Here is a 111,976-nt window from a genome sequence, read left to right on the forward strand (position 1 = left end):
CCACGTGTTGCCGAGCTGCACGCGCTCGATCACGACGCCCGGTGGCACCGGGTTCTTGCGGATGCCGTGCGTGTCCATCGACACCACGCCGTCGCGCGTCGGCAGCCACAGCGTATCGCCGTCGAGCACGCCCTTGGACGTGCCGGCTCCGTTGCAGCAGAAACCCTGCTGGCCGGCCAGGCGATCTCCGCGTTCGTTCAGCAGCATCTCGCCGCGGACGCGCGGTGCGCGACCGGTCGCGTAGTCGGCGATGTCGGTGAGCAGCACGCGCGAAATGCCGCGCAGGCCTGCGCTCCAGAGGTAGCCGTCGTCTTCGGTGAAGAAGAACGGTGCATTGCCCGGCATGCCCTGTGCGCTGCCGAGTTCGTGCCAGCCGCGCCCATCCTTCACGAACGTGGTTTCGTTGAGCGTGCCGATGACGAGACGACCGTCCGCGAGGCGACGGATCGCCGTGACATCGATCGCCGCGGGAAGACCCGGATCGCGATCGCGCACGAAGCCGTCGCCCTTCTGCACGAACAGGCCATCCTGCGTGCCGACCACCAGGCCGCCCGGACCATCGAGCACGTAGCGCACGCGCGCGTCGGTCAGGCCGTCACGCTCGTCGAAACGGCGCAGATGGTCGTCCACCCAGCGGAACAGGCCCTCGGGCGTGCCGATCCAGAGTGCACCGTCGCGCGCGCGGACGATCGCGTTGATCTGCGCGCCGCCGATGTCGGCGAGGCCGGGCAGCGCTTTGGGTTTCGCCTCGCCGGCATCGAGCACGCGCAGGCCACCGCGCGTGCCGATCCAAAGCCGGCCCGACTCCGCGAGCAGGTTGTAGGCGTGCGGATGCGGAAGATCGGAGGCCGCGACGACGTGGCGGAAGTGTCCGTCCGACAGCAGGCTCACGCCGTCGTTGCCGCCGACCCACAGCCCGCGGCCGTCCGGATCCTTCGCCAGCGACCACACGATGCGATCGGTCAGGCCTTCGGTCGTGCTGTAGCGGCGCGTCCACGAGCTCCAGACACGCACCAGGCCTTCCCACTGGCTGCCGAGCCAGAGATTGCCTTCGCGATCCTCGAACGCCGTGCGTAAGCCCGGCACGCCATTGGCGCCGCCGACCGGCAGCATTTCCACGACGTGGCCGCCGCGCAGTCGCGCGAGGCCGAAATCGCCACCGACCCAGAGGTTGGCGTCGCGATCCTCGAACAGCATGTCGACCGGAACCCGTGCGAGCGTCGCGTCCTCGTCGTACGCCACCCAGCCGTCGGCGACGCGGTGGAACAGGCCGCGCGACGTCGCCGCCCACAGCGAGCCCTGCGCGGCGAGCAGTCGATTGACCTGCGCGTCGGCGGCGACCTCGGGCAGTGCGATGCGCTCCCAGCGACCGGTCGGAAGGCGGTGCCAGATCGCGCCGCGCGCACCGACCCACAGGCCGTCGTCGCGCAGCAGCGGGGACTGCGCCGGCTTCGGCGCGCCCGCCACGGGTTCGAGGTGATCGCGGGCGAGGCGGAATACGCCGTCGGCGGACGTCACCCACAGGCCACCCGGCGCATCGCCCGCGAGGCCCGTGATGTCCAGCGACGCCGCGGCACCCGGCGCCGGCACCGCCTTGAACGCGCGGCCGTCGAATACCGACAGGCCCTTGTAGGTGCCGATCCAGACGCGGCCGTCGCGGCCGGTGTAGAGCGCACGGATCCACGGACCGGGCAGGCCGGGCGTGTTCTCGGACGTGTAGGTGTGGAACTCGATGCCGTCGAAGCGCGCCAGGCCCGACTGCGTGCCCACCCACAGGTAGCCCATGCGGTCCTGCGTGAGGCTGAGCACGCTGATCTGCGGCAGGCCCTGCTGGATCGACCAGTCGTCGCGGACGTAGTGATGGAAGGCCTTGCCCGGCTCGAGCGCACGCGCGGCGGGTGCCAGCAGCAGGCCGATCAGCAGCATGACGAGCGCGAGCAATCGCATCGGTACGGTCGCTTCCCTCGGACGACGGTCCTCGGGAACGTTATCGGCCGCCACGTGATTGCTTGAGCGCGGCGATCGGTGCGTTTTCAGCACTCGATCACATTCACCGCAAGGCCGCCACGGCTCGTTTCCTTGTACTTGTCCTGCATGTCGCGGCCGGTGTCGCGCATGGTCTTGATGACCTTGTCGAGCGACACCTTGTGCTTGCCGTCGCCGCGCATGGCCATGCGGCTGGCGTTGATCGCCTTCACCGCGCCCATCGCGTTGCGCTCGATGCAGGGGATCTGCACCAGGCCGCCGATCGGGTCGCAGGTGAGGCCGAGGTTGTGCTCCATGCCGATCTCGGCGGCGTTCTCGATCTGACCGGGCGTGCCGCCGATCGCGGCGGTGAGGCCGGCCGCGGCCATCGAACAGGCGACGCCGACCTCGCCCTGGCAACCGACTTCCGCACCCGAGATCGACGCGTTCTCCTTGTAGAGGATGCCGACCGCCGCGGCCGTCAGCAGGAAGGTGCGCACGCCGGCGATGTTCGCGCCGGGGATGAAGCGGTCGTAGTAATGCAGTACCGACGGGATGATGCCGGCCGCGCCATTGGTGGGCGCGGTGACGACGCGACCACCGGCGGCGTTCTCCTCGTTCACGGCGAGCGCGTAGAGGTTCACCCAGTCGAGCGTCGTCAGCGGATCGCGCATCGCGGCCTCGGGCTTACCCGACAGCTCCGCATGCAAAGCCGGCGCGCGACGCGCGACATGCAGTCCGCCCGGCAGCGTGCCGCTTTCGCGGATGCCGCGCGTCACGCAGCTCTGCATTGCGTTCCAGATCTCGTCGAGGCCCGCTTCGATCTCGCTCGGCGACCGCCATACCTGTTCGTTCGCGAACATCAGCTGCGCGATCGAGAGGCCGCTGCGCTCGCACTGGGCGAGCATCTCGTCGCCCGTGGAGAAGTGATGGGGCAGCTCGGTTTCATCGGCGACGATGCGGTCTTCCGCGGCTTCGTCCTGGTTGACGACGAAGCCGCCGCCGACGGAGTAGTAGTCGCGCGTCGCGATCACCTCGCCGTTCGCGTCGTACGCGGTGAAACGCATCCCGTTCGTGTGGAACGGCAGTTTCTGGCGCTTGTTCATGATGAGGTCGTGCTTCTCGTCGAAGCCGATCTCGTGCTCGCCGTGCAGGCGGATGCGCTTGGTCGCGCGGATGCGTTCCAGTGCCGGCGGAATGATGTCGGGGTCGATCTGGTTGGGCCAATGGCCCTCCAGCCCCATCAGCACTGCCTTGTCGGTGCCGTGGCCGCGGCCGGTGAGCGCCAGCGAGCCGAACACCTCGGCGCGGACGCGTGCGGTGCGCGCGAGTTCGTTGTTCTCGACGAGCCAGCGTTCGACGAAGCGCGCGGCGGCGCGCATCGGGCCCACCGTGTGCGAGGAGCTCGGCCCGATGCCGATCTTGAACAGGTCGAAGGTGCTGACGGCCACCGCGGCTCCAACGAAGCGCGAAAGAAGGCCGCTATTCTACGTCCGTACCGCCCCCCGCTTTTCCGTACTGCAGCGCATTCGCATGAGCCGGTTCATCCTTTTCCAGCGCGACGACTGCCACCTCTGCGATCTCGCGCTGGAGGTGCTCGCCGACGCCCGCCTGCCGGACTTCGAGTCGGTGTTCATCGACGACGACGAGGTACTCGAGGCGGCCTACGGCATTCGCGTGCCGGTCCTGCGTGACGCGGCGTCGGGCGTCGAGCTCGAGTGGCCATTCGACGCCACGCGCGTGCAGATGCTGCTGACAGGCTGAGGTCGGGGCGGTTCAGCGGCTTGCGCGTGCGGGTGCCCCGGCGTCGACGTTGCCCACCGACATCGCGGCATAGATCAGAAGCACGACGCTGCCGATGAGCAACAGCCGAAGGAACAGGCGCGCCTGGCGATGGCGACGTCGGGCGTCGCGATCGATCATGGTCATTCTCAGCATCCGTGCTGGCGTGGGGTGCGCTTATTTTGCCGCAGCACCTTTCGTCGACGCGGCCGCGAATACGACCTTCGTGCTCACCGCGACCTCGTTCGGAATGATGCTGGTGTCGGCCCAGTCGCCGCTGCCCACGCCGAAGTCGAGACGCTTCACCGTCGCCTGGCCGGTGAGCACCGGCGCGGCGCCGGGGGTCCACGTGAACGTCAGCGTGACCGGCTTGGACACCCCGTGCAGCGTGAGCTGGCCGTCGGCGGCATAGCGATTCCCGCCGAGCGCACGGAATTTCGTCGCCACGTAACGTGCCTGCGGGAATTTCGCGACGTTGAAGAAGTCGCCGCCACGCAGGTTCTCGTCGCGCTCCTTGTCGCCGGTGGCTGCAGCCCCGAGCGGGATCGCCACGTCCAGCTTCGACGTGGCGAGCGCGGCCGGGTCGAAACTCATGCGCGTGGTGAACTGCGGAAAACGACCGGTGAACACGTCGCCCTGGTACTTGGCGGCGAAGGTGAGTGTTGAACCTGCGGCTTGCACGTAGTCGGCAGCGAAGGCGGGCAGTGCGGCGAGCGCAAGGACGAGCGGGGCGAGGCGGATCACGGCATGGACTCCGGCGGGGGCTGGCGACGACGCCACGGCAACATGCGGTGCAGCGTGCCGTCGGCGAGGAAGACGTGGTGGTAGAGGGCAGCGCCGACGTGACCGACGACGAGTACGACGAGCACCCAAAAGCCGGTCTCGTGCAGTTCCTTCGCGATGCCGTTGAGCTGCTCGTTCTTAGCAGCGATCGCCGGCAGGTTGACGAGCTTGAACCACTGCAGCGGATAGCCGGCGGTGGAGTTGATCAGCCAGCCGGTGAGCGGCATCACGATCATCATGATGTAGAGAAATCCGTGCATGCCGTCGGCCGCGAGCTTCAGCCGCTTCGACATGCCGGGCACCGGGCCGGGCACCGCGTGCGTCCAGCGCCACAGCAATCGCAACAGCACGAGCGCGAGCAGCGTGAGCCCCAGCGACTTGTGCAGTGCATAGATGCGGATCTTGGCGACCGGGCTGGTCAGCTCGGTCATGTACAGCCCGATCGTGCCCAGCGCGATGATCAGCGCGGCGCAGACCCAGTGGAACAGCTGGCTGATCGGGCCCCAGCGTTCCGGCAGCAGCGATGGCGTTCGACTCATGGCGTGGGCGTCTCGGTGGGTTCGTTGGATGGCGCGGGCACGTCGGGCTTCGGTGCGCCGATGCCGCGACTGGCTTCGATCTCGATGCGCAGTTCGACGTCGCGACCGATCACCGACGGCCAGTCGTCGATGCCGTAGTCGAAGCGATCCAGTTTCGCCGTTGCCGAAAAGCCGGCGGTGCGACGGAACGGCGGCATCGGATGACGCTTGAGCGCATTGAGCGTGGCGTCCATGCACAGTGGCTTGGACACGCCGTGCAGCGTAAGCGTTCCGCAGATCTCGGCATGGTTCGCATCACGCGGCGTGACGCGATCGGAGACGAAGTGCGCGTCGGCGAAGCGGTCGGTGGCGAGCAAGTTCTGCACCGCGCGATTCCAGCCGGCATCGCCGAAGTCGAGTTTCTGCATCGGCAGGGTGACGTCGACCTTCGCATTCGCCCAGCCGTCGTCGAAGTCGACACGACCGCTGGAGCCCGACACGGCGCCGATCGCCTGCGAGAAGCCCGCGTGCGAGGCCGCCACCATCACCCGCGTGTGCACCGGATCGATCGCGAACTGCTCCGCCGACGCGAAGGCCGGGACGAGCAGCAGCGTGGGCAGCAGGCGACGGAGCATGGTGGACCTCGACGTGTGCGACGGATTCTAGGCACGGCTTCGTGAGCGGCCGTGGAAGCCCGCGCAACGGGATGTTCCACGCCGGTTGCCCGCTGCGGCGTGATCGTGGAGCCTTACGGCCGGAAACGCCGGGGGGATGCAGGATGCACAGGGTGTGGAAGGCGGTGGCCGTGGGCCTGTTCGTCGCGAGCGCGACGTGGGCGGGCGTTGTGCGCGCGGGCCTGCCCGAGACGCCGCGACCGCGGCAATACACGGTGGCGGACGGCCTGCCGTCGAACCGCATCAACGGCATCGCGCAGGATCGCTCCGGCTACCTGTGGATCGCGACCAGCGACGGCCTGGCCCGCTTCGACGGCGTCGGCTTCCGCATCTGGCGCGTGGAGCAGGGCCTGCACGACAACTTCGTGTGGACGGTGCACGTCGACGCGGGCGATCGCGTCTGGATCGGCACGCGCACGGCCGGGCTCGCTGTGCTCGACGCCGCGCGCGAGCACTTCACCTGGTATGACCGGGCGACGCCGAACGTGGGCGGTGTCGAGGTGTGGTCGATCGCGTCCACGCGCGATGGCAGCCTGTGGTTCGGCACGGCGGATGCGGGCCTGCATCGCCTGCGCGGTGGGCGTGTGGAGCGGTTCATGCCGGTGCCGGGTGATGTGCGGAGTCTGCCGGCGCCCGACATCCGCCGCCTGCTGGTGACGCATGACGGCACCTTGTGGATCGCGACGGCTGGCGGTGTCGCACATTGGTCCGGTCAGGACTTCATCCGCGACGACGCGTCACGCCTGCCGTCGGCCTCGGTGAACGGCATTACGACTGACGCGAATGGCGCGCTGTGGATCGGCACGTCGCGTGGACTCGTCGAGCGCGACGCCCAAGGCCACGTACGTGCGCCGACGTGGACATCGAACGGTGGCCAGCTGCTGCAGATGCTGCTTCGCGATCGCGCGGGCACGCACTGGTTCGACATCCCGCAGGGCCTCGGCGTCGAAGGCGATGGCGTGGTCGCGTCCGTGCCCCTGTACAGCACGGCGTCGCAGGGGATCGTGCGGCCAGCATGGGTCGACGCCCGCGAGGATCACGAAGGCGGCCTGTGGTTCGCCAGCAGCACGAATGGCCTGTGGTACCTGCCGCCGCGCTGGCGCCAGTTCTCGGTGCTCGCGCGTCGTCTCGACGACCCGGCCTCGCTTGCGAATGCGCAGGTGCGCGGCATCGCGTCCGCGCGGGACGGTTCGATGTGGCTGGTCGGCAGTGGTGGCGTGCTCGACCGTTTCGACAGCGAAACCGGCGCGGTCCGTCACGCCTTCGACGACGTTGCGCAAGGCGTCATCCTCGACGGCGTGCTCGAGGATCGCGACGGCGCGGTCTGGGTGACGTATTTCGACGGCATCGCGCGCATCGACGTCGCGACGCACCGCATCCAGCGCTGGGCCGCGGGTATGCACGACGGTGCGCTTTCGGGCGAATCGCCGTCGCTCGTGCAGGACAGGCACGGCCTGGTCTGGACGGGCGGCGAGGGCGGCGTGCAGGCGCGTATGCCCGATGGCCGCGTCCGAGTGACGCTCCTGCCCGGCGACGGTCACGGACTGCCGCGCGGCGCGACCGTCAGCGGCCTTGCGTTGGCGCCGGCTGGCGCGGTCTGGGCAGCGACGTCGGCCGGCCTCTACGCGATCGACATGGCGACGTCGCGTGCGGTGCCGATCGCCGGTGTCGATACGGGCGCCGTGCAGGGCATTGCCTTCGACGCGGCGGGCCAGGTCTGGCTTGCGCGCTTCGGCGTGGTCGAGCGTTATCGGATCAGCGGCGCGCGATTGCAGCGCGTCGACCAGTTCGGCATCGAATCGGGATTTCCGCGCGTCGCATCGAGCGGCCTGCTGGTCGATCGTGCCGGGCATGCATGGGTGACGACGGTGCGCGGACTCGTGCGTGTCGACCCGGTCGCGCGCAGCAGCCGCATCTACGGGGTGCATGACGGACTGCCGAGTCAGGAATTTGCGCGTCCACCCGTCGCGCGCGACAGCGACGGCCGCGTTCTGATCGGATCGCCGGAAGGGCTGGTGGTCTTCGATCCGGCCGTCGTCCGACCGGAAGCACGTGCGCCGCGCCTGCAGCTGGAGGCAGTGGACGTGAACCACGGCGGTGCGCGCGTCGCGCTGGATCCCTCGAAGCGCATCGTCGTGGCGCACGACGACCGCGACCTCCGCGTGCGTGCGCGCCTGATGGCCTTCAACAACACCGGTGCGAACGAATACCGCTTCCGGTTGTTCGGCTTCGACCGGGGTTGGGTGGACGCCGGCGCGAACGGCGAGCGCGTTTTCTCGCAACTCCCGCCCGGCGACTACCGCCTGCGCATCTTCGCGCGCACGGCCGATCAGATCTGGTCGGCGCCGCGCGACATCATGTTCGTCGTGCGGCCGCCGTGGTGGCAGACCTGGTGGGCACGTGCGGCGTTCGCCATGCTCGCGCTCCTGACCATCGTGGCGGCGGCGATCGCCTATCGCGGTCGCCTGCGTCGCCGCCATGCACTGGAACGCGTCGAACACGAGCGCTTGCTCGCCGAAGAATCGTCGACCGCCAAGACGCGTTTCCTCGCCACGTTCGGCCATGAGGTGCGCACGCCGATGACGGGCGTGCTCGGCATGACCGAACTTCTTCTCGACACGCCGCTGGACGCGCAGCAGCGCGGCTACGTCGGCGCCATCCGCGGTGCGGGCGAGCATCTGCTGCGGCTGCTCAACGATGCGCTCGATCTTGCGCGCATCGAGTCCGGTCGTCTCGAACTTGCCACCGCGGCGTTCGACCTGCACCGCCTGTTGCACGAAGTGGCGTCGCTGACCGGCCCGCTCGTGCGTCGCCGCGGCCGCACCTTCACGCTCGATATCGCGCCGGGCGTCCCGCGCGGTGTCGAAGGTGATTGCAGCCGCATTCGCCAGATCCTGCTCAACCTGCTCGGCAACGCGGAAAAGTTCACCGAGCGCGGCGGCGTGACATTGCGCGCGGAGCGCATCGACGGCGGCGTGCGCTTCAGCGTGATCGACACCGGTCCGGGGCTGTCGCCGGAGCAGCGCGCGAAGCTGTTCCGGCGTTTCGAACAGGCCGACGGCCCACGCACAGCAGCGCGTTACGGCGGAAGCGGCCTCGGGCTGGCGATCAGCACCGAACTGGCGGAGGCCATGGGTGGCCGCATCGGCCTCGAAAGCATCTTGGGCGAGGGATCGACCTTCCACGTCGACCTTCCGCTGCCTGTCGCCACGCTTGCGGACGCGCAACTCGACGACGCGGCGACCACCGTGCCGCAACGCGCGCTGTCCATCCTTCTGGTCGAGGATGACCCCACCGTCGCCGAAGTGATGTGCGGTCTGTTGCGCGCGCAGGGCCATCGTGTGCTGCACGTGCCGCATGGGCTCGCCGCGCTCACGGAGGCGCGCGTCGCGGAGTTCGACATCGGCCTGCTCGACCTCGACCTGCCGGGGCTGGACGGCTTCGCGCTCGCACGCCAGCTGCGCGCGCACGGCTTCACGTCACCGCTGGTGGCGGTGACTGCGCGTGCAGATGCGGAATCCGAACCGCGTGCCCGCGACGCGGGCTTCGACGGGTTCATGCGCAAGCCGGTGACCGGCGCGCAGCTGGGCGCAATGCTGGCGCGCATGTGCGCCGTCGGCGAACCGGGCTGACGCGGAGACCGCGTCGCCCCGCGAGGCTCAGCGTGCGCTGAGCGTGTGCACCGCATCGACGAGCACGGCGACATGCTCGGGATTCATGTCCGGCGACATGCCGTGGCCGAGATTGAAGACGTGGCCCTCACGCGAACCGCCGTTGCCGTCGCGATAGGTATCGAGTGCACGGCCGACTTCCGTGCGAATCGCCTCCGGCGAGGCGTACAGGGTCACCGGATCGAGGTTGCCCTGCAGCGCGACACGTCCACCGGTGCGGCGTGCGGCGTCGCCGAGGTCGATCGTCCAGTCCACGCCAACGCCTTCGGCGCCCGTCGCCGCGAGATCTTCGACGTAGGCACCGTTGCCCTTGCCGAACAGGATCAGCGGCGCGGCGTCGGCGCCTTCGCCACGCGGCAGCTCGGCGGCGATGCGTTCGAGGTAGCGCAGCGAGAACTCGCGGTACATGGCCGGCGACAGCACGCCGCCCCAGGTGTCGAACACCTGCATCGCCTGTGCGCCGGCGATGCGCTGTGCATCGAGATAGGCGATGACGGCGTCGGTGGTGACGTCGAGCAGGCGATGCATAGCCTTCGGATCGTTCAGCGCGAGCGACTTCACGCGCGCGAAGTCCTTGCTCCCGCCGCCCTCGACCATGTAGCAGGCGAGCGTCCACGGGCTGCCGGAAAAACCGATCAGCGGAACGCGGCCGTCGAGTTCGCGACGGATCAGGGACACCGCATCGGTGACGTAGCGCAGCTCGCTGCCGACGTCGGGCACGGCGAGCTTGTCGATCTCCGCCGCGGTGCGGACCGGACGCTCGAACTTGGGACCTTCACCTTCGACGAAATACAGGCCGAGGCCCATCGCGTCGGGCACGGTGAGGATGTCGGAGAACAGGATGGCGGCGTCGAGCGGGAAGCGCTCGAGCGGCTGGATCGTCACCTCGCAGGCGATCTCCGGATTCTTCGCCATGCCGAGGAAGCTGCCGGCGCGCGCGCGCGTCGCACGGTACTCCGGCAGGTAGCGGCCGGCCTGGCGCATCAGCCACACGGGCGTGCGATCGACGGGTTCGCGGCGAAGCGCGCGCAGGAAGCGATCGTTCTGGAGCGGGGCGTAGGACATGGGACGTCGCTTCGATGAGTGGATTAGCGGGCGGGCGTGGTGCTTGGACCGGTGACGCGACTCGACGATGTTGTCTTGTGATGCGGCTCGCTGCCGCGCCTGGCGAAGACGTTCCGCTTCGGATCGCCTGGCCCGCGCATACGTGCCTGGTCGCGCCGCTCCGCATGGACTGCCTTATGGGCAGGCCATCAGCGCGGAGCGGCGCCCTCCGCGAACATCACCTGGAAGCCGCGCTTGAGCTGCGCGTCGCGCGCGCTTTCGAGCGCCGCGACGGCGGAAGGCTGGTCGAGGAACTGCTCGCGACGCACCGTGCTTTTCCCGCCGATCTGGCCGGTTTCGCGCACAAGCGTCCACCCGCCGAGCAGGTCGGGCTGGAGCATGAGCTGGACGAAGCGCGGCGCCTCGCGGCCTTCCGGGCGTTGTTGCAGGAGCAATCGCATCCGCGGAATTGTAGCCGCGCCACGTCGATATTCGGCTGCAACCCCGGCCGGACGCGCCGCCGCGCGCTGCAGGAGCCGCTCGCCGGCCCTTCCCACGCGTGGGCTTCACCGCGCCGAGGTCGGCGAACCCGCTTGCTCAGCCCGCGGCGAGAACCTCGAGCACTCGCGATTCCGGCACATCGCGCACGATGCGGCCTTGGCCGGCGCCGTCCCACAGGATGAAGCGCAGGCCGGCGGCGTCCGCCTTCTTGTCCAGGCGCATGCGCTTCAGCAGCGCGGCCGGCTCGAGCCCCGCGGGAATGCGGATGGGCAGGTCGAGCGCGGTCAGCAGGCGCTCGAGCCGGTCTGCATCGGCGCCCGGCGCGCGGCCCAGCGCCGTCGACAGCCGCGCCGCCAGTACCATGCCGACCGCCACCGCCTCGCCGTGCACCAGCCCGCCGCTCGCACCGGTGTAGCCCTGTTCGGTCTCGATGGCGTGGCCGAAGGTGTGGCCGAAATTGAGCAGCGCCCGATCACCGCGCTCGAACGGATCGCGCGCGACGACGTCGGCCTTGTAGCGGCACGAGCGTTCCACCGCCTCGGCGATCACGTCGGGCTCGCCCGCCAGCAGCGCATCGACATGCGACTCGATCCAGTCGAGGAAATCGGCGTCGAAGATCGCGCCGTACTTCACGACCTCGGCGAGCCCCGCGCGAAGTTCGCGCGGCGGCAGCGTGGCGAGCGTCGACGTGTCGGCGATCACCGCCGTCGGCGGATGGAACGCGCCAACGAGGTTCTTGCCCGCCGGCAGGTCGACCGCCGTCTTGCCGCCGACCGACGAATCCACCATCGCAAGCAGCGTGCTCGGCACCTGCACGACATCGACGCCGCGCATCCAGCAGGCGGCTGCGAAGCCGGCGAGATCGCCGATCACGCCGCCGCCGAGCGCGACGACGGTGGCGTCCCTCGTCGCGCCAAGATCTGCGAGCGCGTCGATCGCGTCGCGCCAGTGATCGAGCGTTTTTTCTTCCTCGCCCGGCGGCAACACCAGCGTCGCGATACGCGCGTCGGGCTTGCAGCGCCGCAGCGTGGCGTCGAGGACGGGCAGGTGGAGTGCGGCGACGTTCGCATCGGTGACGATCAACACGTGGCGACCGCGCAGGGCGGCCGCCAGCGCGTCGCCATCTGCGATCAGGCCGGCGCCGATGCGAATGGGATACGTGCCGCGCGGGCTTTCGACGTCGAGGTGTCGGGTCGCCGTGGGCCTATCGTCCGCGAGCGCCAGTGCATGCAGGGCGTCGGCGACGTCGTGCGCATCGCGCCCGGTCGTGTCGAGGCGAACGTGCGCGACCTCCGCGTACAGCGGCGTGCGCTGCGCCGCCATCGACTCCAGCACCTCGGTGCGATCCGGCCGCGCGAGCAAGGGACGGTCCGTTGCATCGCGCAGGCGATCAAGCTGCGTGGTGATGGCCGCATGCAGATGCGCAACGACGGCGGATTCGCGCATGCGGCGACGGTTGTCCGCATCGAGCACGATGCCGCCGCCGGTGGCGATGACGACGCCGTCCTCGGCGAGTGCCGACGCGAGCGCTTTCGATTCCAACGCACGAAACGCCGCCTCGCCGTCCTGCGCGAAGATCTCCGCAACACGCCGCCCCGACTGCGCTTCGATGTGTGCATCGAGGTCCACGAACCGCAGCTCGCGGCGCGCCGCGAACAGCGCGCCGACGGTCGATTTGCCTGCGCCGGTCGGCCCGACCAGCACCCAGTTGCGCGAACGGTTCATCCGCCGATTGTAGGGGCCAGACGCGCCATGTCGTCCGGATGAGGCGTGCGCATGCCATCGAGATGAACCACGTGTCGCGCGATCGCGGGCAGGGTGGCCATCCCGCGACGGGTCACGCGTTCGAACAGCTGCACGAAGCGATCGATGTCCGCGCGGCTCATGCCGGGCGCTGTCGGCCGCGATGCGCGGGCGGCCTGCTCCTGCTCCCAGCGCCATGCAGGCACCACCTCGAAGCTCGGCGGCTCGAGGTAGAGGAGGTGCGGCAGCCGCGACCACAGCGCCGGGTAATCGCGCGCCAACGCGTCGTTGCAATAGCGTCGCCAGGTGCCGTCGATGTCCTCGTCACGCTCCACCGTGTTCATCGGTGTGACAAGTGCATCGGGCGATTCGGCCGGGATATCGAGGCACCAGCCTTCGACGATGGTGAGGTCGCAGCGGTCGACGCGCGGCCAGTCGCGTTCGGGCAGGCGGCGATCGGTGAGCTTGTCGAAGCGTGGCAGGCGTGCGCGGCGGCCATCGCGCAGTGCGTCGAGTACGTCGCTCATCAGCGCGATGTCGTGTGTGCCGGGCGGCCCGCGGGTGGCGAGCAGCGGGTGTACGTCGCGGGCGAGGGCGAGGCGTTGCGGGCGATCGAGATAGACGTCATCGAGCGAAAGCGTGATCGCGCGAACGCCGCGTTCCCGCGCCAGCCCGACCATGCGCGCGGCCAGCGTCGACTTGCCGCAGCCCTGTGCGCCGCCGATCGCGAAGATGCGGCCGGCGACGATGGCGACGTCGAGTACCCGCACGACGAACGCGGGATCGGGGCCGTGCACGTGCAGCGCCTCGGGCATCGCCGCACAATAGCGCGATGGACACGCCCGCCCTGCTCGCCGAAGCCCTCGCCACCTTCGACCGTCTGTTCGCACAGGCCGGCGAAGCGGGCGAGCCCGATCCGACCGCGATGGCGCTCGCGACCGCCACGCTGGATGCGCGGCCGTCAGCGCGGATGGTGCTGCTGAAGGCGCACGACGCGCGCGGCTTCGTGTTCTACACGCATATGGACGGCCGCAAGGGCCGCGAGCTGCAGGCGAACCCGCAGGCGGCGCTGCTGTTCCACTGGCCGCGTGTGCGCAACGGCGTGCAGGTGCGCATCGAAGGCGACGTGCAGGCGGTCAGCGATGCGGAAGCGGATGTGTATTTCGCCTCGCGACCGCGCGGGAGCCAGCTCGGCGCGTGGGCATCGCTGCAGTCGGAAACGCTGGAGTCGGTCGCCGCGTTCGAATCGCGCCTGCAGCAGGCCGAGCGCGAGTTCGCCGATCGCGACGTGCCGCGTCCGCCGCGCTGGACCGGCTTCCGCGTGAAGCCGCGGCGCATCGAGTTCTGGTATGGCGCCGAGTACCGCCTGCACGAGCGCTGGTTCTACGAGCGCGACGCCGCGGGAGACTGGAGCAAGCGGATGCTCTATCCGTGACGACGCGCATCGGCCCGCAGCGCATCGTCTGCCTCACCGAGGAGCCGACGGAGACGCTGTACGCGCTGGGCGAGGACGACCGCATCGTCGGCATCAGCGGCTTCACCGTGCGGCCGGCGAAGGCGCGCAAGGAAAAGCCGAAGGTCAGCGCATTCACCAGCGCGAAGATCGACGAGATCCTCAAGCTCGCGCCGGATTTCGTCATCGGCTTTTCCGACATCCAGGCCGACATCGCCGCGGAGCTGATCCGTCGTGGCGTCGAGGTGTGGATCAGCAACCATCGCAGCGTCGACGGCATCCTCGACTACATCCGTCGCCTCGGTGCATTGGTGGGTGTGCCCGACCGCGCAAACGCCTACGCGGACACGCTGGCGCGCGACCTCGACGCGATCCGCGCTGCAGGCCGTGCGCTGCCCGTGCGACCGAAGGTGTATTTCGAGGAATGGGACGAGCCGGTGATCACCGGCATCCGCTGGGTGGCGGAGCTCATCGACATCGCTGGCGGCGTCGAGCTGCTGCCGCTGCGGTCCCGCGAATCGCTGGCGAAGCACCGGATCATTGCCGACCACCGCGAAATCATCGACGCCGCGCCGGACATCATCATCGGCTCGTGGTGCGGCAAGAAGTTCCGACCGGACCGCGTGGTGGCGCGCGCCGGCTGGGAGAGCGTGCCCGCCGTCCGCGACGGTGAGCTGCACGAGATCAAATCACCGCTGATCCTTCAGCCGGGGCCGGCGGCGCTCACTGACGGCGTGCGCGAGATCGCGCGCATCGTGCACGCGTGGGCGGCGAAGCGCGCCTGATCAGCGGGGGAAGAAGTCGCGCGTGAACTGCAGGGTGGACGTCGCGCTGCCGTAGCGCACCCTCACCTCGAACTTCAGCGTTTCCGGCGGCGCGATATCGATCGTGCCGACGTGGTCGACGAGTCCTCCCACATTCACCTCTCGCAGTGCGATCGGCTGCGGCGCGCCGTTGGCCGGCGTGACGGTTGCACTGATATCCACCGGGGAGGGCGGCGCATCGCCGTTCGGATTGCGCGCGCTGACCAGCAGCATCGCGGTGCGATCGCTGCGTTCGAGCCCATATTCGCGCGCGATCGACGCATCCAGCATCGACGTCTGCACGACGCTCGCGTGCACGACGACGTCGCCGATGCGCACCTGCGCTTCTTGCGGCGCCGTGGTCGAGGTGGCGGCTACGGGCGCGGTGTCCTTGCTGCAGCCAGCGAGCAGGACGAGGGCGAGTACAGCGGCGATGCGACGCATGGCGACTCCTCAGTCGTTGGCGGCCGACAGTTCACGGCCGCGTTCGGTGGCGCGCGTGATGGCGCGATCGAGCAGCGTTTCGAAGCCGCCCGCCTGCAGGGTTTCGACCGCCGCCTGCGTGGTACCACCGGGCGACGTCACGCGGGCGCGCAGCACGTCGGGCGCTTCGCCGGCCTGCACCAGCATTGCGGCCGCGCCGGCGATGGTCTGGCGCACGAGCAGGTCGGCCGCGTCGGCCGGCAGGCCCTGGCGCTCCGCCGCGGCGCGCATGGCTTCGGCGAGCAGGAAGACGTAGGCGGGCCCACTGCCGGAGACGGCGGTGACGGCGTCCATCAGCGATTCGTCGGCGATCCACGTGGTGGGGCCACCGGTGCGCAGCAGCGTGGCGGCGGTGTCGCGTTGGGTGGCGGACACGGCGGGGGTGGCGAACAGTCCGGTCACGCCTTGGCCAATGAGCGACGGCGTGTTCGGCATCGCACGCACGATGGCGCGTCCGCCACCCAGCCAGCGGTCGAGCTGCGACGCGGTGATGCCTGCGGCGATGGAGATGACGAGCGGATTCGACGCGGCCGCCACCAGCGATTCGCAGACGCTGCGCATCACCTGCGGTTTGACCGCCAGCAGCCACGTCGATGCGCCGTCGACGGCGTCCACGGCATCGGCGAACACCTGCACGCCGAAGTCATGCGCCAAGGCGTCACGCAGTGCATCGACCGGCTCGGCGACGCGGATCGTGGACGCTGCGCGACCCTGCGCGACGAGGCCGCCGATCAGGCTGCGCGCCATGTTGCCGCCGCCGATGAAGGCGAGGGTGGACGTGTCGGGCGCGTGCGTCATCGGCGACTCCTTTCGTGGATGGCCGCAGGATAGCGGGGTTGTCTACTGCGCTTCACTCTGCAGCCGGCGGCGGTGCGCGCGTTCGCGCCAGAGCATCGTCAGTGCGATCGCGCCCAGCACGAGTGCGATCGACAGCATCGCGAACGCGACCATCAGCATGCGCACGCCGGCGCGGCAGGCGATGTCGAGCGCATCGAGTGCGCTCGGACCGCAGCGGTCGAAACCGATCGACGCGGTGGCGATCGACACGCCCAGCACGATCAGGCCGACGGCGCCGAACGCGATGGCGCTCCAGAACACGACGACGATGCGATGCAGTTTGTGCGTCATGGATCAGGCCCTGGAAGGACGCGCGCCGAACAGGGCGGAGCCGACGCGCACCATGGTCGCGCCTTCGGCGATCGCGATGGCGAAATCGTCGCTCATTCCCATCGACAGGGTATCGACCGACCCATGCGCCGCGTGCAGGGCGTCGAACAGGCGCTTGGCGGCGCGGAACGCAGGCCGACGCGCCTCGGGATCGGGATGCGGCGTCGGAATGATCATCAGCCCGCGCAGGGCGAGCTGCGGATGCGCGACCACGGCCGCGGCGAGCGCCGGGACGTCGTCGGGTCGGCAGCCGTGCTTGCTGGTCTCGTCGTCGATGTTCACCTGCAGCAGCACGTTCAGCGGTGGGCGATCGGCGGGGCGCTGGCGGGCGAGGGCGTCGACGATGGAGGGACGATCGACCGTCTGCACCCAGTCGAACAGCGCCGCGGCCTCGCGGGCCTTGTTGCTCTGCAGGTGGCCGATCAGATGCCACGCCTTGGGTCGGGGGAGGCCGGCGGCGTCCAGTTCCTGTCGCTTGCGCAGGGCTTCCTGGACGTAGTTCTCGCCGAAGTCCCGCTGACCCAATGCGGCCAGTTCCGCGATCGCAGTCGCAGGTTGCAGCTTCGATACGGCGACCAGCACGGGTGCGGGCTGGCCTGCCGCGGAAGCCGCGCTATAAAGGATCTCGGAGACCTCGCGGAGGGCGTCGGCGAGCACGTCGGTGACCTCGGAACCGGCCGTTGCCGGGGCGGAGCGGGGGCCTATACTGCCCCTCAGGGGGTCCGCGCGGCCACACCGCATGGATTCGGGGCTCGATCGCACCACGGGGACAAACATGGATATCGCCGAGCTTCTGGCGTTCTCGGTCAAGAACAAGGCGTCGGACCTTCATCTGTCGGCAGGCCTGCCGCCGATGATCCGCGTCGACGGCGACGTCCGTCGCATCAACATTCCGGCGCTCGAGCACAAGCAGGTGCACGCGCTGGTGTACGACATCATGTCGGACAAGCAGCGGCGCGATTACGAGGAATTCCTCGAGGTCGACTTCTCGTTCGAGATTCCGGGCCTGGCGCGCTTCCGCGTGAACGCGTTCAACCAGAACCGCGGCGCGGCGGCGGTCTTCCGAACGATTCCGTCGGAAGTGCTGACGCTCGAAGACCTGAACTGCCCGCCGATCTTCCGCGAGCTGATCCAGCAGCCGCAGGGCCTGATCCTCGTGACCGGCCCGACCGGTTCGGGCAAGTCGACCACGCTCGCCGCGATGCTCGACTTCATCAACAAGAACGAATATGCGCACCTGCTGTCGGTCGAAGACCCGATCGAGTTCGTGCACACCTCGCAGAAGTGCCTGATCAACCAGCGCGAGGTGCACCGCGACACGCACGGCTTCAACGAGGCCCTGCGTTCGGCGCTGCGTGAGGACCCGGACTACATCCTGGTCGGCGAGCTTCGCGACCTCGAGACCATCCGCCTGGCGCTGACCGCCGCGGAAACCGGCCACCTGGTGTTCGGCACGTTGCACACGAGCTCGGCCGCCAAGACCATCGACCGCATCATCGACGTGTTCCCGGCTGGCGAAAAGCCGATGGTCCCTTCGATGCTGTCGGAGTCGCTGCGCGCGGTGATCTCGCAGGCGCTGCTGAAGAAGGTCGGCGGCGGCCGTACGGCGGCCTGGGAAATCATGGTGGGCACACCCGCCATCCGTAACCTGATCCGCGAGGACAAGGTCGCGCAGATGTATTCGTCGATCCAGACGGGTCAGGCGGTCGGCATGATGACGCTCGACCAGCACCTGCAGGATCTGGTCAAGCGCGGCCTGATCCTGAAGCCGCAGGCGCGCGAGTACGCCAAGGACAAGCGCCTGTTCGAGTGACGGCGACGGCCCGCCTCCGGGCGGGCACCGCGGGCGCGGGCCACCGCGCGCCCCCGGGGGAAGCATCGATGCGGTGGCCGGTCGCCGATGCGGCTGCCCCGAGAAGTCCCCCGGAGAGTCAACGATGAGCATGTCCCCCGACACCCCGCTGTCGCCCGCAGCACCTGCCGCGCCCGGCGGTTCGATCGACTTCTCGTCGTATCTGAAGCTGATGGCGCAGCACCGCGCCTCGGACCTGTTCATCACGGCCGGCATGCCGCCGTCGATCAAGGTCCACGGCAAGATTTCGCCGATCACCCAGAACCCGCTCACGCCGCAGCAGGCCCGTGACCTGGTGCTGTCGGTGATGAGCCCGGCGCAGCGCGAAGAGTTCGAAAAGACGCATGAGTGCAACTTCGCGATCGGCGTGGCCAACGTCGGCCGCTTCCGCGTGAGCTGCTTCTTCCAGCGTAACCAGGTCGGCATGGTGCTGCGCCGGATCGAGAGCAAGATCCCGACGGTCGAGGAACTCGCGCTGCCGCCGATCATCAAGACGCTCGCGATGACCAAGCGCGGCATCATCATGTTCGTCGGCGCGACCGGTACGGGTAAGTCGACGTCGCTCGCCGCGATGATCGGCTACCGCAACAAGAATTCGACCGGCCACATCATCACGATCGAGGATCCGATCGAATTCGTGCACAAGCACGAGGGCTGCATCATCACGCAGCGCGAAGTCGGCATCGATACCGATTCGTGGGAAGCCGCGCTGAAGAACACGTTGCGCCAGGCGCCCGACGTGATCATGATCGGCGAGGTGCGTACCCGCGAAGGCATGGACCACGCGATCGCGTTCGCCGAAACCGGCCACCTCGTGCTCTGCACGCTGCATGCGAACAACGCCAACCAGGCGATGGACCGCATCATCAACTTCTTCCCGGAAGATCGCCGCAACCAGCTGCTGATGGACCTGTCGCTCAACCTCAAGGGCGTGGTGGCGCAGCAGCTGATCCCGACGCCGGACGGCAAGGGCCGTCGCGTCGCAATGGAAATCCTGCTGGGCACGCCGCTGGTGCAGGACTACATCCGCGACGGCGAGATCCACAAGATCAAGGAAGTGATGAAGGAGTCGACCAACCTGGGCATGAAGACCTTCGACCAGGCATTGTTCGAGCTCTACCAGGCCGGCGAGATCTCCTACGAGGACGCGCTGCGTTACGCCGACTCGCAGAACGAGGTGCGCCTGCGCATCAAGCTGGCCCAGGGCGGCGACGCCCGCACGCTGGCCGCGGGCCTCGGCGACGTGGGTGTGGCCGACGTTCGCTGAACCGGGCTTTGGTCACGAATGCGAGGGCGCCTACGGGCGCCTTCGTCGTTTCCGGCGGCCGCGGCGCTTCCATTACCGCGGCGAACCCGGGCAATATGGCTCCATGTCATTGCCCGACAGCCCGACGCCTCTCGCGAGCCAGCTGCTGATCGCATTGCCGTCGCTCGCCGAGTCCGGCTTCTCGAAGAGCGTCGCGCTGATCTGCCAGCACGACGAGGACGGCGCGCTCGGGATCGTGGTGAACCGGCCCTCCGAGTACACCGTCGGCGAAGTGTTGAGCCAGATGGGCCTCGACGGTGGCAGCGAAACGTTGCGTGCGCAGATCGTGCTCAACGGCGGACCGGTGCATCGCGAACGCGGTTTCGTCATCCACGACGGTGGCACGCGTTGGGATTCCACGCTCGCCATCGGCGATGATCTTTACCTCACCACCTCACGAGAGATTCTCGAAGCCATGGCCAATGGAAACGGCCCCGACCATGCGGTCATCGCGCTCGGATGCGCGGGCTGGGGCGCAGGACAACTCGAACAGGAGCTCGTGGCCGACAACAGCTGGCTGACCGCACCGGTCGACGCTGCGCTGCTGTTCGACACGCCACTCGAAGAGCGCTGGCGCGCGGCAGCGGGACGCATCGGCGTCGACCTGTCGCGCCTGGCCGACTACGCGGGGCACGCCTGACATGACGGCGGCGACGACGGTCCTCGGTTTCGACGTCGGCGCACGCAGGATCGGTGTCGCCGTGGGCAGCGCATTCGGTACGGGCGCGCGCCCGGTCGCCGTGGTCGATGTGCACGCGAGTGGCCCCGATTGGCCGGCGATCGACCGGCTCGTGCGCGAGTGGCGCCCCGACGCGTTCGTCGTCGGCGACCCGATGACGCTCGAGGGCGGCGACCAACCCATCCGCAAGCGCGCGCATGCATTCGCACGCGAGCTCGGCCGCAAGTTCGGCAAGCCGGTCATGCTGGTCGACGAGCGTTCCTCGTCGGTCGAAGCCGCGCAGCGGTTCGCCGGCGAGCGCGCGCAGGGCGGCAAGCGCCGTCGCGATGCGCAGATCCTCGACGCCGTGGCGGCTGCGATCATCGTCGAGCGCTGGTTGCACGCGCCCGCCGATGCGGTCGAACTCGAAGCCACCCTCACCGGATAAGTCATGCATCACCTGCTCACGCTCGACGGCCTGCCCCGCGCCACCGTCGTCGGGCTGCTCGACCGCGCGCAGCACTTCGCCGATACGCCAGGTGATTCGCACGCGTTGCGCGGCGTCGCGGTCTGCACGCTGTTCTTCGAGCCGTCGACGCGCACCCGCATGAGCTTCCAGCTGGCCGCGCAGCGTCTCGGCGCACATGTGCTGAACTTCGACGTATCGACATCGTCCGCACGCAAGGGCGAAACGGCGCTGGACACCATGCGCAACCTCGAAGCGATGGGCGTGCGCGGTTTCATCGTGCGCCATCACGACGACGGTGCGGTGGCGCGTCTGGCCGAGGCCGCACGCCATGACACCGCCCTGCTCAATGCCGGCGACGGCCGCAGCAACCATCCGACGCAGGGCCTGCTCGACATGCTGACGCTGCGTCAGGCCAAGGGCGATGATTTTTCGTCGATGCGCATCGCCATCGTCGGCGACGTCAAGCATTCGCGGGTTGCGCGCTCGGATCTGCACGCTCTGCGCGCGCTCGGTGCGGGTGACATCCGCGTTTGCGGTCCCGCGTCGCTGCTGCCCGACGACGACACGCTCGCCGACTGCAACGTCACCCAGGACGTCGATGCCGCGATCGACGGCGCGGACGCGGTGATGACGCTGCGCCTGCAGCGCGAACGCATGGAAGACGGCTTGGTCGATTCGCTCGAGGATTATCACCGCCACTACGGCATCACGGCCGAGCGCCTGCGTCGCGCGGCGCCCGATGCGGTGGTGATGCATCCGGGCCCGATCAATCGCGGCGTCGAGATCACCGACGAGGTCGCGGACGGCCCCCGCTCGTTGATCCTGCGCCAGGTCGCGAACGGGGTGGCGGTGCGAATGGCGGTGCTGGAGCGCCTGCTGGCCGGTTGAGTCGCCGCGTCGCGTGCGTCAGGCGGCGACGGGTTCCGACGTCACGGGAATCGACGCGAGCAGGCGTCGGTCCTGCGCGCGCTCGTCGAGGTTCTCCGACGTCGCGAGGCGCGGCGCATCACCCGTGTCATGCAGCGCGTGCAGCATCGAAAGCCGATCCGCGCGCGCAAGCACGCGCGCGAGCGCGCCGGCGTCGTCGCCATTGCGCGGCATGGCCTGCAGCGCGTTGCGGAGTGTTTCGTCGAGGCGCCAGTGCGCTGCCGCGCGCGTGGACAGCTCGGAGGCGAGCGCAAGGAATCGCGTGCCGAAATTGATGTCCGCCGCCGCTTGGGCCATCAGCGGGCGCGGCATCATGCGCATCAGCGCGGCCGTGCCCGTCGACGCGATCACCGACGCCAGCTGCACTTCGCCCGCATCGCAGACGCCGCGCGCGAGCGTGCCGCACAGCCACGTACGCGTCTCCGACTGTGCCGCCAGGCGCGCGCCGGCGTGCGCCGCCTGATGCGACGGATCGGCCTGCAGGATCGGACGCATGACCGTCGTCAGCACCACGTAGCGCAGCCCGTCGCTGCCGATCGTATTGACCGCCTGCGGCAAGTTGCCGACGGCCGCACCGCGGCGGTAATGCGCGCTGTTGGCGACGCGCACGACATCGCCGGCGAGGGTGGGATCGCGCGCAAGCAGGGCAGCGATCGCATTGGCATCGACGTCATCGCGACGCAGCACCGCGAGCAGCTGCGGCACCAGCGCGGGAAGGCGGGGCAGGCGGGCGACATCGAGCCGCTGCGTCTGCGCGTCGAGGCGGTCGAGGATGTCATCGGCGAGACCGTCGACGGCCGGCTCGTCGGGCGCGGTGCCGAGCAAGTGGCGCACGAACAGGTCGGCGAGTTCCTGCGGGCTCACGAGGGTGGCGGCGACGTCCGCATCCGGCATCGCTTCGGCTCCGACCGGCAACGCCTCTTCGACCGCGGCGGCCACGTCCTCATCGGACGCGGCGGCGGTCAGCGCAGGCGCAGGGCGGCCCTGAAGGCGCCGCAGCAGTCGGTTGAGCATCCCTGATCCCCTTCGATCGGCCGGTCCGTCGACGCAGTCCGGGCTTCCGGACATGGTAACGGCCCGCGGAGCCTTCACTTGAGCAGGAACAGTGTCGCCAGTCCGAGGAACGAGAAGAAGCCCATCACGTCGGTGACCGTCGTCAGGAAGATGCTGCTGGCCAGCGCGGGGTCGAAGCCGAGGCGACGGATCGTCAGCGGAATCAGCACGCCCGCGACCGCCGCCGCGATCTGATTGATGAGCAGCGCGGCCGCGATGACCGCGGTGAGGCCCACATCGTGGAAGCGCAGCTGCACGACGACCGCGAGGATCAGCCCGAGCCCGAGCCCGGTCAGCAACGCGACCTTGCACTCCTTCCACAGCAGCGCGAGGTAGTTGGAGAAGCCGACCTGTCCGAGCGCGAGCCCGCGCACCATCAGCGCTAGCACCTGCGTGCCCGCGTTGCCGCCCATGCCGGCGACGATCGGCATCAGCACGGCAAGGGCGACGAGCTCGCTGATCGTGTGTTCGAACTGGCTCACGACGAACGAGGCGAGGAACGCGGTGCCGAGGTTGATCGTCAGCCACAGGAGGCGACGGCGCGTCGCGCGCGGTACCGGGCTGAACAGGTCTTCGTCTTCGTCGAGACCTGCGGCCGACAGCGCCTGGTGCTCCGCCTGCTCGCGGATGATGTCGACCACGTCGTCGATGGTGATGCGGCCGAGCAGGATGTTGTTCTCGTCGACGACGGGTGCGCTCACCCAGTCGTAGTCGGAGAACTTGCGCGCGACCTCGTTTGCGGTCTCGCCGACGCGGATCGCGGGCTGCTCGTCGTCGACCAGGCGGTTGATCGGCGTCGCCGGATCCTGCGTCAGCAGCGCGGCGATCGCGATGCGGCCGAGGTACTGGTGGCGGCGGCTGACCACGTACAGGTGGTCGGTATGCTCCGGCAGCTCGCCGCGCAGGCGCAGGTAGCGCAGCACGACCTCGATGGTGGTGTCGGTGCGGACCGTCACCACGTCGGGGTTCATCAGGCGTCCGGCAGTGTCCTCCGGGTACGACAGCACCTGCTCGAGGCGCTCGCGGTTCTCGCGGTCCATCGACAGCAGCACCTGCTCGATCACCGCGTCCGGCAGGTCCTCGACGAGGTCGGCAAGGTCGTCGATGTCGAGGTCCTCGACCGCGGCGACGATTTCGTCCGGATCCATGTCCGCGAGCAGGCCCTCGCGCACCTCGTCGCCGACGTGCACGAGCACCTCGCCGTCGTCATCGGCGTCGACCAGTCCCCAGACCACCGAACGCTTGGCCGGCGGCAGGGACTCGAGCAGGTTGCCGATCTCGGCGGGCGAGAGCGTGTTGACCAGGCGACGCACCGGCCCGAGGCGCCCGCTGTCGAGCGCGTCGGACAGCAGCCTGAGCTGCCGCGCGGTGTTCTCGTGGCGGACGGATTCGGCCATGCGCGGATTCCGGCGGGGACCCGGGGGTCCGTGGGCGAGTCGCACCCGCCGGCGTTGAACGCCGCGATATGCGACCGAGGTCAGAGGTTCATGCGCGCATTATCGCCGCGGGTTTGCGCGATCGACAATCACCGCGTCGATCCGGCCTCCGGCGAAGCCATCGCGTTCAGGCCGCGCTCGCGAGCCAGCGCTCGATGGCGTCGCGATCGCGCGCGCGCAACAGGGCCGGCAGGCGCGACTGCAGATGCGCGTAGTCGCAGTCGCGGATGCGTTGGCGTACTTCGAGCATGGTGCCCGGATGCAGGCTGAAATCGGTCAGCCCGAGCGCGAGCAGGAGCGGCGCGTAGTCGGGCGCGGCGGCCATTTCCCCGCAGACCGCGATCGGACGTCCGTGACGCTGCGCGAGGCGAATGGTGTCGCGCAGCACGCGGATCACCGCGGGATGCAGCGGCGTGTAGAGCCGGCCGAGGCCTTCGTGGTTGCGATCGACCGCCAGCAGGTACTGCACGAGGTCGTTCGTGCCGACGGAGAGGAAGTCGACGTCGTTGATGAAGGCCGGCAGCGCAAGCGCCGCGGCCGGCACTTCGATCATCACGCCCAGCGGTACTTCCTCGCCCAGCACCGCCCCTTCCGCGCGCAGCTGCGCGGCGACCCGATCGAGTTCGGCGCGCACTAAGCGCACTTCTTCGGCGGAAGTCACCATCGGCACGAGCAGGCGGATGCGGCCGTAGGCCGATGCGCGCAGCAGTGCGCGCAGCTGGGTCTCGAACAGGCCCCGCCGCGCGAGCGACAGCCGAACGCCACGCAGGCCCAGCGCGGGATTCTGTTCGTCGCGCAGCGTGAGACCCGTGCGATCGGTCTTGTCGGCGCCGACATCGAGCGTGCGGATGGTGACCGGCCGACCGCTCATGCCCATCACGACATCGCGGTAGGCGCGGAACTGCTCGTCCTCGTCCGGCAGGGCATTGCGCTGGAGGAACAGGAACTCGGTGCGATAGAGGCCGATGCCGGCCGCGCCGAGCGAATGCGCCTCGGCGACGTCTTCCTGCGATTCGGCGTTCGCGAACAGGCGGATGTCGACGCCGTCGCGCGTGCACGTCGGTTCGCGACGCAGGCGTGCGAGCGCGCGCTTTTCGCGTACATGACCTTCCTCCCGCTCGCGATGGGCGCGCAGGTCGTCGGCGTCGGGCTCCACGACGACGAGCCCCGTTCCACCGTCGACGATGAGTGCATCGCCGTCGTTGATGTGATCCATCGCGCCGCTGCAGTCGACCACCAGCGGCATGTGCAGGCTGCGCGCGAGGATGGCCGTGTGACCGAGCGGACTGCCGCTGGTGGTGACCAGCCCGATCACGCCCTGCGCCTGCAGCTGCGCCATCTCGGCGGGTGCCACGCTTTCGGCGACCAGGATTTCGCCCGCGAAACCCTGCAGCTCGCAGTCGCGGCGATGCAACGCCGCGTGCACGCGACCGATCACCTGATCGATGTCCTCGACGCGGCTCCTGAAGTACGGGTCGTCCATCGCCTCGAACACCGCGGCGAGGCGGTCACGCTGCAGGCGCAGCGCGTAGTCGGCGCTGTAGTGGCGGTCGCGCACGAGTTCGTCGAGGCCGTGCAGAAGCTCGGGGTCGTCGAGCATCAGCGTGTGCAGGTCGAGGAACTCACCGACCTCCTGCGCCAGCGCGCCATGCAGGCGCGCGCGCAGGGCGTGCAATTCGTCGCGCACCGCGCCGATGGCGCGGTGCAGACGCGCGAGTTCGGCATCCGCGACGTCCGGTGCAATGTGCTGCTCGGCGACCTGCAGCGCGTGCGGAAGGCGCACACGTGCGCGGCCGAGCACGGCTCCGCGCGACGCGCCCTGGCCGGTCATCGCCTGGCGCATGGGTCAGCTGTCCTCGTCGAAACGACGTTCGAACAGCGCCTGCACGGCGTCGCACGCGGCCTGTTCGTCCTCGCCTTCGACGCGCAGCTTCACGGCGGTGCCCTGGCCGGCGGCGAGCAGCATCACGCCCATGATGCTCTTGGCATTCACTTCGCGGCCCTTCGCCATGAGCGTGCAGGCGCTGCGGTACTGCGACAGCGTCTGCACGAGCTTGGCGGTGGCGCGCGCATGCAGGCCGAGGCGGTTGGAAACGGTGAGGTCGCGTTCGATCATCGGAATTCAGGCGTCGTCGAGCTGCACGCCGTTGCGTCCACCGGCGACGGCCACGGCGGGCAGGGCGTCGAGGTCGAGCTCGGCGTAGTTCAGCACGCGCAGGAGCATGGGAAGGTTGAGAGCGGACACGCGACGGATCGGCGTGCCCAGGCGTGCGAGTCGCGAGGCGACGTTCGCGGGCGTTGCGCCGAAGACGTCGGTGAGCACCAGCACGCCGTCGCCGCTGTCCGCGCGTCGCAAGGCCGCGCTCGCGGACGGCAGCGCGACGTCGGGATCGGCGTCGAAGGCGACTTCAAAGACCTCCACGCGCAGCGGCAGCGGCGTGAGCAGCCGCTCCGCCACGCTGCGAAGCGCGCTACCGATGCCTTCGTGAGTGACGAGGAGGATGCCGACGGCCATGGCTCGACGTTAGCAGAGCCGCATGACCGTCCGGAAGCGGCCGTTGGGACACTGCCTAGTCGAGCTCGCGATGATGCACGGCAACGTCCGGCCAGCCGTTCGCGCGCGCGTGCTCGGCCATGCGTTCGGCGAGGAACACCGAGCGATGGCGACCGCCGGAGCAGCCGAATGCGATGGTCGCGTAGCTGCGCGTGCTGTCGGACTGCAGGCGCGGCAACCACGCGTCGAGGAAGGCGCTGATCTGCGAATAGAAGGCTTCGACGTCGGGCTGCGCGAGCAGGTAGTCGCGCACGTCGGCATCGCGCCCCGACAGCGGCCGCAGTGACGGAATCCAGTGCGGGTTCGGCAGCGCGCGCGCGTCGAACACGAAATCCGCATCGGCCGGCACGCCGCGGCGGTAGGCGAACGATTCGAACAGCAGCGACATGCCGGCTTCCGCGCCCAGGCCGAATTCCGTCGTCACGTGGCGACGCAGCTGGTGCACGTTCATCTCGCTGGTGTCGACGATCGCATCGGCGAGCTGGCGCAGCGGACGCAGCACCTGCCGTTCCAGTGCGATCGCATCCGGCAGCGACAGCCCGAGCCGGCTCAGCGGATGACGACGGCGCGTGTCGGCATAGCGCTTGAGCAGCACGGGATCGACGGCGTCGAAGAACACCAGGCGCGGATCGAAGCCGAGACCGCCGACGGCGGCCAGCGCTTCCGGCACCTTGTCGAGTTCGTCGTGGCGATTGCGGACATCGATACCCACGGCGAGCTTGGCGGGACCGCCATCCTCGCCGCCGGTGATTTCCGCGACGAGTTGCGGCAGCAGCATCGCGGGCAGGTTGTCGACGCAGTAGAAGCCGAGGTCTTCGAACGTGTTGAGTGCGACCGTCTTGCCGGAGCCCGACATGCCGCTGACGAGTACCAGCGTGGCCAGGGACGGCGCGCTCACGATTCGCCCCGCTCGAGGAAGTGGCTGTGTCGCGCCATGAATGCAGCAGCGGGGTCCACGCCCTTTGCCCGCAGGATGTGCGTGCGCGTGGCGGCTTCGGTGAGCACGGCCAGGTTGCGACCGGCGATGACGGGCAGGGTGATCATGGGGACGTCGAGATCCAGTACGCGGCGAGCGCCGAGATCGCCGGTGATGCGTTCGAGCCCACCGGGTTCCGGGTGCAGCGACGGCTGGGTCAGGTGCACGATCAGGCGCAGGTACTTGTTCCGCTTGACCGCGGTGTCGCCGAACATCTGGCGGATGTTGAGTACACCGAGGCCGCGGACTTCGAGCATGTCCTGCAGCAGCTCGGGGCATGCGCCGTCGAGCACGTCGGGCGCGATCTGCGTGAATTCGGGCGCGTCGTCGGCAACCAGGCGGTGCCCGCGCGTGACGAGTTCCAGCGCGAGTTCGCTCTTGCCTGCGCCGGATTCACCGGTGATCAGCACGCCGATCGAATAGATCTCCATGAACACGCCATGCAGCGTCACCCGCGGCGCAAGTTTGCGCGCAAGGTGGTACTGCAGGTGGTTCAGCAGTTCATGACCGCGTCGCGGCGACACCCACAGCGGCGTATCGCTTTCTTCCGCGGCGATGCGCAGGTCTTCCGGGCATGGCTGGTTCTTGCTGATGACCAGCGCCAGCGGGCGGACCTGGATGATCTTTTCGATCGTTTCCCAGCGTGCGCGCGAGTCAAGCGCATCGAGCCACGACAGCTCCTCGGTGCCGAGGATCTGCACGCGGTTGGGATAGATGATGTTGAGGTAGCCGGCGAGGGACGGCCGGCGCGCGACGGTGTCGACCGATTCCAGGACGCGGTCGTCGCCACGCCGCCCGGCCAGCCAGCGCAGGCCGAGACGCTCGAGCTGCTGGTCGTACAGCTCGCGGGCACTGATGCGGGCATTCATGCGTGAGGTCCGGGCGGTCGGTCGAGGTCGAGGCCGTCGAGGCCCGCGCAGTGTGTCGCGGAAGTGCGTGGCGGAGAAGAGGCAGCCGGGATGACTCGGCGCGATCGCCTTGGGACCGGCCCATGGACTCGTCGGCGGGCGCGGCGGGCGGCGACCCGCGCAGATTGGTGTGACGGATTGGTCCGGGGTCGCTGGGGGCAGCGGACGAAAAACTGCGGCCAAAGCCGCTTGGGCGATGTCCCGCGAAGTTTCGCTGGCTCCTTCAACGAAAACGCCCGACCACGCGAAGGCGGTCGGGCGCTGGACGGCAAGCCCTCGGAAGGGCGGCCGATGGATCAGGCGTACTCGGCGCTGCGCGTGAGGCTCTCGCCGCGGTGGTGGTCGCTGCGGCGCTCCTTGTACTTCAGCAGTCCGCGGTCGAGCTTGTCGGCCAGGTTGTCGATGGCGGCGTACATGTCGACACCCTCGGCGACTGCATGGAAACTGCGGCCCGGCATCACGACGGTGGCTTCCGCACATTGCCGGGTCTTCTCGACAAGGAGGATGGTCCGAACGTCGAAGGGTTGGTCGAAATGTCGACCCAGCCGGCTGAACCGGGTGGCGACGTACTCCCGCAGCGCGGGGGTGACGTCGATGTTCTGACCGTGGACTTCGATACGCATGGGCATCTCCAGACTGTCGGCAGAGGCGGCCCCATGGCCGCAGCCCCAGCATGGCACTTTCCCGGGCCAGCAATACGACGTTCGTCAAATATTGCGTCGCTCAGCTGATGCGAACGCGATCCTGCGACGAGGGGATACTCATGGCTTCACGGTACTTGGCGACCGTACGGCGGGCCACCGGCACGCCGGCGCTCTGCAGCGTCTCCGCCAACCGGGCGTCGGACAGCGGCTTGCGCGGGTTCTCGGCCGAGATCAGCTGACGGATCATCGCCTGCACCGCGGCGCTCGAGGTTTCCTCGGCCGTGCCATTGCCGACGCTCGATGCGAAGAACGCACGCAGCGGCAACGTGCCGCGCGGCGTGCGCGCGTACTTGCGTGCGATCGCGCGCGACACCGTCGACTCGTGCAGGCCGAGCTCGGCAGCGACTTCGCGCAGCGTGAGCGGGCGGAGCGCGCCGTCGCCCGATTCGAGGAAGGCCGACTGCCGCTGCACGAGGCAGGTCGCAACGCGGAGCAGTGTTTCGCCGCGCGCTTCGACATTGCGCAGGAGCCAGCGCGCCTCCTGCAGCTGGCCACGCAGATAGGCGGCGTCGCTCGACGACGTGCGCGTGATCAGCGCTTCATAGCTGCGATTGATGCGCAGGCGCGGACGACTGTGGTCGGCCAGCGCGACGCGCCACATACCGTGCTGCCGCCAGATCACGACATCCGGCGTGACGTAGCTTTCCGGCGCGACCTCGCCGAGTTGCGCGCCCGGGCGGGGATCGAGCGAGAGCAGCAACGCTACGGCACATTCGACTTCGTCGATCGGTTCGTTCAGCTCCTGCGCGAGTCCGGCAGCACCGAGGCGCGGCAGGCGTTCGAGGTGCTCCTCGGCAATGCGCATCGCGATCGCGCGGCCTGGTGTCTCTTCATCGAGTGCGCCCAGCTGCACGCACAACGCCTCGGACACCGAACGCGCACCGACGCCGATCGGATCGAAGTGTTGCACCACGTGCAGCACCGTAAGCACATCTTCGATGCGCACCGGCGGGTCGATCGTCGTCGCGATCGTGTCCAGCGGCTCGCGAAGGTAACCATCGTCGGAAATCGCGTCGATGATCGCCGCGCCGATCTGGCGATCGCGCGGGGACAGGCTGCTCAGGTGCAGCTGCCAGAAGAGGTGGTCGTGCAGCGTTTCGCGATCGGCCACCTGTTCGGCGAGCGATCCGCTGTCGCCGTCGCCCCCGCGACTGCCGCCGTTGCCGTCGGTCCAGCTGTCGAGTTCGGCATCGCTCCAGCTCTCGACCGCCGACGCATCGATCTCGACTTCCACCGCATCGCGGTCGGTGTCACCGTTCGCCGTCTCGGGAGTCGTGATGACCTCGCCGCCTTCGTCCCACTCGAGTAGCGGATTGGTTTCCACCGCCTCGGTGAGCTCCGCATCCAGCTCGATGGACGACAGCTGCAGCAGGCGGATCGCCTGCCGCAGTTGCGGCGTCATCACCAGCTGTTGGCCGAGCGTGGCCTGAAGTCGCGGTTTCATCGACATGCAAGGTACACGGCGTTTCCATCGCGCGTCAGCCGTGGAAGCCGCCGCCGGTCGGGCGCTGCAGCTTTACAGTCGGAATGTTTCGCCGAGATACACGCGACGCACATCCGGATTCGCCAGAATCGAATCGGGCGAGCCCTGCGCAAGCACCACGCCCTCGTTCAGGATGTAGGCGCGGTCGCAGATGCCGAGCGTCTCGCGTACGTTGTGATCGGTGATGAGCACGCCGATGCCGCGCTCGGTGAGATGGCGCACGATACGCTGGATTTCGCCGACCGAAATCGGGTCGACGCCGGCGAACGGCTCGTCGAGCAGCATCATGCGCGGGCGTGCGGCGAGTGCGCGCGCGATCTCGACGCGCCGACGTTCGCCACCCGACAGGCTCGCGCCGATCTGGTCGGCAACGTGCGTGACCTGCAACTCGTCGAGCAGCGAGGCGAGCTCGCGCTCGCGGCCCTTGCGATCGAGATCATTGCGCAGCTCGAGCACCAGCCGGATGTTGTCGGCGACGCTGAGCTTGCGGAACACCGACGGCTCCTGCGGCAGGTAGCCGACGCCGTGCTTCGCGCGTGCGTACATCGGCTGCGCGGTGATGTCCTTCCCGTCGAGCAGGATCTGGCCTGCATCGGCGGGCACCAGGCCGACGATCATGTAGAAGCAGGTCGTCTTGCCGGCGCCATTCGGGCCGAGCAGGCCGACGACTTCGCCGGCTTCGAGCGTCAGCCCGAAGTCGCGGACGACCTCCCGCGACTTGTACTTCTTCCGCAACCCCTCGGCGCGCAGCATCAGGGCGTGCCTGCGTTGTTCTTCGGGAGGATGTGCATCTTTACGCGACCGCCGCCGGCGGCGGCACCGCTCGCGACCTGACCGGTCTTCATGTTGTAGTTCACGCGATCGCCGGTGAGCGTGCCACGCGTCTGCTGCACGGTGACGTTTCCGGAGAGCACGACGACATCCGCCTTCATGTCGTAGTCCGCTGCGGCGGACGTCGAACTCATCGGCGTGCCATCGTCGAGCTGCTGGCTCATCTTGACCGGGCCGCCGCGCAGTACCGCGCGCACGGCCTCGCCGTTGACCATCGTGATTTCTGCGGTGCTCGACGTGATGCGCAGCGTGCCCTGCGTGATCGTCACGCCGCCGCTGAGTACCGTGGGCCTGCTGTCGTCGGTCGAATACACGGCGGAGCCGCCTTCGATGTCGATGGCCTGGCGACGATCGCTCGAGCGCGCAAACGCGGCGCCCGCAACGGACAGCAGGACGAGCGCGACGACGGGCGCGAGGTTACGGCGACTTTTCATAACGGGCCTTGAAATTCCTGAGCTCCACGACGCGGTCGTCGAGCTTCGCGTCCATGCCGTGGCCATTGAGTATAAGTCCCGGCTGCTTGACGCTGACCGCGACCTTGGACGTCGCGCGCTTTGCATCGGGAAAGACGTCGAGTTCCTGCGTTTCCATGCGTACGGCCTGGCCGTTCGGCTTGGTGCTCAGTGCGTGGACATCGCCGCGCAGGCGGATCTCGTCGCCCTTGGCGGAGACCCATCCGGTCTTGGAGTCGATCGTCCACGGCGTGCCCGACGTGCCTGCGCGCGGCGGGATGATGAAGACCGGCGTCGCCAACGAAAGCGTGCGCTCGTCGGGATCGCGCGTGAGCTTGGGCGCGCGCAGGGTGAACGACTCCTGGCCCTGTGCATCGAGCGAGACCAGTTCGAAGTCGTGCAGCGTGTAGTCCGAACGGCCCGACTCGAGCGGCAGATCCGCATTGTGCTGGCGCCACAACGACGTGCCGATCAGGATCGCCGCCGCGAGCAGGACGGGACCGAGGATGAGGCGACCGTTCACGCCTGCGCTCCCAGTTCGACCGGTGCATCGGCGAGCAGCGCGTCCAGGATCGGATGCACGCGGTCCTGCGCCTCGAGGAGGAAATCGCAGAACTCGCGCGCGGCGCCGCGACCGCCGTCGCGCTGTGCGCGGAACGCGGCGTCGCGTGCAACCCAGTCGTGCGCATCGGCCGGGCAGGCCGAGAGACCGACGCGACGCATCACCTTGAGGTCGGGCAGGTCGTCGCCCATGAACGCGACGTCGTCCAGCGCGAGGCCGAGCGTTTTCGCGATGCCTTCGACGCAGGCGAGCTTGTCGCCGATACCCGAGCACGCGCGTACCCCGAGTTCGGCTGCGCGGCGTTCGACTGCGGGGCTCGTGCGTGCGGTGACCAGTGCGACCTCGATGCCTGCGCGACGCAGCAGCACGAGGCCCTGACCGTCGTGCACGTGGAAGGCTTTCGATTCACCGCCGGCGCTGTCGTAAACGAGACGGCCGTCGGTGAGCGTGCCGTCGACGTCGAAGCACGCGAGGCGCACGCGTCGGGCGCGGTCGCGCAGATCGGCGAGGGCGGGGGAAGGGATCATCATGCGTATCGGCCCTTAAACCACCCGGGCGCGCAACAGGTCGTGAATGTTGAGAGCGCCGACGACGCGTCCCTCACCGTCCACCACCAGCAGGCCGTTGATCTTGTGCTGCTCCATGACGTGCGCGGCTTCGACGGCGAGGACATCGGCACCGATCGTGCGCGGCTGGCGCGTCATCACCTGTTCGATCGTCGCGCTGCGCAGGTCGAGCTGTGTGTCGTCGAGTGTGCGGCGCAGGTCGCCGTCGGTGAACACGCCGAGCAGGCGGCCCGTCTCATCCGCAACCGCGGTGAGACCTAGGCGCTTGCGGCTCATCTCGACCAGCGCTTCGCTGACGGACGCGCTGGGGCGAACGACGGGCAGGTCGTCGCCTGCGTGCATGACGTCGGCGATGTGCAGTAGCAGACGGCGGCCCAGCGCACCGGCGGGATGCGAGCGTGCGAAGTCGTCGGCGGTGAAGCCGCGCGCCTCGAGCAGCGCGACGGCGAGTGCGTCGCCCATCGCGAGGGAGGCGGTGGTGCTGGAGGTCGGCGCGAGATGCAGCGGGCAGGCTTCGGCGGGAACGGACACGTCGAGGTGCACGTCGGCTTCGCGCGCCATCGTCGACGCCGGGCGGCCCGTCATCGCGATCACCAGGTTGCCCTGGCGCTTGAGCACCGGCATCAGCGTGAGGATCTCGTCGCTCTCGCCGGAGTAAGAAAGGGCGAGCACGACATCGGCGTCGGTGATCATGCCGAGGTCGCCGTGCGCGGCTTCACCCGGATGCACGAAGAACGCGGGCGTACCGGTCGAGGCCAGCGTCGCGGCGATCTTGCGCGCGATGTGGCCCGACTTGCCCATGCCGATGCAGACCACGCGGCCGCGGGCTTGCAGCACCAGGCGGCAGGCTTCGGCGAAGCCGCCGTCCAGGCGCGCGGAAACAGCAGCCAGCGCCTCGGCCTCGACGGCAAAGACGCGGCGGCCGCTGGCCGGGAAATCGATGTCGCCGTGCGCCGGCGCGATGGGATCCGCCATTTCGGACAGGGGGGCTTTCCGCTAGGCTAAGTCGCCCAGTTTAAGCGGTCCGGCCGGTCCACGCCCGTGGCACCCTCTCCCCGCCGTTTCCAAGGCATTCCGTGAATCCCGAAACCATCCGCCAACTCATCGAGCAGGGCCTGCCCGGCGCGCGCGCCGACGTCCGGGGCGACGACGGCGTCCACTTCGAGGCCACCGTCGTCAGCGACGCCTTCCGCGGCAAGCTCCCGCTGGCCCGCCACCGCATGGTCTACGCGACGCTGGGCGACCGCATGGGCGGCGAGATCCACGCGTTGCAGCTCAAGACCGTGACCCCGAGGAAGCCGGCGCCGCCGGCTGAGCCTCCCACCTCTTCCAGACCCTCTCCATGCAGAAGATCGTTGTCGAAGGCGGCACGCCGCTGAACGGCGAAGTCCGTATTTCCGGCGCCAAGAACGCCGTCCTGCCGATCCTCTGCGCGACGCTGCTCGCCGACGGTCCGGTCACCCTGCACAACGTGCCGCACCTGCACGATGTGCATACGACGACGCGGCTGCTCGCCGAACTCGGCGCGCGCGTGGGCGACGGCGGCCCCGGCGTCGTCACCGTCGACCCGACCACGGTGCACAGCCAGGTCGCCCCGTACGAGCTCGTCAAGACGATGCGCGCGTCCGTGCTGGTGCTCGGGCCGTTGCTGGCGAAATACGGCCACGCCGAGGTGTCGCTGCCCGGTGGCTGCGCGATCGGCTCGCGTCCGGTTGACCTGCACATCAAGGGCCTGCAGGCGCTCGGCGCGCAGATCACCGTCGAGAACGGCTTCATCAAGGCGCGCGCGGACAAGCTCGTCGGCGCCCGCCATGTGTTCGACATCGTGAGCGTCGGTGCGACCGAGAACGTGCTGATGGCCGCGGTGCTCGCCGAAGGCCGCACCGTGATCGAGAACGCGGCGATGGAGCCGGAGATCATCGATCTCGCGGACTGCCTGGTCGCGATGGGCGCGAACATCACGGGCGCGGGCACGGGCCGCATCGTGGTCGAAGGTGTGGAGCGCCTGCACGGCGGCGAACACACCGTCGTCGCCGATCGCATCGAGGCCGGCACGTTCCTCGTCGCCGCGGCGATGACCGGCGGTCGCGTCACGCTCACGCATGCGCGTCCCGACACGATGGATGCCGTGCTCGACAAGCTCAAGGAAGCCGGCGCCGAGCTGGACTGCGATGGCGACCGCATCACCATCGACATGAAGGGGCGTCGCCCCAAGCCGGTGAACATCACGACGATGCCGCACCCCGGCTTCCCGACCGACATGCAGGCGCAATTCATGGCGCTCAACTGCATTGCCGACGGCGTCGCGGTGATCAACGAAACGATCTTCGAAAACCGCTTCATGCACGTCAACGAGCTGCTGCGCCTCGGCGCGGACATCCACGTCGACGGGCATACCGCGGTGGTGCGTGGCGTCGCACGCCTGAGCGGCGCGCCGGTGATGGCGACGGACCTGCGTGCGTCCGCGTCGCTGATCCTTGCCGGCCTCGTCGCCGACGGAGCGACGACGATCGACCGCATCTACCACCTCGATCGCGGCTACGAGAACATCGAGCAGAAGTTGTCCGGTCTGGGTGCGAAGATTTCGCGCATCCGCTGAGCGAACTCCGGCCACGAAAAAGCCCCGCCGAAGCGGGGCTTTTTTCTTTGCGCGTTCGGCGCGATTACTGCGCGATGCGCAGATCGATCGTGTCGCCGCCGTTGACCTGCATGATGCGCACCGGCACCGGCACGCCAGGCACCACCCACAGCGTGACCTTCTTGTCGCCCGAGGTGCTGACCACCTTGGTCGCCTGCTGCGACTTGCCGCCGACCGTGACGTTCTCCTTGCCCGCGATCGAATAGGTCAGATCGCGCGCCTTGCCATTCTCGACCAGGCGATAACGCAGCGGCTTGCCGGCCACGGCGTCGCGCGCGATCGCGATGTTCACGAGCAGCGCGTCCAGATCACCCTTCTGCAACTTGATCGGGCCCGCACGGTCCGGCTTCACGTCACCCGACCACGTCGCGACGCCTCTCGACCAGTCGTACGTCGCCTTCTTGTTCGACTTCTTGATCAGCAGCTTGTTGCTGTCGCTGCCCGAGAGCGGGCGCAGCACGCCGTCGGCTTCGTCGAACACCGTGGTCTGCACGAGGTCGGCGAGCTGGTTGCGGATTTCCAGCGTGTAGCGCCACTGGCCGTTGCCGGCGGATTCGATCGCCATGCGACCGGTCGCCTTCATGCCCATGTAGTCCGCCTGGTAGGCCGCGTTGAAAGGCTGTGCGGCGAACGCGGGCAACGCGGCGAGGGCGAGCGAGGCGGCCAGTACGGCGCCGCGGAGGAACGTCTTCGTCATGTCGGATCAGGCTCCCTTGTATTCGATGAGGCGGAGGTCGTACGTGTCCTCGCCGTTTTCACGCTGCAGGATGCGGATCGGCGTCGGAACGCCTTCCGCGACCCAGATGGAGGTCTGCTCGTCACCCGATTGCACACGGTCGACGCGCAACGCGCTGTACTGCAATTCCCCGACGCTCATCGTTTCCGGATCCGTCGCCACCGTGTAGCGCTGGAGGCGCGCACGACCGCTGTCGACGTACCGGTACTGGAGCGTCTGCCCCGGCTGGGCGTCCCGGATCACCGCGAGGTTGATCAGCAGGCCGCTCATGTCGCCGGGTTGCAGTGGCACCGGCGCCTGGCGGGTCTTCTTCACGTCCCCGGTCCAAGTCGCACGTTGCGAGGTCCAATCGTAGACACCGGTAGTCTGCCGGCGTGTGAACAGCATCTTCCGCAGCGTGCTCTGCGAAAGCGGGCGATAGGTGCCGTTCACTTCGTCGAAGACGGTGCTCTGCTGCGCGTTCAGGCCCGCGAGGCCGATCAGCCCCTTGCCGTCCATGACCAGGTCGACGCGCCAGCGGTCGCCCGACGGCACGACCTCGAGCGTGGCCACGCCGAGGTTGTGGCCGCCGCGATAGACGTCGTAGGTCGCGTGGAAGGTCTGCACGGCGGCGGCGGGTGCGCTCGCTGCGAGCAGGGCGAAGCCGAAAGCGAGCGTCGCGATGCGGTTCATGCGTCGATCTCCCGAAGGTCCATGCCCGCGAGGCGCAACGGGGCGCGCAGCGGGCGACCATCGAACTGTACGGACGTGCCGTCGAGACAAAGCCGACGCGCGCTGAACAGCTGCAGCGTGGCGATCAGAAGCGGGTGTTCGCGATCGAGCACACGCGCGGCGAGCGCGTCCACATCGTCACTCTCCAGGACCGGAACGGTTGCCTGCGCGATCACCGGGCCGCCGTCGAGTTCGGCGGTGACGAAATGCACGCTGCAACCGTGTTCGGCGACCCCGTCGGCCAATGCCTGCGCATGCGTGTGCAGGCCCTTGTGCCGCGGCAGCAGCGACGGATGGATGTTGATCATTCGGCCGTGCCAGGCCTCGACCTCGGCGACGCCGAGCAGGCGCATGTAGCCGGCGCAGACGATGAGGTCGGGCCGAACGGCGGCGACTTCGGCGAATAGCGCGGCGTCGAACGCGTCGCGTGTTTCGAAGGACTTTGGCGAGACGGCGATCGCCGGAATGCCGGCGTTGCGCGCGCGTTCCAGCGCGATGGCCTTGCGGCGATCGGAGAACACACCGACGACGGACGCATCGAGCGCGCCGTCGCCGATCGCATCGAGGATGGCCTGGAGATTGCTGCCGCGGCCGGAGGCGAGGACCGCCAGTCGCAGGGGCGCGATCATCAGCCGATGCGCACGCGCTCGCCGTCCGCGCGCACGACGCGGCCGATCTCGCGATGCGCCAACCCGAGGCGCTGCAGGTCGGTCGACACCGCGCCCACGTCGCCCGGTGCGACGACCAGCACGAAGCCGACGCCGCAGTTGAACGTGCGCCACATTTCCTCGTCGGCGACCGCGCCTTCGCGCTTGAGCCACTCGAACACCGGCGGCAGCACGATCGCGCTGGCGTCGATGTCGAGGCCGAGGCCTTCCGGGATCACACGGATGATGTTCTCGGTGAGGCCGCCGCCGGTGATGTGCGCCATCGCGTGCAGGTCGTGCTTGCCGAGCAGTTCCAGGATCGGCTTGACGTACAGCTGCGTCGGCGCCATCAGTGCGTCGACCAGCTTCACGCCGCCGACGTCGAGATCGGCGGGGCGGCCGGCGCGGTCGTAGATCTTCCGCACCAGCGAATAGCCGTTCGAATGCGGACCGCTGGAGGCGATGCCGATCAGCGCGTCGCCCTCGCGCACCTTCGCGCCGTCGAGGATCTTCGATTTCTCCACCGCGGCGACGCAGAAACCGGCGAGGTCGTATTCGCCCGGCGCGTACATGTCGGGCATCTCGGCCGTCTCGCCGCCGATCAGCGCGCAGCCGGAGAGTTCGCAGCCCTTGGCGATGCCACCGACGACGGCGACGGTCGTGTCGACGTCGAGCTTGCCCGTCGCGAAGTAGTCGAGGAAGAACAGCGGCTCGGCACCCTGCACCAGTACGTCGTTCACGCACATGGCGACCAGGTCGATGCCGATGGTGTCGTGTCGATTGAGCTGCTGCGCCAACTTGAGCTTGGTGCCGACGCCGTCGGTGCCGGAGACCAGCACCGGCTCCTTGTACTTGCCCGACAGGTCGAACAGCGCGCCGAAGCCGCCTAGGCCGCCCATCACCTCGGGGCGGAAACTGCGCTTCACCAGCGGCTTGATGCGCTCGACGAGCTCGTTGCCCGCGTCGATGTCGACGCCCGCCTCGCGGTAGGTGAGCGGGGCACGGTCGGGGGCGTTCGACTGGGACACGGTGGTCTCGAAGGCGTCGGGGAAGCCCGCGATTCTACCAGCCGCGCCCGGTCGGACCGGCCGCCGTGGACGGCCCGCCGGCAGTCCGGCACCATGTCCGGCCAGTCCACGAGCTCCCCCGGCGATGGCGCGCACGTATCGACTTCTCACCGTTCTCCTGTTCCTCGCCGCATTCAGCACGGCGACCTTCGCGCAGCGCGTCGAAGGCGACCGCGCCCAGGCCGCCGGCGCGTACGCGACGGAAGTCGTCGTCACCAACCAGGGGGATGCGCAGCGCAATACCGGCTTCGCGCGCGGCCTGCTGCAGATCCTGCAGCGCATGACCGGCGATCGCGCGGTCAACCAGCGCCCCGGCGTCGGTGAAGAACTGCGCAACGCGAAGACCTACGTCGACCACTACGACTACCGTCAGGACGAAGGGGTCAGTGCGACCGGCGCGCCCTCGTTCAACACGACCCTCGTCGTGCAGTACGACGCGAAGAAGGTCGACGACATGATCGCGACGCTGGGCCTGCCGATGTGGCCGCAGCCGCGGCCGAAGCCGGTGCTGTGGCTCGCCATCGACGACGGCTCGGGCCCGCGCCTGGTTGGCCTCGACAAGTCCAACGCCGCGCGTCCGGTACTCGATCGCGCCAAGCAGCGTGGTTACGCACTTGGCCTGCCGGCGGGCAACGCGGCGGAGCAGGCGCTGGTGGGTTCGATCTGGCGCGGTGACGCCGCGGCGATCTCGCGCGCCTCGGCCAAGTACGCGCCGCCCATGCAGCTGATCGGCAAGCTCTACCGCACCGTTTCCGGCGGCTGGCAGGCGGAGTGGGTGTTCCTCGACAACGGCAAGCAGCTCGCCAAGACCGCCACCTACGATCGTGACGCTCGCCGCGCGATGGCGGGCGGCGCGGACGTCGCAGCCGACGCCCTCATCCGCAAGTACGCGCGTCCCGGCCGGGCCCTCGGGCCGGCGGGCACGTACACGGTCACCTTCACCGGCGTGAACAGCACGGACGACTTCATCCGCCTGGCCGCCTACCTCGAGAAGATGGCCGTGGTGAAGCGCGCGACGCCGGTGCGCGCCACTGCGGACGGGCTCGTCTATGAACTCGAACTCGTCAGCGGCGTGCAGGGCTTCTCGCGCATCGCCGCGCGCGATGGCGTGATCGAACCCGTCGGCGATGACGACGACTCGACCACCACGTTCCACCTGCGTTGACGGATCGCCGCTGATGGACAACGCCGCGCCGCTGGAGGACATCGCACGTTTCCTGCGACGCCTGCAGTGGGCGGCGGTCGTCGTTGCCGCGTTGTGGTTGCTCGGCATGCTGGCGCCGGTGCTCACGCCGTTCGTGATCGCCGCGCTGCTGGGCTGGCTGGGCGATCCCGTGGTCGACCGCCTCGAAGCGCGTGGGCTCTCGCGCGGTGCGGCGGTCGGCATCGTCTTCAGCGTGATGACGCTGATCTTCGTGCTCGTACTGCTCCTGGCGTTGCCGATCGTGCAGCGCCAAGTGCTGACGCTGGTCGATTCGCTGCCGACGTACAGCGCATGGATCGGCAGCACGCTGGTGCCGTGGGTCGAAGCGCATACGCGCATCGACGTCGACCGCTATCTCGACGTCGGCTACCTGACCAATCTCGTGCGTGAGCACTGGCAGAGCGCCAGTGGCATCGCGGCGACGGTCCTCGGCTACGTGACGCGTTCGGGCTCGATGCTCATCGGCATTCTCGTCAACGCGGTGCTGGTGCCGGTGCTCGCGTTCTTCTTCCTGCGCGATTGGGATGCGCTGGTCGCACGCATCGCTTCGCTGATTCCGCCGCGTCACCTGCCGGTCGTCACGCGCCTGGCGAAGGAGTCCGACGCGGTGCTCGGCGGCTTCCTGCGCGGGCAGTTCATGGTGATGCTGATCCTCGGCGTCATGTATGCGGTGGGTCTGGAAATCGTCGGGCTCGACCTCGGCATCCTGATCGGCATGGTCGCCGGCATGCTCACGTTCGTGCCCTATGTTGGGCCGGCGAGCCTGCTGACGTTCGGCGGCATCGCTGCGCTGGTGCAGTTCGGCGACTGGCAGCATTTCGGCGGTGTGCTCATCGTGTTCGTCGTCGGCCAGCTTCTCGAAAGCTACTGGTTGACGCCAAAGTTCGTCGGCAACCGCATTGGCCTGCATCCGATGGCGGTGATCTTCGCGGTGCTCGCAGGGGGCCAACTGTTCGGTTTCCTCGGCATGCTGCTGGCGCTGCCGTTGGCGGCTGTGGTCAACGTGTTGCTGCGCTATGCGCAGGAGCGCTATCGCGCGAGCCGCCTCTACGGCGCCGAGCCGTCGCCGATCGTGATCGTCGAATCGTCGCCGGGCGCGGAGTCCGGCCCCGGCTGATGGAGACGCCGCGTCACGTGCCGCAGCTGCCGCTGGCGCTGCGGTCGCCGCCGGATCAGCGGCTCGAAACGTTCGTAGGCGCGCCGGACGGCGCGATCGCCTTGCTCGATGCGTGTGCGTCGGGCGGGGCCAACGACTGGGTGTTCGTCAGCGGCCCGACCGGCGCCGGCAAGACGCATCTGCTGCTCGGCGCCTGCGCGCGCGCGATGGCGGCACAGCGACGTCCTGCCTATCTCTCGCTGACGAGTGCCGCCGGGCGACTGCGCGATGCGCTCCAGGCGTTCGAAGGGATGGACCTGGTGACGCTCGACGACCTCGACGCGATCGCTGGCCATCGCGACGACGAGGTCGCGCTGTTCGATTTCCACAACCGTGCACGATCGCAGGGCGCGAACGTCGTCTACACGGCGACGGCGCGTCCCGACGCGCTGTCACTCGTGCTGCCGGACCTGCGTTCGCGGCTGGGCCAGTGCATCGGCGTTCCCTTGGCGCCGCTGGACGACGACGGACGGCGCGACGTCCTGCGACAGCGCGCACAGCGCCGCGGCCTCGGCGTCGACGACGCTGCGCTGGACTGGCTGATGCGCCGCGTCGGACGCGACCTCGGCAGTCTCACGCAGTTGTTCGACCAGCTTGATCGCGCGGCCCTTGCCGCGCAGCGCCGCCTCACCGTGCCATTCCTGCGCGAAACGCTCGGTCGCGAGCCGGACGCGCGCCCCGACTCCTGACCGCGAGACTGCCATGACCCTGCGCCTCGATATCGCTCCCGCACCCGCCACCGTCCGGGACTACGCCGAGGACGCGGTGCGCAACATGCAGGCGATGTACGGCGTCCGTCTCGATTATTCGGTCGGCTCGCTCGCGCACGTCGATCGCGTGCTTGCCGAATGGCGCGAGGGCGGTGCGCCGCTCGAGGCGATCAACAAGTCGCTCTACGCGTTCGGCAGCTATGCCGGCGAAGTGCTGCGCGAGCAGGAGCCGGGACGATGGATCGAGCCGCCGCGCGTGGACCATGGCAGCATCGATACGTTGTTCCTGTTCGTACGCCTGTTCGACGGCCGCGAATGGCCGGCGATCGCGCGGACTGTCGATGCCTTCCTCGATCCGGACGCGCCGAAGCTGCACACGTCGCTGACGACGCTGCTCGCGACCTGACGCTCAACCCCCGCGCAGCGCGGCGTCCAGGGTCTGCAGGCGTTCGGGCGTGCCGACGTCGGTCCATGCACCGTGGTGGTGTTCGCCGGTGACGTCTTCCTCGCGCATCGCCACGCGCAGCAGCGGTGCCAGCTTGAAACGGGGCGGCGTGTCGTTCGCGCCCGGCGCATCGCCGATGATCGCGCGCCAGCCGTCGAACAGCTCGCGGCGGTACACGCCGATGCCGGAGAACGTGTAGCGCGGCACGCCTTCGCTGCGCACGAGGGGACCGTCGAGCGCGAAGTCGCCGCCTTCGTTGTGTGCCGGGTTGTCGACGAGCACGAGGTGTGCGAGGCCGTCTGGATCGCGAGGAAGCTTCGTGAAGTCGTAGTCGGTCCAGATGTCGCCATTGACCGCGATGAAGGGTGCACCGTCCGGCGCGAGCTCGGCCAGCGCGTTCCACATGCCGCCGCCGGTTTCTAGCGGCGTGGGTCCTTCATAGACGTAGCGCAGGCGCAGGCCGAAGCGGCGGCCGTCGCCGAGCGTTTCCCCGAACTTCGGGGCGAGCCAGCTGGTGTTGACAATGACCTCGTCGACGCCGATCGCGGCGAGCTTTTCGAGGTGCCACGCGATCAGCGGTTTGCCGCCGGCTTCGAGCAACGGCTTGGGCGTGGTGAGCGTGAGCGGGCGCATGCGCTCGCCGAGGCCTGCGGCCAGGACGAGCGCCTTCATGCGAAGTGCGGGCGCACGCGGCGCTCGATCACGCGCGCGAGCGGCGCGAGTTCCGGGTAGCGCGGCAGCACGCCGTCGAGGTACGCGACGAAGCGCGGCGCGTCTTCGAGGTACTTCGGCTTGTGATCGCGATGGTTGAGGCGCGCGAAGATGCCGAGCACCTTGAGGTGGCGCTGCACGCCGATCAGGTCGGCGTCGCGACGAAAGCGCGCGAAGGCAGGCACCGGCAGGCCGGCTTCCGTCGCACGGCGGTGGTAGTCGACCAGCCACGCATCGACGCGCGCCTCGGGCCAACTCAGGAATGCGTCCTTGAACAGGCTGAGCGCGTCGTACGCGACGGGGCCGACGACGGCGTCCTGGAAGTCCAGCACGGCGGGGCCGTAGCGATCGTCCGTCGGCATCAGGTTGCGCGGCATGAAGTCGCGATGCACCAGCACCTTCGGCTGCGCGAGCGCGGCATCGATCAGCACGCGATAGGCGGCGTCGAGATTTTCCTGATCGTCGCAGTCGAGTTCGTGGCCGAGATGGCGCGTGAGGAACCACTCGTCGAACAGGCGCAGTTCGCGCGTGAGCAGTGCTTCGTCGTAGTGCGGAAGGTCGGCGGGTGGCGTGATCGCCTGGATTTTCAGCAGCTGTGTCACCGCGTCGTCGAAGAGCTCGTCGGCGTTCGTGTCGGCGATGACGTGCAGGTAAGTCTGCGCGCCGAGATCCTCCAGCAGCAGGAACCCGTGCTCGACGTCGCGCGCGAGCACGCGCGGAACGCGCACGCCGCCGGCTTCGAGCACGTCGCGCAGCGCGAGCCAGGGGCGCACGTCCTCCTTGTCGGGCGGCGAATCCATGACGATGCGCGTCGGCGATTCGCCGACGGTGCGCCAGTAGCTGCGGAAACCGGCGTCCGCCGAGGCGGCGACCAGGTCGATGTGGCCGTGGCCGGTCGCGGACCGGGCCCAGTCGAGGCGCGTCTGTTCACGCGCCGGGTTGCTGCTGGACGTCATTCGATCTCCGCGCGGCGACGGCCGCGGCCCGACAGGGTAGCGGGCGCGGGCGGTGCATTGAATGGCGGCGCCGAAAAACGCGACGGCCGCCGGACTTCGTCGCAGCGGCCGTTGCGTGGGCGGAGCGGGCGATCAGGGCAGGCGGGTATCGCCGCCCGCGGCCAGCCAGTCGTCGTCCGAACCCTCTGCGATGCCTTCGAACAGGATGGTCGACAGGTAGCGCTCGCCGGTGTCGGGAAGCATGGCCAGCAGCACCGAACCCTCGGGTGCCGACTCCGCGACGCGCAGTGCGGCAGCGGCCGTCGCGCCCGCGGAGATGCCGACGAAGATGCCTTCCTCCGCGGCGAGGCGGCGCGCGGTGTCGCGGGCGAGCACGTCGTCGATCTTGAGGATGTCGTCGGCGATCGAGCGGTCGAGCACCTCGGGCACGAAGTCCGGCGTCCAGCCCTGGATCTTGTGCGGCTGCCATTGATCGCCCGACAGCAGCGCGGCACCCGCGGGTTCCGCGGCGATCACCTTGATGCCGGGACGCGCGAGCTTGAGCACCTGGCCGGCGCCGGTCATGGTGCCGCCCGTGCCCCAGCCGGTGACGAAGTAATCGAGCCGCTGGCCGGCGAAATCGCGCAGGATTTCCGGGCCTGTGGTGTTGCGGTGGTAGGCGGGATTTGCCTCGTTCTCGAACTGGCGCGCCAGGAACCAGCCGTGCTTGTCGGCAAGTTCCTTCGCCTTGCGCACCATGCCGGTGCCGCGTTCCGCGGCCGGCGTCAGGATCACCCTCGCGCCGTAGACACGCATGAGCTTGCGGCGCTCGATCGAGAACGAATCGGACATCACCGCGACGAACTTGTAGCCGCGTGCGGCCGCGACCATCGCGAGCGCGATGCCCGTGTTGCCGGATGTCGCTTCGACGATGGTGTCGCCGGGCTTGAGCAGGCCGCGCTGTTCGGCGTCGAGCACGATGGCGAGGGCGAGGCGGTCCTTCACCGAACCGCCGGGGTTGAACGATTCCACCTTGGCGTAGAGCGTGACGTTCTTGGGGGCGATGCGGTGCAGGCGAACGATCGGCGTGCTGCCGACGGTGTCGAGGATGCTGTCGTAGAGGGCCATGGGATCGGGTGGTCAGGGGGAAGGGCTAGCGTGCCGCCAGCGCGGGCGAGGCGGCGTGCCGCTGGTCGAATGCCGTGTGCCGGCGATGGCGGCGACATCGCCTCATGCGGCCGCCTGGAGTGCGGGTTCGCGTTGCAGCGGCGGTGCGCCGAACCAGTGCAGCGAGGTGGCGAGCGCGGCCACCTCGCCGACGATCAGCAGCGCGGGTGACTGCACGGCGTGCGCGTCGACCAGCGCGCCCAGCGTCGCGAGCGTGCCCGTCACCACCCGCTGCGTCGGCTGGGTGCCGTTTTCCACAATGGCGATCGGTGTGGACGCGACTAGGCCGTGCGCGACCAACCGAGCGGAGACGCGTTTGGCGCTGGCCACGCCCATGTAGATCGCGAGCGTCTGTCGCGGCTTGGCGAGCGAAGTCCAGTCGGGCTCATTGCCGTCGTCCTTGGCGTGCGCAGTAACGAAATGCAGCGATTGCGCGTGCTCGCGGTGCGTCAGCGGGATGCCGGCATAGGCAGCGCAGGCGAGGGCAGCGGTGACGCCCGGCACCACTTCGAAGTCGATGCCGTGGGCGGCCAGCGCTTCGAGTTCCTCGCCGCCGCGTCCGAACACGAACGGATCGCCGCCCTTCAATCGCACGACGGTGCGGCCGGCCTGCGCGTGTTCGAGCATCAGCGCGTGGATGCGTGCCTGCGTGTCGTGATGCGCGGACGTAGCGTTCGCGCCGCCGGCGCGCTTGCCCACGTCGATGAACTCTGCATCGCGACGTACGCGGGCGAGCACGTCGTCGCCAACGAGGTGGTCATGCAGAACGACGTCCGCCTGCGACAGCACGCGCAAGGCACGCAGCGTCAGCAGGCCGGCGTCGCCCGGGCCGGCGCCGACGAGGATGACGCGGCCACGGGTCTGCGTCGGTGTGTCGGCGAGCAGTGCGCGCAGGCGCTCGCGTGCATCGCGCTCCCGGCCGGCACGCAGTAGGTCGCCGATGTCGCTTGCGATCACGCGCTCGAAGAACGCGCGGCGTGCGGCGATGTCGGCGAAGCGCGCGCGGATCACGCGGCGATAGCGCGTCAGCAGCGTCGCCAGCGACGACCAGCTTTCGTCGAGCTGCGTTTCCAGGGTCTCGCGCAGATGGCGCGCGAGCATCGGCGCGCCGCCGCCGCTGGAGATCGCGACCTGCAGCGGGCCACGTTCGACGCGCGCCGGCATCTGCACGCTGGAGAGCTCCGCGTCGTCGACCACATTCGCCCAGATGCGGCGTGCTTCCGCGGCGTCGGCCACGGCACGATTGACGTTGCGATCGTCCGTCGCGGCAACGACGAGCCAGGCGTCGTCGAGCCAGGCCTCATCGAATGTCCCGCGCACGTGTTCGACGTGCCCGGTGTCGACCAGGGCCTGCACGGTGTCGACGAGCTCCGGCGCGCCGACCCGCACCGTCGCCCCGCCGTCGAGCAGCGCTGCGATCTTCCGCCGCGCCACGAGGCCCCCGCCCACGACCAGCACCCGGCGGCCGCGGAGGTCGAGGAAGAGGGGAAACAGCGGCGTGGAACCGGGCGTTGCGGACACGGTGGCGTTCCGGAGAGCGGATGACGGCACCGTAGGGCGCGGGAGCGGCGCGGCGAAATGATGCGTCGCCACCCCCTCATGCCGGCCCGGCATGAGCGACTGGACACAGGGCCGGGCGACGACTAGGGTAGGCATCGCTCTATACGGATCGAGAGATGGATATGACGACCAAACGATTTTGCTGCCGCATGTGTCGCCCCGTACGACTGCCGTCCGCCGTCCTCCGACCCCGACCGTCCGCGCCGCCGCCATGACCCTCGCCCAACTCCGCTATCTCGTCGCCATCGCCGATTCCGGCCTCAACATCACCGTCGCCGCCGAGCGCGTGCATGCCACGCAGCCGGGGCTGTCCAAGCAGTTGAAGCAGCTCGAGGACGAGCTCGGCTTCCTGCTGTTCTCCCGCAAGGGACGTTCTCTCGACTCGATCACGCCCGCTGGCCAGCAGGTGCTGGCGCATGCGCGTCGCCTGCTCGCCGAAGCCGCGAACATCCGCGCCTACGCCGCCAATGTCCGCGGTGATGCGCAGGGCCGCCTCGTCATCACCACCACGCATACGCAGGCGCGCCACGTGCTGCCGGGTGCGATCGCGCAGGTGCGGCAGGCGTATCCGCAGATGAGCGTGCACCTGCAGCCGAGCGGCGAAGGCGAAGTGCTCGACCTGCTCGCGCGCGGCGAGGCGGATGTCGCGGTGATCAGCACGTCGGGCGAGACGCCTGCCGGCGGCATCGCCGTGCCGCTGTTCCGCTGGAAGCGCGTGGTCCTCGTGCCGCGCGAACATGCGCTGGCGTCGTCGTCCGGAGTGCCGTCGCTCGATGCGCTGTCGGCGTTTCCGTTGGTCAGCTACGAGTCTTCAGTGCGTGCGGACTCGTCGTTGCGTCGCGCGTTCGCGCAGCGCGGTCTGGAACCGCGCATCTCGATGACGGCGCGTGATGCGGATCTCATCAAGACGTACGTGCGCGCCGGACTCGGCGTCGGCCTGCTCGCCGAGATGGCGGTGGGCGACACCGACCTCGAGACGCTGCACGCGCTGCCCGCGCCGGCTGAAGTGCCCGAGTGTGTCGCGTGGGCCGTCCTGCCGCGCGAACGCGTGCTGCGCGATTACACACTGTCGCTGCTCACGGCGGTCGCACCGCAGCTCGATCGCACGGATCTGCGCCGTGCCGTCGCCGGCACCGACGATCCGAAGTGGCCGACGCCACCGGCCTGGGCCGCGCTGCGCGGCTCCATCGCCGCCTAGCGACGTGCCGCGAACATCAGCGGGCGCACTCTGCGGGCGTCATCCCGAGGAGGCGCGCGCATGAAGTTCCTGTGCCTGGCTTACGGCAGTGGTGCCGACTGGAAGAAGCTCACGCCCGCCGAGCAGAACACGCTGCTCGCGGCCGACCAGCGCATCCGCGATCGCGGCGCGTTCATCTCCGCGGTTGAAGAACAGGCCACGACGGTGACCGCATGGGATGGCACGCCCAAGACCGACGCCCATCCGTTCGCGATGTCGCGCGTGCCGCTGGCGGGCTTTTCGATCATCGAAGCGAAGGACGTCGACGAAGTCGTGCGACTCGTCGCCGACACACCCTGCGCCCGCGCCGGCGGTGCGATCGAGATTCGACCCTTGCTGGACACCTCGTCGCACTGACGCGCGTCACGCCGCGCGGCCTTCGGTCCCCCACGCGTCATGCAGGCCGCATTCGCGCTTGAGGCCAAAGAAGCGCGTGTCCTCTTCGCTCATGCCGGCTTCGAGCGGACGCGTGGTGTGCACGTCGCCGATCGAGACATAGCCTTCGTGCCACAGCGGGTGGTAGGGCAGCTCGTGCTTGCGGAGGTAGTCGTAGACGTCGCGATCGCTCCAGTCGGCGATCGGATGCAGCTTCCAGCGGCCGTCGCGGAGTTCGAGGACGTCGATGTCCGTGCGCGAACGCGCCTGGCTGCGACGAAGGCCGGCGATCCAGCAGCGCACGCCGAGATCACGCAGCGCACGTTGCATCGGCTCGACCTTGCGCAGGCGGTTGTAGCGTTCGAGCCCATCGAGGCCCTGTTCCCACAGGCGGCCGAACCGCGCTTCCATCCACGCGATGCCGATCTGCGGCCGTACGACGTGCAGGTTGAGAGAAAGTCGCTCCGTCATTTCGTCGACGAACCGGTACGTCTCCGGGAACAGATAGCCCGTGTCGACGAGGATGACCGGCAGGTCGGGGCGCTGTGCCGTGGCGAGGTGCAGGCTCACCGCCGCCTGTGCACCGAAGCTCGACGACAGCGCATGGCCGCCCGACAGGTTTTCCAGCGCCCAGGCGACGCGCGCCTCGGCAGTCTGCGTCGCAAGCCACGTGTTGAGTTCCGCGAGCGCGCGCGGGGACTCGGCGGCAGTGAGTGCGTCGGGCGTGGTCACGCGGCCGCCTCCTGCAATGCGATCGCGATGGGGCGCGGCGGGTCGATCACGCGCGCGCGCACGAGGAAATCACCGAAGCGTTCGGCGGGCAGGCGCTCGGCGGCGTAGCGTGCGAGCAGCGGATCTAGCGCTTCGACGATGCCGGTTTGGTCCACGTTCTCCCGATATGTCGTGTTGAGCCGCTGGCCGCGATGGTCCGCGCCCAGCCGCAGCGCGTATCGGCCCGGCGCTTTGCCCACGAGCGCGACTTCGCCGAGATAGGGGCGCGAGCACCCGTTGGGGCAGCCGCTGATGCGCAGGTGGATCGGCGCGTCGCACAGGCCGTGGCGATCGAGCAGCGCTTCGAAGGTGTCGATGAACGAGGGCAGGTAGCGCTCGGCCTCCGCCATCGCCAGCCCGCAGGTCGGCAGTGCGACACAGGCGATGGCGGCAAGGCGCGATGGCGTCGCGCGTGCGTGGGTGTCGAGTCCGTGCGCGGCGACCAGTGCGTCCACCTGCGCGCGATGCGCGGCGTCGACGTTGGCGACGACCAGGTTCTGGTTTGGCGTGAGGCGCAGCTGGGCGCCGTCGATGTCCTGAAGGAGCTGGGCGATCTCGCGCACGCCGGTCTGCAGCGCGCCGTCAGTGCCGTCCTGGAGGCGACCCGACAGGATGCGAAGGGTCAGATGCGCACGTCCGTCATGGCCGTCGACCCAGCCGAAACGGTCGCCGTTGTGGTCGAAACGGAAGCTGCGTGCCGGCGCCAGCGCGAAGCCGGCACGACGTTCGACCTCCGCCTTGAGCGCATCGAGACCACGATCGTCGATCGTGTACTTGAGTCGTGCGCGTTTGCGCTGCGCGCGATTGCCCCAGTCGCGCTGCGTGGTCACCACCGCCACCGCTGTCGCGATAACGTCGTGCGGCGCGACGAAGCCGATCACGTCGGCGATGCGTGGATACGTCTCCGGATCGCCATGCGTTGCACCCATGCCACCGCCGACGGCCACGTTGTAGCCGGCGAGGCGACCGCCCTCGATCACCGCGATGAAGCCGAGGTCCTGGGCGAACACATCCACGTCATTGGTCGGCGGCATCGCGAACCCGATCTTGAACTTGCGCGGCAGATAGGCTTCCCCGTAGATCGGGTCTTGTTCCGGCGTGCCGGCGATGCGTTCCTCGTCCAGCCAGATCTCGTGGTAGGCGCGCGTGTTGGGCAGCAGGTGGTCGGACAGCGCGGCGGCCGTTGCATAGACGGTGGCGTGCACGTCGGACTGCAACGGATTCGCCGCGATCGCCACGTTGCGATTGACGTCGCCGCAGGCGGCGAGCGTGTCGACCAGCGCCGCATTGATCGCCTGCATCGTCGCCTTGAGTTCGCGCTTCACGACGCCGTGGAACTGGATCGCCTGTCGCGTGGTGATACGAAGCCCGCGCTCGGCGTAGGTCGATGCGATCGCGTCGAGCTTCAACCACTGCGACGGCGTGATCACGCCGCCCGGCGTGCGCGTGCGGATCATGAACTGGTAGGCGGGCTCGAGCTTCTGCTGGCGGCGCTCTTCGCGCAGGTCGCGATCGTCCTGCTGATAGCTGCCGTGGTACTTGATCAGCGTCTGGTCGTCGTCGGCGATCGCGCCAGTTATCGGGTCGGCGAGGCTGTCGAGCAATGTGCCGCGCAGTGCACGGCTGTTCTTCTTGATGTCTTCGACCGAATGAGCGGTCATGGCGGAGCTCCGTAGGCGGTCTCGAGGCGGCGCGGTGTGTCAGCGTCGACAGCGCATTCGGAGATGTGTGATGGAAGCGGGCATCAGTACACGTCCCGCGCGTAGCGGCCTTCGGCGAGCAGGGCGTCGAGCCAGCCGGCGGCGTCTTCCACGCTGCGGCCGCCGTGGCTCGCCACGATGTCGACCAGCGTCGCGTGCACGTCCTTCGACATCGCAACAGCGCCGCAGATGTACAGATGCGCGCCGCCTTCGAGCCAGGCGTAGACCTCGCGTCCGTGTTCGGGCAGGCGGTGCTGCACGTAGACCTTGTCGCGCTGGTCGCGCGAGAACGCGACATCCAGCCGGTGCAGTCCGCCACGCTTCAGCGCCTGCTGCCATTCGAGCTGGTAGAGGAATTCGCTGCGCGCGTGCGGCGCGCCGAACACGAGCCAGTTACGACCTGTCGCACGGGTCTGGATGCGGTGCTGGACGAAGCCACGAAACGGAGCGACGCCGGTACCCGGGCCGATCATCAGTACGTCGCGCGAACCGTCTTTCGGCAACCGGAAGCGCTCGTTGCGTTCGACGAACGCGCGGGCGGTGTCGCCCGGTTGCAGGCTTGTGAGCAAGTGCGACGCAGCGCCCCAGCGCGTGCGGTCACGGGCGGCGTACTCGACGTGCGCGACGGTGAGATGCGCCTCGTCACCGACTTCGAGTTGCGATGACGCGATCGAATACAGACGCGGTGTCAGCGGTCGCAGCGCCGCCACCAGGTCGGCTGCCGACCACGCACCGCGATGGGCGTGCAGGAGGTCGACCAGCTGGGTCGAGTCGAGCAGCCGTGCAAGGTCGCGCTCGCGGCCGTCTTGCAGCAGCGCGTCGAGTTCGGGCGATCGCGCGCGCTCGGCGTGTCGCGCGACCACCGGTCGCGACAGTCGCGTGACTTCGCGTTCGCGCAGTAGCCAGTCGCGCAGCGGCAGCGTCCGCCCTTTCGCTTCGACCGCGACATCGCCGTCGAGTGAGAGCGTTTCGATGATCTCGTCGACCAGCGCCGGGGGATTCACGGGCCACACGCCCAGTGCGTCGCCGGGTTCGTACGTCAGGCCGGAGCCTTCCAGCGACAGCTCGACGTGGCGGACGTCGCGCAGGGCGCCGCGTCCGGTGATGCGTTGCACGGCGAGGACCGGCGCCGCGAACGGCGCATCGCGATGCACCGCCGGTGACGCATTCGCACGGATCGGCGTGACGGTTGCGAGCGCGGGCATCGGCGCGAGTTCACGCGCCGCGGCATGCGCCGCGTCGAGCCATGGTGTGGCGACGTCGTCGATGTCGAGGTCCGCATCGCCGCGCGCGATCCAGCGACGTGCGCCCAGCGCTTCTAGACGCGCATCGAGCACACGCCCGATCGCGCAGAACTGCGGATAGCTCGAATCGCCGAGGCCAAGCACGCCGAAGCGGAGGTGCTCCAGTCGAGGCGCACGCGAGCCGAGTAGGTGGTCCACGAACGCACGCGAATCGTCGGGCGGGTCCCCGTCGCCCTGCGTGCTGATCACGACGACCAGAAGCGCCTCGGTCTTCAGCTCACGCAGTGGATAGTCGGCCGCGTTGAGCAGGCGCACATCGAGACCGACTTCGCCCAGTCGCGCAGCCACGCGCTCGGCAGTGCGACGCGCGTTCCCGGTCTGGCTGCCGTATACGACGGTAAGGGGCGGTGCCGCTGCCGCTGCCGCCGCGGCCTGCGGCAGGCGCGCGACCCCCGCATCCTGCGCACGGGCCAGCGCCGCGGCGTAGCCCGACAGCCACCACAACGCGTCGCGCCCGAGCCCGTCCGTCAGGCGGTCGAGCAGGTCGACGCGTCCGTCGGGCAGTGGGGCGGGGAGGGGAACGGCGGACATGGCGCGGCAGGTGGCGTCGGGAGGCGCAGGGTCGCGCCGCAACGCTCCGCGCGGAAAGGACGGGCCGTCATGTCCTCATGCCCGGCGCGAACTTCCGGCGCCCCCGCTTGCCGCCGACACTGACGCCCCGAATCGCGATTCATCGACGTGACCCGCCTGACGCCCGTGCCCGGCCTCGACATCGCCCCGAACCGCCATAATCGGCGGGTCCGTCGCCACGCAGTACCGCCGATGCCGTTGCCGTCCCTCAGCCATCTCGATCGCCTCGAGGCCGAAAGCCTGCACATCCTGCGCGAGGTGGCGGCCGGCTTCCGCAATCCGGTGATGCTGTATTCGGTCGGCAAGGACAGTTCGGTGCTGCTGCACCTGCTGCTCAAGGCGTTCCATCCGGCCCGCCCGCCGATCCCGCTGCTGCACGTCGATACGACGTGGAAGTTCCGCGAGATGATCGAGTTCCGCGATCGTCGCGCCGCCGAAACCGGTGTCGACCTGCGCGTGCACACCAATCCCGACGGGCTCGCGCAGGGCGTCGGCCCGATCTCGCATGGCGCGACGGTACACACCGACGTCATGAAGACGCAGGCGCTGAAGCAGGCGCTGGACAAGTACCGCTTCGACGCTGCGATCGGCGGTGCGCGCCGCGACGAGGAGAAGTCGCGCGCCAAGGAGCGCGTGTTCTCGTTCCGCAACCGCCAGCATGCGTGGGACCCGAAGAACCAGCGTCCCGAGCTGTGGAATCTCTACAACACGCGCATCCAGTCAGGCGAATCCGTGCGCGTGTTCCCCCTGTCGAACTGGACCGAGCTCGACATCTGGCTCTACATCTACCGCGAGAAGATCCCGGTGCCGTCGCTGTACTTCGCGGCGGAGCGCCCGATCGTCGAGCGCGAGGGCGCGCTGCTGATGGTGGACGACGAGCGTCTGCCCCTGCGCGACGGTGAGGCGGTGCAGAACCGTCGCGTCCGGTTCCGCACGCTCGGCTGCTATCCGCTCACCGGCGCGATCGATTCCGACGCGGACACGCTCGAAAAGATCATCGCCGAGATGCTCGTTGCCACCACGTCCGAACGCCAGGGCCGCGTGATCGACTACGATCCGTCGGCATCGATGGAGAAGAAGAAGCGCGAGGGCTATTTCTGATGACGCGCCTCGACGACGCGACCGCGACGGTCGCCGCCTACCTCGCCGATCACGAATCCCGTGGCCTGCTGCGTTTCATCACCTGCGGCAGCGTGGATGACGGCAAGAGCACGCTGATCGGTCGCCTGCTGCACGACACGCGCGGCCTGTTCGAAGACCAGCTCAGTGCGCTCGAGAAGGACAGTCGCCGCCACGGGACGCAGGGCGAGCGCATCGACTACGCGCTGTTGCTCGACGGGCTCGAGGCCGAGCGCGAGCAGGGCATCACCATCGACGTCGCCTACCGCTTCTTCAGCACGGCGACACGCAAGTTCATCGTCGCCGACTGCCCGGGCCATGAGCAGTACACGCGCAACATGGCGACGGGCGCATCGACGGCGGATGCCGCGGTCGTCCTCGTCGACGCACGCAAAGGCCTGTTGACCCAGACGCGTCGCCACAGCTACATCTGCTCGCTGCTCGGCATCCGCCACGTGCTGCTGGCGGTGAACAAGATGGACCTCGTCGGCTACGACCGGGCGACGTTCGACGCGATCGATTCCGAATACCGCGAATTGGCGACATCGCTCGGTATCGAGAACGTTACCGCCGTGCCGTTGTCGGCGCTGGAAGGTGACAACCTGATCGCGCGGTCGCAGAACACGCCGTGGTATCGCGGCGCGACGCTGCTGGAATTCCTCGAAACCGTGCCGGTCGACGCGCCAGCCAGCGATCTCGGCTTCCGCCTGCCGGTGCAGTGGGTCAATCGCCCCAACCAGGATTTCCGCGGTTTCGCGGGTACCGTGGCGGCGGGAGCGATCCGCCCCGGTGACGAGATCGTGGCGCTGCCGTCGGGCCGTCGCTCGAAGGTCGCGCGCCTCGTCACCGCCGACGGCGATCTCGACGTCGCCACGCGCGGCCAGGCGATCACGCTCACGCTCGCCGACGAGCTCGACGTCAGCCGCGGCGACGTGATCGCGGATGCGCACGATCCCGCCGAAGTCAGCGACCAGTTCGCCGCCCATGTGCTGTGGCTCGATGCGCAGCCGCTGCTGCCGGGTCGTCCCTACTGGCTGAAGATCGGCGCCCGCGAGGTCGGCGCCAGCGTTACCGAGATCAAGCACAAGATCGACGTGAATACGCAGGACGCGCTGGCCGCCAAGCATCTCGAGATGAACGAGGTGGGCTACTGCAACCTCTACCTCGACACGCCGGTGCCCTTCGAGGCGTATCGCGACAGCCGCGAGCTCGGCGCGTTCATCCTGATCGACCGTCAGACGAACGCGACGGTCGCCGCCGGCACGATCGACTTCGCCTTGCGCCGCGCCGCGAATATCCACTGGCAGCACGTCGACATCGACAAGCAGGCGAGGGCGCGGCTCAAGGGCCAGACGCCGCGCTGCGTGTGGTTCACGGGCCTGTCGGGTTCGGGCAAGTCGACGATCGCGAACCTGGTCGAGAAGCGGCTCGCCGCGATGGGCCTGCACACCTACATCCTCGACGGCGACAACGTGCGCCACGGCCTCAACAAGGATCTGGGCTTCACCGCGGAAGACCGCGTCGAGAACATCCGTCGCGTCGCCGAGGTCGCGAAGCTGATGACCGACGCCGGCCTCATCGTGCTGGTCAGTTTCATTTCGCCGTTCCGCTCCGAGCGTCGCCTCGCACGCGAGCTGTTCGACGACGGCGAATTCCTCGAGGTCTTCGTCGACACGCCGCTCGACGTCGCCGAGTCGCGCGACGTGAAAGGCCTCTACGCCAAGGCGCGCGCCGGCAAGATCCCGAACTTCACCGGCATCGATTCGCCGTACGAGGTCCCCGAGAACGCAGAGCTCGTGCTCGATACCGTGGGCGAGTCGGCGGAGACGCTGGCCGCACGCGTGGTCGACGCGCTGCTGCGTTGATCGCAAGCCTGCGGCTGATCAACGCATCGGCTGATCGCGCGGCGGCGTGCGTCGCGTGATCCGCTGGTAGATGGCGATCAGCACGATCGCGCTGACGATCGCGGCCACCCACGCGAGAAAGCCGGTGCGGACGAAATAGCCGCCGATGGCCGCGCCGCCTGCGCCGATCAGGATCGTCATGATCAGACCCATCGGGTCCGGGCCCGGCTTCAACAGGCGCGCGAGCACGCCGATGATCGCGCCGCCGATCAGGTAACCGAAGAAGCCGTGGAACATGGCGATGCCTCCGTCAGGAGTCGCCATCGTCCGGCAGCGTCCGTTCGCGGGATGTCGAAAACGCGAACGGCGGACCTTCGCAGGCCCGCCGTTCGTCAGCCACGCATCGAATCCAACGTCAGCAGCAGCCGTGGTTACCGCGTTCTTGGCCGCCGGCAACCGCGGCGACGCCCGTGGTCTCGCCGCGCTGCGAGGCCAGGTGATGCTGGTGCAGCACGTTCGACACGCAGGCGGTGACGCGCTTGCCCATCGGGATGTGCAGGAATTCGTTCGGGCCGTGCGCGTTGCTGTGCGGGCCCAGCACGCCGGTGATCATGAACTGCGCGCCCGGGAACTTCTCGCCGAGCATGCCCATGAACGGAATGCTGCCGCCTTCGCCCATGTACATCGCGGGCTGGCCGAAGAATTCGCGGCTCGCGCCGTCGATCGCACCGTGCAGCCATGACAACATCGCCGGTGCGTTCCAGCCCGTGCTCGCCTTCTCGAGTTCGAGCGTGACGTGCGCCCCGTACGGCGGATTCTCCGTCAGCGCCTTTTCGAGCAGCTCGCCCGCGCGCTTGCCGTCGAGCGTGGGCGGCAGGCGCAGCGACAGCTTCACCGCGGTGAACGGACGCAGCACGTTGCCGGCCGACGACAACGGCGGCAAGCCGTCCGCGCCCGTCACCGACAGCGCGGGGCGCCACGTGCGGTTGAGCACGAGTTCCGTCAGGTCGTCCGCCATCGGCGTCATGCCGTCGAGGAACGGGAACTTGTCGAACACCGCCGTGTCGAGCACGCGCGCGGCTTCCTTCGCCTGCGCGAGGCGCTCGGCCGGCACTTCGACATGCATGCCTTCGATGGTGATGCGGCCCGAGTCTTCGTCTTCGATGCGCGACAGCAGGTCGCGCAGGATGCGGAAGCTCGACGGCACGATGCCCGACGCGTCGCCCGAATGGACGCCTTCGCTGAGCACGCGCACGGTGAGGTTGCCGCCGGCGAGGCCGCGCAGCGACGTCGTGCACCAGAGCTGCTCGTAGTTGCCGCAGCCCGAATCGAGGCAGACCACCAGCGACGGCTTGCCGATGCGCGGCGCGAGGTGGTCGACATAGGCGGGAAGGTCGTAGCTGCCGGATTCCTCGCAGGCTTCGATCAGGATCACGCAGCGCGAATGCGGCAGCCCCTGCTCGCGCAGCGCCATGATCGCGGTGAGCGAGCCGAAGATCGCGTAGCCGTCGTCGGCACCGCCGCGGCCATACAGGCGGTCGCCCTTGATGACCGGCGTCCACGGGCCGAGGTCGTCGTCCCAGCCCGTCATCTCGGGCTGCTTGTCCATGTGGCCGTAGAGCAGCACGCAGTCGTCGTTGCTGCCGCCGTTCGCGGCGGGCACTTCGACGTAGATCAGCGGCGTGCGGCCTTCGAGGCGCACGACTTCGAGCGTCATGCCCTCGATCTTCTGGGCCGAAGCCCAGCGCTCCATCAGCGCGATGGCCTGGTCGATGTAGCCGTGGGCGACCCAGTCGGCGTCGAACATGGGCGACTTGCAAGGGATGCGGATGTAGTCGACCAGCTGCGGAACGATCTCGTCGTCCCACTTCTTCGACACGAATGCTTCGACGCGGCGGGCGTCCATGGAGGCCTCGGGGGGAGGTGAAAAGCGGTCGACCATTCTACCGCCCGGGTGTTTCGGACTTTTCCTACATGACGGCACGGAGTTTCCCGTCGCGGGACGGGTGGACGACCGATCGGACGCAGCGGGCGGGACCGGGAGACTGTCCTCACCGGCCAGCACGGCCACTTACCGACAAGGACCTCGTCATGAAGCTCGCCCGCCTCCTCCAGACCCTCGCCCTCTCGCTGGCCTTCACGGGCGCCGCGATTGCCGCCACTCCGGCTGCCCCGGCCCGTGCCATGGCCGCCCCGGCGGTGGAGCGCGTCAACATCAACACCGCCGACGCCGCCACGCTCGATCGCGTGCTGGTCAACGTCGGCCCGGCGAAGGCGCAGGAGATCGTCGCCTACCGCAAGACCAATGGCCCGTTCCGCACCGTCGACCAGCTCGCGCTGGTGAAGGGCATCGGCCTCAAGACCATCGAGAAGAACCGCGACCGCATCGTGCTCGGCGCCGTGCCGGCGCGCCCGGCCACCGCCGGCCACGCCGCACCGCGCGCCGCCAGCCTGCAGCGCTGAGGTACCGCACCGGTCGCAGGGACGACGGCCGGCAGGCAAGGACGCCTGGCATCCGGGGACGGACCCCGACAAGGACGTACGCCGCCGGCGGGCAGGGAAGCCCGTCGGCGGTTTCGTGGGAGTGAGGCGCGTCGGCATACTGGCTTCGCCCATCGCACGAACGCGCCATGTCCGCACAGTCCCGCGTCATCCCTTCGTACGACTACGTCCGCACGCGCTGGCGCAACGGCACGGGCTGGACCCGCGAGATCCACGCCGAACCGTCCGGCGACGGCGGCGATTGGGACTGGCGCCTGTCGATCGCCGAGATCACCGCGGACGGTCCGTTCTCTGCGTTTCCCGGCATCGACCGCGAGCTCGTGCTGTTGTCAGGCGAAGGCGTGCGGCTGCGTTTCGACGATGGCGAAGTCGCCGACGTGCTGCCGCCGCACGGGCGACACCGTTTCGCCGGCGAGCGCGCCATTCAGGGCGAACTCGTCGACGGCCCGACGCATGACTTCAATCTGATGTGGCGGCGCGATCGCTACGACGCCGAGCTGTGGCGACGCCCGCTGGTGGGCGCGATGGTGGTGTTCGCCGAGCCCGGCTCGACATGGGTGGTGCATCTGCTCGCCGGTCACGCGCGTTTTGCCGATAAAAGCGGTCTGCCGGATCTCGCGATGGGCGACACCGCCATCCTGCAGGCCGCTGACGATCGCCTGCGTCATGTGCTCGACGGCGCAGGCGAGGCATTGCTGATCCGGTTGTCGCCGCTCGCGGCGAGGGGCGGCCTCTGCTTGTCGCTCGAAAGCGACTAGCGCGCTGCGCTTACGCCAGCGCGAGGCCCAATGCGGCGACGAACACCAGCGTCGCCATGCCCATCACGCTGAACACCATGTCCTTCGGCGTGCGGCCGCGTGCCCACAGCCAGATGCCCGACAGCCCGAGCAGCACCATGCCGATCGCGAAGCTGGTCTGGAGCACGCGCCAGAACAGACCACCGCTGACGCCCTTGTGCAGCCGGAGCAGGGCGGCCAGCGGCGACTGCTCGCTGCGCTTGAGTTCCGCAGTGAGGTTGCCCGGCACGTAGTCGAACGACCACGAATGGCGCGCGCTGCCGCCCGACAGTGACCACTTCGCCGGTTGCTTCACGTCGCGCCCTTCGACGCGACCGCCTTCCGGTCGACCACCGCGCACGCTCGTCGCGTCGAGCTGGTACGCGCTGCGCAGCCAGTTCGCGAGCGCCTTCGGGTTCGCACGCGCATCGGCCGGCACTTCGATCGTCAACGTACCGGTCTCGCGCGACTTGCCCTGCGGCCATGCGCTGTCGCCCATGCGATTGGCGAGGAACAGGCCGGTCAGGCCGAACAGCACGGCGGCGAGCGCGCCCCACGCACCCACCCACAGATGGATCTGTCGCACCCAGCGATAGACGCCGTTGCGCGTGGTGGAGCGGGGCTTGGCAGGGTTCGGATTCATGAGCTCGTACGTCGTCGATATTGGTTGAGGCGCAGCGTCGCAGGCGTGGAATCAGGTCTCGGCCCAGCGCCGCAAAAGGTTGTGATAGATGCCGGTGAGTCGAAGTAGAGACTCGCGGTCTGCGCCGGTTGCGGTGAGCGTCTGGATCGACGAATCGAGCTCGAACAACGTGCGACGCTGGCTGTCGTCGCGCACCAGACTCTGGATCCAGAAGAACGACGCCAGCCGCTCCCCGCGCGTCACCGGCGTGACCCGATGCAGGCTGCTCGACGGATAGACGATCGCATCGCCCGCGGCGAGTTTCACCTCGTGCTCGCCGTAGGTGTCGTGGATGATCAGCTCGCCGCCGTCGTAGTCCTCGGGTTCGTTGAGGAACAGCGTGCATGAGATGTCGCTACGGATCGGCTGCGATGGCGCACCATCGACAGACATCACCGCGCCATCGACATGGAAGCCGTATTCGCCGCCACCGCGATAGCGATTGAAGCGCGGCGGGAAGATGCGTGCGGGCAGCGTCGCCGCATGGAAGAGCGGATTGCGCGACACCGCGTCGAGCACCAGCGCAGCGAGGCGCTGGCGCAGCGGCGACGTGTCCGGCAACTGCTCGTTCCGCTTCACCTGCGCGCCCTGCGGACCGACGGTCGCGCGACCGTCGGTCCAGTCGGCCTCGACGAGCGCCCGACGCATCTGCGCCAGCGTGTCGCCATCGAGAACGCCGGGCACGTGCAGGAGCATCGTCAGAACCTCACGTTGAAGGTCAGCAGCGCCGAACGCGGCTGGCCGGGCGTATAGCGATAGCCGCTCTTGTTGATGGCTGCAACGTAGTCGGTGTCGGCGAGGTTGTAGAGGTTGAGTCGGACGTCCAAGGCCTCGCTGAATGCATAGCTCGCGACTGCGTCGAACACCCAGTAATCACCCGTCGACGCCGGCGTGCCGATCGCACCGTCCGTGCCGCGCTTCATCTCACCCGAATAGCGCGCGCCGCCGCCGAGCGTCAGGCCGTTGTCGAAGCGATACGTCGTCCACGCGGTGAATGCGCGGTCCGGCGTGTAGGGCACGGCGTTCGAACCGTCACGCGCGACGCTCGGGCCCTTGAGCACTTCCGCGTCCATCTTCGTGTAGCCCGCGGACACCCACCACTGCTTCGTGAGCTGACCGACCGCGCTCAGTTCGATGCCGCGCACGCGCTTCTCGCCGGCTTGCTGGTACTGCGTGCCGCTCGACGGATCGGGTATGACTTCGTTCTCGATGCGCGTGTCGTACAGCGCTGCGGTGAGCAGCAGCGCGTCGTCCGAGAAGCTCCACTTGCCGCCGATTTCCGCGGTGCTCGTCTTCTGTGGGGCGTAGCCCGGCTTGTTCGGGCTGTTGGCCGCGCCGCTGAGTTCAAGCGTCGAGCCGCCCGGTGGCTGGTAGGACACGGCGTAATTCGCGTACAGGCTCGACGCCGGCGTCGGCTTGTACAGCGCGCCGACCTTCCAGTTCACCAGCGTGTCCGAGTCGCCGCTGTTGAGGTAGGGCAGGACGGTTCCCACGGGTGCACCGTTGCATGCCGGCGAGTTCGACGTCGCACTGACGGTCGCAATGCAGGCGCGCGCATTACGGTAGTGGCTGTCGTAGCGATCGAATCGAAGGCCGCCGTTGACCTGCCACTGTTCGCCAAAGCTGATCGTGTCGAAGGCGTAGGCCGCGATCGTGTTGACGCGGCCGTAGCTGTCCGCGCCGTTGTGGCCCCAGACCAGACCGGTGACGTTCGGATCGGGGTGGTAGAGATTCGCCGCCGGCCACGTGGTGCCGTTGAGAGGCGCGACGCCGCGCTGGTCGAGCGTTTCGCGAACGAATTCCACGCCCGTGCTGAGGTCGTGCCGCACCGCGCCTTCACCGAAATGCGTGACCAGGCTGGTCTGGTTCGTGACGATCGAATTGACCTGGTCCTTGAAGGTCGGATTGCTGCGCGCCAGCGTCCACGTCGACATGTCGTTCGGGTCCGGCGTCTTGAGATTCGCCGCAGTCGCCGTGAACGATGTCAGCATGTAGTCCTGCGATGTGCGGCCCCAGCGCGTGATGTTGCGCAGCTGTGAACCGTTGTCGGTCATGTGTTCGACGCGCAGCGTCGCCATGTCCGCGTTGACGTGGTCGAAGTCGGACGTCGTGCCGTAGAAGTGGGTCGAATCGACGCGGGGCGCGCTGGAAATGTACGGGCGCGTCGGATCCGGCGACGAGTAGCCGGGCAGGCCGATCGTGGGCACCCAGCCATCCGGAATGTTGTCCTGTTTCACGTGCAGCAGGTCGAGATGCGTGCGCGTCGGGCCGTCGAGGCCGAAGCCCAGCGACGCGGCGACGCCCCAGCGATCGTTGTGCACGCGATCGCGCCCAGGCACGCCGCTGTCCTGTGCCATCAGGTTGACGCGCAGTGCCGTGCTGTCACTCAGGTGACGGTTGAAGTCGGCGACGCCGCGCAGCTGATCGTCCGTACCGACCGACAGCGAAGCGCTGTTCGCGTCGCGCAGGTTTGCGCGCTTGGTGACGAGGTTGATCGAACCGGTCGGTGAGCTGCGGCCGGTGTCGGTACCGGCCGGGCCCTTGGTGACTTCGATCTGATCGACGTTGAACACGTCACGGCTGACCGCGCCCAGATCGCGGATCCCATCCACGAAAATGTTGCCCGACGTGTCGAAGCCGCGCATGTAGATGGCGTCGCCGGTGCTGGTCGCGCCGTTTTCGCCGGCGTAGAAGGTGCCGACGCCCGGGCTGTTGCGCAGCGCTTCGGTCAGCGACGTCGCGCCCTGTTCGTTGAACAGGTCGTTGCCGATTACGTTGATCGTCTGCGTCGTGTCGACCAGCGTCTGCGTGAATTTCGCCGAGCTGGCCTCGCCGTTGTACCGCTTGGTGCGCGCGCCGTAGACCTTGACGCGGTCGAGCGTCTCCTTGTCGTCCGGCGCCGGGCTGGCGGCGGTGGCATTGAAGGTCGCGCCGAGCGCGAGACCGGCAAGCAGCGACGCGCCGAGGGCGCGCGGGGCGTGCTTGCGACTCCTGATGTGGGCCATGGGATCCGTTGATCGTGAAAGGGCTGCCGGGCTCGCGGGTGACCGGCCGTGGCGCTATTGAAACGCAATTAAGAATGATTCGCAATTGCGAATTGAGCGCAGGCGGTGGACTGGCGGACCGGCGCCGTCAGGCACACAGCGGATTTAGCGGTCGTCGCGTGTCCAGATCACGCCGTCGACCACCTCGACGGGGAACTTCGCGACGGGCAGGTACGCCGGGCCGCAGAGCGCGCGGCCGCTGCGCAGGTCGAAACGCGCGCCATGCAGCACGCACTCGACGACACCTTCGTCGGCATCGACGGGGCCGGCCGAGAGCTCGTAGTCCTCGTGCGTGCACTGGTCGAGCAGGGCGTAGAAATCGCCCTCGAGGTTCACGACGAGGATGGGCGTGTCGCCGTCCCAGACGACGCGGTGCTCGCCGGGCAGGATTTCGCTGATGGTTCCGACGCGCGCCCAGCCATCCATGGTCAGCGACGGGACGCGGCGCGAGCCGGCGCGCGCTTTTCGAGGACCTCGAAGCGGAGGTCGTCACGCCGCGGCTGCCCGAAGCGTTCGTCGCCGTAGGGGAAGGGCTTCTTGATGCCCGTCCGCACGTAGCCGCGGCGCTCGTAGAAGGCAATGAGTTCGTCGCGCACGTCGATCACCGTCATGCGCATCGCCGGCAGGCCCCAGTGATTGAAGACCATGCGCTCCGCGCGCGCGAGCAGCTGTTTGCCGACGCCGCCGCCCTGAAGCGTAGGTCGCACCGAAAACATGCCGAAATAGCCGTTGCCGTCCTCCTGTGCGACGTGCGCACACGCCACCGGTTCGCGGGTGGCCGCGTCGACGGCGAGGAGGACCACGCTGTCGGGGCGTGCGATGCACTCGCGCACATCGTCGGCGTCCGTTCGGCGGCCGTCGAGGAGGTCCGCTTCGGTCGTCCAGCCCGCACGGCTGGCGTCTCCGCGATAGGCGGACTCGACGAGCGCGACGATCGCGTCGGCGTCGCGTGGCGTGGCATTGCGAAAGCGCAGGTCGGTCATCGGATCACGCAAGCAGGCGGCGGACTTTGAGCAGGGCGGCGACGAAGGCGTCGATCTCCTCGTGCGTGTTGTAGAACGCGAACGAGGCGCGGCAGGTGGCCGGTACGCCGAAATGATGCATCAGCGGATGCGCGCAGTGATGGCCCGAGCGTACGGCGACGCCTTCGAGATCGAGCAGGGTGGCGAGATCGTGGGCGTGTGCACCTTCGACCAGGAAGCTGATCACCGCCGCCTTCTCGCGCGCATTGCCGAAAATGCGCAGGCCGTCGATCTTCGACAGTGCTTCGGTCGCGTGCGCGAGCAGTTCCTGTTCGCGCGCTTCGATCGCGGCCATGCCGATCGACGACAGGTAGTCGACCGCTGCACCGAGGCCGACGAAGCCGGCGATGTTCGGTGTGCCCGCTTCGAAGCGGTGCGGGGCGTCGTTGTAGACGGTGCCTTCGAAGCGGACCTCGCGGATCATTTCGCCGCCGCCGAGGAAGGGCGGCATCGAATGCAGATGTTCGCGACGGCCCCACAGCGCGCCGGTACCGGTCGGGCCGACCATCTTGTGGCCGGTGATCGCGTAGAAGTCGCAGCCGATGGAAGCGATGTCGAGCGTGCGGTGCGGTGCCGCCTGCGAGCCGTCGACCACCGTGACGATGTCGCGGCGGCGTGCTTCGCGACAGATCTCGCGGACGGGGTTTACCGTGCCGAGCACGTTGGAGACGTGCGTGAGGCCGAGCAGCTTCACCTCGGGCGTCAGCAGCGCATACAACGCTTCGAGGTCGATTTCGCCGCGTTCGTCGATCTCGGCGACCTTGATCACCGCGCCGGTGCGTTGGGCAACGATCTGCCACGGCACGATGTTCGCGTGGTGCTCCATGCGCGTGAGAACGATCACGTCGCCGGGCTTGAGCCACGGCAGCGCCCAGCTGTAGGCGACGAGATTGATCGCGAACGTCGTGCCGCTGCACAGCACCAGCTCATCAGCGCGCACATTGAGGAAGGTGGCGAGCTTGCGTCGCGCGCCTTCGTAGGCCTCGGTGGCCTCCGAGCCCAGCGCGTGCACGGCGCGGCTGACGTTCGCGTTATGCAGGCGGTAGAACGTGTCGACCGCGTCGATGACCTGCGCAGGCTTCTGCGAGGTATTGGCCGAGTCGAGATAGACCAGCGGCTTGCCATGGACCTCGCGCGTCAGCAGCGGGAAATCCGCTCGCACGCGGGCCCAGTCGATTGCGGGCGTGGCCATCGACGCGTTCATGGCGATTCCATCCGGGCGAGCGCGGCGTCGAGGCGCGCGGCGAGCAGGTCGCGCGTCGCACCGTCGTCGAGCACCGCCAGCGTCTCGCGGCAGAACGCAGCGGTCAGCAGGGCGCGTGCTTCATTCGACGGGATGCCGCGCGAACGCAGGTAGAACAGCGACGTCGGATCGAGCTGCCCGACCGTCGCGCCGTGCGCCGCCTGCACTTCGTCGGCGTGGATGACCAGCACCGGCTGCGAATCGATTTCGGCGGCGTCGGAGAGCAGCAGGTTCTTGTTCGACAGCGCGGCGTTGGTGCCGTCGGCGCCTTCTCGGATTTCGATGCCGCCGTGAAAGGCGGCACGCGAGCGGCCCGACGCGAGACCGCGCCAGACGAGCTCGCAGCGGCCGTCGCGACCGACGTGGTCGATGCCGAGGCGCGTATCGAGGTGCCGGCGCGCATCGCCGAGCAGCACGCCATTGGCATTCGTGCAGGCGCGATCGCCGTGCAGCGCGACATTGAGTTCATGGCGCGACAGGCCGGCGCCGAGTTCGAGATCGAGGCGGCGATAGACCGCGTCGCGTGCGAGCACGGCATCGGTGCGGGCGAACAGTTGCGCGCCACCAGCCTCGTCCTGCAGGCGCGCGTGCACGAGCTGGGCTTCGGGCTTGAGATGCGCATGAACGATCGACGTCGCGAGATTCGCGTGCAGACCGGCCGAGATCAGGTGCTCGACGATCTCCAGGCGGGCGCCTTGATGCAGGTCGACGAGATGACGGAGATGCGAGGCGACTTCGGTGCCGGTCGGTGCGCCGATCGTGACGAGATGAAGCGCGTGCTTCGCCTGCACGCCGGCATCGACGCGGACGATGGCGCCCTCGGTTGCGAGTGCGGCATTGAGACGCGCGAACGGTTCGTCGGCCCGCTCGAAGCGCCGGCCGAGGACGTTGCATTCACGCGAGTCGCCGCGTGCGAGCACCGCCGACAGGGGCTCGACGGTGACGCCGGTTTCAAGCGTGGACAGATCGCTCAGCTCGCCGGCGAACACGCCGTTGACGAACACGATGCGCGGCGCCGGGATCGAAGCAACCCATGCCGCATCGAAGGCCTGCGCTTCGTTCGCGGCGGCAAAACTTCGGCGCTCCAGCGGACGCAGGCTGGTGTACTTCCAGGCTTCGACGCGCGCGCCGGGCAGGCCGTCGCGACGCAGTGCTTCGAGTGCTTCGCGGCGTGCCGGACCGAGGCCGCCGGCCTCGCGCAGCGGCAGCGTGTCGAACGCGGCGGTCAGGGAGTCGAGCAGCGCGCTCATGTCAGGCGGCCGCTCCCGGCGCGATGCGGTCCTTCACCCATGCGTAGCCGTGTTCCTCCAGCTGCAGCGCGAGCTCGGGGCCGCCGGTCTCGACGATGCGGCCATCGGCCAGCACGTGGACGACGTCCGGGCGGATGTAGTCGAGCAGGCGCTGGTAGTGCGTGATCACGAGAAAGGCACGATCGGGCGAGCGCTGCGCGTTGACGCCGTCGGCGACGGCCTTGAGCGCGTCGATGTCGAGACCGGAATCGGTTTCGTCGAGGATCGCGAGCTTGGGCTCGAGCAGCGCGAGCTGGAAGATCTCGTTGCGCTTCTTCTCGCCGCCGGAGAAACCTTCGTTGACGCCGCGATGCAGCAGCTCGTCCTTCAGGTGCAGGACGGCAAGCTTCTCGCGCACCTTCTTCAGGAACTGCATCGAATCGAGTTCCGACTCGCCGCGCGCCTTGCGCTGCGCGTTGAGCGCGGCACGCAGGAAGTAGGTGTTGTTCACGCCCGGGATTTCGACCGGGTACTGGAAGGCGAGGAAGACACCGGCCGCAGCGCGTTCTTCGGGTTCGAGTGCGAGCAGGTCGCGGCCTTCGAACTCGATCGTGCCGTCGACCACTTCGTAGCCTTCGCGGCCGGCGAGCACGTTGCCGAGCGTCGACTTGCCCGCGCCGTTCGGGCCCATGATGGCGTGCACCTGTCCGGCGCCGACCTCCAGCGTGAGGCCCTTGAGGATGTCCTTGCCTGCGACGCGGACGTGGAGGTTGTCGATCTTCAGCATTGTCGTGTTTCGCTTCCCGTGATCTGCGTAGCCGTCCGTGGCGCGACGTTCGTCGCTTCGGGTTACCCCGGCCCGGGCGTCCTGCCCGGGCCTTCGTGACCGCAGCGAATGCCTTTTTTTGGCGTTCGCTGGGCGCGGTCTCTCACCCGACGGATCCTTCGAGGCTGACTTCCAGCAGCTTCTTCGCCTCGACGGCGAACTCCATCGGCAGTTCCTTGAACACCGACTTGCAGAAGCCGTCGACGATCATCGACACCGCGTCTTCCTGACTGATGCCACGGGACCGGCAATAGAACATCTGGTCCTCGCTGATCTTCGACGTCGTCGCCTCGTGCTCGACCTTCGCGCCCGGGTTGCGCACCTCGATGTACGGGAAGGTGTGCGCGCCGCACTTCTTGCCGATCAGCAGCGAATCGCACTGCGTATAGTTGCGCGCGTCCGCCGCGGTGCGTTCGACACGCACCAGGCCGCGGTACGTGTTCTGCCCGCGACCGGCACTGATGCCCTTGCTCACGATCTTGCTCTTCGTGCGCTTGCCGACGTGGATCATCTTGGTGCCGGTGTCGGCCTGCTGGCGGTGGTGCGTGAGCGCGACCGAATAGAACTCGCCGACCGAGTCGTCACCCAGAAGCACGCAGCTCGGGTACTTCCAGGTGATCGCCGAGCCGGTTTCGACCTGCGTCCAGCTGATCTTCGACTTCGCGCCGCGGCACTCGCCGCGCTTGGTCACGAAGTTATAGATGCCGCCGACGCCGTTCTCGTCGCCCGGATACCAGTTCTGCACGGTGCTGTACTTGATCTCGGCGCCTTCGAGCGCGACGAGTTCGACGACGGCCGCGTGAAGCTGGTTCTCGTCGCGCATCGGCGCGGTGCAGCCTTCGAGATAACTGACGTACGCGTTGTCCTCGCAGACGATCAGCGTGCGCTCGAACTGGCCGGTCTCGCTGGCGTTGATGCGGAAGTAGGTCGACAGCTCCATCGGGCAGCGCACACCCTTCGGAATGAAGACGAAACTGCCATCCGAGAACACCGCGGAGTTGAGCGCCGCGAAGAAGTTGTCGCCGACCGGCACCACGCTGCCGAGGTACTGGCGCACGAGTTCGGGGTATTCGCGGATCGCCTCGGACATCGAGCAGAAGATCACGCCCTTGTCGGCGAGCTCCTTGCGGAACGTCGTGCCCACCGACACGGAGTCGAACACCGCATCGACCGCCACGCCCGCGAGCTTGGCGCGCTCGTGCAGCGGCACGCCGAGCTTGTCGTAGGTGTCGAGCAGCTCCTGCGGGACTTCGTCCAGCGACTTGTACTTCGGGCCCTTCGGCGCGGAGTAGTAGCTCAGCGCCTGGAAGTCGATGGGCGCGATCTCGAGCTTCGCCCAGTGCGGCGCGGTCATCGTCAGCCAATGGCGATAGGCGGCCAGGCGCCAGTCGGTCATCCACTCGGGCTCGTCCTTCTTCGCGGACAGCGCGCGGATGATGTCCTCGTTCAGGCCGGGCGGCAGCGTCTCCGACTCGATGTCGGTGACGAAGCCGGCGTCGTAGCGTCGACCGAGCTGCTGGTGGATCTCGGCATTGGCGATCAGGTCGGTCATTCGGTCCTCAAACGTTCGCGAGGCGGAGGTCGATGCGACGGCGCGCGGCGCCCGTGTCGATCTCCGGCTCCAGCATGTCCTGCAGGGTGATGCCGCTCAGCGACTGCACGATCACGTCGTTGATGCGCCGCCAGTTGCGGCGGATTCCGCAGGACGATTCGATGCCGCACTGGCCGTCGTGCACGCTGCACTCGGTCACCGCGAGCGGGCCTTCCATCGCCTCGATCACGTCGATCAGCGCGATGTCGCGGGCCGGGCGCGCCAGGCGGTAGCCGCCGTGCGCGCCGCGGAAGCCTTCGACCAACGTCGCCTGCGCAAGCGGCTTGAGCACCTTGCTGACGGTGGTGGCTTCCAGTCCCGCCCGCTCGGCGATTTCGGTCGCGCTCAGTACTTCGCCGCGTGCGGCGGCGAGGACCGTGAGCACGACGGTCGCGTAGTCGGTGAGCTTGGTGACCCGGAGCATGCGCGGGGCCTCGTCCAGGGCGGTTCGAATCGGTACCGGAATTGTACGATTTGACGGTCGGCCGCGCCACGGCGGCCCTTCACAGGGTTCAGGGCCCACGCGGCGTGATGACCTGCGGCGGTGGGCACGGCAGAATGCGGCTCCCCTTCATCCGGTCCACCGCATGCCCAGCAAGATCGTCGCCCGCCGCTCCGCCATCCACGGAACCGGTGTGTTCGCTACCGCGCCGATCGCCAAGGGCGAGCGCATCATCGAGTACCGCGGCGAGCGCCGCACCCACGACGACGTCGACAATGGCGACGAAGGTTCGGCGGATTCGGGCCACACCTTCCTGTTCACGCTCAACGACGACTACGTGATCGACGGCAACCGCAAGGGCAGCGTCGCGCGCTGGATCAACCACAGCTGCTCGCCGAACTGCGACTCGATCATCGAGGAACACGACGGCGACGACCGCACGAAGGACCGCGTCTTCATCGAAGCCAAGCGCGCGATCAAGCCGGGCGAGGAGCTGACCTACAACTACGGCATCACCCTCGGCGAGCCGCACACGCCGAAGATGAAGAAGATCTGGGGCTGCCGCTGCGGCTCGAAGAACTGCACCGGCACGATGCTGCAGCCCAAGCGCAAGCCGGCGACGGCCGCCAAGCCGGCGCCGAAGGGCCGCTCGAAGGCCGCGTCGAAGAAGGGCGGTTCGAAGGCGGGCACGCGCGCGTCGACCGGCCGTGGTACCGGCGCCCGCAAGCGCGCGTAACGCGTCGCGATGCGTCGTCAGGCCATCGCCTTGCCATGACCTATGACAGTCGGCCGCCTCCGGGCGGCCGACTAGTCTTCGGGCTCCTTCGGCCCATCGCGCGCCGTACCGGATGCCCCGCATGTCCGCCTTTCCCCGCGCCGCCCTGGCGCTCGCCGTTCTGGCGTCACTGCCGTCGATCGCAATCGCCGCCAGCGACGTGAAAGTCGATGGCCACATCGACCCCGCCGAATGGGCTGATGCACAGCACGTCACCGACTTCCGCTTGACGCAGCCGCTGTCGCGCGCTCCGGCACCGCTGCCGACCGAGGCGTGGTTCAAGGCCACGCCCGAGGGCCTCGCGATCGCGTTCCACAACACGCAGCCCGCCGGCGTGCCGCGTCGTCGTGACCGCGCGCAGCGCGACCAGGGCGGCCCGTTCGATCGCGTGAACCTGTACGTCGATTTCGATGGCGACGGTCGCACCGGCTACAACTTCACCGTGCTGCTGTCGGACAGCATCATCGATGCCGTCATCACCAACGAGAACCAGTTCAGCACCGACTGGGACGGCAACTGGAAGCACGCCGTCAGCGAGGATGCGGAAGGCTGGTCCGCCGAGATGCTGATCCCGTGGTACACCGCGCCGATGCGCGATGCGCAGGGCGATACGCGTCGCATCGGCATCGTGCTCGATCGCGTGACCGGCGCCACCGGGGAGCGCGCGAGCTGGCCCGCGGTGAGTTTCACGGAGCCGCGCTTCCTGTCCGTATTCGAGAAGGAGCAGGTGCCGAAGTACAGCCAGTCGCTGCTGGCGATCACGCCCTACGTGGTGGGCGTGTACGACAACGTCGCGCACAAGGCCGACTTCGATACCGGCGCGGACATCTTCTGGAAGCCCAGCGGCAAGTTGCAGCTGTCGGCGACGCTGAATCCCGACTTCGGCCAGGTCGAAAGCGACCAGCTCGTCGTCAACTTCAGCGCGATCGAAACCTTCTTCAGCGACAAGCGCCCGTTCTTCACCGAGAACCAGAGCTTCTTCGACGTCGCATTCGGCTCGCTCAACAACGCGAACCGGCTGATCTACACGCGGCGCGTCGGCGGCACACGCGATGACGGCCAGGGCGCCGGCGACGTCACCGCCGCGGTGAAGCTCAACGGCAGTGCCGCCGGCATCAACTACGGCGTATTCGCGGCGACCGAGGCGGACGAGGTCGGCCGCGACTTCTACGCCCTACGCGCGACCAAGGACCTGCAGACGCAGGGCTTCGGCGCGATGGTCACACGCGTGGACCGTCCGTTCCTCGACCGCGTCGCGAACGTCGCCGAGTTCGATCATCGCTGGACGCCGTCGGACGCGATTTCCGTGCGCACGACCGTGGTCGGGTCGGACGTCGACCAGGCGGGGCAGTCCATCCGCGACAGCGGCGCGCAGATGAAGCTCGACCAGGATCTCGGCAAGGGTTGGCGCCAGCAGCTGTACCTGCTGCATCTGGGCGACCATCTGCAGCTCAACGACTTCGGCTATCTCGAGCGCAACAACTTCAACTATGGCCGCTACGAAATCTCGCGGCGCTTCACCGATCTGCCCAAGGAGTCGAGCTACGCCAGTCACCAATGGCGCGCCGCGGTGTCGCATCGCGCGAACGACGACGGCCTCAAGATCGCCGATGCGTGGTCGGTCAACCGCACCAGCGACATGCGCGATGGCGGCAACGAGTTCTTCGAGGTCGCGAGCTTCACGCCAGGCCACGACGATCTGGTGACGCGCGGCCACGGCATCGTGCGCATGCCGTCCAAGCTCTACCTGTTCTACGAACGCGGCATTCCGCGTCGCGGTTCGTGGGGCTTCTACTGGAATTCGCGCTACGCGGCGGAGAGCCTGGGTGGTTGGGACCACGGCTCAATTTCGCTCGACGTCGAACCGACGTACTACATCAGCGACCACGCCAACGTCGGCCTGACGATGGAGGTCAAGCACGATCCGGGGCTGCTGCTCTGGCATCCCGAAGCGGTGAGCGGTGTGCCGTCGCTGGCGACGTATCGCGTCAACCAGATCTTCTTCGCTGCGGGCGTGACCTGGCTGATCGACAACAAGCAGGAACTGCGCGTCCGACTCGAGGCGATCGGCCTCGACGCACGCGCGCCGCAGAGCTACGACCTCGCCGCCGATGGCACGCCGATCCCGGTCGCGTCGCGCCACCAGCCGTTCGGCCTGAGCAACATGGGCTTCCAAGTGCGCTACCGCTACGAACTCGCGCCGCTGTCGAACCTGTACATCGCTTACGTGCGCGGCGGCGGCCTGTTCGAGGAGCCGACATTGGGTGATGTCGACGCCTCGGGTCGCCTGCGTGATGCGTTCGACCTGCGCGACAGCGAGCAGCTGCTGGTGAAGCTCGCCTACCGCTTCGACATCTGAGCCGAGACGTCGCGCCACATCGAGGGTGCGACGACAGCGACGCCATGCTCGCGCGCCATCCGGCGCGCCATGCGCAGCAGTTCGGCGTCGCGCGTGAGCAGGGCATCGGCGCGCGCGGCGACGGCGATCTCGAGAAACATCTGGTCGTCGGGGTCGCGGCAGCGCGGCAGTGTCATCGCCGGCACGTCGATACACGTTGCGAGTCGACGTGTGACGTCGAGATGCGAACGCGCGGCGGCTTCGTCGAGCCGCAACACCCCGTAGCGCAGCACGCGTTCGAGCTCAGCGATCGCGCGGTGGTCGGTGACGATGCGAACGCTGCCATCGCGCGCCGCGTCGGCGAAGCCTGCGAGCGACGGGTCGGTAAAGACCAGCAGGTCCAGCCACGCGTTCGTGTCGAGCACGAACGTCGTTGCGGTGGGCGCGGCGTCGATCAGGGGGTGGCGTCGCGGGTGGTGGCGGAATAGATCCGCCAGGCGCCGGCCGGCGTGCGTTGCAGCGTGTAGGCGGCCTGCACGTGGCGATCGCTGCCATCGTCAGCCTTGCCGCGTACATCGACCGGGACGGTCACGCGACCGCTCGCGTCCGCCGCCGGCGAGCCGACCGCGACGTTGAACGTGGTGCCGCGCGCGATCTGCAGCACGCTGGAGTCGTTCGGCGTCGTCGCCCACAGAGCCTGCGCGCGCGCCGGCGCGTTGGCACCGAGTGCGGCCATGTACTGGTTGACGACGGAGGACGCAGCGGACGCGTCAGCGAGCGTGACCGTCGGTGCCGAGGTCGCTGCGGGTGCAGTGGTCGGCGTCGTGGCAGGGGGCGTCATGGCTGCTGCCGTCGCGTCCGTGTCGGTCGCCACACCCGCGTCGACCGGGGTCGGCAGTGCATTCGGATCGGTGGTGGCGTCCGTCGATGCAACGGCCGTTGCATCCGTCGGCGTGGCTTCCGCGGCGGGCGCTTCGACCGCTGGCACCGTGGCGCTGGGCGCCGGCGGTTCCGTCGGCATGCCGGTCACCGCAGTGCCGGGTGCCGCGGCCGGCGTGGGCAATGTGTTCGCGGGCGTGCCGTCGTCGGCAACGGGCGGAACGGCATTTTCGTTCGTGGCGCCGCCGCCGCGGCCGCAGGCAGTCGCCGCAAGGGAAAGAAGCATCGCGAACGCGATGCGCATCGACCGGCGATCACTCGCCGAGTTGCACGACCACCTGGCCATCCTGAATCTTCGTCCCCTCGATCCGGCGCGCACCGAGGCGCCCGATCAGTGAATCGTCGAACTGGTAGACGGGTTCCTTCTGCGCCCAGTCCGACACCCAGTCGTTGAGCGCGCTGCGCAGCGTGTCGCCCATGCGACCGCCGAGCGAGGCGACCTCGACCTTCTCGATGCGCGGCTCGAACAGATGCAGGCCGCGCGTCGCCGGATCGTAGCGCAGGGCGCTGGACAGCGTGAACGAACCATCGGGCGTCCGGCTGGGTTGACCGAGTGCAGCCGCCGCCACGTCGAACTCGACCTGCAGCCGGCGCTCACCCGGCGGAATGGACAGGCGCGGGTTCATCAGCGTCAGCGTGACCAGGCCGCCGAGCTTCGAATAGTCGTGCGGAAACTTCTTGGTCAGCTTCTGCTGGATCTGCTGCTGCGAGAACGCGATCGTGTCGGAGCCGAGCAGGGCACCGACGGTGGAACAGGCGGACGTCAGAAACAGCGCGGCGGAGGCCGCGAAGACGAGGGCGGGTACGGCTTGGCGCATGGGCGGGCTCCACGGAGTACCGCAGAACCTTCCGGCCGGCGCAGTGAACGCGAGGTCACTGGTCCACCGCCGCGTGAAGTGGTCACGTAACTGCACGACGGCCGTCGGATGCGGCGCGCATTTCACGTGGCCATGGCGCTCGACGGCCTACTTCGGGAAGCGTCCGTACCCGGAGCTGGACCATGCGTCTGTACGCCGCCTTCCTCATCGTGCTGCTCGGCCTGCCCACGGTGGCGGGTGCGCAACCCGTGCAGCCTGCGCAGCCCGTGCACATGCAGGGCAAGTTCGCGCTGGTGCGCGCGCCGGAGGGCGATATGCGTCCGCCCACCGGCGAAGTGCGTGCCACGCTGGACACCAACAACGACATCCGCATCGACCTCGTCGTCGGCGGGCTGACCGAACGCGCGACATCGGTGACATTGCACACGGGCACGGCGGCCGGCGACAACACCGGGCAGGTCGCGCGTCTCGATGTCACCGTCGACGGCCAGGACGCACGCATCATCGGTGGCACCGCGTCGCTGACGCCGGCAATCGCACAGCAGGTGCGCGATGGCGAAGCGTTCGTCGTGCTGCGTACCAATGAGCATCCCGATGGCTTCCTGCGCGCGCAGCTCGCGCTGCAGCCGCGCACGCTGGGCGCCACAGCCAACGGGCCCTGACGTCGACGCCGTGTAAACGCCGGCTGAGCGCTGGACGAAAACCCCGTCGGGTTCAGGATGCATTGCGAGCATCGACCCGAGGATGCGCCTGCGCCATCCCGGCGTGGGAGCTCCTTGATGAAGCACGTCACCGCCACCGTTCTCGCGCTCGCCCTGACCGCCGCCGCGGGCACGGCGTCGGCACAGCAGTATTCCTCGTACCCGTCGTCGGGCGCGTATCCGTCGCAGGGCGGATACTCCGACTACGCACGGGTCATCCGCGTCAATCCGGTCTATGACCCGCGCGGCAGCTATGCGGCCAGCACCGGCGGCCAGCGTTGCACCGAGAGCCGCACGTACGCCGGTAACGATCCGTATTACGACGGCTACGATCGCAATGGCGATGGCTATCGCGACGACCAATACGCCAGCAACGGCTATGACCGCTACGGCAACCCGATCCGTCAACCCACGCAGGTCGGCAGCACCGCGGCGACCGTCATCGGTGGCATCGTCGGTGCGGTGGTCGGCAGCCAGGTCGGCGGTGGCAGCGCGCGTTATGCGACGTCGGCGATCGGCACGATGGTCGGCAGCCAGGTCGGCAAGCAGATCTACGACAACGCGCATCGCCAGCCCGCGCGCGTGGGCCACGTGACCACCTGCGATCCGATGCCGATGGGCGCCTACGAAAGTGGCCGCAACGTCCAGGGCTACGACGTCACCTACGAATACGGCGGCCGCCAGTACACCACGCGCACCAGCTACGACCCCGGCAGCCGCATCCGCGTTCGCGTGGATGTGCGTCCGGAATAACCGGGTAGAACACGAAGGGCCGGCGCGATGCCGGCCCTTTTTCTTTGTGCGATCGATAGGCGCGTTGCGCGTCAGTCCTCCTCGACTTTCGGCTTGAAGCTGTCCGCGAGCTTCTGCTGCACGTTCGCCGGCACCGGCTCGTAGTGGCTGAAGTCCATCGAGTAACGCCCGCGACCGGCAGTGATCGATTTCAGCTCCGCCGCGAAGCCGTCGAGCTCCGACAGCGGCACCTGCGCCTTGACGATCACCTCGCCGCGCGTGCTGTCGGTGCCGAGGATGCGCGCGCGTTTGCCAGCGAGATTGCCGCTGACGTCGCCCATGTTCGTCTCGGGGGCGACGACTTCCAGGTCGACGATCGGCTCCAGCACCTGCGGTTTCGCTTTCAGCACCGCGTCGACGAACGCGCGCTTGCCGGCGGTGACGAACGCGACTTCCTTGCTGTCGACCGGATGGTGCTTGCCGTCATAAACCACCACACGCACGTCCTGCAGCGGATAGCCGGCGAGTGCGCCGGCCGCGAGCGCCTGCCGCACGCCTTTTTCGACGGCGGGAATGAACTGGCCGGGGATCGTGCCGCCCTTCACCTCGTCGGCGAATTCGAAACCGGTGCCGCGATCAAGTGGTTCGATGCGCAGGAACACCTCGCCGAACTGGCCCGCGCCGCCGGTCTGCTTCTTGTGGCGGTGATGGCCTTCCGCGCGCGCCGACACGGTCTCGCGGTACGCGATGCGCGGCGGGTGCGACTTCACTTCGACGCCGTACCGCTCCTTCAGGCGATCGAGGTTGATGCGCAGGTGCAGGTCGGACAGCCCGCGCACGATGGTCTCGTTGGTCTCGGTGCTGTGTTCGACCTGGAAGCAGGGGTCTTCTTCCGCCAGCTTGTGCAGTGCGGTCGCGAGTTTCTGCTCGTGGCCCTTGCTGGCGGCATCGACGGCGAGACCGAACATCGGCTTGGGAAAATCCAGCGGCGCGAGGTGGATCTGATCCTCGTCGTGGCTGTCGTGCAGCACGGCATCGAAGTGCAGTTCGTCGACCTTCGCGATCGCCGCGATGTCGCCGGGAATCGCCTGATCGACCTCGACATGATCCTTGCCGCGCAGCTTGAACAGATGGCCGACCTTGAACGGCTTCTTGCCATCGTCGACGAACAGCTGCGTGTCTTTCTTTACTGTTCCCTGGTAGATGCGGAACACGCCGAGCTTGCCCACGAACGGGTCATTGATGATCTTGAACACGTCGGCGATGACGTGCGCTTTCGGATCGGGCTTCGCTTCGATGCGCTGTGCGTCCGCACCGCTGCCTTTGACGAACGCCGGCGGGTTCGCTTCGCCCGGATGCGGGAACAGACGTTCGGCGACGTCGAGCAGTTCGCGCACGCCGGCACCGCTGCGTGCGGAGCAGAACAGGACCGGCACGAGGTGGCCTTCGCGAAGGCATTGCTCGAACGCGTCGTGCAGCTCGTCACCGGACAGGCCCTCCTCGCCGAGATCGAGGTAGTGCTCCATCACCGTCTCGTTGATCTCCACCACCTGGTCGATGATCTTCTGGTGCCAGTCGGCGACCGGCCCGAGATCGCTGTCGCCCGTGTTCGATCCGAAGCAATCGACTACCGACGTGCCGCCGTTCGCCGGCAAATTGATCGGCAGGCATTCGGGGCCAAACGTCTCGCGGAGTTCGTCGAGCAGGGCACTGCAGTCGCCACCGTGATCGATCTTGTTGACGACGATCGCGCGGCAGAGCTTGCGGCCTTTCCCGTACTCCATCATGCGACGGGCGCCGTATTCGACGCCCGCATCGCATGCCACGACGATCGCGGCGGTTTCCACCGCCGCAAGTGAAGCCAGGGCAGGGCCGCGGAAATCCGGGTAACCGGGTGTGTCGATGAGGTTGACGTGGATGCCGGCGTGATCGGTGCTGGCGATGCCGACATCGAGCGAATGGCCGCGTTGTTTCTCGACCGGGTCGAAATCCGACACCGTGCTGCCGCGCTCGATGCTGCCTGCCGCCTGGATCGCGCCGCCGGCATGCAGCAGGGCTTCGAAAAGCGTGGTCTTGCCGGCGCCGGGGTGGCCTGCCAGGGCCACGTTGCGGATCTGTTCTGTGCTGTAAGCCATGTCGGAAGCTCCTGTGGGGGAAGGGAGCAGCCGTCGGGCGGGGCGTCGATGTCGGCGTCATGTCCGGCCGCAACGCGGGCCGCGAAGCGGTCCGGCGTGCGCCGTCATGGCTGTCCGCGCAGCGCGCCTTCGCAGTGCGAGGCGGGCCGTCATGGCGGGGCTGGGGTCACCATAGCGCGGGGGAACCGAGGCGTCGCGTTGCGTTGCACAAGCGACGACGGATGGCGCTCACGGCGGTTTAGCGCGCCACCCGTAAGGTGCGGACTCCCTGTTCACGAGACGACCCGATGGCCATCACCCGTCATGCCACCGCGCGCTGGGAAGGCGACCTCAAGTCCGGCGTCGGCCGGCTCAACACGCCGCAGAGCGGGCTGTTCCAGGACACGCGCTACGGCTTCAACACCCGCTTCGGCGACGAGAAGGGCGCGAATCCGGAGGAACTGATCGCCGCCGCACACGCCAGCTGCTTCGCGATGGCGCTGTCGGCCAAGCTCACCGAGGCCGGCCACCCGCCGACCTTCATCGAGTCGCGCGCGAACGTCGAGCTGTCGATGGACGGCGGCCCGCATATCACCGGCGTGAAGTTGAGTGTGCGCGGCGAGGCGCCCGGGCTGTCGCAGGACGAGTTTGCGCGCTACGCCGAGGACGCCAAGGCGAACTGCCCGATCTCGAAGGTGCTGGCGGCGGTGCCGATCTCGCTCGAAGTGCAGTCGGCCTGAGCGCTGCGCGCCACCGCGCATCGGCGTCGCGTCACCAGTCGATGGTGCCGGTGACGACGGTGCGCACGTGGCCGCCGGACCAGACGTCCCCGGCTTCGTCGACGTGCAGCTGCAGGCGGGCGTCGAAGCCGACCTCGCGGCCCTGGCTGACGACGTAGCGACCATCGCGACCGGGTAGGCGATCGTTCTGCGCGAGCCACGCGGCGAGCGTGGCGTTCGCCGCGCCGGACGCGGCATCTTCGAACTGCGAGGTGGAACCCACGAAGGCGCGAACCACGAGGTCGTAATCCGCGGCTTCATCCGCCTTCGCGAATGCACACACGCCCATGCTTTCGGTGCGCGTGGCGAGCTGCGAAATGGCGCCCCATGCCGGTTCCAGCCCGCGTAACGCGGCCTCGCTTTCCAGTTCGACCAGCCACCAGCGACGCCCGCCGTCCATCAGCGCCGCTGGCAACGCGCCCAGGCGCATGCCGGCGATGGCGCGGACGATGCGTGCGTCGTTCGCCGCCACCTGTTCGACGAGCCGCGCGCGCGGCGTGCGCACGGCGATCGTGCGCGAGGCCCCTTCGCCGTCGACCCGCAGCGGCAGCAGGCCGGCGATGCCTTCCTGCACCAGCACGCCGTCGCGCGGCGTCGCCAGGCCGGAATTCAGCACCACGGCCGCGGTGCCGACGCTCGGATGTCCCGCGAACGGCACTTCGCGACGCGGGCTGAAGATGCGGATGCGATAGCTCGCCTCGGGCGACGTCGGCGGAAACACGAACGTGGTTTCCGGCAGCCGGGTCCAGCGCGCGATCGCCTGCATCGTCGCATCGTCGAGACCATCGGCATCCGGAATGACGGCCAGCGGATTACCGGCGCCAGGGCGGTCAGCGAACACGTCGAGCTGTACGTAATGTCGTTTCATGGGCTCAAGGAGACCGCTCACCACGTGACGGTGCCGCGCACCACGGCCTGCACGCGACCGCCGATCCAGACCTCGCCATCGGTGTCGACCTGCACTTCGACGCAGCCGTCGCGACCGACTTCGCGGCCCTGGCTGGCGACGTAGCGACCGCCATGCGCGACGCGGCCGGCTTCGGCCAGCGCTGCGCCGATCGCCGCGTTGGCGCTGCCGGTCACCGGATCCTCGGGAATGCCGTCGGCCGGGCAGAACGCACGGACCACCACGTCGTAATCGCCGCCGGCGTCGGCCTTCGCGAACACGGCGAGGCCGACCGCGGCGTCCGCGGTCAGCGCGGTGATTGCCGCGAGGTCCGGCGCCAGGCCGCGCACGGCGGGCTCATCGGCCAGCTCCACCACCCACCAGCCCGGACCATTCGTCCACAGCGCGGCGGGCAAGGCGCCGCGCGCGACATCCGGCAGCGCGGCGGCGAGTCGCGCCGGCGCATCGGCCGGCGACACGACGCGACGGGCCCGCGGTGCACGCACGCGGATGGCGCGTTCGGTGGTCACGTCAACCGGCAGCCGTCCGGCCGCGCAGTCCTGCACCAGCGAGGTGGCGTGGATCGGCACGAGCCCGCTCTCGATCGCGGCCCACGCCGCGCCCACGCTCGGATGCCCGGCGAACGGCAGCTCCTGCCGGGGCGTGAAGATGCGCACGCGGTAGTCCGCGCCTTCGCCGGGCGGGAGCAGGAAGATCGTCTCGGACAGGTTGGTCCAGTTCGCGAAGGCCTGCATCGCGGCGGTGTCGAGGCCCTCGGCGTCGATGACGACGGCGAGCGGATTGCCGGCGCCGGGGCGATCGGCGAAGACGTCGAGCTGCAGAAAGCGGCGCTGCGTCATGGGAAGCGTGACGGGCGTGGTGGGGAGGCGCATTGTGGCCGGCCGCGCGCGGCCCGTCATCGAATAAAATCGCGCGCTCTCATGAGCATGCGTCATTCGCCCCCGGCGAGGTCGCGTGCTCCGATTCCCGCTCCGCGGCGCCCGCCGCACCTCCAGGAAACCTCGTGACCGCTTCGACGCGCTGGGTCGTACTCAAGTTCGGGGGCACTTCGGTGTCGCGCCGGACCCGTTGGGACACCATCGGACGACTCGCGGGCAAACGTGCGAAAGACGAGAACGCGCGCGTGCTGGTGGTGGTGTCGGCGCTGTCCGGCGTGACGAACGAGCTGCAGGCGATCGCGAATGCGGGCGCGGGCGAGGTGACGGACGCGAAGGTGGCCGCGCTGATCGCGCGTCACCGGGAGTTCGCGGCCGAACTCGATCTCGACGCGGACGCGGTGCTCGGCGAACGTCTCGCGGCGCTGCAGGCGCTCGCGCGCGATCCGCGTGCGACGGCCCGCGCGCTCGACTGGCAGGCCGAGGTGCTGGGGCAGGGCGAGCTGCTGTCGTCCACGCTCGGTGTTGCGTACCTGAAGTCGCAGGGTCTCGACATCGGCTGGTGCGACGCGCGCCAGTGGCTCAACGCCGTCGCGCTGCCGAACCAGAGCGATTGGGCTGGCCGCCTCTCAGTCAATTGCCACCACCGCACCGACGCCGAGTTCGCTGCACGTTTCACCACGCAGCCGTCGACGATCGTTCTCACGCAGGGTTTCATCGCGCGTCATGACGATGGCGGTACGGCGATCCTCGGCCGCGGCGGTTCCGACACGTCCGCTGCGTACTTTGGTGCGCTGCTCGGCGCGGCACGCGTCGAGATCTGGACTGACGTCCCCGGCATGTTCAGCGCCAACCCACGCGAAGTGCCGGACGCACGCCTGCTCGCACGCCTTGACTACGCCGAAGCGCAGGAAATCGCGACCACCGGCGCGAAGGTGCTGCATCCGCGCTCGATCGGCCCGTGTCGCGATGCGAATGTCGCGATGGCGATCCTCGATACCGAACGCCCCGATCTTCCCGGCACGCGCATCGACGCGACCGCAGCGACGGTCCCGGGCGTCAAGGCGATCAGCCGACGCAACGGCATCGTGCTGGTGTCGATGGAGTCGGTGGGCATGTGGCAGCAGGTCGGCTTCCTCGCCGACGTGTTCGAGCGATTCAAGAAGCACGGCCTGTCGATCGACCTGATCGGTTCGTCGGAAACGAACGTGACGGTGTCGCTCGATCCGAGCGAGAACCTCGTCACCACGAACGTCTTGAGCGCGTTGAGCGAAGACCTGGCCGAGGTCTGTCGCGTCAAGGTGATCGCACCGTGCGCGGCGATCACGCTGGTCGGCCGCGGCATGCGCTCGCTCCTGCACAAGCTGTCGGACGTGTGGGCGACGTTCGGTCGCGAGCGCGTGCACCTGATCTCGCAGTCGTCGAACGATCTCAACCTGACGTTCGTCGTCGACGAGGCCGACGCGGAAGGCCTGCTGCCGACGCTGCATGCTGAGCTGGTGCGCGGCGGTGCGATGCCGGTGCTGGACGAGAGCGTGTTCGGCCCCGCGTGGCGCGATGTCGTGCACGGCCGTCCGGCACGTGCAACACCGTGGTGGGTCACGCGTCGCGATGCGTTGCTCAAGCGCGCGGAGGCCGGCACACCGCGTTACGTCTATCACCTGCCCACGGTGCGCGAACGTGCGCGTTCGCTGCTCGCTGGCAACGTCGTCGACTGCGGCTTCTACGCGCTCAAGGCGAATTCGCATCCGGCGATCCTCAAGGCGCTCGAAGCGGAGGGTTTCGGCTTCGAGTGCGTGTCGATGGCGGAAGTCGACCACGTACGCACGACGCTGCCGTCGCTCGATCCGGCGCGCATCCTTTTCACGCCGAGCTTCGCGCCGCGTCGCGAATACGAGGCGGCGTTCGCAGCCGGCATCAATGTCACGCTCGACAGCATCGAACTGCTGCAGCGTTGGCCGGACATCGTGCGCGGTCGCACCGCGTGGTTACGTCTGGATCTCGGCCACGGCGACGGACACCACGAAAAGGTGCGCACCGGTGGCGCCGAAGCGAAGTTCGGCCTTCCGATCGCACGTTTCGACGCCTTCATGCGCGAAGCGCGCGCGCTTGGCCTGCGCATCAGTGGCCTGCACGCGCACCTCGGCAGCGGCATCGACGATCCGGCGCACTGGCGCGAGGTCTACGGCACGCTCGCGGCGCTCGCCGATGCGAGTGAAACGGTCGATACGATCGACATCGGCGGCGGTTTCCCCGTGCCGTACACGCCGGATGCCCGTCCGTTCGATCTCGACGCGTGGCGTGCCGGCGTTCGCGATATCAAGACGGCGTATCCGCGTTGTCGTGTCGCGATCGAGCCGGGCCGTTTCTTGGTCGCCGAAGCCGGCGCGCTGCTGTTGCACGTCACGCAGGTGATCGAGAAGGACGGCATCCGCCGCATCGGTCTCGACGCCGGCATGAATGCGCTCGCGCGGCCCGCGATGTACGACGCCTACCACGGCATCCACAACCTCACGCGCATCGACGACACGTCACTCGACACGTTCGACGTGGTCGGCCCGATCTGCGAAAGCGGCGACGTGCTCGGTCGCGGCCGGCGCATGCCGTCGACGACGGTCGAGGACGATGTCGTGCTCATTGCCGACGCCGGCGCCTACGGCATGGCGATGGCGAACACCTACAACCTGCGGCCGCTGCCGGCCGAGGACATTCTCGATGACTGATTGGCGCTTCTCGCGCGACGCGATCCAGGCCTTTCGCTTCGTCCGCTGTGATTTCGACGCGGCGACGGGCGTGGCCCGGCTCGTCTATGCCTTCGACGACGGCCCGGAGCTGGTCGAAACCGTCACGATTCCGGGCGCGCCGTTCGCGCTGGATGCGGCGCGCGCCGAAGCTGTGCAGCGTGCACTTCGTTTGCTGCATCTCATCGCCGGCGTCAGCTATTACAAGGCGGCGGTGCCGAAGACGATCCGCATCGACGGCTATGCCATCGATGCGGCCACGGCGTCGCTGCTGACCGAGGTTTACGAGAACGGTCTCGGCGAGTTCGCGTATCGCAACGGCCTGCATCTGCGCGGCACGATCCGGTTTCCCTCGGTCGATGCGTCGACGAACGCGGCTCCTGCGCTCGGCCTGCGCGAACACGCGCTGACCGCGATCGGCGGTGGCAAGGACTCGCTGGTGAGCATCGAATCGCTGCGCATCGCAGGCGTTGACCAGACGGTGACCTGGATCGGTGGCTCGCAGCTCATCGCCGCCTGCGCCGAACGCACCGGCCTGCCGACACTTAACATCGGCCGCCAGCTCGCGCCCCAGCTGTTCGAGTACAACCGCAGCGGCGCGTGGAACGGCCACATCCCGGTGACGGCGGTGAACTCGGCGATCCTCGCGCTCGCCGCACTCGTGCTCGGCGTCGCCCAGGTCGTGTTCTCGAACGAGCGCTCGGCCAGCTACGGCTCGATGATCGAGGGCACGGGTGAGGTCAACCATCAGTGGTCGAAGGGCTGGCAGTTCGAACGCGACTTCGCGGCGCACCTGCGTTCGCATGTGGCGGCCGACCTTCGCTACTACTCGCTGCTGCGTCCGTTGAGCGAGCTCGCGGTCGCGCGCCAGTTCGCGAAGTCCGATCGCTACGACCAGCATTTCTCCAGCTGCAACCGCAACTTCCACATCCTCGGCGAGCGCCCGGCGCAACGCTGGTGCGGCATCTGCCCGAAGTGCCACTTCGTCTTTCTCGCGCTCGCGCCGTTCATGAGCAAGCCACGGCTGGTCGGCATCTTCGGGCGCAACCTGTTAGACGAGCCGTCGCAGACGGGCGGTTTCGACGCGCTGCTCGAATACCGCGACCACAAGCCGTTCGAGTGCGTCGGCGAAGGACAGGAATCGCGGGCCGCGATGGCCGCGCTCGCACAGCGCCCCGAATGGCGCGAGGACGCGATCGTCGAACGTTTCGACCGGGAGATCCTGCCGCAGCTCGCTGACGTTCCCGCAGTCGATTCGTTGCTGACCATCGACGGCGAGCACGGCATTCCCGACACGCTCTGGGCCCGCCTGCGTGCGCATTTCGCAGCTTGACGGCCAGCGCGTCGCGCTCTGGGGTTGGGGCCGCGAAGGCCGCGCGGCCTATTGCGCGATTCGCTCGCGACTGCCCGCGCTTCCATTGACGCTGTTCTGCTCGGCCGATGAAGCGATTGATGCGGCATCGCTCGGTGATTCGAATCTGGCGGTGTCGACGACAGTCGATGGCGATGCACTCTCCAATTTCGACATCGTCGTGAAGTCGCCGGGCATCAGCCCGTATGGCGAGGCGGCGTCGCAGGCGGCGTCTGCGGGCGTGCGGCTCATCGGCGGCACGTCGCTGTGGTTCGGCGAACACGCGGGCGACGACGGAGTGGTCGCGAATACCGTGTGCGTGACGGGCACCAAAGGCAAGAGCACGACCACCTCGCTGCTCGCCCACCTGCTGCGCAGTGCAAGTCGGCGCACGGCGCTCGCCGGCAACATCGGTCTGCCGCTGCTCGAGGCGCTGGATCCACGGCCCGCGCCGGACACCTGGGCGATCGAACTGTCGAGCTATCAGACGGGCGATGTCGCCGCGAGCGGCGCGCGACCTGCCGTCGCTGTCGTGCTCAACATTTTTCCTGAGCACCTCGACTGGCACGGCTCGCACGCGCGCTACGTCGACGACAAGCTGCGGCTCGTCACCGGTGCGCATCCGCGCATCGCGGTGCTCAACGCGGCGGATCCCATTCTCTCCACGTTGAATCTGCCCGACGACGTCGCCGTGCGCTGGTTCGGCGACGCGCGCGGCTGGCATCTGCGCGAGGACATGCTGTATCGCGGCGACGAGCCGGTCATGGATACGCGTGGCCTGCCGCTGCCGGGCCGCCACAACCGCGGCAACCTGGCGGCGGTGCTGACTGCGATCGAGGCACTCGGCATCGACGCGCGACCGCTGGCGAAGGCCGCGTTCGACTTCAAGCCGCTCCCGCATCGCCTGCAGACGCTCGGCGAGCGCGAGGGTGTCACCTACGTCAATGACTCGATCAGCACGACGCCGCACGCGACATTGGCGGCGCTCGACTGTTTCGCGGATCGCGATGTCGCGGTGCTGGTTGGCGGCCACGATCGCGGCCTCGACTGGTCGGACTTCGCCGCTGCGATGCGAACGCGCGCGCCGAAGGCGATCGTCACGATGGGTGCGAATGGTCCGCGCATCCATGCGCTGCTCGCGCCCGTTGCGGCAGAAGCGGGCTTCGATCTGAGTGAAGCGTCCGATCTTCGCGGCGCGATGACGCGTGCGCGCGAGGCGCTGCAGCGCGCGGGCGCGACGTCGCCCGTCGTTCTGCTGTCGCCCGGTGCGCCGAGCTTCGGCGTCTGGCGCGACTACGTCGACCGCGGTCGCGACTTCGCGCGTCGCGCGGGTTTCGACCCGGAAAGCATCAGCGCGATCCCGGGCATCGGCATCATCTGAGCCTCCACCCGCTTTGATCGCGGGACGCGCTACGCTCGGCCGTCCCCAGCCGGAGGCTCCCATGTCGATCGCCCGTCGGTACCGCATCGCTTCGACCGCTCTCCTCCTGCTCGCCGCCGCGCACGCGCAGGCGGCCGTCCGCACGCGCAACGTCGACTGGACGCTCGATGGCGAGAAATTCCAGGGCGTGCTCGTCTATGACGACGCGGGTCCGAAGAGCAAGCCGGGCCTCGTGATGGTGCCGAACTGGATGGGCGTCAATCCGTCCGCAGTGGAGAAGGCGAAGAAGGTCGCAGGCCGCGATTACGTCGTGCTCGTCGCCGATGTGTACGGCGCGAATGTTAGGCCAAAGGATGCAAAGGAAGCCGGCGCTGCCGCAGGCGCACTGAAGGGCGACCGTGGCAAGCTGCGGGCGCGCACGCAGAAGGCCGTCGATGCGCTGCGCGCCCAGGCCCGCAGTGCGCCGCTCGACGCCCGCCACATCGGCGCTTTCGGCTTCTGCTTCGGCGGCACGTCGGTGCTGGAACTCGTGCGCAGCGGTGCGGCACTGGATGGCGCGGTGACGCTGCATGGCGGCCTCGATGCGACCACGTCCCGCGCAGCACCGGGCACCGTGAAGACGCCGCTGCTTGTGCTCAACGGTGCGGCGGACAAGAACGTGCCGCGCGACGATGTCGCCAAACTGCAGGCGGAGATGACGGCAGGTGGCGGTGATTGGCAGTTCGTTGATTTCGGCGGCGCGGTCCACTGCTTCGCGGAAGCCGATGCGGGCAACGATCCGAACAGCAATTGCCGTTACGACGCGAAGCAGGCGCCGCGCGCGTATCGCATGCTTGCCGACTTCTTCGCCGAGCGTTTCGCTTCGGCGCGAGCGGGGGTCAGGAAGTGATTCGCGAGCGCATGTCCCGCATGCGCCTCGACCGCGCCGTCAAGTCTGTCGACTGACCGCGTAGTGCGCCAGGCCGCGTAGCGCGTCGGTATACGCGTTCGCCGGGAGCGCGGCGAGAGTGCCCTCGGCCCTCGTCGCGTATTCCTCGGCGCGGCTGCGGCTGTAGTCGAGGCCCCCGGTGGCGCGGATTGCCGCGATGACCTCATCGAGCGCGTCGACGTCGCCATTCGACACGATCTCGCGCAGGCGCCCGGACGTTGCCGCGTCGCTATGTCTGATCGCGTGGATCAGCGGCAGGGTCGCCTTGCCCTCGGCGAGGTCATCGCCCAGGTTCTTGCCGAGCGCATCGGCATCCGCGGCGTAGTCGAGCACGTCATCGGCGATCTGGAACGCGTAGCCGAGGTCCAAGCCGAAGGATTCCAGGGCGTCGCACTGGTCCCCCGGCGCGCCGGCAAGCAGGCCGCCGAGGCGCGTCGCCGCCGCGAACAGCACCGCGGTCTTGCGTTCGATGACGCGCAGGTACGCCGCCTCGTCGGTATCAGGGTTGCGGATGTGCAGCAGCTGCAGCACCTCGCCCTCGGCGATGCGGTTGGTGGTGTCGGCAAGGATCCGCATCACCTCGGGCTTCTCCAGCTCGACCATCAACTGGAAGCTGCGCGAGTACAGGAAGTCGCCGACCAGCACGCTGGCGGCGTTGCCCCACACCGCGTTCGCGGTGCGGCGGCCGCGGCGCATATCCGATTCGTCGACGACGTCGTCGTGCAGCAGGGTGGCGGTATGGATGAACTCGACCACCGCGGCGAGCTGGTGCGCGCGCGGGTCGATCGCCGATTCGCTACCCGCGGCGCCCGCCGCGAGCAGGAGCAGCATCGGCCGCAGGCGCTTGCCACCGGCGCTGACGATGTACTCGGCGACCTGGTTGATCAGGACGACGTCGGAGGCGAGGCGGTCCCGGATCAGGGCATCGACCGCGGCCATCGGGGCCCTGGCGAGCGCCTGGATCTCGGACAAGGACGGGGACGGCATCGACGCGTCTCGATCGGTGGGAAAGCGGCCGGCGATTATAGGCGGGCCCCGTCATCGCCCGGAGATTTCCGACGCACGAAAGGGGCTCCGGACGACCCACAGCGGCCGCCGGGTATAATCCAATGTCGGTCGTCAACCACGACCCACTCGAAGGAAAGGCACATGGCACGCGGCGTCAACAAGGTCATTCTCGTCGGCAATCTCGGCAACGATCCCGAGGTCAAGTACACCCAGGGCGGCATGGCGATCACCACGCTCAGCCTGGCGACGACCAGCTCCCGCAAGGACCGTGACGGCAACCAGCAGGAAAAGACGGAATGGCACCGCGTGAAGCTGTTCGGCAAGCTCGGTGAGATCGCCGGCGAGTACCTGAAGAAGGGTCGCCAGGTCTACATCGAGGGGCGCATCGAGTACGGCTCGTACGAAAAGGACGGCGTCAAGCACTACACCACCGATATCGTCGCCGACGAGATGCAGATGCTCGGCGGTGGCAGCGGCGAGGGTGGCGGTGGTGTTCGCGGCGAATTCCGCGGCGGCGGGGATCGTCCGCAGCGTGCGCCGCAGTCGGCCCCGGCTCCGCGTCGCGAAGCGCCGGTCGCCCGCAACAATGACTTCGGCAGCGACTTCGCGGACGACGATATTCCGTTCTGATCGCTCGCGTGCCCTGACACTCCCCATATTTCAGGAGCATTTCGCTTGACCACTTGGCTCGTGACCGGCGGCGCCGGTTTCATTGGCGGCAATTTCGTGCTCGACGCCGTCCGGCGCGGCATCCGCATCATCAACCTCGACGCGCTCACTTACGCCGGCAACCTCGACACGCTGTCGTCGCTGGATAGCGATGCGAATCACGTGTTCGTGCAGGGCGACATCGGCGACGCGACGCTCATCGAGCGCCTGCTCGCGGAGTACCGCCCCGACGCGATCGTGAATTTCGCGGCTGAGAGCCACGTCGACCGGTCGATCGACGGTCCGGCGGCGTTCGTGCACACCAACGTGGTCGGCACGCTGAACCTGCTGGAGAAGGCGCGCGACTACTGGCGCGCCCTCGATGCCCCCGCGCGCGACGCGTTCCGCTTCCTGCACGTCTCGACCGACGAGGTCTACGGCTCGCTGGGCGACGAGGGCAAGTTCACCGAGACAACGCCTTATGCACCCAACTCGCCGTATTCGGCGTCGAAGGCGGCGTCTGACCACCTCGTTCGCGCGTTCCACCACACGTACGGGTTGCCGGTCCTGACGACGAACTGTTCGAACAATTACGGGCCGTTCCAGTTCCCGGAGAAGCTCGTTCCACTGATCATCGCGCGTGCGCTTCGCGGCGAGCCGCTGCCAGTCTACGGTGACGGCCGCAACGTGCGCGACTGGCTTTTCGTCGGCGATCACTGCGCGGCGATCCGCCGCGTGCTCGAAGCCGGCCGTGTGGGTGAGACCTACAACGTCGGCGGCAATGCCGAGCGCGAGAACATTGAAGTGGTGCGCGCGATCTGCCGCCTGCTCGATGCTAAGCGTCCGCTGGCCGACGGACGTCCGCGCGAATCGCTGATCACCTTCGTTGCCGATCGTCCGGGCCATGACCGTCGCTACGCGATCGACGCGTCCAAGATCGAACACGAACTCGGTTGGTCACCGACGCTGACGTTCGAGCAGGGCATCGAGCACACCGTCGACTGGTACCTCGATCACCAGGCGTGGGTCGAACGTGTGCTCGACGGCAGCTACCGTCTCGAGCGGATCGGCCAAGCATGAGCACGACCGGTCGCAAAGGCATCATCCTAGCCGGCGGCTCCGGCACGCGGCTGTACCCGATCACGCAGGCGATCAGCAAACAGCTCCTGCCGATCTACGACAAGCCCATGATCTACTACCCGCTGAGCGTGCTGATGCTCGCGGGGATCCGGGACGTGCTGGTGATCAACACGCCCCACGAGCAGGCGCTGTTCAAGCACCTGCTCGGCGACGGTTCGCAGTGGGGCATGCGCATCGAATACGCGGTGCAGCCGAGTCCGGATGGTCTTGCGCAGGCGTTCCTGATCGGCGAGGAGTTCCTCGCGGGCGCGCCGAGCTGCCTGGTGCTCGGCGACAACATCTTCCACGGCCCCGGCCTGACGACGATGCTGCGCGAGGCCGATGAGCGCACGGAGGGTGCGACGGTATTCGGCTATTGGGTAAAGGACCCCGAGCGCTACGGTGTCGCTGAATTCGACGCGGATGGTCGCGTGGTGGGAATCGAAGAAAAGCCGGTCCAGCCGCGCTCCAACTATGCGGTCACGGGCCTGTACTTCTACGACGGTCGCGCCAGCGAATTTGCATCGCGACTCGCGCCGTCGCCGCGTGGCGAGCTCGAGATCACGGATCTCAATCGCGTGTATCTGGACGAAGGCGCGCTCCACCTGCAGCGCCTCGGTCGTGGCTATGCATGGCTCGATACCGGCACGCACCAGTCCTTGCTTGAGGCTTCAAACTATATTGAGACGATCGAGGCTCGACAGGGGCTTCGCGTCTGTTGCCCCGAAGAGATAGCTTGGAACAATGGCTGGATTTCCAACGACGATCTTGTTCGACTGGCGCAGCCACTGCGGAAGAACGGCTACGGAGAGTATCTGTTGGGGCTAATTGATCGCGGATACGTCCCTTGAAGTTGATCGAGACCGACCTGCCCGGCTGCGTGATCGTCGAACCGAGGGTATTCGGCGACGACCGCGGATTCTTCTACGAGTCGTTCAATCTTGAGGGTTTCGCAACGCATGGCCTCACGCCGTCGTTCGTTCAGGGGAACGTTTCATCGTCGCGCCGCGGTGTACTTCGCGGACTTCACTATCAGTGGCCGAAGCCGCAGGGCAAGTTCGTGACCGTGCTGCAGGGTGAAGTGTGGGACGTCGCCGTAGACATTCGTCGCGGTTCGCCGACGTTCGGGCGCTGGACGGGCGTGACGCTGAACGCCGAGAACAAGCGTCACTTGTGGATTCCTGAAGGATTTGCGCACGGCTTCGTCGTGACCAGCGAAGCGGCGTTGTTCTCCTACCTCTGCACCGCGACCTACGATCCGGCTGCAGATGCCGCGATCCGATGGGACGACCCGAGTCTGGCGATCGATTGGCCGGTCTCAGACCCTTCGCTGTCGGGCAAGGACGCTGCCGCACCTTATCTTGGCGATATTGCGCTCGAACGGCTGCCCGAATTCACATGAAGCTCCTGGTCATAGGCGCGACCGGACAAGTGGGGCGCGAACTCGTTGAGACGACACATTCGCTCGGATCGCGCGTCGCGACTACACGTTCTGGAATGATCGACAGCGACGTCGAGTGTGTATCCCTCGATGTCCGCCAGCTGGACGAGGTGCGTCGCGTCGTGCGATCAGTGGCGCCGGACGTCGTCATCAATGCCGCAGCGTACACGGCAGTCGATCACGCCGAATCTAATCGTGATACCGCGTTCCATGTCAACGCGGAAGCGGTGGCGGCAATGGCCGACGCGTGCCGCGACATTGGGGCGCGATTTGCCCATTACTCGACCGACTACGTCTTCGATGGCTCGTCGCGCGTCCCGTACACCGAGACCTCGCCAACGTGTCCGTTAGGCGTCTACGGCGCAAGCAAGCGCGCAGGAGAAGAAGCGATTCTCGCGTCGGGTGTAGACCACCTCATCCTGCGCACGGCGTGGGTGTACGCGAGCCATGGCAGCAATTTCCTGCGGACGATGCTGCGGCTTGGGAGCGAGCGCGATGAGCTTCGCGTTGTGGCTGATCAGATCGGCAGCCCTACGCCGGCGCGGTGGATCGCCGAGGCCACGGTTGCGTTGCTGGCGCGGCCCGTTGTGCCGTCCGGAATCGTGAACGTTGTTGCCGCCGGCGAGACCAGTTGGCACGGGTTCGCGACGGCCATCTTCGAGGAAGCCTCGCGCCTAGGTGTCCTGCAGCGAACGCCGCGTGTCATTCCGATTCCGTCGAGCGATTACCCGACGCCGGCACGTCGCCCCGTGTATTCCGTGCTCGATACCTCGCGTCTCCGGGTGCTTGGGATCGAGCCGCCGCCGTGGCGTGAAGGCCTCGTGCGCGAGTTGTCCCGGCTGGCCGCGGCGGCGGCAGGTTGAGATAATCTAGGTGAAGCGGCGACGAGGGGATCGCGCCGCTAAGGTCTGGAAAACCGGACCTCAGTGCGACGTGTCGTTAGACACCGGATCAAGGGGATCACCATGAAGTGTTTGCAGGTCGCGCTGTTGGCAGCGCTGGTTGTTGCCGTACCCAAAGTCGGCGCGGTGGATATCGAGCCGTTCATCCGCAAGGACAAGTTCGAGCAGATCAAGCTTTCGCCCAGCGGTGAGTACTACGCGGCGACAGTCCCGCTCGAGAAGCAGACCATCCTAGCGATCGTTCGTCGTGCGGACAACAAGGTGCTCAGCAAGTTCGGTATGGGCGAGAACACGGTCGTTCAGGCCGTCCATTGGGTGAATCCGACCCGCGTCCTGTTTTCCATGGGCGAGAAGTTCGGCGCTCTCGATCAGCCCTCGGGTACCGGCGAGCTGTATGCGCTGGACGCCAAGGAGGGCAGCACCGGTGAGTTGATGGTCGGGCAGCGCGTCGCGACGAACACGGGTTCGGGCGCCGGGTCGCACATCCAGGCCAAGAAGGTCGAGATGGTGTGGGCCGAGCTGATCGACGATCTTCGCGACGACGATCGCAATGTGCTCGTGGAGGTCGGTACGTTTGGCGCGGACTTCCCCCGCGTCGAGCGCATGGACGTGTACACGGGCCGGCGCCTTCGCGTCGCCAGCGCGCCGGTTCGCGGTGCGACGTTCGGAACCGACCACTCCGGCGCGGTCCGCTTCGCATCCGGACAGGAATTCGATAACCACCAGAAGCTCTACTACCGCGACGGCGACAACGGCGAGTGGCGCCTGATCAACGATGAGGCGGAGAGCGGGCTGAGCAAGGAGCCCGTCGGGTTTTCCGCTGACAACAAGAAGGCGTATCTGCAGGTCGAGGCCGCGCATGGCCCGGATCGCATCGTCGAGTGGGATCCGGCAACGAACACGACGCGTGATCTTGTCGGCGACGACACGGTCAATCCGTTGGGCGTGCTCCACGAGTTCGGTACGGACGTGCCGGTGGGGGCGGTATTCGACAAGGCGCCGATGGTGTCGAAGTTCTTCGATACATCGAGCCGTCGCGCGACCGTCCAGAAGAATCTCGAAGCGGCGTTTCCGGGGCAGGACGTCTTCGTGACGTCCCAGACCGTGGATGGCGGCCTTGCGCTCGTCCTGGTCAGCAGCGACCGCAACCCGGGTGACTACTACCTGTTCGATACCAAGACGCAGAAGGCGAGCTACCTGCTCAGCAACGGCGAGTGGTTCGATCCGGATCACATGAACCCGACCCGAGAGATTTCGTTCAAGGCCCGCGACGGGATGGTCGTCCACGGCTACCTGAGCCGCCCGCTGGGTAGCGAGGGCAAGCGGCTCCCGATGGTCGTGTTTCCGCACGGCGGTCCGTTCGGAATCCAGGACTACTGGGGCTTCTCGCGCGACGTGCAGATGCTGACGAGCGCCGGTTATGCCGTTCTTCAGGTGAACTATCGCGGTTCGGGCGGCTACGGTCATGACTTCCACGAAGCGGGCCGCAAGCAGTGGGGCGCCGCCATGCAGGACGACCTTACCGACGCGACCAAGTGGGCGATCGCACAAGGCGAGGCCGATGGTGCCAAGATCTGCCTCTATGGAGCGAGCTACGGTGGCTACGCGGCGCTCATGGGCGTCGCGAAGGAGCCGACGCTCTACCGGTGCGCGGCCGGCTACGTGGGTGTCTATGACCTGCCGACGCTGTACACCGATGGCGACACCCATCAGCGGGCTTACGGCCGCAACTTCCTCGAAGACTGGGTGGGCTCACGCGACGCGATCGCCGCCGTTTCGCCGACGCGCATGGCCGATCGGATCAAGGTGCCGGTCTTCCTGGCTGCAGGCGGCGAGGACGAGCGTGCGCCGATCCAGCACAGCAAGCTGATGGAGCGCGCGCTGATCCAGGCGGGCGTTCCGGTCGAGACGCTGTATGTCGACAGTGAGGGTCACGGCTTTTACACGCCGGAACACCAGCGCGAGTTCTACACGAGGCTGCTCGCGTTCCTGTCGAAGAACATCGGCGGTCAACCGGCGACGCCGTCTGCGGGTGGGGCGTCGACCGCGAAGTGAAGTAGGGAAGGCGAGCCACGCCAAGGAAGGGCGTCCATGGGCGCCCTTCCTTCGTCGCGACGCGCCGACAGACCACGCAGCTCAAGCGAGTTGCTAGACCCCAAGGCGCGAATCGCCCGCACAGCAGGATGGACGGGAAGTTCGGCGCAGCCGGCGCGAGGTCGGTGCCGATGCGAGCGGAGACGTCGCGACGGGATCCAGCGTCGCGGTTTCACGAACTTCAGTTCAGGGGAGTGGAATGATCAGTATGAAGAAGACCATCGCGGCGGCCGCGATGATGCTCGCGATGGGTGCGGCTCATGCCGTCGACATTGATGCCTTCATTCGCAAGGAGAAGTTTCTCGACATCAAGATCTCGCCGACCGGCGAGTATCTTGCCGCGACCGTGCCGCTCGAAGATCGCGTGGCGCTTGTCATATTCCATCGAAGCAATACGAAGCTGGCGGGCACCTTCGACCTGGGTCGGAATACGGCCGTCGCAGATTTCGAATGGGTGAACGCGAATCGCGTTCTGATCTCCGCCGCCCAGAGGTTCGGCGCGCTCGACGAGCCTTCGCTAACGGGAGAGCTGTATGGCATGAATGCCGACGGCTCCGCGCCGGAGATGCTGGTGGGGTATCGCATCCGCGAGGAACTGGGAACGCTCATCCATCCAAAGAAGGAAGAGGATGTCGCCGCGTTTCCGATCGATCCGCTGGGCAGCGATGATCGCTATGCCGTAATCAAGGTCACCCCGTTCGACGACGACCCCTACAATCGCGCCGAGCGGCTCGACGTCTACACCGGGCAGCGCAAACGCCTGGCGTCGGCGCCGGTTCGAAACGCCGACTTCATGACCGACAACGCGGGCGTCGTCCGCTTTGCGGACGGGTTCGACTCCAATCTGGCGGGGAAGCTCTACTACCGCGCAGGGGATGGCGCGCCGTGGGAACTGCTCAATGACGAAGACCGGACCGGGCATCGCGAACACGCCATCGGATTTTCGGGCGATAACAAGATCGCCTATCTCCAGGTGGACGACGACGCTCATCCAGCCCGTCTGGTGGCGCTCGATCTGGCCACGCGCGAGCGAAAGGATCTTTTCGGGGACGATGTCGCCGACCCCAGCCTGATTCTCTATCGACATGGTACACGCGAGCCGATCGGTGTCGTGTTCGATGGCGGCAAGGGGCGAACGGCCTTCTTCGATGACGCGAGCGCCGAGGCGCGGATGCAGCGGAGTCTTGAAGCCGCCTTTCCCGCGAGCCGCGTTTTCGTCACCTCTGGAACGTCGGACGGTCGCCTCGCGCTTGTGCGGGTGTCGAGTGATCAGAATCCCGGTGACTACTATCTGTTCGACACGACCACCAAGAACGCGTCTTTCATCGTCAGCAGCCGCGAGTGGGTTGATCCCGCTGCCGTCCACCGTGTTGAGCCGATTGCGTTCAAGGCGCGAGACGGGATCGAGATTCACGGCTACCTGACACGCCCGTCGACCGCGGCTAGGAGCAAGGTTCCGATGGTCGTCCTGCCGCACGGTGGTCCGTTCGGTGTCTATGACCGCTGGGATTACGACGTCGAACGCGATCTTCTTGCCAGTGCGGGGTACGCCGTCCTGCAGGTGAACTTCCGCGGCTCGGGCGGTTACGGACGCGGATTCGAGCAGGCAGGCGCCTACCAGTGGGGGAAGGCGATGCAGGACGACCTGACCGACGCCACACGGTGGGCGATCGATCAGGGGGTCGCTGATGCATCCCGGATCTGCCTCTACGGCGCGAGCTACGGCGGATATGCGTCGCTGATGGGCGTCGCGAAAGAACCCGACCTGTATCGCTGCGCGGCGGGCTACGTCGGTATCTATGATCTGCCGATGCTGTATTCGAAGGGGGACATTAACGACTCCCGCAGTGGTCGCAGCTATCTGCGGCAGTGGGTGGGACCAGAGAACGATCTGCCAGACACTTCGTCGCCTGTGAGAATTGCGCAGCGGATCAAGGTTCCGGTGTTTCTCGCGGCGGGCGGCGAGGATCGACGCGCTCCGATCGAGCACAGCAAGTCGATGGAGCGGGCGCTGAAGAAGGCGGGTGTTCCGGTGGAGACGCTGTACTACGACACCGAGGGCCACGGCTTTTACACCATCGAACATCAGCGGGAGTTCTATACGAGGTTGCTCGCGTTCCTCTCGAAGAACATTGGTGGCGAGGCCGCGACGCCGTCGACGGGCGGAGTGTCGACCGCAAAGTAATTTGCCCGGAGCATTCGACTGTCACCAACAAGAAGGGCGCCCTCAGGCGCCCTTCTTGTTTTCGTTGATTGCACGCGACGTCTTCAGCGGACGCCATGCATCCATTTGCGCAGCAACGGCGCGATGAGGAACGCCAGCACGGCACATCCGACACCGATCCACATCATCAGCCAGAACAGGTGCGCGTACTTCGCGCCGGCTTCGGCCATGTTGATCGTGGTGCCTTCCGGAATGTCGAGCGACGCCAGCTTGCCGAACAGTGCGGCCAGCGTTTCCGAGAACGCGGTCGCGAGGAACCACGTGCCCATCATCAGGCTGACGACGCTGCGCACGGACAGCTGCGTCACTGCGGACAAGCCGACGGGCGCCAGGCACATCTCGCCGACTTCGAGCACGAAGTAGGCGAGCACCAGCCACCACACGCTGGCCAGGCCGCCGGTAGCGCCGGCGTGTTCGGCCGCCCACGCGAGCGGTATGAAGCTCAGGCCGGCGAACAGCAGGCCGAGCGCGGACTTGGTCGGCTTGGACGGATCGAGGCCCCGGCGGCCGAGCGCCGCCCAGATCGCGCTGAAGGTCGGTGCGAGCAGCACGATGAACATCGCGCCAAGGTAGGTTAGCGAGCCCGCCGTCTGCGGCAGCACGAGCGCGTCGCGGATCAGGAAGACGAGCATCGCGACGACGGCGAGGCCGAACAGCGCGCGCGGCGCCGACGACTGCGGATTGCGATCGGACAGCGCGGCTGATACCACGAACGCGAGCGGCGCGAGCAGTAGCGAGATGATCGACCACGGTGCGGATTGCAAGAACTGTCCAAAAGTGACCGCGGGAGCGCCGGCCGCCTGCACGTCCGGCACGGCCTTCACGAGCGACGGCACGATGTCCTTGGTCAGCATGCGGTCGGTGAAGGTCACCCACGAGCCGTAGGTCTGTTCGTAAAGGGTAAAAAATACGAGGCACATGGCGATGAGCACGATGAGCGCATACATCTGTTGGCGCTGCACAGCCGAACACCGGATCGAAGTGAACCAGTGGAACCACATGACGACGCCTGCCATGACGAGCAGCATCAAGCGCAGCGCCAACGATTGATCGCGCGCGAGGTACTCCCATAGCGCGAAAACCGCGACGATCGCGAGATATACAGCCTGGCGGGCGGCGGACATTTCGCGCGCCTTCGCGAACCAGAACCAAAGCGCGCCACTAGCGAGTGCCACCATCACAATCATCAGCGTGCTGGAACTGCCGCTGCCGGCGGTCGAACTTCCGGTCGCGACTGCCCACATCAGCGCCGCAACCGGCAGCAGCCCGGCGATCGCGCCCACATAGATCGCGAGCTCACGCGGCATGCCCCACACGCGCTCGCGCAGACGCGACGGCTCCGGCGGTTCCGCGTGGCCTTCGAGGTATTTCTGTCCCCACAGGAACTGGCCGAGACCCAGCGCCATGCCGATGCCGGCTGCGCCGAAGCCGTACTTCCAGCCCAGCGTCTGGCCGAGGTAGCCGCACACGATCGACGCGAACAACGCGCCGAGGTTGATGCCCGCGTAGAACAGCGAGAAACCGGAGTCGCGACGCGGATCGTCCTCGGCATACAGGCGGCCGACGATCGTCGAGATGTTCGGCTTGAGGAAGCCGACGCCCATGATGATCAGCGCGAGCGAGAGGTAGAACGCGCGCAGCGCCGATTCATCGCGGACGACTTCGCCGCCGAGAATGTGCGCATCGTGGCCTTCGATGGTCATGCCCATGTGGCCGAGCACCAGCAGGATGCCGCCGAAGATCACGGCCTTGCGCGTGCCGAGGTAGCGGTCGGCGAGCATGCCGCCGAACACCGGGATGCAGTAGACGAGGCCGCCGTACGCGCCGAGCACGTCGTAGCCGGCGGCGTCCTTGAACAGGTGGTGCTTGAGCAGGAACAGCAGGAGCAGCGCCTTCATTCCGTAGAACGAGAAGCGCTCCCACATTTCGGTGAAAAAGCAGACGTAGACGCCCTTGGGATGGCCGAACAGGTCGCGACGGGGATCCGCGGCAGGCGCGGCGGCATTCAGGGCTGGCGTCACGCACCACTCCGGCGTGAAAAAGGTGCCCGAGTATAGCCACCGGCCCGCGGGCGGCCGGCGCAGGCCCGCGTCGTCGATTCAGCCCGCGGCGCGCGCCATTGCATGCTGCACTGCACGACGCGCGCGTCCCGCGTTCACCGCGTTCGCGACGCCGCGCACGGATACGCGACCGCGCGGCGCCGCCCCGCGTCCGCGTTCGCTTTGCCACCACCGGCCGTCCGCCTACCATCGGCGCCCTCGTCACCCCCGCGGAGTCCCGATGTCCCGTCTCGCCTTGCTGCCCCTGATGCTCGCCGCCGCGCTGCCCCTCGCCGCGGGCGCCGCGCCCCACGGTCTGCAGCCGAAGGAACTCGCCACGCTCGATCGATTCTCGTCGCCGGTGCTCACGCCGGACGGCGCGAAGCTCGTCTTCGCGCGCCGCGTCGTCGATTACGACGCGAACAAGTCGTCGACCGCGTTGTGGATACAGCCGACGTCGGGCACCGGCAAGGCGACCCGCCTCACGCCGGAAGGCTGGAACGTCAACTCGCCGCTCGTCTCGGACGATGGCAAGCGCGTCTACTTCCTGAGCTCCAAGGGCGGTTCGTCGCAGCTGTACTACGTACCGGTGGGCGGTGGCGCGCCGGTGCAGGTCACCGCGATGCCGCTCGACGTCAGCACGTATTCGCTGTCGCCGAAGGGCGATCGCATCGCGCTGTCGATGGAAACGTATCCGGACTGCGCGGCCGATCTCGCATGCAATACGAAGCACGAGAAGAAGGGCGACACGCCGAAGACTACGGGCGTCGTGTTCGATCGCATGTTCATCCGCCACTGGGATGCGTGGAACGAAGGCAAGCTGAATCGCCTGTTCGTCGCCGATCTGCCGGCCGCGGGCAAGACGGCGAACACCGCCAAGCTCGTGGGCGGCAACGTCGTCGCCGACGTTCCTTCGCGCCCGTTCGGCGACGCCAGCGAGTTCACGTGGTCGCCGGACGGCCAGCAGCTCGTGTTCAGCGCGCGCAACGCCGACCGCGACGAGCCGACGTCGACGAACTTCGACCTCTACCTCGTGCCCGCCGACGGCAGCGCCGATGCGCGCAACCTCACCGAGGCGAACAAGGCGTGGGACACCGGCGGCGCGTTCAGCGCGGATGGCAAGACGCTCTACTACCGCGCGATGAAGCGCCCGGGTTTCGAAGCCGATCGCTTCGCGCTGATGGCGATGGACCTCGCGACGGGCGAATCGCGCGAGATCGATCCGAAGTGGGATCGTTCGGCAGACGGCATCACGCTGTCGGCCGACGGCAAGTCGATCTACACGACCGCCGAGGACATGGGCGAGCACCCGTTGTGGGCGGTCGACATCGCGTCGGGCGGCGTCACCAAGCTCGTGGGCGAGGGCACCGTGTCGGCGTTCGACGTGAAGAACGGCGTGCTCGCGTTCTCGCGCAATTCGCTGAAGTCCGGCGACCAGCTCTTCGTCGGCGGCCTTAACGGAAAAGGCGTTCGCGCCGCCAGCCCGTCGGCGGGCGAGCTGCTGAAGGACGTGCGTTTCGGCGACTACGAGCAGTTCAGCTTCAAGGGCTGGAACAACGAGACGGTGCACGGCTACGTCGTGAAGCCGTGGAACTACGAGAAGGGCAAGACCTATCCCGTCGCGTTCCTGATCCACGGCGGCCCGCAGGGCAGCTTCGGCAACGGCTGGAGCTATCGCTGGAATCCGCAGACGTACGCGGGCCAGGGCTACGCGGTGGTCATGATCGACTTCCACGGTTCGACCGGTTACGGCCAGGCGTTCACGGATGCGATCAGCCAGCACTGGGGCGACCGCCCGCTGGAAGACCTGCAGAAGGGTTGGACGGCCGCGCAGAAGCAGTACAGCTTCCTCAACGGCGACAAGGCGTGTGCGCTGGGCGCGAGCTACGGCGGTTACATGGTCTATTGGATCGCCGGCAACTGGAACCAGCCGTGGAAGTGCCTGGTCGACCACGACGGCGTGTTCGACAACCGCATGATGGGCTACAGCACGGAAGAACTCTGGTTCAGCCGCTGGGAGAACGGCGGCACGCCGTGGGAAAACCCGGAGGCGTACGAGAAGTTCAACCCGATCAACTACGTCAAGAACTGGCGCGTGCCGATGCTGGTCATCCACAGCCAGCAGGACTTCCGCATTCCGGCCGAGCAGGGCATCGCGGCGTTCAGCGCCCTGCAGCAGAAGGGCATCGAGTCGAAGTTCCTCTACTTCCCGGACGAGAACCACTGGGTGCTCAAGCCGCAGAACAGCGTGAAGTGGCACGAGACGGTGAACGACTGGCTGCGCACGCACATCGGCCAGTAAGTCCGACGTTCCATGGCGACGACGCCCGGCATCGTGAGATGCCGGGCGTTTTCGTTTTGACGGGCTCCGTTGACGGCGCGTAGTCGGCGCCTTGCGCAGGCTTCGGCGCATGAACGACACGCAGAAGTGGCCCGACCGCCTGTGGATCGTCCGCCATGGCGAATCGGCGGGAAACGTCGCGCGCGAAAAGGCACGCGTGACCGACGCGCTGACCTACGACTACGGCACACGCGATGCCGATGTGCCCCTGTCGGCGCTCGGCGAACAACAGGCCGACGCGCTCGGCCGCTGGTTCGCCGCGCTCCCGGAGCACGAGCGTCCCGACGTCTTCCTGTGCTCGCCGTACGTGCGGGCCCAGCAGACGATGCGTCACGCGTTGCGCCGGGCGGGGATCGACTGCGACCGCATCCGTCTCGACGAACGTTTGCGCGAACGCGAGTTCGGCATCTTCGATGGACTCACGCGGCTCGGGGTGCGCGATCGCTATCCCGAACAAGCGAAAGCGCTCGACCTCGTCGGCAAGTTCTATCACCGGCCGCCGGGTGGCGAGAGCTGGTGCGACGTCATCCTGCGGCTGCGCAGCGTGGTCGACACGATCACGCGCGAGTACCGCTGCGACCGCGTGCTGATCGTCGCGCACCAAGTCACGGTGCTGTGTTTCCGCTATCTACTCGAGCGGATGACGGAGGCGCAGATTCTCGACATCGACCGCCAGAAGGATGTCGCGAACTGTGCTATCACCGGTTACGAGTTCGATCCGACGCAGGGCCATCGCGGCAAGCTCGTGCTCGAGCGCTACAACTTCGTCGCGCCGCTGATCGAAGCGGGCGCGCAGGTGACCACCGAGCCCGACGTGCCGGCGGGGCCGAAGTGAGCGCGCCGCGCGTCACGCCGATCTCGCCCGCGTGGTTGCGGCGCCATCCGTTGCCGATGCCGTCGCACGAAGGCGACAAGGACGCGCGCGGACGCATCCTCGTCATCGCGGGCGCCGGCGAAATGCCGGGCGCCGCGCTGTTGTCGGCGGTGGCGGCGCTGCGTGCGGGCGCTGGAAAGTTGCAGGTCGCGACCTGCGCGAGCGCCGCTCCGCTGGTTGCGGCTGCGGTGCCGGAATCGCGCGTCGTCGCCTTGCCCGAAACGCGCAGTGGCGCGTTGGCGACGGCCGCGCGAACCCGTATCGAAGCGATGTCCGAACATGCCGATGCGATCGTCGTCGGGCCGGGGCTGTTGGAATCGGATGCGATGGCACGCATGCTCGGCGGCTGGCTGGCGGCGTTGCCGGCGGTGCCGGTGGTGATCGATGCGGCCGCGCTGTGTGCATTTGATCGCGATGCCGACGCGATCGCCGACGGCAAGGCGCTACGCATCATGACGCCGCACGCGGGCGAGGCCGCGCGATTGCTGGGCTGCGAGCGCGAGGCCGTGGAGGCGCGACCGCTCGAACTCGGCATCGAGATGGCGCGCCGCTTCCGCGCGGTCTGCGTCATGAAGGGCGCGACGAGTTTCGTGATCGACGGCCCCGCGCTCGAGGCGGGACAGTCGGCGGCCATCGTGTCGAACCGCTACGGCAACGTCGGCCTGGCGACGTCGGGCTCGGGCGACACGCTGTCGGGAATCATCGGCGGCCTGGCCGCACGCGGGGCCGATCCGTTGCGCGCGACCGCGTGGGGCGTCTACTTGCACGCCGCGGCAGGCGATGCACTCGCCGAGCGACAAGGTGGGCCGCTCGGATTCCTTGCAAGAGAGCTGCTCGACGAGATTCCGCGGCTGATGCAGCTGCCGGCATCGGCGCGGCGCGCGCGCTGACGGTCGCGAGTTCACCTTGGCGCGCGGCGATCGCCCGGCGGCCGGGTACGCGGGCGTGCGGCGACGCGTGGACGCTCATGCGTCACGCACGACAGCAGGGAGAGGACCGTCGCGACGAGCGTTCCCGTTGCCTTCGCTCAACAGCAGCGCGAACGCCCGCGACCGTAACGCGCCTGCAGCCGCTCGCGGAAGAACGCGGCTTCGTCCATCGGCGCCGTGCCCGGATGTGCGCGTCGCATATGTTCCAGGTAGGCGCCGTAGTCCGGAATGCCGACCGCGAGGCGCGCTGCCTGCACGAGGCGGCGCCAGGCCTGCGAGAGCGGCAAACGCCGTGACGGGTCAGAGCGAAGGCGCCGCGACATAGTCCGTCTCCCGAGCCGTCGGGCGCACCTCGCGCCGCGCGGCGAGCATCGCACGTAAGCCGAACACGGTGGTCAGCACCAGCACGCCGACGAACAGCACGCACAACGCCGCGTCGAGCGTGTTGTTGAATGCGACGCGCTGCATGTCGGCCAACGTCTTCGCTGGCGCGAGCACGTCACCGCGCGCAGCGGCGTCGGAGAATTTCCGCGCGGCGGCCAGGAAGCCGATCTTCGGATCCGGATGGAAGAGCTTCTCCATGCCCGCCGTCACCGTGCAGACCAGCAGCCAGAGTGTCGCGATCCCGGGGACCCACAGGTACCGCTCGCGCTTCATCCGCACCATCACGACGCAGCAGAACACGAGCGCGATTCCCGCCAGCATCTGGTTGGCGATGCCGAACAACGGCCACAGCGTGTTGATGCCGCCGAGCGGATCGACGACGCCCTGGTAGAGGAACCAGCCCCAGCCGCCGACAGCGAGCGCGGTGCACAGCACGTTGCCGAGCCAGCTCTCCGTTGCGCGCAGCGGTGGGTAGGCGAGGCCTGCGATCTCCTGGAACATGAAGCGCGCGACGCGCGTGCCCGCGTCGATAGTGGTCAGGATGAACAGCGCTTCGAACAGGATGGCGTAGTGGTACCAGAACGCCATCATGCGATCGCCGCCGCCCAGGCCCGCAAGGATGTGCGCCATGCCGACGGCGAGCGTCGGCGCGCCACCGGTGCGCGACAGCACGGTTTCCTCGCCGATCGACTTGGCCGCTGCGGCGAGCGTGTCGGGGGTGATCGCGAAGCCCCAGGCATTGATCGCGGCCGACGCCGAATCGAGGGTGGTCCCGAGCGCGGCGGCCGGCGCATTCATCGCGAAATAGAGGCCCGGCTGCAGCACACAGGCCGCGACCAGCGCCATCACCGCGACGAACGCCTCCATCAGCATCGCGCCGTAGCCGATCAGCGGGATGTCGCGCTCGTTGCGCAGCATCTTCGGTGTCGTGCCCGAACTGATCAGCGCGTGGAATCCGGAAACCGAGCCGCAGGCGATCGTGATGAACAGGAACGGGAAAAGCTTGCCGGTGAATACCGGTCCCGTGCCGTCGACGAAGCGCGTCATCGCGGGCATGCGCAGGTCGGGCATGGCGATGAGGATGGCGAGCGCGAGGCCGACGATCGTGCCGATCTTGAGGAAGGTCGACAGGTAGTCGCGCGGCGCGAGTAACAGCCACACCGGCAGCACCGAGGCGATGAAGCCGTAGCCGATCAGCAGCCAGGCGAGCGTGGTGCCCTGCAGGCGGAACACCGCGCTCCACTGCGTATCGGCCGCGACGTGTCCGCCGATCGCGATCGATGCGAGCAGCAACACGAGACCGATGATCGACGCTTCAAGAATGCGGCCCGGCCGGATCCAGCGCAGCCATGCACCCATGAGCAGCGCGATCGGAATCGTCATCGCCACGGTGAACGTGCCCCACGGACTCTGCGCCAGCGCTTTCACGACGACGAGCGCGAGCACGGCGAGCAGGATCAGCATGATCGCGGCGATACCGAACATCGCGACGACGCCCGCCGCATTGCCCATCTCGCTCCGGATCATTTCGCCCAGCGAGCGGCCGTCGCGACGCGTCGAGAAGAACAGCACCAGCATGTCCTGCACCGCGCCGGCATAGACCACGCCGAACAGGATCCATAACGTGCCGGGCAGGTAGCCCATCTGCGCGGCGAGCACCGGGCCCACGAGTGGCCCCGCACCGGCGATTGCGGCGAAGTGGTGCCCGAACAACACGCTGCGCTCGGTCGGCACGTAGTCGAGGCCGTCGTTGCGGCGGTACGCGGGCGTGAGGCGCGACGGATCGATGCCGATCGCTCGCGCGACGTAGCGCGCGTAGAAGCGGTAGGCGATGAAAAACGTACTCGCCGACGCCGCCACCAGCCACATCGCGCTGACCGTTTCGCCCCGATGGAGCGCGAGCACCGACAGTGCCGCGACCGCGAGCACGCCGAGTGCCGCCCAGAAAAGTCCCGCCAGTCCCCGCATCGCACGCTCCCCGTGTGAGGCCGCGAGCGTCGCGCACGTGGTGGGCGGGGTCAATGTGCGGCGCGGCAGACGTTCGCGGTTACAGCCAGCGCGCCTTCTTGAACTTCCAGTACAGGCTGAGCGTCACCAGTGCGGTGGCGCCGATCACGATGAAATAGCTCCAGCGGCCGTGTAGCTCCGGCATGTGCTCGAAGTTCATGCCGTACCAGCTCGCGATCAGCGTCGGTACGACCAGCAGTCCCGCCCAGGCGCCGAGGCGCTTCACGACTTCGCCCTGTTGCACCGTCACCAGTGACAGGTTCACGCCGACCGCCGCCGTCAGCATCTCGCGTAGGGTTTCGGTGCTGGACTGGATGCGGATCGCATGGTCGAGCACGTCGCGCAGGTAGGGCTGGATGACGTCGTCGATCAGACCGTTCGGCATGCGGGTCAGATGGCTGATGATGTCCTGCAGCGGCTCCGCGGCCATGCGCAGGCGGGTGAGGTCGCGCTTGAGCCAGTACAGGCGTTCGACGGTTTCCTTGCGGAAGTCGGCGGCGAACACGTCCTTCTCGAGTTCGCCGAGCAGGCGGTCGTACTCGTCGACGATGGGCATGAAGTTGTCGACGATCAGATCGAGCACCGCATACAGCGCCGCGCCCGGCCCATGCATCAGCAGCGCCTTCTCGCGCTCCAGACGTGCGCGGGCCGGTGCGTAGCTCGACGACGCGCCATGGCGCACCGTCACGAAATACCGCGGACCGACGAACATGTGCGTCTCGCCGAATCGGATCGCGCCCTCGGTGCTCTGCGCGGTGTGCACCGCGATGAAGATCGAGTCGCCGTAGGTCTCGAACTTGGGTCGCTGGTGGGCGTTCTGCGCATCCTCGACGGCCAGCGGATGCAGGGCGAACTCCTCCTGCAGCTTGGCCAGCACGCTCGGGCCCGGCTCGTACAGCCCCACCCACACGAAGCTGCCGTCGTCGACGGCGAGCACCTCGCTGATCTGCTCGATGTCGATGTCGCGACGTTCGCCGGTCGCGGTATACGCGGCGCAGTTGACGACGCAGTGGGCGTACTCGGGTTCGGTCATGCGCCGATGCTAGCGGCCGGCGGGTGACGCGTGGTGCGAAGACCGGCCCATAGGCCGAGGTGGATCGGCAGCAGTAGCGCGATCCAGTGCACGTTGTCCTGCGCGCCCGATTCCAGCCACGACGCGAACATGGCGATCAGCGCCAGCCCGGCGAGTGCCGGCAGCATCTTCTGCATCAGCAGGCCGGAACCGCGGCCGCGCAGCACGCGCCATGCACCGGGCAGGGCCAGCCAGGCCAGCGGGTTCAGCATCAGCAGGTTGCGATTGGCCCATGCGAACTCGTGGACGGTGCCCGCCCACAGGAACAGCATGACCGCGCCCAGCAGCCCGGCGACCGTCCAGAACGCCAGCGCGAAGGCGGCGGCGACGCGCGGGCGGCGCGGGCCGACGGTCGCCAGCAGCGCGCCGGCGACGAGCCCAACCAGCAGCCATGGCCACGTTGCGCGAGGCGCATCGGCCGGCTCGGGCGCGATGCGGTGCGTCAGCACGGGCGACTCGCTCTCGACCAGCGGGCGACCGTCGATCTGCACCTCGCGCAACGACGCAGCGAGGCGCATCGGCACGAACGCTTCTTCCCACAACGAGAGCGGGCGATCGGAACGCGGGCCGAGGCCGACGTCGAAGCCCAGCCACATCCACGGGGCGGGTGACGCCAGACGCACGGCTTCGCTGCGATACGTCGCGCCGTGCGAACGGCCCGCCAGCTGGCGGTGCAGTTCGCCGCCGAGTGCGCGATCGACCGCATCGCGCACGCGCGTGGCGCAGTTGTCGCGGAAATAGTCGTAGCCGTAGACCGCGTTCTCGGGGCGCGCGTTGACGGCAAGCGCGCTCGCGAGTTCGTTCGCCTGCGCGTCGGTCAGGCGCAGCCACTGGATCGACACGCCGCGGCCTTCCTCGCGGTACATCGCCATGTCCTCCTCGAAGGGCAGGGCAGCGAGGCGATAACGCATGATCCCGTGCACGAAGTTGCCGACGAAGCCGGGTTCGGAGGGATCGAAGAAGCCGAAGTTGTAGGACGTCGCGGCGCCGGTGACCGGATCGATCACGACGATCGCGTCATGCCCGAAACGTTCCCAGAACACTTCCCCGGGCTGCATGGTCGCCACGCCGATGCGCGGCGCGGTCGCCGACGCCGCGAACGGCGCCAGCAGCATCAACAGGACGAGGAGCGCGCGGGCGACGGGGCCCAGGCGGCGATCAGGCGCCGCCATGCACGCCCACATGGAAGGCGTGCACGCGACGCGCGTCGGCGCCGGCGACGCGGAAGACGAAGCGATCGAGCGTCAGCTCCTCGCCGGCTTCGGGCAGGTGGCCGATCGCCGCGGTGACCAGCCCACCGATCGTGTCGTACTCGTCCTCGTCGAAATCCGCGCCGAAGCGTTCGTTGAAATCGCAGATCGGCGTCAGCGCATCGACCACGAACTGGCCGTCGGTCTGCGCGGCGATCAGTGCGTTTGGATCCGCGGCTTCGTCATGCTCGTCGTCGATCTCGCCGACGATCTGCTCCAGCACGTCCTCGATCGTGAGCAGGCCCGCGACGCCGCCGTGCTCGTCGATGACGATGGCCATGTGGTTGCGCGACTGGCGGAACTCGCGCAGCAGCACGTCCAGGCGCTTGGACTCGGGAATCAGCAGCGCGGGGCGCAGCAGTTCATGGATGGTGGCCGGGCCGTGGTCGGCGACCACGCCGCGCAGCAGGTCCTTGGCCAGCAGCACGCCCAGCACTTCGTCGCGGTCTTCGCCGTGCACCGGGAAGCGCGAATGGCCGGATTCGACCACCATCTTCATGAGGTCGAGGAAGCGGGTGTCGGCCGGCAGCGAGACCATCTGCGAGCGCGGGATCATCACGTCGCCGACGGTCATGTCCGACACCGCGATCGCGCCTTCCATCATGCGCAGGGTGTCGGCTTCGATCAGTCCATCGTTCTGCGCATCGCGCAGCAGCTCGACGAGGTCCTCCCGCGAGGAGGGCTCGCCGGACAGGGCGGAGCTGATCCGTTCGAACCAGGAACGGCGATCGGTGCCGCGTTCGTGGTGGGTACTACTGTCGTCCTCGGACATTGTCTTCGTGTCGTGCGCCACTCGGAGCGGCGGCGCCAGTCTAGCCGGTCGTCATGGCCGGCCCGTGGAGATGGGGACGCCGTACGGCCGCTTCAACGGCCGCCGGTCGCTCAATACGGGTCGGCGATGCCCAGCCCGGCCAGGATCGTGCTTTCGCGCGACTCCATGGCCTCGGCCTCGTCGTCGTCCTGATGGTCCCAACCGAGCAGGTGCAGGACGCCGTGGACGGTGAGGTGGGCGTAGTGGTCGGCAGGCTTCTTGCCCTGCTCGGCGGCCTCGCGGGCGACCACGTCGGCGCAGATCACCAGGTCGCCCAGGTCGGGCAGCGCGATGTCGGCCGGCAGGCCCTCGGGGCGCTCGGCGGGGAAGCTCAGCACGTTGGTCGCGTAGTCCTTGCCGCGGTAGGTGCGGTTGAGTTCGCGGCCTTCGTCGGGGGCGACGATGCGGATCGCGACCGACGCGGGCGCCTCGCGTTCTTCCAGTGCGGCCGCCACCCATTTGCGGAAGCTGGCCGACGAAGGCACGCCCGTGCGCGCTGTCGCGTAGCTGACGTTCACTTCGAGTTCGATCGACATCCCGCGCTCCGCGCGATCAGCTCCGGCCGGTGGCCGCGTCCGTCGCGTCGCGCGCATCGTAGGCGTTGACGATCTTCGCCACCAGCGGATGGCGCACGACGTCGCGCGATTCGAAGAAGGTGAAGCTGATGCCGTCGACGCCACGCAACACCTCGAGCGCGTCCTTCAGGCCGGACTTCTGGTGCTTGGGCAGATCGATCTGGGTCATGTCGCCCGTCACCACGGCGGTGCTGCCGAACCCGATGCGCGTGAGGAACATTTTCATCTGTTCGACGCTGGTGTTCTGCGCCTCGTCGAGGATCACGTAGGCATCGTTGAGGGTGCGACCACGCATGTAGGCCAGCGGCGCGATCTCGATGACGTTGCGTTCGAGCAGCTTCGCGACCTTCTCGACGCCGAGCATCTCGTACAGCGCGTCGTACAGCGGACGCAGGTAAGGATCGACCTTCTGCGTGAGATCACCCGGCAGGAAGCCGAGTTTCTCGCCGGCTTCCACCGCCGGGCGTACCAGCACGATGCGCTGCACGCGTGAGGAGTTCAGCGCTTCCACCGCGCTCGCGACGGCGAGGAACGTCTTGCCGGTACCGGCGGGGCCGATGCCGAAGTTGATGTCGTGCGTGGCGATCGCGTGCAGGTATTTCGCCTGGTTCTCGCCGCGCGCGCGCAGCGTGCCGCGCTTGACGCGGATGATCACTTCCTGCGGCTCGATATCGTTCGCCGCGCGCTGCTCCATGCCGGCGTCGGACAGGCGCAGGTGGATGGCGTGCTCGCTCAGCGTCTCGGTCTGGGTGTCGTCCCACAGCTCGTGGATCAGGCGGTCGGCCTGTTGTGCCGCGGCAGGCGTGCCGGTCACGCGGAACACGTTGCCGCGGTTGGCGACCTGCACGCCCAGCCGCAGTTCGACCAGGCGCAGGTGCGCGTCGAACGGGCCCGACAGGTTGGCGAGCCGCTCGGGATCGGGCGGGTCGAGGACGAAATCGCGGTGGATCAGTTCGGCCATGCGGGTCGGGATCGTGGAGTCGGGCGGACGATGCACCGGAGCGCGGTACAGGCGCGTGATCTTGCGTCGGACGGCCGTGTTGCGCAGAGTCGGCCGCCACGGCGGAGGGATCACGATGCGGATGGCGCGCGCGGTTCGGATGGTGCAGGGGCTGGGCATTGTCGCAGCCCTGTGGTCGGGCGGGGCATTCGCACAGGTCACGGTGGTGACCGCGGCGACCGTCCACACGATGGACGTCGCGCACCCCGCGGCCCAGGCGTTCGCCTATGGTGCGGATGGCCGACTGCTCGCGATCGGCACGCGCGATGCGGTGCTCGCGAAATATCCCGATGCGAAGCGCCTCGATCTCGGCGCCGCGACCGTCGTCCCCGGGCTCATCGACGCGCACGGCCATGTGGCCAACCTCGGCTACACCTTCCTGCGCGCCGATCTCGTCGGGACGACGTCGAAGGACGAGGTCATCGCGCGGCTCAAGGCCTTCGCGAACGATCTGAAGCCCGGTGCGTGGCTGCTCGGCCGCGGATGGGACCAGAACGACTGGCCCGAAAAGAACTTCCCGACTGCCGCCGACCTCGACGCCGCGTTTCCCGATCGACCGGTCTGGCTGCGACGGGTCGACGGTCACGCGGGTTGGGCGAATACCGTTGCGATGAAGGCGGTCGGGCGCGATCTCGACGGCGACTGGCAGCCCGATGGCGGCCGCATCGAACGCAACGGCGGCCGCGCGACCGGCGTGTTCGTCGACGGCGCGATGCAGCTCGTCGACACGGTGGTGCCACCGGTCGACGACGCCACCGCGACGCGCGCACTCGAACTCGGGATGAAATCGGCCGTCGAACACGGGCTCACCGGTGTGCACGACGCGGGCGTGTCGCTGGCCGACCTTCGTCGCTACATGCGCCTGGCCGATGCCGGAAAGATGCCGCTGCGCATCGACGCCATGGCCGACGGCGACCACGACGCGTTCGGGTGGTTGTGTGAGCACGGTGCATATCGGCATCCTGGCGGCCATCTCGAAATGCGCACGGTCAAGCTCTACATCGACGGTGCGCTCGGCAGCCGCGGCGCGGCGCTGTTGCAGCCGTACACCGATGCGACCGATACGCATGGTCTTCTGGTGATCGAGCCGTCGAAGCTGCGCGAGGTCACGCAGCGCGCCCGCCGTTGCAAGCTGCAGGTCGCGACGCATGCCATCGGCGATCGCGGCAACCGCGAAGTGCTCGACGCCTACCAGCTCGCACTCGGTGCGAATCCCGGCGACCACCGCTGGCGCATCGAGCATGCGCAGGTACTCGCACCGGACGATCTGCCGCGGCTCGCGCAGATGGGCATCATCGCGTCCATGCAGCCGACGCACGCCACCAGCGACATGCCGTGGGCAGAGGATCGGCTCGGCCCCGATCGCATCGTCGGCGCCTACGCGTGGCGTCGCCTGCGCGACACCGGTACGCGGCTTGCGCTGGGTTCCGACTTCCCCGTCGAATCGGTCGACCCGCGCCTCGGTCTGTACGCCGCCGCGACCCGCACCGATGCCGACGGCAAGCCGGTCGGCGGTTGGCATCCGGAAGAGAAGCTCACCGCGTACGAAGCGCTGCGCGGTTTCACGCTCGACGCGGCGTACGCGGGCTTCGACGAACATGACGTCGGCAGTCTCGAAACCGGCAAGCGCGCCGACTTCGTCGTGCTGCGCGAGGATCCGCTGGCGATCGATCCGTCGCAGCTGCGCAACCTCACCGTCGAAGCGACCTATGTCGACGGCAAGGCGGTGTTTACTGCGCCGAAGGCGTGGGGCTCGCGTTGACCCACCGCCCGGTCAGCCCGGGCGGCTGTCCAGTACGGCGCGATCGACGTCGGGTTGCGGCGCCGTCGCTGCTTCGCGCCGCAGAAGCGGATGCCGCGTCAGCACGAGGCCGAGCAGTGCCGTCGCCGCGCCGCCGACGACGTCCAGCGTCACGTGCTGGCCGGTCGTGATGACGGACGGCATCAGAAGCGCGATCGCGAACCACGCGGCAAACGCGAAGCGCCGGTGCTGCGTTGCGAAGCCCGCCGCAATCACCAACGGCAGCGTGACGTGTCCCGATGGAAAGCAGTTGCCGGGGGCGTCGACCGCGAGCAGTACGTGCCACGCGGTGGACGTCAGCGGATCGAGCGCATCGGGCAGCGGCGCGCGCGGAAGCCGCGTCGGAATCCCCAGCCACAACACGATGTTCAAGGTCAGCGCGACGACGTAGGCGCGCATCGTCGTCGCGAAGATGCGGCGGTCGCTGATCGTCAGCGCGAGTGCGGGTGCAAGCAGCAGAAGCATCCAGTACGGCCAGATCGTCCACGCATGCACACCCAATGCGAGGTCCAGCGCCGACGGCGTCACGACGGTCGCGTCCGGCGGTTGCCGATCGTTGATGGCGAGGTAGATCGCCGCATTCAGCACGACGGCCACCGCGACGATGCCGGCGCGGAATCTGAACAGGAGGGGCGGCGACGGAGCGGCGAATGTGCGCATCGGTCCAGTCTGCCAGCAAGCGCGGCAGGCATACTCGGCCCGTCATCGACCGACCTCGACCATGAACCAGCTGGTGCACGACCCCGCCGTTTCCGGACTCGCGCGTCCGGTGGTCGATCTCGATTGGTGC

At 68.1% G+C, this 111,976-nt stretch carries 108 protein-coding genes and 3 pseudogenes (2 of these 111 running past the window's edge); 43 read left to right on the forward strand and 68 right to left on the reverse strand.

Annotated features, from left to right (window positions below; genetic code table 11):
* Window positions 1-1,947: the 5' portion of a ligand-binding sensor domain-containing diguanylate cyclase gene (locus tag DWG18_RS03035; RefSeq protein WP_115645288.1), read on the reverse strand. Its footprint begins 1,119 nt before the window's first position; only the first 1,947 of its 3,066 coding nucleotides appear in the window; the start codon lies at window positions 1,945-1,947; its stop codon lies beyond the left edge, outside the window.
* An 86-nt stretch (window positions 1,948-2,033) separates the two neighbouring features.
* Window positions 2,034-3,416 carry an L-serine ammonia-lyase gene (locus DWG18_RS03040; protein ID WP_115645290.1) on the reverse strand — a complete coding sequence of 461 codons (1,383 nt, stop codon included), beginning with the start codon at window positions 3,414-3,416 and terminating at the stop codon, window positions 2,034-2,036.
* A gap of 82 nt (window positions 3,417-3,498) precedes the next feature.
* On the opposite strand from DWG18_RS03040, the gene DWG18_RS03045 reads away from it, so the two are divergent.
* Complete coding sequence (locus DWG18_RS03045) at window positions 3,499-3,729, forward strand: glutaredoxin family protein (RefSeq protein ID WP_115645292.1); 231 nt, start codon at window positions 3,499-3,501, stop codon at window positions 3,727-3,729.
* Between the two features lie 12 nt (window positions 3,730-3,741).
* Here DWG18_RS03045 and DWG18_RS15200 read toward each other — a convergent pair whose 3' ends face one another.
* From DWG18_RS15200 to DWG18_RS03060, 4 genes are read right to left on the reverse strand one after another with little or no spacing between them, the layout of a single operon-like run.
* A complete protein-coding gene (locus DWG18_RS15200; RefSeq protein WP_162823680.1) occupies window positions 3,742-3,894 on the reverse strand; it encodes a hypothetical protein in 153 nt (50 codons plus the stop codon).
* Window positions 3,895-3,924: 30 nt separating this feature from the next.
* Window positions 3,925-4,491, reverse strand: coding sequence for a YceI family protein (locus DWG18_RS03050; RefSeq protein ID WP_115645294.1), 567 nt, complete (start codon window positions 4,489-4,491; stop codon window positions 3,925-3,927).
* On the reverse strand, window positions 4,488-5,069 hold the full coding sequence (locus tag DWG18_RS03055; protein WP_115645296.1) for a cytochrome b: 582 nt from the start codon (window positions 5,067-5,069) through the stop codon (window positions 4,488-4,490). The genes DWG18_RS03050 and DWG18_RS03055 overlap by 4 nt, the downstream gene beginning before the upstream one ends.
* On the reverse strand, window positions 5,066-5,683 hold the full coding sequence (locus tag DWG18_RS03060) for a YceI family protein (protein WP_115645298.1): 618 nt from the start codon (window positions 5,681-5,683) through the stop codon (window positions 5,066-5,068). The genes DWG18_RS03055 and DWG18_RS03060 overlap by 4 nt, the downstream gene beginning before the upstream one ends.
* Window positions 5,684-5,826: 143 nt before the next feature.
* Here DWG18_RS03060 and DWG18_RS03065 point away from each other — a divergent pair, with 143 nt between their 5' ends.
* A complete protein-coding gene (locus DWG18_RS03065) occupies window positions 5,827-9,354 on the forward strand; it encodes a two-component regulator propeller domain-containing protein (RefSeq protein ID WP_115645300.1) in 3,528 nt (1,175 codons plus the stop codon).
* A 27-nt stretch (window positions 9,355-9,381) separates the two neighbouring features.
* Here the strand turns inward: DWG18_RS03065 and hemE are convergent, their stop codons facing one another.
* From hemE to DWG18_RS03085, 5 genes and pseudogenes are all read right to left on the reverse strand, one after another.
* A complete protein-coding gene (gene hemE, locus DWG18_RS03070) occupies window positions 9,382-10,458 on the reverse strand; it encodes a uroporphyrinogen decarboxylase (RefSeq protein WP_115645302.1) in 1,077 nt (358 codons plus the stop codon).
* A 188-nt stretch (window positions 10,459-10,646) separates the two neighbouring features.
* Window positions 10,647-10,898, reverse strand: a complete 252-nt coding sequence (locus DWG18_RS03075; RefSeq protein WP_115645304.1) for a WGR domain-containing protein — start codon at window positions 10,896-10,898, stop codon at window positions 10,647-10,649.
* Window positions 10,899-11,034: 136 nt separating this feature from the next.
* Window positions 11,035-12,171, reverse strand: coding sequence for a 3-dehydroquinate synthase (gene aroB / locus DWG18_RS03080; RefSeq protein ID WP_240318629.1), 1,137 nt, complete (start codon window positions 12,169-12,171; stop codon window positions 11,035-11,037).
* Between the two features lie 12 nt (window positions 12,172-12,183).
* Window positions 12,184-12,663 (reverse strand): annotated as a pseudogene (locus tag DWG18_RS15460) (shikimate kinase); the annotation flags it as partial.
* On the reverse strand, window positions 12,660-13,496 hold the full coding sequence (locus tag DWG18_RS03085) for a kinase (RefSeq protein WP_115645308.1): 837 nt from the start codon (window positions 13,494-13,496) through the stop codon (window positions 12,660-12,662). The gene DWG18_RS03085 and the pseudogene DWG18_RS15460, both read right to left, overlap by 4 nt.
* Window positions 13,497-13,513: 17 nt before the next feature.
* On the opposite strand from DWG18_RS03085, the gene pdxH reads away from it, so the two are divergent.
* Both pdxH and DWG18_RS03095 read left to right on the forward strand, forming a co-directional pair.
* Window positions 13,514-14,116, forward strand: a complete 603-nt coding sequence (pdxH, locus tag DWG18_RS03090) for a pyridoxamine 5'-phosphate oxidase (protein WP_115645310.1) — start codon at window positions 13,514-13,516, stop codon at window positions 14,114-14,116.
* An 8-nt stretch (window positions 14,117-14,124) separates the two neighbouring features.
* On the forward strand, window positions 14,125-14,919 hold the full coding sequence (locus tag DWG18_RS03095) for an ABC transporter substrate-binding protein (protein WP_115648005.1): 795 nt from the start codon (window positions 14,125-14,127) through the stop codon (window positions 14,917-14,919).
* On the opposite strand, the gene DWG18_RS03100 is transcribed toward DWG18_RS03095, so the two are convergent.
* Genes DWG18_RS03100 through DWG18_RS03115 form a run of 4 tightly spaced genes read right to left on the reverse strand, consistent with a single transcriptional unit; the run spans window position 14,920 to window position 17,397 of the window.
* Entirely contained in the window at window positions 14,920-15,381 is a 462-nt protein-coding gene (locus tag DWG18_RS03100; protein ID WP_115645312.1) for a DUF4426 domain-containing protein, read from the reverse strand.
* Window positions 15,382-15,390: 9 nt separating this feature from the next.
* Window positions 15,391-16,218: a pyrroline-5-carboxylate reductase gene (proC, locus tag DWG18_RS03105; protein ID WP_115645314.1), complete on the reverse strand. Its 828-nt coding sequence runs from the start codon at window positions 16,216-16,218 to the stop codon at window positions 15,391-15,393.
* Between the two features lie 42 nt (window positions 16,219-16,260).
* Entirely contained in the window at window positions 16,261-16,548 is a 288-nt protein-coding gene (locus tag DWG18_RS03110; protein WP_115645316.1) for a hypothetical protein, read from the reverse strand.
* 3 nt (window positions 16,549-16,551) lie between these two features.
* The gene (locus DWG18_RS03115; RefSeq protein WP_240318587.1) at window positions 16,552-17,397 is read right to left on the reverse strand and encodes a YggS family pyridoxal phosphate-dependent enzyme; all 846 of its coding nucleotides are present in this window, start codon (window positions 17,395-17,397) and stop codon (window positions 16,552-16,554) included.
* Between DWG18_RS03115 and DWG18_RS03120 the strand changes: the two genes are divergently transcribed.
* From DWG18_RS03120 to DWG18_RS03140, 5 genes are all read left to right on the forward strand, one after another.
* On the forward strand, window positions 17,363-18,400 hold the full coding sequence (locus DWG18_RS03120) for a type IV pilus twitching motility protein PilT (protein ID WP_115645320.1): 1,038 nt from the start codon (window positions 17,363-17,365) through the stop codon (window positions 18,398-18,400). The genes DWG18_RS03115 and DWG18_RS03120 overlap by 35 nt on opposite strands.
* Window positions 18,401-18,530: 130 nt before the next feature.
* Window positions 18,531-19,706, forward strand: coding sequence for a PilT/PilU family type 4a pilus ATPase (locus DWG18_RS03125; protein WP_115648006.1), 1,176 nt, complete (start codon window positions 18,531-18,533; stop codon window positions 19,704-19,706).
* Between the two features lie 109 nt (window positions 19,707-19,815).
* Window positions 19,816-20,385, forward strand: a complete 570-nt coding sequence (locus DWG18_RS03130) for a YqgE/AlgH family protein (protein ID WP_162823893.1) — start codon at window positions 19,816-19,818, stop codon at window positions 20,383-20,385.
* Window position 20,386: 1 nt separating this feature from the next.
* Entirely contained in the window at window positions 20,387-20,851 is a 465-nt protein-coding gene (gene ruvX, locus DWG18_RS03135) for a Holliday junction resolvase RuvX (RefSeq protein ID WP_115645324.1), read from the forward strand.
* Window positions 20,852-20,854: 3 nt separating this feature from the next.
* A complete protein-coding gene (locus DWG18_RS03140; protein ID WP_115645326.1) occupies window positions 20,855-21,760 on the forward strand; it encodes an aspartate carbamoyltransferase catalytic subunit in 906 nt (301 codons plus the stop codon).
* Between the two features lie 18 nt (window positions 21,761-21,778).
* On the opposite strand, the gene DWG18_RS03145 is transcribed toward DWG18_RS03140, so the two are convergent.
* The 14 genes from DWG18_RS03145 to DWG18_RS03210 form a co-directional block, all read right to left on the reverse strand.
* Entirely contained in the window at window positions 21,779-22,813 is a 1,035-nt protein-coding gene (locus tag DWG18_RS03145; RefSeq protein WP_162823681.1) for an HDOD domain-containing protein, read from the reverse strand.
* A gap of 74 nt (window positions 22,814-22,887) precedes the next feature.
* Window positions 22,888-24,249, reverse strand: coding sequence for a magnesium transporter (mgtE, locus tag DWG18_RS03150; protein WP_115645330.1), 1,362 nt, complete (start codon window positions 24,247-24,249; stop codon window positions 22,888-22,890).
* Between the two features lie 166 nt (window positions 24,250-24,415).
* Entirely contained in the window at window positions 24,416-26,131 is a 1,716-nt protein-coding gene (ptsP, locus tag DWG18_RS03155) for a phosphoenolpyruvate--protein phosphotransferase (RefSeq protein WP_115645332.1), read from the reverse strand.
* A gap of 3 nt (window positions 26,132-26,134) precedes the next feature.
* Window positions 26,135-26,404 carry an HPr family phosphocarrier protein gene (locus tag DWG18_RS03160; protein WP_115645334.1) on the reverse strand — a complete coding sequence of 90 codons (270 nt, stop codon included), beginning with the start codon at window positions 26,402-26,404 and terminating at the stop codon, window positions 26,135-26,137.
* A 6-nt stretch (window positions 26,405-26,410) separates the two neighbouring features.
* Window positions 26,411-26,803 carry a PTS fructose IIA subunit family protein gene (locus tag DWG18_RS03165; RefSeq protein ID WP_115645336.1) on the reverse strand — a complete coding sequence of 131 codons (393 nt, stop codon included), beginning with the start codon at window positions 26,801-26,803 and terminating at the stop codon, window positions 26,411-26,413.
* Window positions 26,804-26,858: 55 nt separating this feature from the next.
* The gene (rapZ, locus tag DWG18_RS03170) at window positions 26,859-27,743 is read right to left on the reverse strand and encodes an RNase adapter RapZ (RefSeq protein WP_115648007.1); all 885 of its coding nucleotides are present in this window, start codon (window positions 27,741-27,743) and stop codon (window positions 26,859-26,861) included.
* Entirely contained in the window at window positions 27,737-28,687 is a 951-nt protein-coding gene (gene hprK / locus DWG18_RS03175) for an HPr(Ser) kinase/phosphatase (RefSeq protein ID WP_115645338.1), read from the reverse strand. The genes rapZ and hprK overlap by 7 nt, the downstream gene beginning before the upstream one ends.
* A 335-nt stretch (window positions 28,688-29,022) precedes the next feature.
* Complete coding sequence (gene raiA / locus DWG18_RS03180; protein WP_115645340.1) at window positions 29,023-29,349, reverse strand: ribosome-associated translation inhibitor RaiA; 327 nt, start codon at window positions 29,347-29,349, stop codon at window positions 29,023-29,025.
* Between the two features lie 100 nt (window positions 29,350-29,449).
* Window positions 29,450-30,874, reverse strand: a complete 1,425-nt coding sequence (locus DWG18_RS03185; protein WP_115648008.1) for an RNA polymerase factor sigma-54 — start codon at window positions 30,872-30,874, stop codon at window positions 29,450-29,452.
* Between the two features lie 72 nt (window positions 30,875-30,946).
* Window positions 30,947-31,666: an LPS export ABC transporter ATP-binding protein gene (gene lptB / locus DWG18_RS03190; RefSeq protein WP_115645342.1), complete on the reverse strand. Its 720-nt coding sequence runs from the start codon at window positions 31,664-31,666 to the stop codon at window positions 30,947-30,949.
* Window positions 31,666-32,178 (reverse strand): lipopolysaccharide transport periplasmic protein LptA, encoded by a 513-nt coding sequence (lptA, locus tag DWG18_RS03195; protein WP_115645344.1) that lies wholly within the window; start codon window positions 32,176-32,178, stop codon window positions 31,666-31,668. Before lptA ends, lptB begins: the two co-directional genes overlap by 1 nt.
* Window positions 32,162-32,719 (reverse strand): LPS export ABC transporter periplasmic protein LptC, encoded by a 558-nt coding sequence (lptC, locus tag DWG18_RS03200; RefSeq protein ID WP_162823682.1) that lies wholly within the window; start codon window positions 32,717-32,719, stop codon window positions 32,162-32,164. The genes lptA and lptC overlap by 17 nt, the downstream gene beginning before the upstream one ends.
* Window positions 32,716-33,285 carry a phenylphosphate carboxylase subunit delta gene (locus DWG18_RS03205; RefSeq protein ID WP_240318588.1) on the reverse strand — a complete coding sequence of 190 codons (570 nt, stop codon included), beginning with the start codon at window positions 33,283-33,285 and terminating at the stop codon, window positions 32,716-32,718. Before DWG18_RS03205 ends, lptC begins: the two co-directional genes overlap by 4 nt.
* 15 nt (window positions 33,286-33,300) lie before the next feature.
* A complete protein-coding gene (locus DWG18_RS03210) occupies window positions 33,301-34,299 on the reverse strand; it encodes a KpsF/GutQ family sugar-phosphate isomerase (protein WP_115645348.1) in 999 nt (332 codons plus the stop codon).
* Window positions 34,300-34,400: 101 nt separating this feature from the next.
* On the opposite strand from DWG18_RS03210, the pseudogene DWG18_RS03215 reads away from it, so the two are divergent.
* Together DWG18_RS03215 and murA are read left to right on the forward strand one after the other, a co-directional pair.
* Window positions 34,401-34,616: pseudogene (locus tag DWG18_RS03215) on the forward strand (BolA family protein); the annotation flags it as partial.
* A 50-nt stretch (window positions 34,617-34,666) separates the two neighbouring features.
* A complete protein-coding gene (gene murA / locus DWG18_RS03220) occupies window positions 34,667-35,923 on the forward strand; it encodes a UDP-N-acetylglucosamine 1-carboxyvinyltransferase (protein ID WP_115645352.1) in 1,257 nt (418 codons plus the stop codon).
* A 64-nt stretch (window positions 35,924-35,987) separates the two neighbouring features.
* Here murA and DWG18_RS03225 read toward each other — a convergent pair whose 3' ends face one another.
* From DWG18_RS03225 to purM, 4 genes are read right to left on the reverse strand one after another with little or no spacing between them, the layout of a single operon-like run.
* Window positions 35,988-36,659, reverse strand: a complete 672-nt coding sequence (locus DWG18_RS03225) for a DUF3108 domain-containing protein (RefSeq protein ID WP_115645354.1) — start codon at window positions 36,657-36,659, stop codon at window positions 35,988-35,990.
* A gap of 6 nt (window positions 36,660-36,665) precedes the next feature.
* Entirely contained in the window at window positions 36,666-37,370 is a 705-nt protein-coding gene (locus tag DWG18_RS03230) for a DUF3108 domain-containing protein (RefSeq protein WP_115645356.1), read from the reverse strand.
* On the reverse strand, window positions 37,367-38,038 hold the full coding sequence (gene purN, locus DWG18_RS03235) for a phosphoribosylglycinamide formyltransferase (RefSeq protein WP_115645358.1): 672 nt from the start codon (window positions 38,036-38,038) through the stop codon (window positions 37,367-37,369). The genes DWG18_RS03230 and purN overlap by 4 nt, the downstream gene beginning before the upstream one ends.
* Window positions 38,038-39,084, reverse strand: a complete 1,047-nt coding sequence (purM, locus tag DWG18_RS03240; RefSeq protein ID WP_115645360.1) for a phosphoribosylformylglycinamidine cyclo-ligase — start codon at window positions 39,082-39,084, stop codon at window positions 38,038-38,040. Before purM ends, purN begins: the two co-directional genes overlap by 1 nt.
* 124 nt (window positions 39,085-39,208) lie before the next feature.
* Between purM and DWG18_RS03245 the strand changes: the two genes are divergently transcribed.
* Genes DWG18_RS03245 through DWG18_RS03260 form a run of 4 tightly spaced genes read left to right on the forward strand, consistent with a single transcriptional unit; the run spans window position 39,209 to window position 42,599 of the window.
* Window positions 39,209-40,288 (forward strand): DUF2066 domain-containing protein, encoded by a 1,080-nt coding sequence (locus DWG18_RS03245; protein WP_115645362.1) that lies wholly within the window; start codon window positions 39,209-39,211, stop codon window positions 40,286-40,288.
* Between the two features lie 13 nt (window positions 40,289-40,301).
* Complete coding sequence (locus tag DWG18_RS03250; protein ID WP_115645364.1) at window positions 40,302-41,444, forward strand: AI-2E family transporter; 1,143 nt, start codon at window positions 40,302-40,304, stop codon at window positions 41,442-41,444.
* The gene (gene hda / locus DWG18_RS03255; RefSeq protein ID WP_115645366.1) at window positions 41,444-42,172 is read left to right on the forward strand and encodes a DnaA regulatory inactivator Hda; all 729 of its coding nucleotides are present in this window, start codon (window positions 41,444-41,446) and stop codon (window positions 42,170-42,172) included. Before DWG18_RS03250 ends, hda begins: the two co-directional genes overlap by 1 nt.
* A 13-nt stretch (window positions 42,173-42,185) precedes the next feature.
* The gene (locus tag DWG18_RS03260; protein ID WP_115645368.1) at window positions 42,186-42,599 is read left to right on the forward strand and encodes a hypothetical protein; all 414 of its coding nucleotides are present in this window, start codon (window positions 42,186-42,188) and stop codon (window positions 42,597-42,599) included.
* A 3-nt stretch (window positions 42,600-42,602) separates the two neighbouring features.
* On the opposite strand, the gene murU is transcribed toward DWG18_RS03260, so the two are convergent.
* The 4 genes from murU to cysG form a co-directional block, all read right to left on the reverse strand.
* A complete protein-coding gene (murU, locus tag DWG18_RS03265) occupies window positions 42,603-43,310 on the reverse strand; it encodes an N-acetylmuramate alpha-1-phosphate uridylyltransferase MurU (protein ID WP_115645370.1) in 708 nt (235 codons plus the stop codon).
* A complete protein-coding gene (locus tag DWG18_RS03270) occupies window positions 43,307-44,305 on the reverse strand; it encodes a phosphotransferase (protein WP_115645372.1) in 999 nt (332 codons plus the stop codon). Before DWG18_RS03270 ends, murU begins: the two co-directional genes overlap by 4 nt.
* A gap of 132 nt (window positions 44,306-44,437) precedes the next feature.
* Window positions 44,438-45,412 carry a cysteine synthase A gene (cysK, locus tag DWG18_RS03275; protein ID WP_115645374.1) on the reverse strand — a complete coding sequence of 325 codons (975 nt, stop codon included), beginning with the start codon at window positions 45,410-45,412 and terminating at the stop codon, window positions 44,438-44,440.
* A 102-nt stretch (window positions 45,413-45,514) separates the two neighbouring features.
* Complete coding sequence (gene cysG / locus DWG18_RS03280) at window positions 45,515-46,972, reverse strand: siroheme synthase CysG (protein WP_240318589.1); 1,458 nt, start codon at window positions 46,970-46,972, stop codon at window positions 45,515-45,517.
* 250 nt (window positions 46,973-47,222) lie between these two features.
* On the opposite strand from cysG, the gene DWG18_RS03285 reads away from it, so the two are divergent.
* Both DWG18_RS03285 and DWG18_RS03290 read left to right on the forward strand, forming a co-directional pair.
* The gene (locus DWG18_RS03285) at window positions 47,223-48,209 is read left to right on the forward strand and encodes a LysR family transcriptional regulator (RefSeq protein ID WP_115645378.1); all 987 of its coding nucleotides are present in this window, start codon (window positions 47,223-47,225) and stop codon (window positions 48,207-48,209) included.
* 60 nt (window positions 48,210-48,269) lie between these two features.
* Window positions 48,270-48,605 (forward strand): YciI family protein, encoded by a 336-nt coding sequence (locus DWG18_RS03290; protein ID WP_115645380.1) that lies wholly within the window; start codon window positions 48,270-48,272, stop codon window positions 48,603-48,605.
* 6 nt (window positions 48,606-48,611) lie between these two features.
* On the opposite strand, the gene DWG18_RS03295 is transcribed toward DWG18_RS03290, so the two are convergent.
* The 3 genes from DWG18_RS03295 to DWG18_RS03305 all read right to left on the reverse strand — a co-directional run bounded on the left by DWG18_RS03295 (window position 48,612) and on the right by DWG18_RS03305 (window position 52,929).
* Window positions 48,612-49,355 (reverse strand): phosphoadenylyl-sulfate reductase, encoded by a 744-nt coding sequence (locus DWG18_RS03295; RefSeq protein WP_115645382.1) that lies wholly within the window; start codon window positions 49,353-49,355, stop codon window positions 48,612-48,614.
* Complete coding sequence (gene cysI / locus DWG18_RS03300) at window positions 49,352-51,055, reverse strand: assimilatory sulfite reductase (NADPH) hemoprotein subunit (RefSeq protein WP_115645384.1); 1,704 nt, start codon at window positions 51,053-51,055, stop codon at window positions 49,352-49,354. Before cysI ends, DWG18_RS03295 begins: the two co-directional genes overlap by 4 nt.
* Before the next feature lie 83 nt (window positions 51,056-51,138).
* Complete coding sequence (locus DWG18_RS03305) at window positions 51,139-52,929, reverse strand: assimilatory sulfite reductase (NADPH) flavoprotein subunit (protein ID WP_115645386.1); 1,791 nt, start codon at window positions 52,927-52,929, stop codon at window positions 51,139-51,141.
* 231 nt (window positions 52,930-53,160) lie between these two features.
* Between DWG18_RS03305 and cysD the strand changes: the two genes are divergently transcribed.
* Together cysD and cysN are read left to right on the forward strand one after the other, a co-directional pair.
* Window positions 53,161-54,069: a sulfate adenylyltransferase subunit CysD gene (gene cysD, locus DWG18_RS03310; protein WP_115645388.1), complete on the forward strand. Its 909-nt coding sequence runs from the start codon at window positions 53,161-53,163 to the stop codon at window positions 54,067-54,069.
* Window positions 54,069-55,952, forward strand: coding sequence for a sulfate adenylyltransferase subunit CysN (gene cysN / locus DWG18_RS03315; protein WP_115645390.1), 1,884 nt, complete (start codon window positions 54,069-54,071; stop codon window positions 55,950-55,952). Before cysD ends, cysN begins: the two co-directional genes overlap by 1 nt.
* 18 nt (window positions 55,953-55,970) lie before the next feature.
* Here cysN and DWG18_RS03320 read toward each other — a convergent pair whose 3' ends face one another.
* Together DWG18_RS03320 and DWG18_RS03325 are read right to left on the reverse strand one after the other, a co-directional pair.
* Window positions 55,971-56,228, reverse strand: a complete 258-nt coding sequence (locus DWG18_RS03320) for a GlsB/YeaQ/YmgE family stress response membrane protein (RefSeq protein ID WP_115645392.1) — start codon at window positions 56,226-56,228, stop codon at window positions 55,971-55,973.
* Window positions 56,229-56,346: 118 nt separating this feature from the next.
* Window positions 56,347-57,837, reverse strand: coding sequence for a M20 family metallopeptidase (locus tag DWG18_RS03325; protein ID WP_115645394.1), 1,491 nt, complete (start codon window positions 57,835-57,837; stop codon window positions 56,347-56,349).
* A 278-nt stretch (window positions 57,838-58,115) separates the two neighbouring features.
* Here DWG18_RS03325 and DWG18_RS03330 point away from each other — a divergent pair, with 278 nt between their 5' ends.
* Together DWG18_RS03330 and DWG18_RS03335 are read left to right on the forward strand one after the other, a co-directional pair.
* The gene (locus DWG18_RS03330) at window positions 58,116-58,394 is read left to right on the forward strand and encodes a ComEA family DNA-binding protein (RefSeq protein ID WP_240318632.1); all 279 of its coding nucleotides are present in this window, start codon (window positions 58,116-58,118) and stop codon (window positions 58,392-58,394) included.
* A 167-nt stretch (window positions 58,395-58,561) separates the two neighbouring features.
* On the forward strand, window positions 58,562-59,191 hold the full coding sequence (locus DWG18_RS03335) for a HutD family protein (protein WP_115645398.1): 630 nt from the start codon (window positions 58,562-58,564) through the stop codon (window positions 59,189-59,191).
* Window positions 59,192-59,201: 10 nt separating this feature from the next.
* Here the strand turns inward: DWG18_RS03335 and DWG18_RS03340 are convergent, their stop codons facing one another.
* The 10 genes from DWG18_RS03340 to DWG18_RS03385 form a co-directional block, all read right to left on the reverse strand.
* Entirely contained in the window at window positions 59,202-59,852 is a 651-nt protein-coding gene (locus tag DWG18_RS03340) for a PepSY-associated TM helix domain-containing protein (RefSeq protein WP_115645400.1), read from the reverse strand.
* 51 nt (window positions 59,853-59,903) lie between these two features.
* Window positions 59,904-60,587: a Fe2+-dependent dioxygenase gene (locus DWG18_RS03345; protein ID WP_115645402.1), complete on the reverse strand. Its 684-nt coding sequence runs from the start codon at window positions 60,585-60,587 to the stop codon at window positions 59,904-59,906.
* A 2-nt stretch (window positions 60,588-60,589) separates the two neighbouring features.
* Window positions 60,590-62,896, reverse strand: coding sequence for a catecholate siderophore receptor Fiu (locus DWG18_RS03350; RefSeq protein ID WP_115645404.1), 2,307 nt, complete (start codon window positions 62,894-62,896; stop codon window positions 60,590-60,592).
* A 144-nt stretch (window positions 62,897-63,040) separates the two neighbouring features.
* Window positions 63,041-63,361: a non-heme iron oxygenase ferredoxin subunit gene (locus DWG18_RS03355; RefSeq protein WP_115645406.1), complete on the reverse strand. Its 321-nt coding sequence runs from the start codon at window positions 63,359-63,361 to the stop codon at window positions 63,041-63,043.
* 2 nt (window positions 63,362-63,363) lie between these two features.
* A complete protein-coding gene (locus tag DWG18_RS03360; protein ID WP_115645408.1) occupies window positions 63,364-63,918 on the reverse strand; it encodes a GNAT family N-acetyltransferase in 555 nt (184 codons plus the stop codon).
* 4 nt (window positions 63,919-63,922) lie between these two features.
* Window positions 63,923-65,161 carry a cysteine desulfurase gene (locus DWG18_RS03365; RefSeq protein ID WP_115645410.1) on the reverse strand — a complete coding sequence of 413 codons (1,239 nt, stop codon included), beginning with the start codon at window positions 65,159-65,161 and terminating at the stop codon, window positions 63,923-63,925.
* Window positions 65,158-66,450 (reverse strand): Fe-S cluster assembly protein SufD, encoded by a 1,293-nt coding sequence (sufD, locus tag DWG18_RS03370; protein WP_115645412.1) that lies wholly within the window; start codon window positions 66,448-66,450, stop codon window positions 65,158-65,160. The genes DWG18_RS03365 and sufD overlap by 4 nt, the downstream gene beginning before the upstream one ends.
* Window position 66,451: 1 nt before the next feature.
* A complete protein-coding gene (gene sufC / locus DWG18_RS03375; RefSeq protein WP_115645414.1) occupies window positions 66,452-67,216 on the reverse strand; it encodes a Fe-S cluster assembly ATPase SufC in 765 nt (254 codons plus the stop codon).
* Between the two features lie 142 nt (window positions 67,217-67,358).
* A complete protein-coding gene (sufB, locus tag DWG18_RS03380; protein WP_115645416.1) occupies window positions 67,359-68,807 on the reverse strand; it encodes a Fe-S cluster assembly protein SufB in 1,449 nt (482 codons plus the stop codon).
* 7 nt (window positions 68,808-68,814) lie between these two features.
* Window positions 68,815-69,270, reverse strand: coding sequence for an SUF system Fe-S cluster assembly regulator (locus DWG18_RS03385; protein ID WP_115645418.1), 456 nt, complete (start codon window positions 69,268-69,270; stop codon window positions 68,815-68,817).
* Between the two features lie 163 nt (window positions 69,271-69,433).
* Here DWG18_RS03385 and DWG18_RS03390 point away from each other — a divergent pair.
* Window positions 69,434-69,898 (forward strand): annotated as a pseudogene (locus DWG18_RS03390) (SET domain-containing protein-lysine N-methyltransferase); the annotation flags it as partial.
* Window positions 69,899-70,145: 247 nt separating this feature from the next.
* Complete coding sequence (locus DWG18_RS03395) at window positions 70,146-72,422, forward strand: DUF5916 domain-containing protein (RefSeq protein ID WP_115648010.1); 2,277 nt, start codon at window positions 70,146-70,148, stop codon at window positions 72,420-72,422.
* Here the strand turns inward: DWG18_RS03395 and DWG18_RS03400 are convergent.
* Together DWG18_RS03400 and DWG18_RS15205 are read right to left on the reverse strand one after the other, a co-directional pair.
* Complete coding sequence (locus DWG18_RS03400; protein ID WP_162823683.1) at window positions 72,404-72,826, reverse strand: putative toxin-antitoxin system toxin component, PIN family; 423 nt, start codon at window positions 72,824-72,826, stop codon at window positions 72,404-72,406. The genes DWG18_RS03395 and DWG18_RS03400 overlap by 19 nt on opposite strands.
* 29 nt (window positions 72,827-72,855) lie before the next feature.
* Window positions 72,856-73,242 carry a hypothetical protein gene (locus DWG18_RS15205; RefSeq protein WP_162823684.1) on the reverse strand — a complete coding sequence of 129 codons (387 nt, stop codon included), beginning with the start codon at window positions 73,240-73,242 and terminating at the stop codon, window positions 72,856-72,858.
* Here DWG18_RS15205 and DWG18_RS15210 point away from each other — a divergent pair.
* A complete protein-coding gene (locus DWG18_RS15210; protein WP_162823685.1) occupies window positions 73,241-73,678 on the forward strand; it encodes a hypothetical protein in 438 nt (145 codons plus the stop codon). The genes DWG18_RS15205 and DWG18_RS15210 overlap by 2 nt on opposite strands.
* On the opposite strand, the gene DWG18_RS03410 is transcribed toward DWG18_RS15210, so the two are convergent.
* A complete protein-coding gene (locus tag DWG18_RS03410; protein WP_115645424.1) occupies window positions 73,595-74,158 on the reverse strand; it encodes a DUF1439 domain-containing protein in 564 nt (187 codons plus the stop codon). The genes DWG18_RS15210 and DWG18_RS03410 overlap by 84 nt on opposite strands.
* Before the next feature lie 182 nt (window positions 74,159-74,340).
* On the opposite strand from DWG18_RS03410, the gene DWG18_RS03415 reads away from it, so the two are divergent.
* Complete coding sequence (locus DWG18_RS03415) at window positions 74,341-74,820, forward strand: CHRD domain-containing protein (protein ID WP_115645426.1); 480 nt, start codon at window positions 74,341-74,343, stop codon at window positions 74,818-74,820.
* A 117-nt stretch (window positions 74,821-74,937) separates the two neighbouring features.
* Entirely contained in the window at window positions 74,938-75,612 is a 675-nt protein-coding gene (locus DWG18_RS03420; RefSeq protein ID WP_115645428.1) for a glycine zipper 2TM domain-containing protein, read from the forward strand.
* Between the two features lie 71 nt (window positions 75,613-75,683).
* On the opposite strand, the gene fusA is transcribed toward DWG18_RS03420, so the two are convergent.
* Window positions 75,684-77,726, reverse strand: coding sequence for an elongation factor G (gene fusA, locus DWG18_RS03425; RefSeq protein ID WP_115645430.1), 2,043 nt, complete (start codon window positions 77,724-77,726; stop codon window positions 75,684-75,686).
* Window positions 77,727-78,013: 287 nt separating this feature from the next.
* Here fusA and DWG18_RS03430 point away from each other — a divergent pair, with 287 nt between their 5' ends.
* The gene (locus DWG18_RS03430) at window positions 78,014-78,445 is read left to right on the forward strand and encodes an OsmC family protein (protein ID WP_115645432.1); all 432 of its coding nucleotides are present in this window, start codon (window positions 78,014-78,016) and stop codon (window positions 78,443-78,445) included.
* Window positions 78,446-78,476: 31 nt separating this feature from the next.
* Here the strand turns inward: DWG18_RS03430 and DWG18_RS03435 are convergent, their stop codons facing one another.
* Window positions 78,477-79,352 (reverse strand): PhzF family phenazine biosynthesis protein, encoded by an 876-nt coding sequence (locus tag DWG18_RS03435; protein WP_115645434.1) that lies wholly within the window; start codon window positions 79,350-79,352, stop codon window positions 78,477-78,479.
* Window positions 79,353-79,369: 17 nt separating this feature from the next.
* On the reverse strand, window positions 79,370-80,230 hold the full coding sequence (locus DWG18_RS03440; RefSeq protein WP_115645436.1) for a PhzF family phenazine biosynthesis protein: 861 nt from the start codon (window positions 80,228-80,230) through the stop codon (window positions 79,370-79,372).
* Window positions 80,231-80,394: 164 nt separating this feature from the next.
* Between DWG18_RS03440 and DWG18_RS03445 the strand changes: the two genes are divergently transcribed.
* The 4 genes from DWG18_RS03445 to DWG18_RS03460 all read left to right on the forward strand — a co-directional run bounded on the left by DWG18_RS03445 (window position 80,395) and on the right by DWG18_RS03460 (window position 86,628).
* Entirely contained in the window at window positions 80,395-82,989 is a 2,595-nt protein-coding gene (locus DWG18_RS03445) for a bifunctional aspartate kinase/diaminopimelate decarboxylase (RefSeq protein ID WP_115645438.1), read from the forward strand.
* The gene (murL, locus tag DWG18_RS03450; protein ID WP_115645440.1) at window positions 82,982-84,340 is read left to right on the forward strand and encodes a UDP-N-acetyl-alpha-D-muramoyl-L-alanyl-L-glutamate epimerase; all 1,359 of its coding nucleotides are present in this window, start codon (window positions 82,982-82,984) and stop codon (window positions 84,338-84,340) included. The genes DWG18_RS03445 and murL overlap by 8 nt, the downstream gene beginning before the upstream one ends.
* On the forward strand, window positions 84,321-85,739 hold the full coding sequence (gene murD / locus DWG18_RS03455; RefSeq protein ID WP_115645442.1) for a UDP-N-acetylmuramoyl-L-alanine--D-glutamate ligase: 1,419 nt from the start codon (window positions 84,321-84,323) through the stop codon (window positions 85,737-85,739). Before murL ends, murD begins: the two co-directional genes overlap by 20 nt.
* 61 nt (window positions 85,740-85,800) lie before the next feature.
* Window positions 85,801-86,628 carry a dienelactone hydrolase family protein gene (locus tag DWG18_RS03460; RefSeq protein WP_115645444.1) on the forward strand — a complete coding sequence of 276 codons (828 nt, stop codon included), beginning with the start codon at window positions 85,801-85,803 and terminating at the stop codon, window positions 86,626-86,628.
* Between the two features lie 39 nt (window positions 86,629-86,667).
* Here the strand turns inward: DWG18_RS03460 and DWG18_RS03465 are convergent, their stop codons facing one another.
* The gene (locus tag DWG18_RS03465) at window positions 86,668-87,654 is read right to left on the reverse strand and encodes a polyprenyl synthetase family protein (RefSeq protein ID WP_240318590.1); all 987 of its coding nucleotides are present in this window, start codon (window positions 87,652-87,654) and stop codon (window positions 86,668-86,670) included.
* A 162-nt stretch (window positions 87,655-87,816) separates the two neighbouring features.
* On the opposite strand from DWG18_RS03465, the gene ssb reads away from it, so the two are divergent.
* From ssb to DWG18_RS03500, 7 genes are all read left to right on the forward strand, one after another.
* Window positions 87,817-88,305: a single-stranded DNA-binding protein gene (ssb, locus tag DWG18_RS03470; RefSeq protein ID WP_115645448.1), complete on the forward strand. Its 489-nt coding sequence runs from the start codon at window positions 87,817-87,819 to the stop codon at window positions 88,303-88,305.
* Window positions 88,306-88,350: 45 nt separating this feature from the next.
* Window positions 88,351-89,403: a dTDP-glucose 4,6-dehydratase gene (gene rfbB / locus DWG18_RS03475; protein ID WP_115645450.1), complete on the forward strand. Its 1,053-nt coding sequence runs from the start codon at window positions 88,351-88,353 to the stop codon at window positions 89,401-89,403.
* Window positions 89,400-90,293 carry a glucose-1-phosphate thymidylyltransferase RfbA gene (gene rfbA / locus DWG18_RS03480; protein WP_115645452.1) on the forward strand — a complete coding sequence of 298 codons (894 nt, stop codon included), beginning with the start codon at window positions 89,400-89,402 and terminating at the stop codon, window positions 90,291-90,293. Before rfbB ends, rfbA begins: the two co-directional genes overlap by 4 nt.
* Complete coding sequence (gene rfbC / locus DWG18_RS03485; RefSeq protein WP_115645454.1) at window positions 90,290-90,844, forward strand: dTDP-4-dehydrorhamnose 3,5-epimerase; 555 nt, start codon at window positions 90,290-90,292, stop codon at window positions 90,842-90,844. Before rfbA ends, rfbC begins: the two co-directional genes overlap by 4 nt.
* The gene (rfbD, locus tag DWG18_RS03490; RefSeq protein WP_115645456.1) at window positions 90,841-91,746 is read left to right on the forward strand and encodes a dTDP-4-dehydrorhamnose reductase; all 906 of its coding nucleotides are present in this window, start codon (window positions 90,841-90,843) and stop codon (window positions 91,744-91,746) included. Before rfbC ends, rfbD begins: the two co-directional genes overlap by 4 nt.
* Window positions 91,747-91,848: 102 nt before the next feature.
* Window positions 91,849-93,840 carry a S9 family peptidase gene (locus tag DWG18_RS03495; RefSeq protein WP_205289391.1) on the forward strand — a complete coding sequence of 664 codons (1,992 nt, stop codon included), beginning with the start codon at window positions 91,849-91,851 and terminating at the stop codon, window positions 93,838-93,840.
* A 247-nt stretch (window positions 93,841-94,087) separates the two neighbouring features.
* The gene (locus DWG18_RS03500; RefSeq protein ID WP_115648012.1) at window positions 94,088-96,064 is read left to right on the forward strand and encodes a S9 family peptidase; all 1,977 of its coding nucleotides are present in this window, start codon (window positions 94,088-94,090) and stop codon (window positions 96,062-96,064) included.
* Window positions 96,065-96,147: 83 nt separating this feature from the next.
* Here the strand turns inward: DWG18_RS03500 and DWG18_RS15375 are convergent, their stop codons facing one another.
* Window positions 96,148-98,124, reverse strand: coding sequence for an oligopeptide:H+ symporter (locus DWG18_RS15375; RefSeq protein ID WP_205289392.1), 1,977 nt, complete (start codon window positions 98,122-98,124; stop codon window positions 96,148-96,150).
* A gap of 259 nt (window positions 98,125-98,383) precedes the next feature.
* Here DWG18_RS15375 and DWG18_RS03510 point away from each other — a divergent pair, with 259 nt between their 5' ends.
* From DWG18_RS03510 to DWG18_RS03520, 3 genes are all read left to right on the forward strand, one after another.
* Window positions 98,384-100,444, forward strand: a complete 2,061-nt coding sequence (locus DWG18_RS03510) for a S9 family peptidase (RefSeq protein WP_115645458.1) — start codon at window positions 98,384-98,386, stop codon at window positions 100,442-100,444.
* A 109-nt stretch (window positions 100,445-100,553) separates the two neighbouring features.
* Window positions 100,554-101,318, forward strand: a complete 765-nt coding sequence (locus tag DWG18_RS03515) for a histidine phosphatase family protein (protein ID WP_115645460.1) — start codon at window positions 100,554-100,556, stop codon at window positions 101,316-101,318.
* A complete protein-coding gene (locus DWG18_RS03520) occupies window positions 101,315-102,247 on the forward strand; it encodes an NAD(P)H-hydrate dehydratase (RefSeq protein WP_240318591.1) in 933 nt (310 codons plus the stop codon). The genes DWG18_RS03515 and DWG18_RS03520 overlap by 4 nt, the downstream gene beginning before the upstream one ends.
* 137 nt (window positions 102,248-102,384) lie before the next feature.
* Here DWG18_RS03520 and DWG18_RS03525 read toward each other — a convergent pair whose 3' ends face one another.
* The 7 genes from DWG18_RS03525 to DWG18_RS03555 all read right to left on the reverse strand — a co-directional run bounded on the left by DWG18_RS03525 (window position 102,385) and on the right by DWG18_RS03555 (window position 109,346).
* Window positions 102,385-102,609: a YbdD/YjiX family protein gene (locus tag DWG18_RS03525; RefSeq protein WP_115645462.1), complete on the reverse strand. Its 225-nt coding sequence runs from the start codon at window positions 102,607-102,609 to the stop codon at window positions 102,385-102,387.
* Window positions 102,587-104,638, reverse strand: a complete 2,052-nt coding sequence (locus DWG18_RS03530; RefSeq protein WP_115645464.1) for a carbon starvation CstA family protein — start codon at window positions 104,636-104,638, stop codon at window positions 102,587-102,589. The genes DWG18_RS03525 and DWG18_RS03530 overlap by 23 nt, the downstream gene beginning before the upstream one ends.
* Window positions 104,639-104,717: 79 nt before the next feature.
* On the reverse strand, window positions 104,718-105,710 hold the full coding sequence (locus DWG18_RS03535; RefSeq protein WP_115645466.1) for a magnesium and cobalt transport protein CorA: 993 nt from the start codon (window positions 105,708-105,710) through the stop codon (window positions 104,718-104,720).
* Complete coding sequence (locus tag DWG18_RS03540) at window positions 105,707-106,921, reverse strand: DUF4105 domain-containing protein (RefSeq protein ID WP_240318592.1); 1,215 nt, start codon at window positions 106,919-106,921, stop codon at window positions 105,707-105,709. Before DWG18_RS03540 ends, DWG18_RS03535 begins: the two co-directional genes overlap by 4 nt.
* Window positions 106,908-107,771 carry a transporter associated domain-containing protein gene (locus tag DWG18_RS03545; RefSeq protein ID WP_115648014.1) on the reverse strand — a complete coding sequence of 288 codons (864 nt, stop codon included), beginning with the start codon at window positions 107,769-107,771 and terminating at the stop codon, window positions 106,908-106,910. The genes DWG18_RS03540 and DWG18_RS03545 overlap by 14 nt, the downstream gene beginning before the upstream one ends.
* A 110-nt stretch (window positions 107,772-107,881) precedes the next feature.
* Window positions 107,882-108,346: an rRNA maturation RNase YbeY gene (gene ybeY, locus DWG18_RS03550; RefSeq protein WP_240318593.1), complete on the reverse strand. Its 465-nt coding sequence runs from the start codon at window positions 108,344-108,346 to the stop codon at window positions 107,882-107,884.
* Between the two features lie 16 nt (window positions 108,347-108,362).
* The gene (locus DWG18_RS03555; RefSeq protein WP_115648015.1) at window positions 108,363-109,346 is read right to left on the reverse strand and encodes a PhoH family protein; all 984 of its coding nucleotides are present in this window, start codon (window positions 109,344-109,346) and stop codon (window positions 108,363-108,365) included.
* A 115-nt stretch (window positions 109,347-109,461) separates the two neighbouring features.
* On the opposite strand from DWG18_RS03555, the gene DWG18_RS03560 reads away from it, so the two are divergent.
* A complete protein-coding gene (locus tag DWG18_RS03560) occupies window positions 109,462-111,147 on the forward strand; it encodes an amidohydrolase (protein ID WP_115645472.1) in 1,686 nt (561 codons plus the stop codon).
* Window positions 111,148-111,159: 12 nt separating this feature from the next.
* Here DWG18_RS03560 and DWG18_RS03565 read toward each other — a convergent pair whose 3' ends face one another.
* A complete protein-coding gene (locus DWG18_RS03565; protein WP_115645474.1) occupies window positions 111,160-111,846 on the reverse strand; it encodes a phosphatase PAP2 family protein in 687 nt (228 codons plus the stop codon).
* 61 nt (window positions 111,847-111,907) lie between these two features.
* Here DWG18_RS03565 and DWG18_RS03570 point away from each other — a divergent pair, with 61 nt between their 5' ends.
* On the forward strand, window positions 111,908-111,976 hold the 5' portion of the coding sequence (locus DWG18_RS03570; protein ID WP_162823686.1) for a 3-oxoacyl-[acyl-carrier-protein] synthase III C-terminal domain-containing protein. It continues 978 nt past the right edge of the window; 69 of the gene's 1,047 nt are visible here — the first part of the coding sequence; the start codon lies at window positions 111,908-111,910; the stop codon falls past the right edge of the window.

Origin of the sequence: Lysobacter sp. TY2-98 (assembly GCF_003367355.1) — a bacterium.
GTDB lineage: Bacteria > Pseudomonadota > Gammaproteobacteria > Xanthomonadales > Xanthomonadaceae > Cognatilysobacter.

Excerpts from the sequence above, each read along its gene's own strand:
- DWG18_RS03045 (WP_115645292.1), top strand. The coding sequence starts at position 3,499 with ATGAGCCGGTTCATCCTTTTCCAGCGCGACGACTGCCACCTCTGCGAT.
- DWG18_RS15200 (WP_162823680.1), bottom strand. The coding sequence starts at position 3,894 with ATGACCATGATCGATCGCGACGCCCGACGTCGCCATCGCCAGGCGCGC.
- DWG18_RS03055 (WP_115645296.1), bottom strand. The coding sequence starts at position 5,069 with ATGAGTCGAACGCCATCGCTGCTGCCGGAACGCTGGGGCCCGATCAGC.
- DWG18_RS03060 (WP_115645298.1), bottom strand. The coding sequence starts at position 5,683 with ATGCTCCGTCGCCTGCTGCCCACGCTGCTGCTCGTCCCGGCCTTCGCG.
- DWG18_RS03065 (WP_115645300.1), top strand. The coding sequence starts at position 5,827 with ATGCACAGGGTGTGGAAGGCGGTGGCCGTGGGCCTGTTCGTCGCGAGC.
- hemE (WP_115645302.1), bottom strand. The coding sequence starts at position 10,458 with ATGTCCTACGCCCCGCTCCAGAACGATCGCTTCCTGCGCGCGCTTCGC.
- DWG18_RS03075 (WP_115645304.1), bottom strand. The coding sequence starts at position 10,898 with ATGCGATTGCTCCTGCAACAACGCCCGGAAGGCCGCGAGGCGCCGCGC.
- DWG18_RS03085 (WP_115645308.1), bottom strand. The coding sequence starts at position 13,496 with ATGCCCGAGGCGCTGCACGTGCACGGCCCCGATCCCGCGTTCGTCGTG.
- pdxH (WP_115645310.1), top strand. The coding sequence starts at position 13,514 with ATGGACACGCCCGCCCTGCTCGCCGAAGCCCTCGCCACCTTCGACCGT.
- DWG18_RS03100 (WP_115645312.1), bottom strand. The coding sequence starts at position 15,381 with ATGCGTCGCATCGCCGCTGTACTCGCCCTCGTCCTGCTCGCTGGCTGC.
- proC (WP_115645314.1), bottom strand. The coding sequence starts at position 16,218 with ATGACGCACGCGCCCGACACGTCCACCCTCGCCTTCATCGGCGGCGGC.
- DWG18_RS03110 (WP_115645316.1), bottom strand. The coding sequence starts at position 16,548 with ATGACGCACAAACTGCATCGCATCGTCGTCGTGTTCTGGAGCGCCATC.
- DWG18_RS03120 (WP_115645320.1), top strand. The coding sequence starts at position 17,363 with ATGGATATCGCCGAGCTTCTGGCGTTCTCGGTCAAGAACAAGGCGTCG.
- DWG18_RS03125 (WP_115648006.1), top strand. The coding sequence starts at position 18,531 with ATGTCCCCCGACACCCCGCTGTCGCCCGCAGCACCTGCCGCGCCCGGC.
- ruvX (WP_115645324.1), top strand. The coding sequence starts at position 20,387 with ATGACGGCGGCGACGACGGTCCTCGGTTTCGACGTCGGCGCACGCAGG.
- DWG18_RS03140 (WP_115645326.1), top strand. The coding sequence starts at position 20,855 with ATGCATCACCTGCTCACGCTCGACGGCCTGCCCCGCGCCACCGTCGTC.
- DWG18_RS03145 (WP_162823681.1), bottom strand. The coding sequence starts at position 22,813 with ATGCTCAACCGACTGCTGCGGCGCCTTCAGGGCCGCCCTGCGCCTGCG.
- mgtE (WP_115645330.1), bottom strand. The coding sequence starts at position 24,249 with ATGGCCGAATCCGTCCGCCACGAGAACACCGCGCGGCAGCTCAGGCTG.
- ptsP (WP_115645332.1), bottom strand. The coding sequence starts at position 26,131 with ATGCGCCAGGCGATGACCGGCCAGGGCGCGTCGCGCGGAGCCGTGCTC.
- DWG18_RS03160 (WP_115645334.1), bottom strand. The coding sequence starts at position 26,404 with ATGATCGAACGCGACCTCACCGTTTCCAACCGCCTCGGCCTGCATGCG.
- DWG18_RS03165 (WP_115645336.1), bottom strand. The coding sequence starts at position 26,803 with ATGGCCGTCGGCATCCTCCTCGTCACTCACGAAGGCATCGGTAGCGCG.
- hprK (WP_115645338.1), bottom strand. The coding sequence starts at position 28,687 with ATGAATGCCCGCATCAGTGCCCGCGAGCTGTACGACCAGCAGCTCGAG.
- raiA (WP_115645340.1), bottom strand. The coding sequence starts at position 29,349 with ATGCGTATCGAAGTCCACGGTCAGAACATCGACGTCACCCCCGCGCTG.
- DWG18_RS03185 (WP_115648008.1), bottom strand. The coding sequence starts at position 30,874 with ATGAAACCGCGACTTCAGGCCACGCTCGGCCAACAGCTGGTGATGACG.
- lptB (WP_115645342.1), bottom strand. The coding sequence starts at position 31,666 with ATGCTGCGCGCCGAGGGGTTGCGGAAGAAGTACAAGTCGCGGGAGGTC.
- lptA (WP_115645344.1), bottom strand. The coding sequence starts at position 32,178 with ATGAAAAGTCGCCGTAACCTCGCGCCCGTCGTCGCGCTCGTCCTGCTG.
- DWG18_RS03205 (WP_240318588.1), bottom strand. The coding sequence starts at position 33,285 with ATGATCCCTTCCCCCGCCCTCGCCGATCTGCGCGACCGCGCCCGACGC.
- DWG18_RS03210 (WP_115645348.1), bottom strand. The coding sequence starts at position 34,299 with ATGGCGGATCCCATCGCGCCGGCGCACGGCGACATCGATTTCCCGGCC.
- murA (WP_115645352.1), top strand. The coding sequence starts at position 34,667 with ATGCAGAAGATCGTTGTCGAAGGCGGCACGCCGCTGAACGGCGAAGTC.
- DWG18_RS03225 (WP_115645354.1), bottom strand. The coding sequence starts at position 36,659 with ATGACGAAGACGTTCCTCCGCGGCGCCGTACTGGCCGCCTCGCTCGCC.
- DWG18_RS03230 (WP_115645356.1), bottom strand. The coding sequence starts at position 37,370 with ATGAACCGCATCGCGACGCTCGCTTTCGGCTTCGCCCTGCTCGCAGCG.
- purN (WP_115645358.1), bottom strand. The coding sequence starts at position 38,038 with ATGATCGCGCCCCTGCGACTGGCGGTCCTCGCCTCCGGCCGCGGCAGC.
- DWG18_RS03245 (WP_115645362.1), top strand. The coding sequence starts at position 39,209 with ATGGCGCGCACGTATCGACTTCTCACCGTTCTCCTGTTCCTCGCCGCA.
- DWG18_RS03250 (WP_115645364.1), top strand. The coding sequence starts at position 40,302 with ATGGACAACGCCGCGCCGCTGGAGGACATCGCACGTTTCCTGCGACGC.
- hda (WP_115645366.1), top strand. The coding sequence starts at position 41,444 with ATGGAGACGCCGCGTCACGTGCCGCAGCTGCCGCTGGCGCTGCGGTCG.
- DWG18_RS03260 (WP_115645368.1), top strand. The coding sequence starts at position 42,186 with ATGACCCTGCGCCTCGATATCGCTCCCGCACCCGCCACCGTCCGGGAC.
- murU (WP_115645370.1), bottom strand. The coding sequence starts at position 43,310 with ATGAAGGCGCTCGTCCTGGCCGCAGGCCTCGGCGAGCGCATGCGCCCG.
- DWG18_RS03270 (WP_115645372.1), bottom strand. The coding sequence starts at position 44,305 with ATGACGTCCAGCAGCAACCCGGCGCGTGAACAGACGCGCCTCGACTGG.
- cysK (WP_115645374.1), bottom strand. The coding sequence starts at position 45,412 with ATGGCCCTCTACGACAGCATCCTCGACACCGTCGGCAGCACGCCGATC.
- DWG18_RS03285 (WP_115645378.1), top strand. The coding sequence starts at position 47,223 with ATGACCCTCGCCCAACTCCGCTATCTCGTCGCCATCGCCGATTCCGGC.
- DWG18_RS03290 (WP_115645380.1), top strand. The coding sequence starts at position 48,270 with ATGAAGTTCCTGTGCCTGGCTTACGGCAGTGGTGCCGACTGGAAGAAG.
- cysI (WP_115645384.1), bottom strand. The coding sequence starts at position 51,055 with ATGACCGCTCATTCGGTCGAAGACATCAAGAAGAACAGCCGTGCACTG.
- DWG18_RS03305 (WP_115645386.1), bottom strand. The coding sequence starts at position 52,929 with ATGTCCGCCGTTCCCCTCCCCGCCCCACTGCCCGACGGACGCGTCGAC.
- cysD (WP_115645388.1), top strand. The coding sequence starts at position 53,161 with ATGCCGTTGCCGTCCCTCAGCCATCTCGATCGCCTCGAGGCCGAAAGC.
- cysN (WP_115645390.1), top strand. The coding sequence starts at position 54,069 with ATGACGCGCCTCGACGACGCGACCGCGACGGTCGCCGCCTACCTCGCC.
- DWG18_RS03320 (WP_115645392.1), bottom strand. The coding sequence starts at position 56,228 with ATGTTCCACGGCTTCTTCGGTTACCTGATCGGCGGCGCGATCATCGGC.
- DWG18_RS03325 (WP_115645394.1), bottom strand. The coding sequence starts at position 57,837 with ATGGACGCCCGCCGCGTCGAAGCATTCGTGTCGAAGAAGTGGGACGAC.
- DWG18_RS03330 (WP_240318632.1), top strand. The coding sequence starts at position 58,116 with ATGGCCGCCCCGGCGGTGGAGCGCGTCAACATCAACACCGCCGACGCC.
- DWG18_RS03335 (WP_115645398.1), top strand. The coding sequence starts at position 58,562 with ATGTCCGCACAGTCCCGCGTCATCCCTTCGTACGACTACGTCCGCACG.
- DWG18_RS03340 (WP_115645400.1), bottom strand. The coding sequence starts at position 59,852 with ATGAATCCGAACCCTGCCAAGCCCCGCTCCACCACGCGCAACGGCGTC.
- DWG18_RS03345 (WP_115645402.1), bottom strand. The coding sequence starts at position 60,587 with ATGCTCCTGCACGTGCCCGGCGTTCTCGATGGCGACACGCTGGCGCAG.
- DWG18_RS03350 (WP_115645404.1), bottom strand. The coding sequence starts at position 62,896 with ATGGCCCACATCAGGAGTCGCAAGCACGCCCCGCGCGCCCTCGGCGCG.
- DWG18_RS03355 (WP_115645406.1), bottom strand. The coding sequence starts at position 63,361 with ATGGATGGCTGGGCGCGCGTCGGAACCATCAGCGAAATCCTGCCCGGC.
- DWG18_RS03360 (WP_115645408.1), bottom strand. The coding sequence starts at position 63,918 with ATGACCGACCTGCGCTTTCGCAATGCCACGCCACGCGACGCCGACGCG.
- DWG18_RS03365 (WP_115645410.1), bottom strand. The coding sequence starts at position 65,161 with ATGAACGCGTCGATGGCCACGCCCGCAATCGACTGGGCCCGCGTGCGA.
- sufD (WP_115645412.1), bottom strand. The coding sequence starts at position 66,450 with ATGAGCGCGCTGCTCGACTCCCTGACCGCCGCGTTCGACACGCTGCCG.
- sufC (WP_115645414.1), bottom strand. The coding sequence starts at position 67,216 with ATGCTGAAGATCGACAACCTCCACGTCCGCGTCGCAGGCAAGGACATC.
- sufB (WP_115645416.1), bottom strand. The coding sequence starts at position 68,807 with ATGACCGACCTGATCGCCAATGCCGAGATCCACCAGCAGCTCGGTCGA.
- DWG18_RS03385 (WP_115645418.1), bottom strand. The coding sequence starts at position 69,270 with ATGCTCCGGGTCACCAAGCTCACCGACTACGCGACCGTCGTGCTCACG.
- DWG18_RS03395 (WP_115648010.1), top strand. The coding sequence starts at position 70,146 with ATGTCCGCCTTTCCCCGCGCCGCCCTGGCGCTCGCCGTTCTGGCGTCA.
- DWG18_RS15210 (WP_162823685.1), top strand. The coding sequence starts at position 73,241 with ATGGCTGCTGCCGTCGCGTCCGTGTCGGTCGCCACACCCGCGTCGACC.
- DWG18_RS15205 (WP_162823684.1), bottom strand. The coding sequence starts at position 73,242 with ATGACGCCCCCTGCCACGACGCCGACCACTGCACCCGCAGCGACCTCG.
- DWG18_RS03410 (WP_115645424.1), bottom strand. The coding sequence starts at position 74,158 with ATGCGCCAAGCCGTACCCGCCCTCGTCTTCGCGGCCTCCGCCGCGCTG.
- DWG18_RS03415 (WP_115645426.1), top strand. The coding sequence starts at position 74,341 with ATGCGTCTGTACGCCGCCTTCCTCATCGTGCTGCTCGGCCTGCCCACG.
- DWG18_RS03420 (WP_115645428.1), top strand. The coding sequence starts at position 74,938 with ATGAAGCACGTCACCGCCACCGTTCTCGCGCTCGCCCTGACCGCCGCC.
- fusA (WP_115645430.1), bottom strand. The coding sequence starts at position 77,726 with ATGGCTTACAGCACAGAACAGATCCGCAACGTGGCCCTGGCAGGCCAC.
- DWG18_RS03430 (WP_115645432.1), top strand. The coding sequence starts at position 78,014 with ATGGCCATCACCCGTCATGCCACCGCGCGCTGGGAAGGCGACCTCAAG.
- DWG18_RS03435 (WP_115645434.1), bottom strand. The coding sequence starts at position 79,352 with ATGAAACGACATTACGTACAGCTCGACGTGTTCGCTGACCGCCCTGGC.
- DWG18_RS03440 (WP_115645436.1), bottom strand. The coding sequence starts at position 80,230 with ATGACGCAGCGCCGCTTTCTGCAGCTCGACGTCTTCGCCGATCGCCCC.
- murL (WP_115645440.1), top strand. The coding sequence starts at position 82,982 with ATGACTGATTGGCGCTTCTCGCGCGACGCGATCCAGGCCTTTCGCTTC.
- DWG18_RS03460 (WP_115645444.1), top strand. The coding sequence starts at position 85,801 with ATGTCGATCGCCCGTCGGTACCGCATCGCTTCGACCGCTCTCCTCCTG.
- DWG18_RS03465 (WP_240318590.1), bottom strand. The coding sequence starts at position 87,654 with ATGCCGTCCCCGTCCTTGTCCGAGATCCAGGCGCTCGCCAGGGCCCCG.
- ssb (WP_115645448.1), top strand. The coding sequence starts at position 87,817 with ATGGCACGCGGCGTCAACAAGGTCATTCTCGTCGGCAATCTCGGCAAC.
- rfbA (WP_115645452.1), top strand. The coding sequence starts at position 89,400 with ATGAGCACGACCGGTCGCAAAGGCATCATCCTAGCCGGCGGCTCCGGC.
- rfbD (WP_115645456.1), top strand. The coding sequence starts at position 90,841 with ATGAAGCTCCTGGTCATAGGCGCGACCGGACAAGTGGGGCGCGAACTC.
- DWG18_RS03495 (WP_205289391.1), top strand. The coding sequence starts at position 91,849 with ATGAAGTGTTTGCAGGTCGCGCTGTTGGCAGCGCTGGTTGTTGCCGTA.
- DWG18_RS03500 (WP_115648012.1), top strand. The coding sequence starts at position 94,088 with ATGAAGAAGACCATCGCGGCGGCCGCGATGATGCTCGCGATGGGTGCG.
- DWG18_RS03510 (WP_115645458.1), top strand. The coding sequence starts at position 98,384 with ATGTCCCGTCTCGCCTTGCTGCCCCTGATGCTCGCCGCCGCGCTGCCC.
- DWG18_RS03515 (WP_115645460.1), top strand. The coding sequence starts at position 100,554 with ATGAACGACACGCAGAAGTGGCCCGACCGCCTGTGGATCGTCCGCCAT.
- DWG18_RS03525 (WP_115645462.1), bottom strand. The coding sequence starts at position 102,609 with ATGTCGCGGCGCCTTCGCTCTGACCCGTCACGGCGTTTGCCGCTCTCG.
- DWG18_RS03530 (WP_115645464.1), bottom strand. The coding sequence starts at position 104,638 with ATGCGGGGACTGGCGGGACTTTTCTGGGCGGCACTCGGCGTGCTCGCG.
- DWG18_RS03535 (WP_115645466.1), bottom strand. The coding sequence starts at position 105,710 with ATGACCGAACCCGAGTACGCCCACTGCGTCGTCAACTGCGCCGCGTAT.
- DWG18_RS03540 (WP_240318592.1), bottom strand. The coding sequence starts at position 106,921 with ATGGCGGCGCCTGATCGCCGCCTGGGCCCCGTCGCCCGCGCGCTCCTC.
- DWG18_RS03545 (WP_115648014.1), bottom strand. The coding sequence starts at position 107,771 with ATGTCCGAGGACGACAGTAGTACCCACCACGAACGCGGCACCGATCGC.
- ybeY (WP_240318593.1), bottom strand. The coding sequence starts at position 108,346 with ATGTCGATCGAACTCGAAGTGAACGTCAGCTACGCGACAGCGCGCACG.
- DWG18_RS03555 (WP_115648015.1), bottom strand. The coding sequence starts at position 109,346 with ATGGCCGAACTGATCCACCGCGATTTCGTCCTCGACCCGCCCGATCCC.
- DWG18_RS03560 (WP_115645472.1), top strand. The coding sequence starts at position 109,462 with ATGCGGATGGCGCGCGCGGTTCGGATGGTGCAGGGGCTGGGCATTGTC.
- DWG18_RS03565 (WP_115645474.1), bottom strand. The coding sequence starts at position 111,846 with ATGCGCACATTCGCCGCTCCGTCGCCGCCCCTCCTGTTCAGATTCCGC.